General features: G+C 72.4%; 114 protein-coding genes and 2 pseudogenes (1 of these 116 only partly in view). 67 read left to right on the plus strand and 49 right to left on the minus strand.

Going from position 1 to position 109,114, the window contains the following annotated elements:
• Positions 1–117 carry the final stretch of an ABC1 kinase family protein gene (locus ACSNN8_RS08280; protein WP_436648046.1) on the plus strand. Its footprint begins 1,230 nt before the window's first position, so only the last 117 of its 1,347 coding nucleotides appear in the window; its start codon lies beyond the left edge, outside the window; it ends in the stop codon at positions 115–117.
• Between the two features lie 36 nt (positions 118–153).
• Positions 154–1,425: a M18 family aminopeptidase gene (locus ACSNN8_RS08285; protein WP_436648047.1), complete on the plus strand. Its 1,272-nt coding sequence runs from the start codon at positions 154–156 to the stop codon at positions 1,423–1,425.
• A 15-nt stretch (positions 1,426–1,440) separates the two neighbouring features.
• On the opposite strand, the gene ACSNN8_RS08290 is transcribed toward ACSNN8_RS08285, so the two are convergent.
• The 4 genes from ACSNN8_RS08290 to ACSNN8_RS08305 all read right to left on the minus strand — a co-directional run bounded on the left by ACSNN8_RS08290 (position 1,441) and on the right by ACSNN8_RS08305 (position 5,970).
• On the minus strand, positions 1,441–2,649 hold the full coding sequence (locus tag ACSNN8_RS08290; protein ID WP_436648048.1) for an FAD-binding oxidoreductase: 1,209 nt from the start codon (positions 2,647–2,649) through the stop codon (positions 1,441–1,443).
• A gap of 287 nt (positions 2,650–2,936) precedes the next feature.
• Complete coding sequence (locus ACSNN8_RS08295; RefSeq protein ID WP_436648049.1) at positions 2,937–3,299, minus strand: WhiB family transcriptional regulator; 363 nt, start codon at positions 3,297–3,299, stop codon at positions 2,937–2,939.
• A 142-nt stretch (positions 3,300–3,441) separates the two neighbouring features.
• A complete protein-coding gene (locus ACSNN8_RS08300; protein WP_436648050.1) occupies positions 3,442–3,726 on the minus strand; it encodes a hypothetical protein in 285 nt (94 codons plus the stop codon).
• 111 nt (positions 3,727–3,837) lie between these two features.
• A complete protein-coding gene (locus ACSNN8_RS08305) occupies positions 3,838–5,970 on the minus strand; it encodes an ATP-dependent DNA helicase UvrD2 (protein WP_436648051.1) in 2,133 nt (710 codons plus the stop codon).
• Positions 5,971–6,052: 82 nt separating this feature from the next.
• Here ACSNN8_RS08305 and ACSNN8_RS08310 point away from each other — a divergent pair, with 82 nt between their 5' ends.
• A complete protein-coding gene (locus ACSNN8_RS08310) occupies positions 6,053–6,298 on the plus strand; it encodes a mycoredoxin (protein ID WP_436648052.1) in 246 nt (81 codons plus the stop codon).
• On the opposite strand, the gene ACSNN8_RS08315 is transcribed toward ACSNN8_RS08310, so the two are convergent.
• The 6 genes from ACSNN8_RS08315 to ACSNN8_RS08340 all read right to left on the minus strand — a co-directional run bounded on the left by ACSNN8_RS08315 (position 6,255) and on the right by ACSNN8_RS08340 (position 11,774).
• Positions 6,255–6,725 (minus strand): hypothetical protein, encoded by a 471-nt coding sequence (locus ACSNN8_RS08315; RefSeq protein ID WP_436648053.1) that lies wholly within the window; start codon positions 6,723–6,725, stop codon positions 6,255–6,257. The genes ACSNN8_RS08310 and ACSNN8_RS08315 overlap by 44 nt on opposite strands.
• Positions 6,722–7,156, minus strand: coding sequence for a hypothetical protein (locus tag ACSNN8_RS08320; protein ID WP_436648054.1), 435 nt, complete (start codon positions 7,154–7,156; stop codon positions 6,722–6,724). The genes ACSNN8_RS08315 and ACSNN8_RS08320 overlap by 4 nt, the downstream gene beginning before the upstream one ends.
• Before the next feature lie 27 nt (positions 7,157–7,183).
• On the minus strand, positions 7,184–8,077 hold the full coding sequence (locus ACSNN8_RS08325; RefSeq protein WP_436648055.1) for a phytanoyl-CoA dioxygenase family protein: 894 nt from the start codon (positions 8,075–8,077) through the stop codon (positions 7,184–7,186).
• A 105-nt stretch (positions 8,078–8,182) separates the two neighbouring features.
• On the minus strand, positions 8,183–9,154 hold the full coding sequence (gene nudC / locus ACSNN8_RS08330; RefSeq protein WP_436648056.1) for an NAD(+) diphosphatase: 972 nt from the start codon (positions 9,152–9,154) through the stop codon (positions 8,183–8,185).
• A complete protein-coding gene (locus ACSNN8_RS08335; RefSeq protein WP_436648057.1) occupies positions 9,151–10,470 on the minus strand; it encodes a M16 family metallopeptidase in 1,320 nt (439 codons plus the stop codon). Before ACSNN8_RS08335 ends, nudC begins: the two co-directional genes overlap by 4 nt.
• Positions 10,467–11,774 carry a M16 family metallopeptidase gene (locus ACSNN8_RS08340; protein ID WP_436648058.1) on the minus strand — a complete coding sequence of 436 codons (1,308 nt, stop codon included), beginning with the start codon at positions 11,772–11,774 and terminating at the stop codon, positions 10,467–10,469. The genes ACSNN8_RS08335 and ACSNN8_RS08340 overlap by 4 nt, the downstream gene beginning before the upstream one ends.
• 167 nt (positions 11,775–11,941) lie before the next feature.
• Here ACSNN8_RS08340 and ACSNN8_RS08345 point away from each other — a divergent pair, with 167 nt between their 5' ends.
• Genes ACSNN8_RS08345 through ACSNN8_RS08360 form a run of 4 tightly spaced genes read left to right on the plus strand, consistent with a single transcriptional unit; the run spans position 11,942 to position 15,072 of the window.
• Positions 11,942–12,352 (plus strand): RrF2 family transcriptional regulator, encoded by a 411-nt coding sequence (locus tag ACSNN8_RS08345; RefSeq protein WP_436648059.1) that lies wholly within the window; start codon positions 11,942–11,944, stop codon positions 12,350–12,352.
• Complete coding sequence (locus ACSNN8_RS08350) at positions 12,349–13,407, plus strand: ABC transporter substrate-binding protein (protein WP_436648060.1); 1,059 nt, start codon at positions 12,349–12,351, stop codon at positions 13,405–13,407. The genes ACSNN8_RS08345 and ACSNN8_RS08350 overlap by 4 nt, the downstream gene beginning before the upstream one ends.
• An 11-nt stretch (positions 13,408–13,418) precedes the next feature.
• Positions 13,419–14,150 carry an ABC transporter ATP-binding protein gene (locus ACSNN8_RS08355; protein ID WP_436648061.1) on the plus strand — a complete coding sequence of 244 codons (732 nt, stop codon included), beginning with the start codon at positions 13,419–13,421 and terminating at the stop codon, positions 14,148–14,150.
• The gene (locus ACSNN8_RS08360; RefSeq protein ID WP_436648062.1) at positions 14,140–15,072 is read left to right on the plus strand and encodes an ABC transporter permease; all 933 of its coding nucleotides are present in this window, start codon (positions 14,140–14,142) and stop codon (positions 15,070–15,072) included. Before ACSNN8_RS08355 ends, ACSNN8_RS08360 begins: the two co-directional genes overlap by 11 nt.
• A 124-nt stretch (positions 15,073–15,196) precedes the next feature.
• Here ACSNN8_RS08360 and ACSNN8_RS08365 read toward each other — a convergent pair whose 3' ends face one another.
• Positions 15,197–16,087 carry a hypothetical protein gene (locus tag ACSNN8_RS08365; protein ID WP_436648063.1) on the minus strand — a complete coding sequence of 297 codons (891 nt, stop codon included), beginning with the start codon at positions 16,085–16,087 and terminating at the stop codon, positions 15,197–15,199.
• Positions 16,088–16,122: 35 nt separating this feature from the next.
• The gene (locus ACSNN8_RS08370) at positions 16,123–16,320 is read right to left on the minus strand and encodes a hypothetical protein (RefSeq protein WP_436648064.1); all 198 of its coding nucleotides are present in this window, start codon (positions 16,318–16,320) and stop codon (positions 16,123–16,125) included.
• A 119-nt stretch (positions 16,321–16,439) separates the two neighbouring features.
• On the opposite strand from ACSNN8_RS08370, the gene ACSNN8_RS08375 reads away from it, so the two are divergent.
• Positions 16,440–17,153: a lysophospholipid acyltransferase family protein gene (locus ACSNN8_RS08375; RefSeq protein ID WP_436648065.1), complete on the plus strand. Its 714-nt coding sequence runs from the start codon at positions 16,440–16,442 to the stop codon at positions 17,151–17,153.
• Between the two features lie 83 nt (positions 17,154–17,236).
• Here ACSNN8_RS08375 and cspE read toward each other — a convergent pair whose 3' ends face one another.
• On the minus strand, positions 17,237–17,440 hold the full coding sequence (gene cspE / locus ACSNN8_RS08380; protein ID WP_015625344.1) for a transcription antiterminator/RNA stability regulator CspE: 204 nt from the start codon (positions 17,438–17,440) through the stop codon (positions 17,237–17,239).
• Positions 17,441–17,663: 223 nt separating this feature from the next.
• Here cspE and ACSNN8_RS08385 point away from each other — a divergent pair, with 223 nt between their 5' ends.
• Positions 17,664–18,080, plus strand: a complete 417-nt coding sequence (locus ACSNN8_RS08385) for a pilus assembly protein CpaE (protein WP_436648066.1) — start codon at positions 17,664–17,666, stop codon at positions 18,078–18,080.
• Here the strand turns inward: ACSNN8_RS08385 and ACSNN8_RS08390 are convergent, their stop codons facing one another.
• From ACSNN8_RS08390 to ACSNN8_RS08410, 5 genes are all read right to left on the minus strand, one after another.
• On the minus strand, positions 18,081–21,554 hold the full coding sequence (locus tag ACSNN8_RS08390; RefSeq protein WP_436648067.1) for a UvrD-helicase domain-containing protein: 3,474 nt from the start codon (positions 21,552–21,554) through the stop codon (positions 18,081–18,083).
• Entirely contained in the window at positions 21,551–26,176 is a 4,626-nt protein-coding gene (locus ACSNN8_RS08395; RefSeq protein ID WP_436648068.1) for a UvrD-helicase domain-containing protein, read from the minus strand. The genes ACSNN8_RS08390 and ACSNN8_RS08395 overlap by 4 nt, the downstream gene beginning before the upstream one ends.
• 29 nt (positions 26,177–26,205) lie before the next feature.
• Complete coding sequence (locus tag ACSNN8_RS08400; RefSeq protein ID WP_436648069.1) at positions 26,206–27,228, minus strand: LacI family DNA-binding transcriptional regulator; 1,023 nt, start codon at positions 27,226–27,228, stop codon at positions 26,206–26,208.
• Between the two features lie 259 nt (positions 27,229–27,487).
• Entirely contained in the window at positions 27,488–28,039 is a 552-nt protein-coding gene (locus ACSNN8_RS08405) for a TIGR00730 family Rossman fold protein (protein ID WP_436648070.1), read from the minus strand.
• A gap of 1 nt (position 28,040) precedes the next feature.
• Positions 28,041–28,820, minus strand: a complete 780-nt coding sequence (locus ACSNN8_RS08410) for a TIGR00730 family Rossman fold protein (RefSeq protein ID WP_436648071.1) — start codon at positions 28,818–28,820, stop codon at positions 28,041–28,043.
• Positions 28,821–28,998: 178 nt separating this feature from the next.
• Between ACSNN8_RS08410 and ACSNN8_RS08415 the strand changes: the two genes are divergently transcribed.
• Positions 28,999–29,208 (plus strand): hypothetical protein, encoded by a 210-nt coding sequence (locus tag ACSNN8_RS08415; protein WP_436648072.1) that lies wholly within the window; start codon positions 28,999–29,001, stop codon positions 29,206–29,208.
• On the opposite strand, the gene dapE is transcribed toward ACSNN8_RS08415, so the two are convergent.
• Positions 29,205–30,275, minus strand: coding sequence for a succinyl-diaminopimelate desuccinylase (gene dapE / locus ACSNN8_RS08420; protein WP_436648073.1), 1,071 nt, complete (start codon positions 30,273–30,275; stop codon positions 29,205–29,207). The genes ACSNN8_RS08415 and dapE overlap by 4 nt on opposite strands.
• A gap of 65 nt (positions 30,276–30,340) precedes the next feature.
• Here dapE and dapD point away from each other — a divergent pair, with 65 nt between their 5' ends.
• The gene (gene dapD, locus ACSNN8_RS08425) at positions 30,341–31,288 is read left to right on the plus strand and encodes a 2,3,4,5-tetrahydropyridine-2,6-dicarboxylate N-succinyltransferase (RefSeq protein WP_436648074.1); all 948 of its coding nucleotides are present in this window, start codon (positions 30,341–30,343) and stop codon (positions 31,286–31,288) included.
• Here dapD and ACSNN8_RS08430 read toward each other — a convergent pair.
• Positions 31,285–32,085 (minus strand): LysR family transcriptional regulator ArgP, encoded by an 801-nt coding sequence (locus ACSNN8_RS08430; protein ID WP_436649473.1) that lies wholly within the window; start codon positions 32,083–32,085, stop codon positions 31,285–31,287. The genes dapD and ACSNN8_RS08430 overlap by 4 nt on opposite strands.
• A 68-nt stretch (positions 32,086–32,153) precedes the next feature.
• Here ACSNN8_RS08430 and ACSNN8_RS08435 point away from each other — a divergent pair, with 68 nt between their 5' ends.
• The 7 genes from ACSNN8_RS08435 to ACSNN8_RS08465 all read left to right on the plus strand — a co-directional run bounded on the left by ACSNN8_RS08435 (position 32,154) and on the right by ACSNN8_RS08465 (position 36,712).
• On the plus strand, positions 32,154–32,750 hold the full coding sequence (locus tag ACSNN8_RS08435) for a LysE/ArgO family amino acid transporter (protein ID WP_436648075.1): 597 nt from the start codon (positions 32,154–32,156) through the stop codon (positions 32,748–32,750).
• A gap of 106 nt (positions 32,751–32,856) precedes the next feature.
• A complete protein-coding gene (locus ACSNN8_RS08440) occupies positions 32,857–33,357 on the plus strand; it encodes a DUF6624 domain-containing protein (protein WP_436648076.1) in 501 nt (166 codons plus the stop codon).
• A gap of 46 nt (positions 33,358–33,403) precedes the next feature.
• Positions 33,404–34,438: a MerR family transcriptional regulator gene (locus ACSNN8_RS08445; protein WP_436649475.1), complete on the plus strand. Its 1,035-nt coding sequence runs from the start codon at positions 33,404–33,406 to the stop codon at positions 34,436–34,438.
• A 32-nt stretch (positions 34,439–34,470) separates the two neighbouring features.
• Positions 34,471–34,785 carry an ArsR/SmtB family transcription factor gene (locus ACSNN8_RS08450; RefSeq protein WP_436648077.1) on the plus strand — a complete coding sequence of 105 codons (315 nt, stop codon included), beginning with the start codon at positions 34,471–34,473 and terminating at the stop codon, positions 34,783–34,785.
• Entirely contained in the window at positions 34,782–35,162 is a 381-nt protein-coding gene (locus tag ACSNN8_RS08455) for an SRPBCC family protein (RefSeq protein ID WP_436648078.1), read from the plus strand. Before ACSNN8_RS08450 ends, ACSNN8_RS08455 begins: the two co-directional genes overlap by 4 nt.
• Before the next feature lie 85 nt (positions 35,163–35,247).
• On the plus strand, positions 35,248–35,976 hold the full coding sequence (locus ACSNN8_RS08460; protein WP_436648079.1) for a class I SAM-dependent methyltransferase: 729 nt from the start codon (positions 35,248–35,250) through the stop codon (positions 35,974–35,976).
• A gap of 28 nt (positions 35,977–36,004) precedes the next feature.
• Positions 36,005–36,712: a carbon-nitrogen hydrolase family protein gene (locus ACSNN8_RS08465; RefSeq protein WP_436648080.1), complete on the plus strand. Its 708-nt coding sequence runs from the start codon at positions 36,005–36,007 to the stop codon at positions 36,710–36,712.
• Position 36,713: 1 nt separating this feature from the next.
• Here the strand turns inward: ACSNN8_RS08465 and ACSNN8_RS08470 are convergent, their stop codons facing one another.
• Positions 36,714–37,442: a class I SAM-dependent methyltransferase gene (locus ACSNN8_RS08470; RefSeq protein WP_436648081.1), complete on the minus strand. Its 729-nt coding sequence runs from the start codon at positions 37,440–37,442 to the stop codon at positions 36,714–36,716.
• 30 nt (positions 37,443–37,472) lie between these two features.
• Between ACSNN8_RS08470 and ACSNN8_RS08475 the strand changes: the two genes are divergently transcribed.
• From ACSNN8_RS08475 to ACSNN8_RS08495, 5 genes are all read left to right on the plus strand, one after another.
• Positions 37,473–37,865, plus strand: a complete 393-nt coding sequence (locus ACSNN8_RS08475) for a RidA family protein (protein WP_436648082.1) — start codon at positions 37,473–37,475, stop codon at positions 37,863–37,865.
• 446 nt (positions 37,866–38,311) lie between these two features.
• On the plus strand, positions 38,312–38,803 hold the full coding sequence (locus ACSNN8_RS08480; RefSeq protein WP_436648083.1) for a hypothetical protein: 492 nt from the start codon (positions 38,312–38,314) through the stop codon (positions 38,801–38,803).
• A 70-nt stretch (positions 38,804–38,873) separates the two neighbouring features.
• Positions 38,874–39,353, plus strand: coding sequence for a hypothetical protein (locus ACSNN8_RS08485; protein ID WP_436648084.1), 480 nt, complete (start codon positions 38,874–38,876; stop codon positions 39,351–39,353).
• Positions 39,350–40,069: a hypothetical protein gene (locus tag ACSNN8_RS08490; RefSeq protein WP_436648085.1), complete on the plus strand. Its 720-nt coding sequence runs from the start codon at positions 39,350–39,352 to the stop codon at positions 40,067–40,069. Before ACSNN8_RS08485 ends, ACSNN8_RS08490 begins: the two co-directional genes overlap by 4 nt.
• 460 nt (positions 40,070–40,529) lie before the next feature.
• Positions 40,530–41,168 carry a hypothetical protein gene (locus ACSNN8_RS08495; protein ID WP_436648086.1) on the plus strand — a complete coding sequence of 213 codons (639 nt, stop codon included), beginning with the start codon at positions 40,530–40,532 and terminating at the stop codon, positions 41,166–41,168.
• 116 nt (positions 41,169–41,284) lie between these two features.
• Here ACSNN8_RS08495 and ACSNN8_RS08500 read toward each other — a convergent pair.
• From ACSNN8_RS08500 to ACSNN8_RS08525, 6 genes and pseudogenes are all read right to left on the minus strand, one after another.
• Positions 41,285–41,824 (minus strand): annotated as a pseudogene (locus tag ACSNN8_RS08500) (hypothetical protein); the annotation flags it as partial.
• A 91-nt stretch (positions 41,825–41,915) separates the two neighbouring features.
• A pseudogene (locus ACSNN8_RS08505) lies at positions 41,916–42,218 on the minus strand (hypothetical protein); the annotation flags it as partial.
• A 92-nt stretch (positions 42,219–42,310) separates the two neighbouring features.
• On the minus strand, positions 42,311–43,672 hold the full coding sequence (locus ACSNN8_RS08510; protein ID WP_436648087.1) for a DUF4407 domain-containing protein: 1,362 nt from the start codon (positions 43,670–43,672) through the stop codon (positions 42,311–42,313).
• Between the two features lie 38 nt (positions 43,673–43,710).
• Positions 43,711–44,373, minus strand: a complete 663-nt coding sequence (locus ACSNN8_RS08515) for an SIMPL domain-containing protein (protein WP_436648088.1) — start codon at positions 44,371–44,373, stop codon at positions 43,711–43,713.
• A 9-nt stretch (positions 44,374–44,382) separates the two neighbouring features.
• On the minus strand, positions 44,383–44,859 hold the full coding sequence (locus tag ACSNN8_RS08520; RefSeq protein ID WP_436648089.1) for a hypothetical protein: 477 nt from the start codon (positions 44,857–44,859) through the stop codon (positions 44,383–44,385).
• An 89-nt stretch (positions 44,860–44,948) separates the two neighbouring features.
• A complete protein-coding gene (locus ACSNN8_RS08525; protein ID WP_436648090.1) occupies positions 44,949–46,046 on the minus strand; it encodes a S8 family serine peptidase in 1,098 nt (365 codons plus the stop codon).
• A 38-nt stretch (positions 46,047–46,084) separates the two neighbouring features.
• Here ACSNN8_RS08525 and ACSNN8_RS08530 point away from each other — a divergent pair, with 38 nt between their 5' ends.
• Both ACSNN8_RS08530 and ACSNN8_RS08535 read left to right on the plus strand, forming a co-directional pair.
• Entirely contained in the window at positions 46,085–46,945 is an 861-nt protein-coding gene (locus ACSNN8_RS08530) for a hypothetical protein (RefSeq protein WP_436648091.1), read from the plus strand.
• Between the two features lie 433 nt (positions 46,946–47,378).
• The gene (locus tag ACSNN8_RS08535) at positions 47,379–48,038 is read left to right on the plus strand and encodes a hypothetical protein (RefSeq protein ID WP_436648092.1); all 660 of its coding nucleotides are present in this window, start codon (positions 47,379–47,381) and stop codon (positions 48,036–48,038) included.
• 7 nt (positions 48,039–48,045) lie between these two features.
• On the opposite strand, the gene ACSNN8_RS08540 is transcribed toward ACSNN8_RS08535, so the two are convergent.
• The 3 genes from ACSNN8_RS08540 to fdxA form a co-directional block, all read right to left on the minus strand.
• Positions 48,046–48,456 (minus strand): hypothetical protein, encoded by a 411-nt coding sequence (locus ACSNN8_RS08540; protein WP_436648093.1) that lies wholly within the window; start codon positions 48,454–48,456, stop codon positions 48,046–48,048.
• 69 nt (positions 48,457–48,525) lie between these two features.
• Positions 48,526–49,626: a succinyldiaminopimelate transaminase gene (dapC, locus tag ACSNN8_RS08545; RefSeq protein WP_436649477.1), complete on the minus strand. Its 1,101-nt coding sequence runs from the start codon at positions 49,624–49,626 to the stop codon at positions 48,526–48,528.
• Entirely contained in the window at positions 49,623–49,949 is a 327-nt protein-coding gene (fdxA, locus tag ACSNN8_RS08550) for a ferredoxin (protein ID WP_436648094.1), read from the minus strand. Before fdxA ends, dapC begins: the two co-directional genes overlap by 4 nt.
• Positions 49,950–50,031: 82 nt before the next feature.
• Here fdxA and ACSNN8_RS08555 point away from each other — a divergent pair, with 82 nt between their 5' ends.
• Entirely contained in the window at positions 50,032–50,994 is a 963-nt protein-coding gene (locus ACSNN8_RS08555; RefSeq protein ID WP_436648095.1) for a GNAT family N-acetyltransferase, read from the plus strand.
• Here the strand turns inward: ACSNN8_RS08555 and ACSNN8_RS08560 are convergent.
• From ACSNN8_RS08560 to mshB, 4 genes are read right to left on the minus strand one after another with little or no spacing between them, the layout of a single operon-like run.
• Positions 50,991–51,461: a hypothetical protein gene (locus ACSNN8_RS08560; RefSeq protein WP_436648096.1), complete on the minus strand. Its 471-nt coding sequence runs from the start codon at positions 51,459–51,461 to the stop codon at positions 50,991–50,993. The genes ACSNN8_RS08555 and ACSNN8_RS08560 overlap by 4 nt on opposite strands.
• Positions 51,462–51,488: 27 nt before the next feature.
• Positions 51,489–53,306, minus strand: coding sequence for a VanW family protein (locus tag ACSNN8_RS08565; RefSeq protein WP_436648097.1), 1,818 nt, complete (start codon positions 53,304–53,306; stop codon positions 51,489–51,491).
• 20 nt (positions 53,307–53,326) lie between these two features.
• A complete protein-coding gene (locus ACSNN8_RS08570) occupies positions 53,327–53,866 on the minus strand; it encodes a hypothetical protein (protein WP_436648098.1) in 540 nt (179 codons plus the stop codon).
• Entirely contained in the window at positions 53,863–54,765 is a 903-nt protein-coding gene (gene mshB / locus ACSNN8_RS08575) for an N-acetyl-1-D-myo-inositol-2-amino-2-deoxy-alpha-D-glucopyranoside deacetylase (protein WP_436648099.1), read from the minus strand. The genes ACSNN8_RS08570 and mshB overlap by 4 nt, the downstream gene beginning before the upstream one ends.
• A gap of 95 nt (positions 54,766–54,860) precedes the next feature.
• On the opposite strand from mshB, the gene ACSNN8_RS08580 reads away from it, so the two are divergent.
• The 8 genes from ACSNN8_RS08580 (at position 54,861) to ACSNN8_RS08615 (ending at position 65,335) form a co-directional block, all read left to right on the plus strand.
• Positions 54,861–56,699, plus strand: a complete 1,839-nt coding sequence (locus ACSNN8_RS08580) for a prolyl oligopeptidase family serine peptidase (protein ID WP_436648100.1) — start codon at positions 54,861–54,863, stop codon at positions 56,697–56,699.
• 68 nt (positions 56,700–56,767) lie between these two features.
• Positions 56,768–57,322, plus strand: coding sequence for a Uma2 family endonuclease (locus ACSNN8_RS08585; RefSeq protein WP_436648101.1), 555 nt, complete (start codon positions 56,768–56,770; stop codon positions 57,320–57,322).
• A gap of 33 nt (positions 57,323–57,355) precedes the next feature.
• Positions 57,356–58,792, plus strand: a complete 1,437-nt coding sequence (locus ACSNN8_RS08590) for a TldD/PmbA family protein (RefSeq protein ID WP_436648102.1) — start codon at positions 57,356–57,358, stop codon at positions 58,790–58,792.
• Entirely contained in the window at positions 58,789–60,243 is a 1,455-nt protein-coding gene (locus ACSNN8_RS08595; protein WP_436648103.1) for a TldD/PmbA family protein, read from the plus strand. Before ACSNN8_RS08590 ends, ACSNN8_RS08595 begins: the two co-directional genes overlap by 4 nt.
• A gap of 84 nt (positions 60,244–60,327) precedes the next feature.
• Entirely contained in the window at positions 60,328–61,317 is a 990-nt protein-coding gene (locus tag ACSNN8_RS08600) for a hypothetical protein (RefSeq protein ID WP_436648104.1), read from the plus strand.
• 182 nt (positions 61,318–61,499) lie between these two features.
• Positions 61,500–62,321 carry a hypothetical protein gene (locus tag ACSNN8_RS08605; RefSeq protein WP_436648105.1) on the plus strand — a complete coding sequence of 274 codons (822 nt, stop codon included), beginning with the start codon at positions 61,500–61,502 and terminating at the stop codon, positions 62,319–62,321.
• 12 nt (positions 62,322–62,333) lie between these two features.
• Positions 62,334–64,307 carry a fumarate reductase/succinate dehydrogenase flavoprotein subunit gene (locus ACSNN8_RS08610; protein WP_436648106.1) on the plus strand — a complete coding sequence of 658 codons (1,974 nt, stop codon included), beginning with the start codon at positions 62,334–62,336 and terminating at the stop codon, positions 64,305–64,307.
• Positions 64,307–65,335, plus strand: coding sequence for a succinate dehydrogenase/fumarate reductase iron-sulfur subunit (locus tag ACSNN8_RS08615; RefSeq protein WP_436648107.1), 1,029 nt, complete (start codon positions 64,307–64,309; stop codon positions 65,333–65,335). Before ACSNN8_RS08610 ends, ACSNN8_RS08615 begins: the two co-directional genes overlap by 1 nt.
• Positions 65,336–65,356: 21 nt before the next feature.
• On the opposite strand, the gene ACSNN8_RS08620 is transcribed toward ACSNN8_RS08615, so the two are convergent.
• A complete protein-coding gene (locus ACSNN8_RS08620; protein ID WP_436648108.1) occupies positions 65,357–66,100 on the minus strand; it encodes a TetR/AcrR family transcriptional regulator C-terminal domain-containing protein in 744 nt (247 codons plus the stop codon).
• An 86-nt stretch (positions 66,101–66,186) separates the two neighbouring features.
• On the opposite strand from ACSNN8_RS08620, the gene ACSNN8_RS08625 reads away from it, so the two are divergent.
• The 12 genes from ACSNN8_RS08625 (at position 66,187) to ACSNN8_RS08680 (ending at position 77,729) form a co-directional block, all read left to right on the plus strand.
• Entirely contained in the window at positions 66,187–67,713 is a 1,527-nt protein-coding gene (locus ACSNN8_RS08625) for an MFS transporter (protein WP_436648109.1), read from the plus strand.
• A complete protein-coding gene (locus ACSNN8_RS08630) occupies positions 67,710–68,351 on the plus strand; it encodes an alpha-ketoglutarate-dependent dioxygenase AlkB (protein WP_436648110.1) in 642 nt (213 codons plus the stop codon). The genes ACSNN8_RS08625 and ACSNN8_RS08630 overlap by 4 nt, the downstream gene beginning before the upstream one ends.
• Before the next feature lie 477 nt (positions 68,352–68,828).
• Positions 68,829–69,536 (plus strand): ABC transporter ATP-binding protein, encoded by a 708-nt coding sequence (locus ACSNN8_RS08635; protein WP_436648111.1) that lies wholly within the window; start codon positions 68,829–68,831, stop codon positions 69,534–69,536.
• Positions 69,533–70,237 carry an ABC transporter ATP-binding protein gene (locus ACSNN8_RS08640; protein ID WP_436648112.1) on the plus strand — a complete coding sequence of 235 codons (705 nt, stop codon included), beginning with the start codon at positions 69,533–69,535 and terminating at the stop codon, positions 70,235–70,237. The genes ACSNN8_RS08635 and ACSNN8_RS08640 overlap by 4 nt, the downstream gene beginning before the upstream one ends.
• Before the next feature lies 1 nt (position 70,238).
• Positions 70,239–71,117 (plus strand): branched-chain amino acid ABC transporter permease, encoded by an 879-nt coding sequence (locus ACSNN8_RS08645; RefSeq protein WP_436648113.1) that lies wholly within the window; start codon positions 70,239–70,241, stop codon positions 71,115–71,117.
• A complete protein-coding gene (locus ACSNN8_RS08650) occupies positions 71,114–72,130 on the plus strand; it encodes a branched-chain amino acid ABC transporter permease (protein ID WP_436648114.1) in 1,017 nt (338 codons plus the stop codon). Before ACSNN8_RS08645 ends, ACSNN8_RS08650 begins: the two co-directional genes overlap by 4 nt.
• Positions 72,127–73,395 carry an ABC transporter substrate-binding protein gene (locus ACSNN8_RS08655; protein ID WP_436648115.1) on the plus strand — a complete coding sequence of 423 codons (1,269 nt, stop codon included), beginning with the start codon at positions 72,127–72,129 and terminating at the stop codon, positions 73,393–73,395. Before ACSNN8_RS08650 ends, ACSNN8_RS08655 begins: the two co-directional genes overlap by 4 nt.
• A 45-nt stretch (positions 73,396–73,440) precedes the next feature.
• Positions 73,441–74,184 carry an SDR family oxidoreductase gene (locus tag ACSNN8_RS08660; RefSeq protein WP_436648116.1) on the plus strand — a complete coding sequence of 248 codons (744 nt, stop codon included), beginning with the start codon at positions 73,441–73,443 and terminating at the stop codon, positions 74,182–74,184.
• Positions 74,181–74,957: an SDR family oxidoreductase gene (locus tag ACSNN8_RS08665; RefSeq protein ID WP_436648117.1), complete on the plus strand. Its 777-nt coding sequence runs from the start codon at positions 74,181–74,183 to the stop codon at positions 74,955–74,957. The genes ACSNN8_RS08660 and ACSNN8_RS08665 overlap by 4 nt, the downstream gene beginning before the upstream one ends.
• Positions 74,954–75,949: a phosphotransferase family protein gene (locus ACSNN8_RS08670; RefSeq protein ID WP_436648118.1), complete on the plus strand. Its 996-nt coding sequence runs from the start codon at positions 74,954–74,956 to the stop codon at positions 75,947–75,949. The genes ACSNN8_RS08665 and ACSNN8_RS08670 overlap by 4 nt, the downstream gene beginning before the upstream one ends.
• The gene (locus ACSNN8_RS08675) at positions 75,949–77,148 is read left to right on the plus strand and encodes an acyl-CoA dehydrogenase family protein (protein WP_436648119.1); all 1,200 of its coding nucleotides are present in this window, start codon (positions 75,949–75,951) and stop codon (positions 77,146–77,148) included. The genes ACSNN8_RS08670 and ACSNN8_RS08675 overlap by 1 nt, the downstream gene beginning before the upstream one ends.
• On the plus strand, positions 77,145–77,729 hold the full coding sequence (locus ACSNN8_RS08680) for a TetR/AcrR family transcriptional regulator (RefSeq protein WP_436648120.1): 585 nt from the start codon (positions 77,145–77,147) through the stop codon (positions 77,727–77,729). The genes ACSNN8_RS08675 and ACSNN8_RS08680 overlap by 4 nt, the downstream gene beginning before the upstream one ends.
• Here ACSNN8_RS08680 and ACSNN8_RS08685 read toward each other — a convergent pair.
• Together ACSNN8_RS08685 and ACSNN8_RS08690 are read right to left on the minus strand one after the other, a co-directional pair.
• A complete protein-coding gene (locus ACSNN8_RS08685) occupies positions 77,704–78,255 on the minus strand; it encodes a DUF6886 family protein (protein ID WP_436648121.1) in 552 nt (183 codons plus the stop codon). The two genes, ACSNN8_RS08680 and ACSNN8_RS08685, sit on opposite strands and share 26 nt — an antisense overlap.
• 524 nt (positions 78,256–78,779) lie before the next feature.
• Positions 78,780–79,262: a GNAT family N-acetyltransferase gene (locus tag ACSNN8_RS08690; RefSeq protein ID WP_436648122.1), complete on the minus strand. Its 483-nt coding sequence runs from the start codon at positions 79,260–79,262 to the stop codon at positions 78,780–78,782.
• Between the two features lie 44 nt (positions 79,263–79,306).
• On the opposite strand from ACSNN8_RS08690, the gene ACSNN8_RS08695 reads away from it, so the two are divergent.
• A complete protein-coding gene (locus tag ACSNN8_RS08695) occupies positions 79,307–79,933 on the plus strand; it encodes a TetR/AcrR family transcriptional regulator (protein WP_436648123.1) in 627 nt (208 codons plus the stop codon).
• Here ACSNN8_RS08695 and ACSNN8_RS08700 read toward each other — a convergent pair.
• Positions 79,886–80,365, minus strand: a complete 480-nt coding sequence (locus ACSNN8_RS08700; RefSeq protein ID WP_436648124.1) for a MarR family winged helix-turn-helix transcriptional regulator — start codon at positions 80,363–80,365, stop codon at positions 79,886–79,888. The genes ACSNN8_RS08695 and ACSNN8_RS08700 overlap by 48 nt on opposite strands.
• Before the next feature lie 91 nt (positions 80,366–80,456).
• On the opposite strand from ACSNN8_RS08700, the gene ACSNN8_RS08705 reads away from it, so the two are divergent.
• From ACSNN8_RS08705 to ACSNN8_RS08720, 4 genes are all read left to right on the plus strand, one after another.
• On the plus strand, positions 80,457–81,020 hold the full coding sequence (locus tag ACSNN8_RS08705) for an NADPH-dependent FMN reductase (protein WP_436648125.1): 564 nt from the start codon (positions 80,457–80,459) through the stop codon (positions 81,018–81,020).
• A 173-nt stretch (positions 81,021–81,193) separates the two neighbouring features.
• Positions 81,194–82,198, plus strand: a complete 1,005-nt coding sequence (locus ACSNN8_RS08710; RefSeq protein ID WP_436648126.1) for a G5 domain-containing protein — start codon at positions 81,194–81,196, stop codon at positions 82,196–82,198.
• A 40-nt stretch (positions 82,199–82,238) separates the two neighbouring features.
• Positions 82,239–83,072, plus strand: a complete 834-nt coding sequence (locus tag ACSNN8_RS08715) for a nucleotidyltransferase domain-containing protein (RefSeq protein ID WP_436648127.1) — start codon at positions 82,239–82,241, stop codon at positions 83,070–83,072.
• The gene (locus tag ACSNN8_RS08720) at positions 83,069–83,797 is read left to right on the plus strand and encodes a Type 1 glutamine amidotransferase-like domain-containing protein (RefSeq protein WP_436648128.1); all 729 of its coding nucleotides are present in this window, start codon (positions 83,069–83,071) and stop codon (positions 83,795–83,797) included. Before ACSNN8_RS08715 ends, ACSNN8_RS08720 begins: the two co-directional genes overlap by 4 nt.
• Here ACSNN8_RS08720 and ACSNN8_RS08725 read toward each other — a convergent pair.
• Together ACSNN8_RS08725 and ACSNN8_RS08730 are read right to left on the minus strand one after the other, a co-directional pair.
• A complete protein-coding gene (locus ACSNN8_RS08725; RefSeq protein WP_436648129.1) occupies positions 83,794–84,156 on the minus strand; it encodes a PH domain-containing protein in 363 nt (120 codons plus the stop codon). The two genes, ACSNN8_RS08720 and ACSNN8_RS08725, sit on opposite strands and share 4 nt — an antisense overlap.
• Before the next feature lie 16 nt (positions 84,157–84,172).
• The gene (locus ACSNN8_RS08730; RefSeq protein WP_436648130.1) at positions 84,173–84,490 is read right to left on the minus strand and encodes a 4a-hydroxytetrahydrobiopterin dehydratase; all 318 of its coding nucleotides are present in this window, start codon (positions 84,488–84,490) and stop codon (positions 84,173–84,175) included.
• Positions 84,491–84,673: 183 nt separating this feature from the next.
• On the opposite strand from ACSNN8_RS08730, the gene ACSNN8_RS08735 reads away from it, so the two are divergent.
• The gene (locus ACSNN8_RS08735; RefSeq protein ID WP_436648131.1) at positions 84,674–85,096 is read left to right on the plus strand and encodes a (deoxy)nucleoside triphosphate pyrophosphohydrolase; all 423 of its coding nucleotides are present in this window, start codon (positions 84,674–84,676) and stop codon (positions 85,094–85,096) included.
• Here ACSNN8_RS08735 and ACSNN8_RS08740 read toward each other — a convergent pair.
• Both ACSNN8_RS08740 and ACSNN8_RS08745 read right to left on the minus strand, forming a co-directional pair.
• Positions 85,076–86,614 carry a long-chain-fatty-acid--CoA ligase gene (locus tag ACSNN8_RS08740; protein WP_436648132.1) on the minus strand — a complete coding sequence of 513 codons (1,539 nt, stop codon included), beginning with the start codon at positions 86,612–86,614 and terminating at the stop codon, positions 85,076–85,078. The genes ACSNN8_RS08735 and ACSNN8_RS08740 overlap by 21 nt on opposite strands.
• A gap of 64 nt (positions 86,615–86,678) precedes the next feature.
• Positions 86,679–87,851, minus strand: a complete 1,173-nt coding sequence (locus tag ACSNN8_RS08745) for an acyl-CoA dehydrogenase family protein (protein ID WP_436648133.1) — start codon at positions 87,849–87,851, stop codon at positions 86,679–86,681.
• 70 nt (positions 87,852–87,921) lie between these two features.
• Here ACSNN8_RS08745 and ACSNN8_RS08750 point away from each other — a divergent pair, with 70 nt between their 5' ends.
• Genes ACSNN8_RS08750 through ACSNN8_RS08765 form a run of 4 tightly spaced genes read left to right on the plus strand, consistent with a single transcriptional unit; the run spans position 87,922 to position 91,341 of the window.
• Positions 87,922–88,548 carry a TetR/AcrR family transcriptional regulator gene (locus ACSNN8_RS08750; protein ID WP_436648134.1) on the plus strand — a complete coding sequence of 209 codons (627 nt, stop codon included), beginning with the start codon at positions 87,922–87,924 and terminating at the stop codon, positions 88,546–88,548.
• Entirely contained in the window at positions 88,548–89,951 is a 1,404-nt protein-coding gene (locus tag ACSNN8_RS08755) for an aldehyde dehydrogenase family protein (RefSeq protein ID WP_436648135.1), read from the plus strand. Before ACSNN8_RS08750 ends, ACSNN8_RS08755 begins: the two co-directional genes overlap by 1 nt.
• Positions 89,948–91,042 (plus strand): alcohol dehydrogenase catalytic domain-containing protein, encoded by a 1,095-nt coding sequence (locus ACSNN8_RS08760; protein WP_436648136.1) that lies wholly within the window; start codon positions 89,948–89,950, stop codon positions 91,040–91,042. The genes ACSNN8_RS08755 and ACSNN8_RS08760 overlap by 4 nt, the downstream gene beginning before the upstream one ends.
• On the plus strand, positions 91,039–91,341 hold the full coding sequence (locus tag ACSNN8_RS08765; protein WP_436648137.1) for a hypothetical protein: 303 nt from the start codon (positions 91,039–91,041) through the stop codon (positions 91,339–91,341). The genes ACSNN8_RS08760 and ACSNN8_RS08765 overlap by 4 nt, the downstream gene beginning before the upstream one ends.
• Positions 91,342–91,346: 5 nt before the next feature.
• Here the strand turns inward: ACSNN8_RS08765 and ychF are convergent, their stop codons facing one another.
• Both ychF and ACSNN8_RS08775 read right to left on the minus strand, forming a co-directional pair.
• On the minus strand, positions 91,347–92,432 hold the full coding sequence (gene ychF / locus ACSNN8_RS08770) for a redox-regulated ATPase YchF (protein WP_436648138.1): 1,086 nt from the start codon (positions 92,430–92,432) through the stop codon (positions 91,347–91,349).
• Between the two features lie 22 nt (positions 92,433–92,454).
• Complete coding sequence (locus ACSNN8_RS08775; protein ID WP_436648139.1) at positions 92,455–93,246, minus strand: alpha/beta fold hydrolase; 792 nt, start codon at positions 93,244–93,246, stop codon at positions 92,455–92,457.
• A gap of 109 nt (positions 93,247–93,355) precedes the next feature.
• Here ACSNN8_RS08775 and ACSNN8_RS08780 point away from each other — a divergent pair, with 109 nt between their 5' ends.
• The 4 genes from ACSNN8_RS08780 to ACSNN8_RS08795 all read left to right on the plus strand — a co-directional run bounded on the left by ACSNN8_RS08780 (position 93,356) and on the right by ACSNN8_RS08795 (position 98,666).
• Positions 93,356–94,756, plus strand: coding sequence for a DNA-3-methyladenine glycosylase 2 family protein (locus tag ACSNN8_RS08780; RefSeq protein ID WP_436648140.1), 1,401 nt, complete (start codon positions 93,356–93,358; stop codon positions 94,754–94,756).
• Between the two features lie 74 nt (positions 94,757–94,830).
• A complete protein-coding gene (locus ACSNN8_RS08785; protein ID WP_436648141.1) occupies positions 94,831–95,328 on the plus strand; it encodes a methylated-DNA--[protein]-cysteine S-methyltransferase in 498 nt (165 codons plus the stop codon).
• A gap of 46 nt (positions 95,329–95,374) precedes the next feature.
• Entirely contained in the window at positions 95,375–97,897 is a 2,523-nt protein-coding gene (valS, locus tag ACSNN8_RS08790) for a valine--tRNA ligase (protein WP_436648142.1), read from the plus strand.
• A 199-nt stretch (positions 97,898–98,096) separates the two neighbouring features.
• Positions 98,097–98,666 carry a hypothetical protein gene (locus tag ACSNN8_RS08795; protein WP_436648143.1) on the plus strand — a complete coding sequence of 190 codons (570 nt, stop codon included), beginning with the start codon at positions 98,097–98,099 and terminating at the stop codon, positions 98,664–98,666.
• A gap of 92 nt (positions 98,667–98,758) precedes the next feature.
• On the opposite strand, the gene ACSNN8_RS08800 is transcribed toward ACSNN8_RS08795, so the two are convergent.
• Complete coding sequence (locus tag ACSNN8_RS08800) at positions 98,759–99,541, minus strand: hypothetical protein (RefSeq protein WP_436648144.1); 783 nt, start codon at positions 99,539–99,541, stop codon at positions 98,759–98,761.
• Positions 99,542–99,595: 54 nt separating this feature from the next.
• Here ACSNN8_RS08800 and ACSNN8_RS08805 point away from each other — a divergent pair, with 54 nt between their 5' ends.
• Positions 99,596–100,738: a DNA recombination protein RmuC gene (locus ACSNN8_RS08805; RefSeq protein ID WP_436648145.1), complete on the plus strand. Its 1,143-nt coding sequence runs from the start codon at positions 99,596–99,598 to the stop codon at positions 100,736–100,738.
• Here ACSNN8_RS08805 and ACSNN8_RS08810 read toward each other — a convergent pair.
• Complete coding sequence (locus tag ACSNN8_RS08810) at positions 100,735–101,757, minus strand: 4-hydroxy-3-methylbut-2-enyl diphosphate reductase (RefSeq protein WP_436649479.1); 1,023 nt, start codon at positions 101,755–101,757, stop codon at positions 100,735–100,737. The genes ACSNN8_RS08805 and ACSNN8_RS08810 overlap by 4 nt on opposite strands.
• Positions 101,758–101,831: 74 nt before the next feature.
• Here ACSNN8_RS08810 and ACSNN8_RS08815 point away from each other — a divergent pair, with 74 nt between their 5' ends.
• From ACSNN8_RS08815 to ACSNN8_RS08830, 4 genes are all read left to right on the plus strand, one after another.
• Positions 101,832–102,362 (plus strand): hypothetical protein, encoded by a 531-nt coding sequence (locus ACSNN8_RS08815; protein ID WP_436648146.1) that lies wholly within the window; start codon positions 101,832–101,834, stop codon positions 102,360–102,362.
• 71 nt (positions 102,363–102,433) lie between these two features.
• Positions 102,434–103,021, plus strand: a complete 588-nt coding sequence (locus ACSNN8_RS08820) for a hypothetical protein (protein WP_436648147.1) — start codon at positions 102,434–102,436, stop codon at positions 103,019–103,021.
• Positions 103,022–103,030: 9 nt separating this feature from the next.
• Entirely contained in the window at positions 103,031–104,269 is a 1,239-nt protein-coding gene (gene xseA / locus ACSNN8_RS08825; protein ID WP_436648148.1) for an exodeoxyribonuclease VII large subunit, read from the plus strand.
• A 16-nt stretch (positions 104,270–104,285) separates the two neighbouring features.
• Complete coding sequence (locus tag ACSNN8_RS08830) at positions 104,286–104,489, plus strand: exodeoxyribonuclease VII small subunit (protein WP_436648149.1); 204 nt, start codon at positions 104,286–104,288, stop codon at positions 104,487–104,489.
• A 25-nt stretch (positions 104,490–104,514) separates the two neighbouring features.
• Here the strand turns inward: ACSNN8_RS08830 and ACSNN8_RS08835 are convergent, their stop codons facing one another.
• Positions 104,515–105,105: a DUF4245 domain-containing protein gene (locus tag ACSNN8_RS08835; protein ID WP_436648150.1), complete on the minus strand. Its 591-nt coding sequence runs from the start codon at positions 105,103–105,105 to the stop codon at positions 104,515–104,517.
• A gap of 363 nt (positions 105,106–105,468) precedes the next feature.
• Between ACSNN8_RS08835 and glpX the strand changes: the two genes are divergently transcribed.
• On the plus strand, positions 105,469–106,512 hold the full coding sequence (gene glpX, locus ACSNN8_RS08840; RefSeq protein WP_436648151.1) for a class II fructose-bisphosphatase: 1,044 nt from the start codon (positions 105,469–105,471) through the stop codon (positions 106,510–106,512).
• Positions 106,513–106,580: 68 nt separating this feature from the next.
• Positions 106,581–107,231, plus strand: a complete 651-nt coding sequence (locus ACSNN8_RS08845) for a rhomboid family intramembrane serine protease (RefSeq protein WP_436648152.1) — start codon at positions 106,581–106,583, stop codon at positions 107,229–107,231.
• Here the strand turns inward: ACSNN8_RS08845 and ACSNN8_RS08850 are convergent.
• A complete protein-coding gene (locus ACSNN8_RS08850; protein WP_436648153.1) occupies positions 107,228–108,019 on the minus strand; it encodes a S1 family peptidase in 792 nt (263 codons plus the stop codon). The genes ACSNN8_RS08845 and ACSNN8_RS08850 overlap by 4 nt on opposite strands.
• Positions 108,020–108,091: 72 nt before the next feature.
• The gene (locus ACSNN8_RS08855; RefSeq protein WP_436648154.1) at positions 108,092–108,844 is read right to left on the minus strand and encodes a transglycosylase SLT domain-containing protein; all 753 of its coding nucleotides are present in this window, start codon (positions 108,842–108,844) and stop codon (positions 108,092–108,094) included.
• Positions 108,845–109,114: the final 270 nt, after the last annotated feature.

Here is a 109,114-nt window from a genome sequence, read left to right on the forward strand (position 1 = left end):
CTGCTGATCCACCGTGTCACGCTGGGCTCGATCGGGGTCCTCAGCCAGCTCGAGGCCGAGGCGCCGTACCGCTCGATCCTGGAGAAGTGGCTGCCGGGCTTCGCGCCGGTGGTGTGATCGCCGGGCGGTCCGGCGACATGATCTGATGGGCGGATGGACGCCTCTGCCCACATCGATGACCTGGCCGCGTTCGTCTCCGCGTCGCCGAGCTCCTACCACGCGGCCGCCGAGGTGGCCCGGCGGCTGGGCGACGCCGGTTACGTGACGCTGGACGAGACGGCGGACTGGACCGAGGCCGTACGCCCGGGGGCTCGTCTGCTGGTCGTGCGCGACGGCTCGGTCATCGCGCTGGCGCTGCCGTCCACGGCGGGTCGCGGCACCCCGTACCGCGTTCTCGGCGCGCACACCGACTCCCCCGGCTTCAAGCTGAAGCCCAAGCCGTCCACGGTGACCTTCGGCTGGCTGCAGGCGGCGGTCGAGGTGTACGGCGGCCCGATCGTCACGTCCTGGTTCGACCGCGAGCTGGAGTTCGCCGGCCGGATCGTGCACCGCGACGGCACGGCCCACCTGGTGCGGACCGGACCGTTCGCCCGCATCCCGCACCTGGCGATCCACCTCGACCGCGCGGTGAACGACTCGTTCGCGCCCGACAAGCAGCGCGAGGTGCAGCCGATCTGGGGCGTGGGCGGCCCCGAGACCGCCGATGTCGTGGGTCACCTCGCGGGGCTGGCCGGGGTGTCGAGCGCCGACGTGGCCGGCTACGACATCATCACCGTGGACAGCGCCGCCCCGGCGCGCTTCGGCGTCGACCTGTTCGCGTCGCCGCGCCTGGACAACCTCTCCTCGGTGCACGCCGGCGTGGTCGCCCTGCTCGCGGCCGAGCCCACCGACGCGATCGCGGTGCTGGCCGCCTTCGACCACGAGGAGATCGGCTCGGAGACCCGCTCGGGCGCGGCCGGCCCGTTCCTCGCCGACGTGCTCGAGCGGGTCACGGCTGGGCTCGGCGGCGACCGTTCCGACCTGGCGCGCGCGATCGCCGGCTCGTGGTGCCTGTCGTCCGACGCCGGCCACGCCGTGCACCCCAACCGGCCCGAGCGCCACGACCCGGTCAACCGCCCGGTCGCCGGCGGCGGCCCCCTGCTGAAGATCAACGCGAACCAGCGCTACACGACCGACGCGGTCGGCGCTGCCCTGTGGAGCCGCTCGTGCGCGGCCGCCGGGGTGCCGTACCAGGAGTTCGTCTCGAACAACTCCGTGCCGTGCGGCTCGACGATCGGCCCGATCACCGCGGCGCGCATCGGCATCCCGACGCTCGACGTGGGCGTGCCGCTGCTGTCGATGCACTCGGCGCGCGAGCTCTGCCACGTCGACGACCCGGGCCATCTCAGCGCCGCCGCGCGGGTCTTCCTGTCCGCACAGGCCTGAGCCGGCTCGGGCGTCTCAAGCAGGCGGCGGCGTGAACACCGCGGAGGGATCGTAGGCAGATCTCAGCCGGTGGAGCCGGGCGGTGTTCGCGAGGAAGTAGGCCCGGTCGGGCAGCCCGGGTTCCGGGAAGTTCGGATAGGCGCCGCCGGTGCCGAACGGGCGCGTCAGCGCGTACGACTCGTCCAGCCAGCGGCTCGGCTTCCGGCCCGGCGCCAGCACCGCCGTCTGCTTGAGCAGGAACAGCGCATCGCGGTGTGGAAACGCGGTGGCGTCGGGCGGCACCCGGTTGTAGGCGCCACCCCACGGTGTGAAGTCGAGTTCCCGCTCCTCACCGGGCCGGCGGTCGGCGACCAGGCGGGCGATCACCTCGGCCGCCGGCACCGGCGCACGGAAGTACTCCGAGTGCAGGTACGCGAATCGGCCGTCCGGGACGTCGTCCCCGGCCAGCCACCGCTTGGTCGCGCGGTGGGTGCCGGCCTGCCGGTCGTCCGACACGGGTGCCACCCTGAGCTGCCGGATCAGGTCGTCCACCGCGGCGGTGCTGAGCGCGGCACCGAACACGGTCACGACGGGTGCCAGCTCCGGGTCGGGCGGAGCCGTGACCACCAGGCTCGGCGCTGTCGCGTCGTCCAGGGCCGGCAACGCGTCCTGCCAGGCATCGACGATCTCGGTGGCCGCGGCCGCCGGGAAGGTGAGCCGGAACGCGGTCGAGTCGGGGGCCGGCACGGTCTCGAAGGTCAGCGACAACACCACGCCCGGAGCGCCGCCGCCCCGCAGCATCCACAGCAGGTCGTCGTCGGCCTCGACCACTCGCCCGTCGGCGAGCACGAGCCGGGCGGCCACGAGGCTGTCGCAGGTGAGGCCGTGCCGGCGTCCGAGGATGCCGAGCCCGCCGCCCAGGGTCAGACCGGCGATGCCGACGGTCGGCCCGCACCCGGCCGGAACGGTCCGACCCCTCGCCGCGAGGGCGTCGTACACCTCGGCCAGGCGGGTGCCGGCGCCGATCACTGCCCGGTTTCCCTCGAGCTCGACACCGGCCATCGGGCTCGTGTCGATGACCACGCCGGTGCTGCTGGAGCGACCCGCGAAGCAATGCCCGCCGCCGCGCACGGCCACTGCATGCCCGCCGTCGCGGGCCCTGCCGAGGGCGGCGATGACGTCGGCGGCGGTGGCGCAGGGCAGGACTGCGGTGGGCCGGATGGCGGCGAAGCGCGGGAGTACCACCGATGTGACGGTAGCCGGGAAGGGCGAGAGGCCCGTCCGCGCGGAGCGGACGGGCCTCGTGGACTGCAAGAAGTGATCAGTAAAGCCGGCCCGAGAGTTCGCGGGAGGCGGTGTGACGGGCCTCCATGGCTACCAGGCGGGCGGGACGGTGTGCCTCAGGTGTGTAGTCACTCTGAGGCCGACGCATTCGTGCACGTGACAGCGCCACTTGGAGGAGTCTCATCCTGGTTTCTCCGTTCGAGAACATCGCGATCGTCTGCTTTCCGTTGCGGGGGAGGGTGGTCATGTCAGGCCGCCAGGCGGACGGCGTTGCGGGAGTCGAGTCCGTTCGCGGCGAGCCGCTCCTCGACCTCGTGGGCCAGCTCGGCATCGCGCGCCACGTCGGCCTTGCGAGGACGGCCACGCGGCCGCTTGCGCGGAACCACGGCGCCGCGCTCGAAGATCTCGCCGCCCCAGACACCCCAGGGCTCATTGCGCTCGACCGCGCCGGCCAGGCACTCGACGCGCAGCGGGCAGTCCCCGCAGAGCGACTTGGCCAGTTCCAGCTGGGCCGGGGAGTCGGAGAACCACAGGTCCGGGTCGAACTTCCGACAGGGCAGGTTTGCCTCGATCTCGACGCTCACGTCGAGTGGGGCCAGCGCCAGACTCATAAAGCCCGGTCACCTCTCTCTTCGATCGATCTTCTGGATCGCCATGCAGGTCGTGCATCCGGCCGGTGAGCCGGCAAAAAATTAAGGCCGCGGATCCCGGTTAGGGGTTCCGCGGCCTCGAGGTGAGCCGGAGGTCTGTTGATCAGACCGGCCTTCCTCGAGGCGGGACACCGCTGCCACCATCCGTGTAGCGCTTGCTGACGGAGACATTGCTGCCCTTGAACCCAGTGGTGCCTTCGATGCCGCGGAGCTGCCGTGCCATGCCCAGCTCGGCCTGGACGGAGGCCTGGTGCACCCGCGAAACCGGAGCCCGCTCGGCAGCCAGTACCGGCACCGGAACGGCGGCGGCGGCGGGCAGCGTGGCGGACGGAGTGCAGGCACGGGTCAGCGGCATCGGCGAAACCGTCGTCATCGTGAAGATCTCCATCGTTGCCACCTCCTCCATGCGTGTTGCACTCGTCGTGATTCTCACCGAACATCGCTGCTCGGCGAGGTGTGTCCTGAGGCTATGCCTGCCTCGCGAGCGAGGGCAAACGAATTATCCAAAGTTTTTTTGGACGACCTCATCGGGCGAAGCTCCGCCCACGATAGCGAAGATCGCCTCGCCGTACTGCCCCAGTTTCCGGGGCCCGATGCCGGCGATCGCGAGCAGCTCCGCGGGCGACGCCGGGCGGCGCTCGGCCATGGCCACCAGAGTGGCGTCGGTGAACACCACGTACGCAGGAACTTTGAGCCCGGCAGCGGTGGCCGCGCGCCACTTCTGCAGGCGCTCGTACAGCTCCTCGTCGAGATCCGACGGGCAGGTCGGGCAGCGGCCCAGTTTCCGGTCCGCGCCGGCCAGCAGCGTGGCGCCGCAGATGCGGCAGGAGGACACCTGCGGGCGCCTTCGGTCGGGTTTCCGACTTCGATCACCCGCGCGCTCGGTCGACGAGGTGCGTTCGAGCTGCGGCAGGAACCGGCACGGCCGCCGCGCCCGGCCGCCGGTCGACCGTGACTGGCCGTACGAGAGCCAGAGCCACTGCCGCGCCCGGGTCACGCCGACGTAGAGCAGCCGGCGCTCCTCCTCGAGCTGGTCGGGCGTCTTGGCGTACGTCGTCGGCAGCGTGCCGTCGGCCAGACCGACCAGGAACACCGCGTCCCACTCCAGGCCCTTGGCGGAGTGCAGCGAGGCCAGCGTGACCCCGGCGACGGTCGGCGCGTGCTGCTGCTCGGCGCGGCGGGCCAGCTCGTCGTTGAAGGCGGTCAGCGTGAGGTCGCGCTGCACGGCGCCCGCCTGCCCGATGGGCTCCACCGACGGCGTCCGCGCGTAGTCCTCGGCGAGGGCGACCAGCGCGGCCAGCGCCTCCCACTGCTCGCGGGCCGCGCCGCCGGGCGGGGGCTGGTCGCGCTGCCAGCCGGTCGCCGCGAGCGCCTCCACCACTGCCTGCACGAGCGGGGTCTCGCCGGGCGTGGATCGCACGGCGGCGCGCAGCGCGATCATGGCTTGGCGGACCTCGGGGCGCTCGAAGAAGCGCTCGGCCCCGCGGACGACGTACGGCACCTCGGCCTCGGCCAGCGCCTTCTCGTACGTCTCGGACTGCGCGTTGGTGCGGAACAGCACCGCGATCTCGCTGGCCGGGGTGCCTGCGGCGATCAGGTCGCGGCACCGGCGCGCCACCGCCACCGCCTCGCCCGCCTCGTCCGGGAAGATTTTGAGTTCGGGCTCGGCGCCGGGCGGTCGCTGGCCGACCAGCTCGAGCCGCAGCCGCGCCTCGTTGCCGCGGGCCTGCCGGATCACCGCGTTGGCCAGGCCGACCACCTGCGGGGTGGAGCGGTAGTCACGCACCAGCCGGACCACCACGGCCTCGCGGCGCTGCCGGGGGAAGTCGATCAGGTAGGACGACGTGGCGCCGGTGAACGAGTAGATCGTCTGGCTGGCGTCGCCGACCACGGTCAGGTCGTCGCGGCCGCCCAGCCACGCCTCGAGCAGACGCTGCTGCAGCGGGTTGACGTCCTGGTACTCGTCGACCACGAAGTGGCGGTACTGCGAGCGGATCTGCTCGGCGACGTCCGGGTGCTCCTCGATGCCCCAGACCGCGGCGCGCAGCATGTCCTCGAAGTCGATCACGCCCTGGCGGCGCTTGAGCGACTCGTACGCGGCGAAGACCTCGGCGACCTTGGCGGGCTCGAACGGCGGCTCGCGCAGCGCCTTCTTGGCGGCGACCGCGTACTCGCTCGGCTCGACCAGCGACGACTTGGCCCACTCGATCTCGCTCGCCAGGTCGCGCGCGCCCGTGCGGTCGGCCCGTACGCCCGCGCGCGCCGCTGCCAGGCCGACCATCCGCGCCTTGCTCTCGAGCAGCTCCGGCATGGCCCGGCCCTCGAGCAGCCGGGGCGCGAAGTAGCGCACCTGGCGCAGCGCCGCCGCGTGGAACGTGCGCGCCTGCACCCCGGCGGCGCCCAGCTCGGTGAGCCGCGAGCGCATCTCGGCCGCGGCGCGCGCGGTGAAGGTGACCGCGAGGATGTGCCGCGGGCTCACCTCGCCGGTCAGCGTTCGATACGCGATCCGGTGGGTAATCGCTCGTGTCTTGCCGGTGCCGGCGCCGGCCAGGATGCAGACCGGGCCGGCGGGGGCGGTCACCGCCGTCCGCTGTTCCGGGTCGAGCCCGGCCAGCACCGCATCAGTCCGCACGGTAGGGAATCATGGCACCCGGGTCGGACGTTGTGCCGGAAGGCGTTGTGCCATGTGACCCGATCGAAGGAGTTCGCGACCGATGTTGACCATGTACTCGACGTCCTGGTGCGGCTACTGCCACCGTCTCAAGTCGCAGCTCGACCGCGAGGGCATCGCCTACGAGGTGGTGGACATCGAGCAGCAGCCGGCCGCGGCCGACTTCGTGATGAGCGTCAACGGCGGCAACCAGACCGTGCCGACGCTGAAGTTCGACGACGGCTCGGCGCTGACGAACCCGTCGATCATTCAGGTGAAGGAGCGTCTCGCGGCTCTGGCCGCGGGCTGAGCTCCCCGTCGACGGCGAGCTCCTCGGCCTGGGCGATCAGGCTCTCGAGCTCGCCGTCGGTCAGTGCCAGCTCGTCCACGAGGCGGGCGAACAGCAGCAGGTGGACGCCGGTGCGAACCGGGCCGGTGATCTCGTCGACGGGCACCTTCTCGCCGAGCGCCTCGCGGACGAGCATCTCGGCGTCCAGCGGCCGGGCCACGGCGGGGTGCTCGCGCAGGGTGCCCACGACGGTGCGCCGGATCTCCGCGAGCGGGCTGTCCGGCTCGAAGCGATGACGGGCCGCGAGTCCGAAAGCGATCTCCCACACGCGGCGCGCGGCGTCGTCCGGCGAGTCGTGCTGCGCGGGCGCGCCGCGGGACGCGACCAGCTGCAGGTGACGCCCGGCCTCGGTGCGCACGCCGTGCGCGGGCGAGAAGATCGGGCTCACGACCGCACCCGCCGCTCGGCCTGGCGGATCAGCGCGAGCAGCTCGCCGGCGGGCACCCCCGGCGGACGTACGAGATCGCCCACCACGAGGCAGATGATCTCGAAGCGGCGCAGGTCGGAGATCCCGTACGCCAGCTCCGGCTCGCCGAGCACCGAGCGGATCACCGCCTCGGTCTCCCGCGCCACCTCGCCCGAGGCCGGCAGGGACTGGTACTCGAGCAGGTCGCGAACGTAGCCGGTGACGTCGCGCGGGTCCCGGCCCACGAAGCTGCGGCGCACCGCCACGGTGAACAGCTCGCGCAGCAGCCGCAGGGCGCGCGGCGACCCGTTCAGACGCGACAGCGACCGCGCCGGGCTCTCCTCCCTCAGCGCTTCGAGGAGGAGACGGCCCGCCGCGGTCGCCGTTTTGTCTATTGTCCCGCTTTGCCCCACATCCGGATGCTATCCGGAGCGACGCTCTTACGGGATGAGAGCCGGGATGCTCGAGTCGAGCAGGCCCCGCTGCTTGAGCGCGCCGTACAGCGGCGTCGTCTCGGGGTAGTGCCCCCAGGCGTGGTCGCCGGTGCCGTCGCCGGCCGGGCAGTGGCCGAGCAGCTGCTTCTGCACGTCGTTGAAGCCCGCCCACTCGGGGCGGTTCGGCAGGTCCGCCACCTCGTCACGGCCGGCGACCCAGCGGTACGTGTAGCCGAAGAACGCGCCGACGCGGGTGATCTCCGAGTAGTTGTCGGAACGCGCGTGCCACAGGCGGCGGTCGAAGACGACCAGGTCGCCCGGGTTCGCCGTGATCTGCAGCGCGCCCTCGGGCTGCGGCCACGGGACACCACGGCTCGGCGGGCCGGGCAGCCAGTTGGTCTTGTGGCTGCCGGGCAGCACGGTGAAGTTGCCGCGCCCGGTCTCGCTCACGTCGGAGAGCCAGTACGCCAGCTTGACCGACATCATCGGCCGCGGGTCGGTCTCGATCTCACGGTTCTGGCGGCCACCGTCCTGGTGCCAGTGCCACCATTCCTTCTGCTTCTCGTGGATCTGCGGGTGCACGTCGATGTGCGAGTGGTAGACGTGCACGTTCCAGCCGAGCAGCGACCAGATGTACCGGAACGCCACCGGGTGGTCGAGCAGGAACGCGAGCTCGGGCAGCGAGGTCACCGCGGAGAGCTGGTGCAGCGCGCCGGTCGCGCCGAGCCCGTGGCCGCCGGGCTGACCCGCGCGCTCGTAGGCGCCGAGGATCGCGGTGCGGGCGACCTCGATCTCGGTCTCGGACAGCACGCCACGCACCACCAGGAACCCGTCCCGGTCGAACTGGGCGCGCTCGTCCGCGGTCATCGGGGCCCAAGCGGGCGCTTCCACCTGCGTCATCGGTCTTCCACCTCTCGGTCTTTGTACACACCGAAGACGCGGCTGAGGCGGTTTTTGGTTACTCCCGGAGCCGAAAAACTCTCTGATTAGATCAAGTTGATTCTCTTAGCGGGCGAAACCGCCCAACCAGCGCTCAATCAGATAGAAGGCGATCGAAGAGGGCATCGGCAGGCCCATCGACACGCCGCTGCCGGGGTCGTGGTAGTCGCCGGCGATCATCTTGGCGACGGCGTCGCGGGTGAACCAGTGCGCCTCGTCGATCTCGGCGGGGTCGAGCCGAAGCTCGTGCGCCGGGTCGGCGGTGGCGTGGAAGCCGAGCATGAGGGAGCCGGGGAACGGCCAGGACTGGCTGCCGGCGTAGCGCAGCGAGGTGAGCTCGAGCCCGACCTCCTCGCTGACCTCGCGGGCGACGCTGGCCTCGGCCGACTCGCCGGGCTCGACGTAGCCGGCGAGGCACGAGAACCGCAGCCCGCCGTCGGCGGCGCGGCCCCAGGCGGCGTTGTGCCCGAGCAAGCAGCGGCCCTCCGGCCCGGCGACGCCGTCGTCCACCAGCACGATCATGGCGGGGTCGGTGCGGGGCCACATCATGTTGCCGTCGGTGTCCCGTCGTGCCCAGCCGGCCTCCACGGCCGTGGTCGGCAGGCCCGTCCGCGGGGAGAACTTGTGGCTGCGGTGCCAGTTGCCCAGCGCGACCGCCGTGGTGAACACCCCGGCGTCCCGGTCGTCGAGCAGGTGGCCGATGTCGCGCAGGGTGGCCGCGCTCGCGCCGGCGGTCTCGGGCAGCGGCGCGTCGACGGTCCACAGCGGGGTGCCGTCGGGGTCGACGCCGAGGAACCAGCGCTCCGCGTCCGGCGCCTCGGCCGAGGGCACCAGCACCAGCCGGTCGTCGGCGATCAGGGTCCGGCCGCCGTTGTTCAGGTCGACGACGACGACCGAGCCGCGCTCCCACGCCGCGGCCAGCCACTCGTCGTCGGTGCGGTGCTCCGCGGCCCGGTCGAGTGTGCTGCGCGCCAGCGGCGGCGCGTCCACCAGCGCGCCGGGCTGTTCCCGAACGTCGGGCTCCTCAGGGGCGCTCACTCGGCGCTTCGTTCGACCGGGGCCAGCGCGGCCAGCGGCTCGTGGACCCGCTCGGCGTCGCCGAGCACGACCGTGACCGCCCGGGACGGCGCGAGGAACCGCGCGGCGACCTCGGCGACCTGCTCACGGGTGGCGGTGGACAGCGCGGCCGAGTACTGCCGCAGGTGGTCCAGCCGCAGCCCGAAGCTGGCGTACATGCTGGCCAGGCCCGCGAGGCCGGCCTGGGTGGACATGCCCAGCCGCAGCGTGCCCAGCGCGTAGCGGCGGGCCTGCTCGAGCTCCTCCTCGCCGGGCGGCAGGCTCGCGATGCGGCCGAGCTCGTAGAGGGTCTCGAGCAGCGACGGGCCGGTCACCTCGGTGGCGACCTCGGCCGAGACCTGCAGCGCGGAGCCGGCCAGGTAGTGCTCGATCGAGGTGTGCGGGCCGTACGTGTAGCCCTTGTCCTCGCGCATGTTCTCGACCCAGCGCGAGGAGAAGTAGCCGCCGAAGACCAGGTTCGCGAGCTGCAGGGCGGCGTAGTCGGGGTCGGTGCGCTCGAGCGCGGGCAGGGCCATGCGCAGCGACGACTGCACGGCGCCCGGCCGGTCGACCAGCAGCAGCGGGCCCGGCTCCAGCGGCGGGGTGGGCGGCACGTCGACGGCCTTGGCCGGGCCGGTCCAGCTGCCGAGCGCCTTCTCGGCGGCGTCGATCGCCTTCTCAGGGTTGAGGTCGCCGACCAGCACCAGCACGGCGCCCTCGGGACGGACCCGGTCGGCGTGCAGCGAGCGCAGCTGCGCCGGGCGGACCGCGCGCACCTGGTCGGGCTCGGGCGTCTGGATCGCGTACGGGTGCTTGCCGTACATCCGCTTGAGCAGCGCCGTGCGGGCCAGGTGCGCCGGCTGGGTCAGCGCCACCTGGATGTGGTCGACCAGGCGGTCGCGCTCGGTCGCCACCTCCTCGTTCGGGTACGCCGGGTCGGTGAGCACGGCGGCCAGGATCTCGAGCATCCGGTCGAGCCCGGAGGCGAGCGCGTTGCCGGTCACCAGCAGCCGGTCGGGGTCGAGCCCGGCCGACAGCCCGCCGCCGACCGCCTGCAGCTCGGCCGCGATGTCGACGCTGGACATCGTGCCGGTGCCGGTGAACAGCGCCTGGGAGAGCAGCGTGGCGCGGGGCAGCGGCGCCCGGCCGAAGGGAACCCGCAGCCGCAGCTCGACCAGCGGCACGGACGTGCGCCGGATGGCGATCACCGTCAGGCCGCCGGCCAGCGTGCGCTCGGCCTCCTTGGGCAGTTTGAGCTTCGCGTCCGGGATCAAGTCGGGAAGGGTCTTGCTTGTCATGCGGCAGCTCCGGGGACGACCTCGACGGTGGCGCGCCGCTCCGGGCGCAGGGTGGCGGCCGCGGCGACGATCTGCGCCTCGGTGACCTCGCCGACCAGCTTCGGCAGTTCGTTGAGCATCTCGGGACGGCCGCGCTGCAGCTCGAGCACGGCCATCGGCAGCGCCCGGCCGAGCACCGCGTCGGTGTCGCGCAGCAGGTGGGTGGCGATGCGGGCCTGGACGCGCTCGAGCTCGCCCGGCTGCAGGCCGCCGGTGGCGAGGCGGTCCATCTCCTCGTCGACCGTGCGCAGCACCTTCTCCGCGTCGCCGCCGGGCGGCATGTGCGCCTGCAGCAGGATCGCGGTGGGGTTGCGCACCTGGAACTCGTCGCCCATGAAGCCGATGTAGCCGCCGATGCTGGTCACCGTGCGGTCGCGCTGCACCAGCCGCTCGACCAGGCGGGACGCGTCGCCGTCGGTGAGCACCTCGGCGAGCACCACGAACGGCAGGTAGTTCTCGAAGTCGCCGATCGGGTCCGGCACGCGCCAGGCGCTGGCCACGCCGGGCAGCGGGGCGAGCCGGTCGGTGTAGGTGTCGCGCCGCTCGCCGTCGAGGTCGGGCTCGGCGAAGTCGGGCAGCGGCGGGGCCGGGCGGGCCGGCACGTCGCCGAAGTGGCGGTGGATCATCTCGGTCGCGCTCGCCACGTCGAAGTCGCCGGCCACGGCCAGCGTCGCGTTGCCGCAGGCGTAGTAGCGGTCGAAGAAGGCCTGCGCGTCCTCGACGGTGGCGCTGTCGAGGTCGCCGAACGAGCCGTAGCCGTCGTGGGCGTTGGGGAACGTCGAGAACATCACCGGAGGCAGCCGCAGCCACGGGAACCCGCCGTACGGCCGGTTCAGCACGTTGACCCGGATCTCCTCCTTGACCACGTCGATCTGGTTGAGCAGGTTCTCCTCGGTCAGCCGCGGGCCGCGCATGCGGTCGGCCTCGAGGAACAGCGCCCGCTCGAGCGCGCCGGAGGGCAGCACCTCGAAGTAGTCGGTGTAGTCGAGGTGCGTGGAGCCGTTGAAGGTGCCGCCGGCGCCCTGCACGTGCCGGAAGTGGGCCAGCTTTTCGAGGTTCTCCGAGCCCTGGAACATCAGGTGCTCGAAGAGGTGGGCGAAGCCGGTGCGCCCCTCGGGCTCCGAACGGATGCCCACGTCGTAGACGACGGCCACGCCCACGACCGGGGCGCTGCGATCGGGGGTGAGCACCACCCGCAGACCGTTGTCCAGGGTGAAACGCTCCACCGGGTACTTCGTCGCGGGGATCTTGATTCTGCGCGCCACGAAATGACAGTAGCGCCTCCGCCGACCTGCGTCGCGACCGCAGGTGACCACTTGACCACCGGCTGAGATTCCGGCATGCGAGCCGGACTTGACGCCAATCTCCACTTAGACCATCATTCCTATCCACCAGATAGGCAAACCCGGGTTTTGGGCGGGCAGGAGGACATGTGTACGTCTCGGCGCGCACCGACTACGCCGTACGAGCGATGCTCGCCGTCACGGCCGAGCACCCCCGCCTGGTGAAGGCGGCCACGCTCGCCGCCGCCCAGGACATCCCGCTCAGCTTTCTGCAGGGCATCCTGCTCGACCTGCGCCGCGCCGGCCTGCTGCACAGCCACCGGGGAGTGGACGGCGGCTACGCGCTGGCCCGTTCCGCCGAGGCCATCACCGTCGGCGACGTGGTGCGCGCCGTCGGAGGCGCGCTGACCACCGTGCGCGGCCTGCCCACCACCACCGCGACCTACCACGGCGCCGCCACCGGGCTGCGCGACGTCTGGGTCGCCGTCGAGGAGGCCATCGAGGGCGTCGTCGACCACAAGACCCTGGCCGAACTCTCCACGCTCAAGGAGTCCGCATGAGATCCCGCACCCTACGTGCGCTTGCCGTTGCCGCCACCGCTCTGCTGTCCACCTCGCTGCTGGCCGCCTGCGGCGGCGACGACGAGGCGTCCGGGGACTCGGGTGAGGCGCAGTCGCTGCGCCTCGGCTACTTCCCCAACATCACCCACACGCCGGCGCTGATCGGCGTCAACAAGGGCTTCTTCCAGACCGCGCTCGGCAGCACCAAGCTCGAGACCAAGACGTTCAACGCCGGTCCGGCGGCGATCGAGGCGCTGTTCTCGGGGGCGATCGACGCGACCTACATCGGCCCGAACCCCGCCATCAACGGCTGGGCGCAGTCCAAGGGCACCGGCCTCAAGATCATCGCGGGCAGCACCTCGGGCGGCGCCGGCCTGGTCGTCAAGGAGGGCATCAACACCCCGGCCGACCTCAAGGGCAAGAAGATCGCCACCCCGCAGCTGGGCAACACCCAGGACGTCGCGCTGCGCGCCTGGCTCAAGGAGAACGGCCTCAACGCCGACCAGCAGGGCGGCGGCGACGTCTCGGTGCTCCCGCAGGACAACGCCACCGCGCTGCAGGCCTTCGCGCAGGGCTCGATCGACGGCGCCTGGGTGCCCGAGCCCAACTTCAGCCGGCTGATCCTGGAGTCCAAGGGCAAGGTGCTGGTCAACGAGAAGGACCTGTGGCCCAGCGGGCTGTTCGTCACCACCCACCTGATCGTGACCCAGAAGTTCCTCTCCGAGCACCCCGCCACGGTCAAGAAGTTGCTGCAGGGCCATCTCGAGTCGCTCGACTACATCGAGAAGAACAACGCCGACGCGCAGAAGGCCGCCAACGCCCAGCTCGAGGCGCTCAGCGGCAAGCCGCTCAAGGACAACGTGCTGGCGGCGTCGTTCAAGAACCTGACCTTCACCGCCGACCCGGTCGCCTCGTCGCTGTTCACCAGCGCGAAGCACGCCGAGGAGGTGGGTCTGCTCAAGCCGGTCGACCTCAAGGGCATCTACGACCTCGGGCCGCTCAACGAGCTGCTCAAGGCCGCGGGCAAGCCCGAGGTCAGCGACTCCGCCGCCTGAGAGGCCCCGGCATGAGCATCGTGCAACTGGAGAACGTCTCCAAGAGCTACGGCGACCTGCTGGCCCTCGACCGGGTCTCGCTCACGGTCGAGCCCGGCGAGTTCGTCTGCCTGCTGGGCGCCTCGGGCTGCGGCAAGAGCACGCTGCTCTCGCTGGTGGCCGGGCTGGACGGAATCAGCGGCGGCACCCTGGACATCGGCGGCCGCAAGGTGTCGCTGATGTTCCAGGAGGCCGCGCTGTTCCCGTGGCTGTCGGTCCGTGGCAACGTCGAGCTGCCGCTCAAGCTGCAGGGGATGGACCGGGCCGAGCGGCGCCGCCGGGCCGAGGAGCTGCTGGGCGTCGTACGGCTCAGCGGCTTCGCCGACAAGCGGCCGCACGAGCTCTCCGGCGGCATGCGCCAGCGCGTGGCCCTGGCCCGCGCGCTGGCCCAGAACGCCGACATCCTGCTGATGGACGAGCCGTTCGGCGCGCTCGACGCGATGACCCGCGACATCCTGCACGACGAGCTGGAGCGGATCTGGCGGGAGCAGCAGCTCACCGTCCTGTTCGTCACGCACAACGTGCGCGAGGCGGTGCGGCTGGGCGACCGGGTGATCCTGCTCAGCAGCCGCCCGGGCCGGGTGATCGAGGACTACGCGATCAGCCACGAGCGCCCGCGGCGCATCGACTCCCCCGAGGTGGCCGGCCAGGCCTCCGAGATCACCGACCGGCTCCGTGCGGAGGTCGCCCGCCATGCCCATTAAGTACCCGTCCGCGCGTGCCGGCCTCGAGGGCGCGAGCGGCGACAGCACAGCACCGGTCGTGGATCGGCCCGGCGTCGATCCGGAGGCCGCCGAGGTGGCCGGCCTCGACGCGCTCGAGCTGGAGCCGAAGCGGCAGAAGGGCACGCTCGGCCGGCGCATCTGGAAGAGCACCTGGCCCAAGGTGCTGGCGATCGCGATCGTGCTGCTGGTCTGGCAGATCGCGGTCTGGTCGGAGTGGAAGCCGATCTACGTGCTCCCGTCGCCGTCCACGGTCTTCACCGACCTCGGCAACGTGATCACCACGGGCGACTTCTGGGACGGCGTACGGGTGACGATGACTCGCGCGTTCACCGGCTTCCTGCTGGCCGTGGTGATCGGCACCGTGATCGGCGCGCTGGTGTCGCAGTTCGCGCCGCTGCGGGCCGCGATCGGCTCGCTGATCACCGGCCTGCAGACGATGCCGTCGATCATGTGGTTCCCGCTGGCGATCCTGCTGTTCCAGCTCAGCGAGAGCGCGATCCTGTTCGTGGTCGTGCTGGGCGCGGCGCCGTCGGTGGCCAACGGGCTGATCAGCGGCATCGACTACGTGCCGCGGACGTGGCTGCGGGTCGGCCAGGTGCTGGGCATGCGGGGCTTCGCCAAGTACCGGCACCTGATCCTGCCCGCGTCGCTGCCCTCGTTCATCTCGGGGCTCAAGCAGGGCTGGGCGTTCTCGTGGCGCAGCCTGATGGCCGGCGAGCTGCTGGTCATCGTGCCGGGTGCGCTGTCGATCGGCGTACGGATGCAGCAGGCCCGCGACCTGAGCGACTCGAGCCTGGTGATCTGCTACATCATCGTCGTGCTCGTGATCGGCATCCTGATCGACGTGCTGTTCAACGCCGCCGACAACGCCCTGCGCCGCCGCTGGGGCCTGCTGAGCTAGCCGGCTCTGCTTCGCTCCGCGGGCAAGCGCCTTGTAACCGGTGAGATGGCAGGCGGTTTTCCGCCGTCTGCAAACCCCGCAGACGTCGAAAAACCGACTGCCATCTCACCGGCGGCGCTTGCGTTCATATGGCCCTTACTGACTTGAGGACGTCGTCCACGGCGTAGTCCCACTGCTTGTGGGTGCCGGGGATCGAGATGTAGAGGACGGCCGCGGTCGTCTTGCCCACGTCGATGACCGCCACCGCGGAGAGCTCCTCGGTGGCGGTCAGCCCGGGCGACGAGAAGTGCAGCCGGAACTCGCTCACCCAGGCGGGCCGGCCGCCCAGCGTGGTGAGCTCGTCGCGGATCGGGTCCATCGTATTGGGCTGCGGGTAGTACTCGGCGCGCACGTCGGCCGCGACCTGGCGTCCCACGCACTCGAGGTCGAGCGTCACCGCGTCGTTGTCCGCCGCCGGCACCGCGGCCGACAGGATCGAGGCGTGGTACTGGCCGCCGCTGTACTGCTCGGTGACGAAGTGCTGACCCACCTTGTACGGGACCTCGAGCGTGCCCGCCCGCCACACGTCGGTCCACGGCACCCAGGGCGCCCCGTAGGCCTTGTACGAGATGCCGGCCTCGGCGTCGGTGGTGCGCGCGCCCGACTCGGGCGGCGGCGCGCTCGGCTTCTGCGTGGGCGCGGCGCTCGGCGAGCCGGTGGGCGCGGGACAGGCCTGGGCCAGCGGGGGACGTACGTCGGTCGGCGCGGAGGCCTCGGAGCGGAACGGGTCGCCGCCCGAGGAGAAGACCAGGATCAGCACGACGGTCAGGCCGATCGCGAGGACCGCGCCCGCGATGCCGCCGAAGATCAGCATCTGCCGCCGGCGCCGGCGGGGCCCGTCGGGCTGCGGCGGCTCGGCGGCGGGCGGGGGCGGCGGCTGGGTCGGTGGAGCGCCCGGAGCGGTCGTGACCAGGCCGGAGCCGAACCGGTCGGCCGGCTGCCGCCAGGCCGTGGCTCCCGCAGTCTGCTCGGACATGAATCCCAGTGTCCACCACGATCGCGGGAAGCGGGTTACGGCGTCGGCGTGCCGCTCTCGCCGGCGGCGCCGAGCAGCGCGACCACCTGCTGCCACACCGACGGGCTGACACCGGGAGCACTGGGCACGGACGGATACCAGGGCGCGAACGCCACCACGAGCACCAGCGCGACACCGGTGACGGCGAGGGCGATCACGAATCCGACCTCCCGGCGGGCGGATGGTCCGCGCATGCCGGTACCTCCAAGATCACGTCCGACGAAATGAGCCGATCATGCTTAAGACGCTCGATCGGCCCCGGACGTTGCACGCGTCCCAGGAGAACTTCAGCTGATTCGGTTACCGTCTTGCCATGGAACTCGTGTATCCGCCGGTCATCGGTCTCGCCAAGACGATGTTCCGGGTCCTCGACCTCAAGATCGAGATTGACGGCGCGGAGCACATCCCGCACGAGGGCGGAGCGGTGCTCGCCAGCAACCACGTCAGCTACCTCGACTTCATCTTCTGCGGCCTGGGCGCCCAGCCCGCCAAGCGGCTGGTCCGTTTCATGGCGAAGAAGGCAGTGTTCGACCACCGGGTCAGCGGTCCGCTGATGCGCGGCATGCGGCACATCCCGGTCGACCGCGACGCCGGGGCGGCCTCGTTCCGCCAGGCGACCGAGGCACTGCGCCGCGGCGAGGTGGTCGGCGTCTTCCCCGAGGCGACCATCAGCGAGTCGTTCACGGTGAAAGAGCTCAAGTCCGGTGCCGTACGGCTGGCGCGCACGGCCAAGGTGCCGCTGATCCCGATGGCGGTGTGGGGTCCGCACCGGCTCTGGACCAAGGGCCACAAGAAAGATCTGACCAAGCGGCACGTGCCGGTGCTCATCAAGATCGGTCAGGCGCTCGAGATGCCGAAGGGCACGTCGCCCGACGCGCTCACCGCGGCCCTCAAGGAACGCCTCAGCGGCCTGCTCGACGCGGCCCAGCGGGCCTACCCCGACAAGCCCACGGGTCCGGACGACCGCTGGTGGCTACCGGCCCACCTGGGCGGCACAGCGCCGCTGCCGCAGGCGGCAGCGGTCTGACAGTTCCGCGAACGGAACGCCCCGCAAAGGGCAGGAGGCGCCGCACCCCGGCCAGGGTGCGGCGCCTCCTTAACTCACTCTTTTCAGAGCGGGCGGATGTTCGCGGCCTGCGGGCCCTTCTGGCCCTGGGTGACCTCGAACTCCACACGCTGGTTCTCGTCCAGGCTGCGGTAGCCGGAGGTCTGGATCGCGGAGAAGTGGGCGAAGACGTCGGCGCCGCCGTCGTCCGGGGTGATGAATCCGAAGCCCTTGTCCGCGTTAAACCACTTCACTACGCCGGTAACCATGATCGTCTCCTCGACGGTCGATCGCTCCCGCCCATTATGGACGGAAACGAGGTAATAAGACCCACACTTCGTGGGACTCGTGTCGCCGTACTGATCGCCCGTACCGGAGAAACCCGGGTTACGACAAAGAGCGCCTGGGGCAGACTTCCCCACAGGCGCTCCTGAGTACTTGGGAACCAAACTGACAACGCGGAGAGCCTAACACGTCGGAAGGAGATCGCCGGTGATCGGCGTACATCTGGCACAACAACTGCGGGAAGCCGGGTTGACCTGGAAGCCCGCGCTCGGGGACCGGTTCGCCATCCCCGACCGCGATCTCGACGACGAGGTCTTCGTGCTCAGCAACATGACGATCGAGGTGCATACGATGCCGGAGGGCCGGGTCATCGGCTTCAACGGCACCACCGAGTGGGCGCTGGACGACGTGGAGCTCGACGAGACGGTCTGGCTGCCCCGCGAGGACCAGCTGCGCGAGCTGCTCGGCGGCACGTTCCGCTCGCTGCGGCGCGGCCCGGCCGGCTACGAGGTGCTCGTCGACCTGCTGGGCGAGGAGCGTTCGTTCGGAGAGGAGACCGTCGAGGGCGCGTACGCCGCGGCGCTGCTGCACCTGCTCGCCGCCGCGGGAGCGGGCCCGGAATGATCACCCGACCGGGTGACCGGCCGCCGCCTCGGGGATGCGCTCCACGAGCGCGGCCAGCTCGGCGGCGTCCAGCAGGTCGACCGGGCGCACGGTGACCTGCTCGCGCACGTAGTGGAAGCCGGCGCGCACCCGGTTGACCGGCACTCCGGCGAGCGAGGCCCAGGCGATCCGGTACGCCGCCAGCTGCACCGCCGCCGCGTCGGCGTCCGCGCCCTCGGGCCGCCGGCCGGTCTTCCAGTCGATCACGTCGAACCGGTTGGCCGTGTCGGCGAAGACCGCGTCCATCCGGCCGCGCACCACCACCCCGGCGATCGTGGTCGCGAACGGCACCTCGACCTCGATCGGGGTGCGGTCGGCCCACTCGCCGGCCAGGAACGCCTCCTGCAGCGCGGTCAGCTCCTCGTCGGCCGCCGCGTCCTCGTCCGCGGCGCCCGGCAGCTCGTCGATGTCGATCAGCCGGACCGCGCCGAAGCGCTGCTCGAGCCAGGCGTGGAACGCCGTGCCCCGGCGCGCGTGCGGCATCGGCCGCTGCGGCAGCGGGCGGCGCAGCGAGCGGGCCAGGGCCTGTGGGTCGCGGCGCAGCACCACGAGCTGCGACACCGACAGGTGGGCAGGCAGCGCCACCTCGATCGGCCCGTCGCGGCGGGCCCGCTCCTCCCGCTCGGCGAGCAGCATCTCGGCCTCGCGGCGCCAGCGCTCGATGTCGGGGTCCGCTGCTGCCGACCGGGTGTCGTCGCTCGGGAGGCCGGGCGGCACGGTCCCCCGGCCGGGGACGTCGGCGGGCTGTGGCTCGTCGCGCGGGATGCCGGCCAGCTCGGCGGCCAGGCCGGCGCGGGCGGCCACCTCCGGATCCGACTCGGCGAGGTCGGCGAACGCCGCGGCCGCCTCCGGATCGGGAGCGGCGATCAGACGGCGGATCAGGTCGGCGGCGGCGGCCATGGCGGGGCGGCGCAGGCCCAGCGGGTCGAACGGCCACTGCGCGGACACGACGGCCTCGGCCGCCGGGTTGCTCTCGCCGGGCGCCGGATCGGGCGCCCACCGGTCCACCACGCCCGCGCCGGCGTCGCACGCGGCACGGATCTCGTCGAGGAAGACCGACGCGCCGCGCGGCTTCTTCACGCCGTCGCCCCACCAGTAGCCGGAGGCGAGCAACAGCCGGCGCGGGCGGGTCACGGCCACGTACGCCAGCCGGCGCTCCTCCCGCTCGTCGTGCTCGCGCCAGGCGGCGGTGAACGCCGAGAACGCGTTGAGCACGCCCTTCTGGTCGGTCGCCTGCGACAGGTCGAGCCGCGGCAGCCCGTCGGAGTCGCCGCGCAGCGGGAACGGCAGCACGCCGATGCCCATCAGGTAGTGGTCGGTGTTGCGCGACTGACCCGGCCACACCTGCTTGCTCAGCCCGGCCACCGACACCACGTCCCACTCCAGGCCCTTGGCGGCGTGCGCGGTGAGGATCTGCACAGCGCCCTCCACCACGTCGACCTGGCCGGGCTCGAGGCCGCGCTCCTCCTCCTCGGCGGCGGTGAGGAACGCGAGGAAGCCGGCGAGCGTGCCGCCGTCGGTCTCGGCGGCGTAGCGGGCGGCGGTGTCGGCGAGCGCGTCCAGATGGCCGCGCGCCAGCCCCGCGTCGCCGGCGGCCCAGCCGCGCACGGCCACCTCGACGTCCAGGCCGATCGTGCGCTCGATGTCGGCCACGAGGTCGGGCAGCGGCTGGTCGAGGCGCTGCCGCAGGGCGCTCAGTTCCCGGCTGTACGCGTGCAGGCGCGCATAGCCCTCGGCGGAGTACTGCTGCGGGGCGCCCAGGTCGGCCATCGCCTCGACCAGCGTGGCGTCGTCGAGCCGGTCGCCGACCACGTCGTCGGGCTCGACCCGCGCCACCACGGCGGCCCGCGCGGCGGCGATGCCCCGGGCCCGGCGGTGCAGTGCCACGAGGTCGCGCGGGCCGATCCGCCAGCGGGCGCCGGTGAGCAGGCGCAGCAGCGACGCGCCGTCGGTCGGGTCGGCCAGCACCCGCAGCGTGCACACCACGTCGCGTACCTCGGGGGTGTCCAGCAGACCACCCAGCCCCACCACCTCGACCGGCAGGCCGCGCTGCCGCAGGGCGTCCTCGATCGCCGGGATCTGGCTGCGCACCCGCACGAGCACCGCGCTGGTCGGGCGTTTCTCGACCGGGATCTCCTCGGGCATGGCCCGCGGCATGTCCGCGGTGATGCGCCACGCCGTGAGCATCGAGTCGGCGATCCAGGCGGCCTCGTCGGCGAAGGTGGGCAGCAGCGCGCAGGCGACCGTGCGGCCGCCGACCGCCCCGGACACCCGCTCGGCGGCCCGCAGCTCGGTCACCCGGGCGCCGAACGCGCGCAGCGGGGCCGAGATCGTGTTGGCCACGCGCAGGATCTCGGGGCGGTTGCGCCAGCTGCGGGTCAGGCTGCGCACCCGGGCCGGCTCGCCGCCCGGCAGCGTGAACTCGCCGGGGAACCGGTCGAGCGTGCCGGCCGACGCGCCGCGCCAGCCGTAGATCGACTGGCAGGGGTCGCCGACCGCGGTCACCGGGTGGCCGCCGCCGAACAGGTTGTTGAGCATGGTGACCTGGGCGTGGCTGGTGTCCTGGTACTCGTCCAGCAGCACGATCCGGAACCGGCCGCGTTCGATCTCGCCGACCTCGGGGTGGTCGCGGGCCACCAGCGCGGCGCGGGCCATCTGGTCGCCGAAGTCCATCGCCTCCAGGTCGAGCTTGCGCTGCTCGTAGAGGCGGACGAGGGGCAGCAGCGTCAGCCGCTGGCGCTGGCGGGCCAGGGCGTCGTTCACGTCCTTGTAGACCTTGCCGGGCAGCTCCTGCACCTCGGCGAAGAAGCGTCCGGTCCAGGCGGACAGCTCGTCGGGGGTGACCAGGTGCTCGGCCAGCTCGCCGGCGAGCGCGAGCACGTCGTCGGTGACGGTGCCGGGCGCGCGGTTCACGCCGGTCATCTCGCCGGTGTACGAGCGGACCAGCGAGTCGACGATCTGCCAGCGCGCCGCCTCGGTGAGCAGCCGGGCCGACGGTTCGAAGCCGGCGCGCAGGCCGTGCTCGGTGACGACCCGGGCGGCGTACGAGTGGTAGGTCGAGATGGTGGCCTCGCCGGCGAACGCGTCGTCGCGGCCGAGCCGGCGCACGAGCTGGCCGAGCCGGGTGCGGACGCGGTGGGCCAGCTCGCCGGCGGCCTTGCGGGTGAAGGTGAGGCCGAGGATCTGGTCGGGGTGGGCGTAGTTGTTGGCGACCAGCCAGACCACCCGCGACGCCATCGTCTCGGTCTTGCCCGAACCGGCGCCCGCCACGACCAGCAGCGGCTCGACGGGCGCGGAGATGATCTCGGACTGCTCACGGGTCGGGCGCGGCAGGCGCAGCAGCCGGGCCAGCTCCTCCGGGGTGTAGCGGGGCCCGGAGTCGGCCGCGTGGCGGGGCGTCGCCGGCTCGTCGGCGAAGAGGCTCGGTTGGGTCACTGGCCCTGCTCTACGACTTGGCGTCCCTTGCCCGAGACCGGGCAGCTGGTGCGTACCGGGCACACCCGGCAACGGCTGTTGGCGACGGCGGAGAAGGTGGCGGCGGCCATCGTGTCGGCGGTGCGGCGGACCATCTCGTACGCCCATTGCGGGTCCACGGCGTCGGCGAGCGGAAGCTGCATCTGCTCGCGCGCGTCCTTGCCCGGCCCGAGCTGCACCAGCGCCGCGCCCCCGCTCTCGGCGCCGTAGTCGGCGAAGGCGCCCGCCTGGACGGCCGTCTGATAGCCGGCGAGCTGGGCGTGCTCGGCGACCTCAGCGGCCGCGACCGCCGTGCTCTTGCCGGTCTTGAGGTCGATGACGACCAGGCGCCCCTCGTCGTCGACCTCGAGCCGGTCGACCCGCCCGGTCAGCTGGATCGGCCGTTTCTCGTCCTCGAGCCGCACGGTGAACTCGTGCTCGATGGCCAGCAGCCGCCGCGGGTTGCCCGCCAGCCAGCGCAGCAGCTTGTCCACCATGGCCTGGGCGCGGTCCTGCTCGGGGCCCGCCAGCCACCGGGCGGCCAGCTCGATCGCGTCGAACCGCGCGCTGACGTACTCGACCAGCTTCTCCCGGTCGGCGTTCGCGTCCTCCGCCAGCATCGCTGCCGCGTGCACCAGGTTGCCCACGCCCTGGGCCGGCCCCGGCGCCGACGCCCCGCCGTGCCTCTCCAGCAGCCAGCGCAGGCTGCAGCGCAGCGCGCTCTCCATCGACGAGGGCGTCACCTTGACCGGCTGTCCCTCGTCCACGAGCGGCCGGTCGTCGGAGAGCGGGCGCAGACCCCACCACTCGTCCGGGTGCGCCCCCGGCACACCGGCCGCCGCCAGCCGCGCCAGCTCCGCCGCCGCCGCCCGCCGCCGCTCGGGCGTCTGGTCGGCGCCGACCACGACCGTACGCAGCTCCGCCACCAGCGCCGCCAACGTCAACGCCCGCGGCGGCCGGCCCACCACGAGCTCCTCGGGGGGCGCGCTCTCACCCGGCTCGTCGTCGGGCGGCTCCTCCGCCGGCCACTCCCCCGCAGCCTCGAACAGGTCGACCGGCCTGTCGGCCCGCTTCACGTCTCCGCCGTCGCCCCCGCCCCGGTCGGCGTTGGCCGGCCCGTCCACTGTGGCGCCGCTGTCGGCGTCAGCTGCCCGGTCGGCGTCAGCGCCGCTGTCAGCTGCCCGCTTGGCATCAGCTGTCCGGCGCGCATCAGCGCGGTCGTCGGCGTTAGCTACCCCGTTGGCATCAGCTGTCCCCTGAGCGTTGGCACCCCTGTCGGCGTCAGCTGCCCCGCGCGCGTCGGCGCTTCGGTCCGAGTCAACTGCCCCGTCCGCGTCAGCGCTTCGGTCCGCGTCAGCTGCCCCGTCCGCGTCAGCGCTTCGGTTCGCGTCGGCTGCCCCGTCCGCGTCGGCTGCGCCGCTGGCGTCGGCGCCCCCGTGCTCGCCGGCCGCCCCGCCAACGTCGACGCCCCCGTCGGCGTCAGCCGTCCCGCCGCCGGCGGCACCGCCCTCGACGTCGGCAGCCCCGCCCCCGTCGGCGGGCCGGTCGGGGTCGGTGTCCCAGAGGTTGGGACCGTCCGGTGGCGGGGTGGGGTCGGCGGGCGGCAGCGGGCCGGCGGAGGGGGGCGTGCCGGGGTCGTCGGGGATGCCGAGTTCGGTGAGGAAGCGGCTGGGCTGCTCCTCGCCCTCGGAGCCGCCGACGCCCGCGGAGGCGATCGCGGTGACGATGAGCTTGTGGCGGGCCCGGGTGGCCGCCACGTAGAACAGCCGCCGCTCCTCGTCGAGCAGCGCGGACGTCTCGCCCACGACGGCGGCCTGGCCCGAGGCGGCGCGGCCCGCGAGCACGTCGACCAGGCGTTCCGAGCCGAGCAGGCTGCCGCGCAGCCGGAGGTCGGGCCAGATGCCCTCCTGCACGCCGGCGAGCACGACGACGTCCCACTCCAGGCCCTTCGCCGCGTGGGCGGTCAGCAGCCGGACCGCCTCCCCGCGGTCGGCGCTGGGCGCGATCGAGTCGGCGGGCAGGTCCTGGCCCAGTACGTGGTCGAGGAAGACCTCGGTGCGCGCGCCGGGCAGCCGGTCGACGAAGCGCGCGGCCGCGTCGAACAGCACGACCATCGAGTCGAGATCGCGGTCGGCGGCCTCGGCCCGCCACTGCCGCGCGCGGCTGACGTCCAGGTTGTCGGCGGCGGGGCCCGAGCGGGTGCTCATCGCGTACCACCGGTCGGCGAGACCGCTGGCCCGCCACACCGTCCACAGCACCTGCTCCGCCGTGGCGCCCGGGGCGGCGGCCGCCTCGCGCGCGGTGGCCAGCAGCCGGGCGACCTGCTGCGCCGGGGCCGCCCAGCGCCGTTCCACCATGTCGAGCCCGGACGGGTCCCGGACGGCGTCGACCAGCAGTTCCCCGGAGGGCCGCCGGTCACCGGCCGCGAGCGCCAGCGCGCGCAGCCCCTGCCGCAGCCGCCGCTCGGCAAGCGGGTCGGCCCCACCCAGCGACGAGTGCAGCAACGCGACCGCGGTCTCCTCGTTGAGCGCCTCCGGGTCGAGCGCACACCGCAACAGCAGCAGGAACGGCGCCACGGCCGGCTGCAGGTGCAACGGCAGGTCCTCGGCGTGCGTCACCGTCGGCACGCCCGCCGCCGTCAGCGCCCGCTGCAGCGACGGAAGCTGCAACGACGTGCTGCGCAGGAGCACCGCCATCCGCGACCAGGGCACCCCGTGCAGCAGGTGGGCCTCGCGCAGGGCGTGCGCCACGTAGGCAGCCTCGGCCGTCGCCGCCTTGAAGACCCGGACGACCGCCTCGGCCGGCGGCCGGGCACCGCCCGCCGCCGGCGCCCCCGGCGACGGCGGACTGCCCGGCGGCGGGGTGCCCGGCGAGGGCGAGGTGCCCGGCGAGGGCGAGGTACCCGGCGGCGGGGTGCCCGGCGAGGGCGAGGTGCCCGGCGGAGTCCGCGGCGAGGGCGGGGTGCCCGGCTGCGCACCGGCCGACACAGCGCGGTGGGCGGCGGAGGCGTGGGCGGCCGGGATGGAGGGCGAGGCGCCGGTGGGCGCGGCAGAAGTCGCACCGAGTCCGCCGGCGCGCGGCGGGGTGGGCGCTTCGGGGGACGCGCTCTGCGGGGAGGAAGGCGTCGCGGAAGGCTGGTCAGAGGCCCCGGAGGGCGAACCCTCCGTGCCCGCCGACGAGCCGGGCGCCCCAGAAGGCGTGCCGTGCGAGGAGGAAGGCGTCACGGGAGACGAGTCGGAGGCCTCGAAAGGAGAGGCCTGCATGCCCGGCGACGAGCCGGGCGCCCCAGAAGGCGTGCCCTGCGAGGAGGAAGACGTCACGGGAGACGAGTCGGAGGCCTCGAAAGGAGAGGCCTGCATGCCCGGCGACGAGCCTGGCGCTCGGGGCGCCAAGCCATGCGCGGCGGAGGACGAGCCGGGCGCCGCGGAAGGCGAGGACTCCGCGGAGGACGAAGGCTCCGCGGGGGGCGGTGGGGGCTCGGGCCCGATGAAGGGGGCCGGCGGGTGCATGGGGCGGTGCGTGATGGGGCCGCGCATGCGGCGGGCGACCCGCGAAGTGGCGGAGAGCAGCGGCGACTCGGCGCGGTAGTTGGTGTGCAGGGTCAGGGTCTCGGCGAGGGCGCCGGAGGCGGTGCGGAACTTCGCGGGGAAGGTGGTCATGGCGGTGGGGTCGGCGCCGCGGAAGCCGTAGATTGAGGAGTCGGGGTCGCCGAACGCGACCAGCGGCCGGCCGCCGCCGGCGACCAGCGACAGCAGCTCGATCTGGGCGGGGTCGGTGTCGGCCAGCTCGTCGACGTAGACGTATTGCAGGCGGCGGCGCTCGTCGGCGAGCAGGTCGGGGTTGTCGGCGAGCAGGCCCGAGGCGGCGCGCACCAGCTCGGCCGGGTCGTAGGCGGACGAACCGCGGGTGGTCACGTCGCGCAGGGCGAGCACGGCGACGTATTCGCGCAGGAAGCGGGCGGCGGCCGGCCAGTCGTCGCGGCCCAGGCGCTCGCCCAGCCGGGCCAGCTCGACCGGGCCCACCCCGCGCTCGGCCGCGCGCTGCATCAGGTCGCGCAGCTGCTGGGCGAAGGCGCGCGTGGGCAGGGCGGGGCGCAGCGACGCTGGCCAGCCGATAGGGTCGGGCTCGTCGGCGCCGGCCGAACCGGAGACCTCGAGCAGCTCACGGATGATCAGGTCTTGCTCGGGGCCGGTGAGCAGCCGGGGCGACGGCTCGCCGCGCTCGGCGGCGGCACGGCGGAGCAGGCCGAAGGCGTACGCATGGAAGGTGCGCACCAGCGGCTCGTGCACGATGCGCCCGGGGTCGCCGGCCGTGCGCGCCTCGATGCGGTCGCGCAGCGCCGCGGCGCCGCGCCGGCCGAACGTGAGCACCAGGATGCGCTCGGGGTCGACGCCCTCGGCGATGCGCGCGGCCACCGACTCGACCAGCGTGGTGGTCTTGCCCGTGCCGGGGCCGCCCACCACGAGCAGCGGCCCGTCGACGTGCGAGGTGACGTAGCGCTGGAGGGGGTCGTCGAGCAGCGCGGGCCGGGCGGTCGGTGGACGCCGGACCAGACGGTACGCCGGGCGGCGCACCGCGGCGGGAGAGGAGGCCGGCGTGGTCACGGCAACAAGGAAACCACGGGGGTACGACGTTATCGAACAGGCGGTTTGCCGACCGACGCGCGTCGGCGCACCGGCATGGGCACGCGCAGCACCGCGGGGTCGGACGGCGGGCCGAGCAGCTTCCCGACCGCCTGCCAGCCGAGCTGGTAGTGCGGCAGCGCGATGCTGGTGAGCTGCGGCCGCAGCCACGCCGCGAGGTCGGAGTCGTCGAACGAGACGACCGACACGTCGTCCGGAATGACCCGGTCCGCCGCGCGCAGGGCCTGGTAGGCGCCGAGCGCTATGCGGTCGTTGAGGCAGATCAGCGCCTGCGGGGCAAGCCCCTCGGCCAGGGCGCGGCTCACCGCCTCGTACGCCGAGTCGGGCCACCAGTCGCACTCGATCGTGCCGGCCAGCCGGGTGCCCGCGGCGGCGAGCCCCTCGCGGATGCCGGCCAGCCGCTCGCGCCCCGCGAACACCTGCTCGTCCGGCCTGCCGACCAGGTGGATGCCGGCGCGGTGGCCCGACTCGGTCAGCGTGGCCGCGGCGCTCCACCCCGCCGCCAGCTCGTCGGGGACGATCTGGTGCTGCGCCGGCTTGGCGGTGCGGCTCAGGCAGTTGAGCAGCACCACCGGATGCCCCCGCAGCTGCTTGGGCACCCGCACGTAGCGGGTGAACATGCTGGCGTAGACGAACGCGTCGACCTGCCGGTCGAGGAAGTCGGAGATCAGCTTGTCCTCGACGACCGGGTCGCCCTCGGTCTCGCCGATGAACAGCAGGTGCCCGTGCGCGACGGCCGCGGCCAGGCTGCCGTGGATGGCCTTTCCCGCGTACGGGTCGGAGGCGAGCGTGTCCGAGATCAGCGCGATCGTGCGCGTGACCTTGGTACGCAGGCTCCGCGCCATGAGGTTGGGCCGGTAGTCCAGCTCCTGGGCCGCCCGGAGCACCCGTTGCCGGGCGTCTTCGGAGATCCTCATGTCCACGTGGCGTCCTGCCAGGACGAAGGAGGCCGTGCTGCGGGACACGCCGGCCCGCTGTGCGACCTGAAGGAGTGTCGCCCGTTGCGGGGGCATGTCTCGCAGTGTTCCACGGACCCCCGATCGAGCACCATGCGCATAGTTCGCAGTTGCTCAATTGACGCACGGCGATCCACGAGCGCAATGTCGGCTGGATCGCGTGCCCCGGCGGGCGCGACGCCGCCGGACGGCCGGCCGGAGCGCACCGGCGTGTCTCGGTGAGAGCGCGCCCGGCGCGCCCCCGTGCGACCCGGCGGGCCCGTCGGGGCCCCTGGTCACGCCGGGTGGGTGTGGTGACACCCACCCGGCGTGACATTCAGCGCGCGGCGACCCGTTCCTCGATGGCGTCCAGCGCCGATCCGATCGACTTGGCCACGATCACCCGTTCGAGGGCGGCCGTACGCACGAAGGCCGTGTCGGCGAGCTGGTCGAGCCAGGCGAGCAGCCCGTCGTAGAAGCCGTCGGGGTCCAGCAGCACGATCGGCTTGTCGTGCAGGTTGAGGGTGGCGGTGGTCCACACCTCGAACAGCTCGTCGAGGGTGCCGAGCCCGCCGGGCAGCGTGATGAACGCGTCGGAGCGCTCGATCATGATGTTCTTGCGGGCGCCCATGTCGCCGGTGACGATCAGCTCGTCGGAGGCGAGGTCGGCCACCTCGAGGTCGACCAGCGTCTGCGGGATCACGCCGAGGGTGTGCCCGCCGCCGGAGCGGCAGCCGTCGGCCACCGCGCCCATCATGCCGACGCAGCCGCCGCCCGAGACCAGGCTGTGCCCGCGGGCGGCGAGCTCCGCGCCGGTGCGGGCGGCCAGGTCGAGCCACTTCTGTTCGAGGGTGCTGGAGCTGGCGCAGAACACGCAGATGGCGGCCACGTCACCGGTTTCCCTGGGCCTCGGCGAGCGCGGCGTCGGCGTCCACGATGATCTGCACGGCCTCGTCCACGTCGTCGGTGAGCTGGATGAGTTCGAGGTCGCCGTCGTCGATCTTGCCGTCGGCCAGCAGTGTCCCCTTGAGCCAGTCGATCATCGGGGACCAGTACGCCGTGCCCATCAGGATGACCGGGAAGCGCGTCACCTTCTTGGTCTGCACCAGCGTGATCGCCTCGAACAGCTCGTCGAGCGTGCCGTAGCCGCCGGGCAGCACCACGAACGCCTGGGCGTACTTGACGAACATGGTCTTGCGCACGAAGAAGTAGCGGAAGTCGATGCCGATGTCGACCCAGTCGTTGAGGCCCTGCTCGAAGGGCAGCTCGATGCCCAGCCCCACCGACATGCCGCCGGCCTCGGTGGCGCCGCGGTTGGCGGCCTCCATCACGCCCGGGCCGCCGCCGGTGATGACCGCGTAGCCGGCCTCGGCCAGCGCGGCGCCCAGAGCCGCGGCCATCTCGCACTCGGGGCTGTCGGGGTGGCTGCGCGCCGACCCGAAGACGCTCACCGCGGGCGGCAGGTCGGCCAGGGTGTCGAAGCCCTCGACGAACTCGGAGAGGATGCGCAGAGCCCGCCACGCGTCCTTGGTCTTCCACTCCCGCCGGTGGTGCGAGTCGAGCAGTTTCTCGTCGGCCGTGCTCGGCGGGATCGACTCTCGCCGCAGCGTCACCGCGCCCCTATGCCGCTCGGGGGCACCGCCGCGTCGTCCGTTGGTGCTGTCCGTCATGCCTAAAAGGTAGTGCGCACGGTCGGTAACCCGGTGAACAACCGGGTGGGTTTCGGTAAGAGGATTGCGGGTCGCCGACCTTTTTGCCAGATTGAAGCAACGGACGGTAGCTCTCGAGCGTCTGTTCAGTTACCAGATCTCGGCCCAGGCCGGGGCTCGGCGGGCTTAAGGAGCCACCGTGACGACCCGATACGAGCGCATGAAGATGCAGCGCCGCATGCAGCGGCGCATCCGGCTGGTGGTCGAGGAGCGCCGCATGGCGTTCGGCATGCGACCGCAAGCCGACAGCGGGGCGGCGGTCGATCCCGAGGCCACCGTGGAGATTCCCCCGTCGGCGGTGCGGCCGGTCCGCGCGATCGGCCGGGTGGCGGTGCGGCCCGCCCTCTAGAGCGCCAGCCATCGGTGCAGCGTCGCGGCGCCGTCGCGGATCTTGCCGATCTCGACGTGCTCGTCGGGGGCGTGCGCCAGCAGCGGGTCGCCGGGCCCGTAGTTGAGCGCCGGGATCCCCTGCGCCGCGAACCGGGCCACGTCGGTCCAGCCCAGCTTGGCGGCGGGCTCCGCCCCGACGGCGGCGAGGAACTCGCGGGCGGGCGCCGCGGACAGCCCCGGCATCGCGCCCGGCGCCGAATCGGTGAGCTCCATGTCGAAGCCCTCCAGCACCTCGCGGACGTGTTCGAGGGCCTGCGTCTCGTTCCGGTCGGGCGCGAAGCGGAAGTTGACCTCGACGACGCACTCGTCGGGCACGACGTTGCCCGCCACGCCGCCGTTGATCCGTACGGCGCTGAGTCCCTCACGGTACGTGCAACCGTCGATCGTCACCGTGCGCGACCGGTAGTCCGCGAGCCGCCGCAACACCTCACCCGCCGCGTGGATCGCGTTGACCCCCCGCCAGGCCCGCGCCGTGTGCGCCCGCCGGCCCTTGGTGCGCACCAGGACGCGCAACGTGCCCTGGCAGCCGGCCTCCACCACGCCGTACGTCGGTTCGAGCAACACCGCGAAGTCCGCGACCAGCCACTCCGGGTGCTGCTCGGCGACCAGCGTGAGCCCGTTGTACTTGGACTCGATCTCCTCGGCCTCGTAGAACAGGAACGTGAGGTCGTAACGCGGGTCGGGCAGCGTCGCGGCCAGATGCAGCGCGAGGGCCACGCCGCTCTTCATGTCCGCCGTGCCGCAGCCGTAGATGAGGTCGTCGACGACGGTGGACGGGAAGTTGTCGTTGATCGGCACCGTGTCGAGGTGCCCGGCGAGCACCACCCGCTGGTCGCGCCCCAGATCCGTACGAGCCATGACGGTGTTGCCGAGCCGGTCCACGCTCAGGTGGGAGGCGTCGCGCAGCACCTGTTCGACATGGTCGGCGAGCGTCTGCTCGTTGCGGGAGACGGACTCGACGTCGACGAGAGCACGGGTGAGCTCCACGGGGTCGACCAGCACGTCCGGGGTCAGCGGGTTGGCCATGACGCGCACGATACCGGCCGGACGTGAATCATCTCCGCAGCTCGCGCTTTAGTAGTCTTCGGCACGTGGACACTGCGCTCTCGACCTCCCCCGCCTGGGGCATCGGCCTCGCCACCGTCACCGCCGAGGGACAGGTGCTCGACACCTGGTACCCGGACGGCTTCCTCGGCCTCGGCGAGCTCCCGGCCGGGGCGCCGGTGCTGCCGGCCGGGCTGACCGGGCCGCGGGCGCTGCCCGGCCTGTCGACGGTCGAGGTGCGTACGGCGATCTCCTCGCTGGCCGATCCGATCAAGGACGCCGCCGACGCGTACCTGCGGCTGCACCTGCTCTCGCACCGCTTCGTCGTGCCGAACTCGATCAACCTCGACGGCATCTTCGGCGCGCTGGCGAACGTGGCGTGGACCTCGGCCGGCCCGTGCCCGCCCGATCGGGTCGACGAGCTGCGCTTCCTCGAGCGCGCCGCGGGCGGTCACCTGGCCGTCTTCGGCGTCGACAAGTTCCCGCGCATGACCGACTACGTGGTGCCCTCGGGCGTACGGATCGCCGACGCCGACCGGGTGCGCCTGGGCGCGCACCTGGCCTCGGGCACCACGGTCATGCACGAGGGCTTCGCGAACTTCAACGCCGGCACGCTGGGCACGTCGATGGTCGAGGGCCGCATCGTGCAGGGCGTCGTGGTGGGCGACGGCTCCGACATCGGCGGCGGGTCGTCCATCATGGGCACGCTGTCGGGCGGCGGCAGGGACAGGGTGCGCATCGGCGAGCGCAGCCTGATCGGCGCGAACGCGGGCATCGGCATCTCGCTGGGCGACGACTGCGTGGTCGAGGCGGGCGTCTACATCACCGCGGGCTCCAAGATCACGCTGCCGGACGGCAAGGTGGTCAAGGCGCGCGAGCTCTCCGGCGTCGACGGGCTGCTGTTCTGGCGCAACTCGGTGACCGGCGCGCTCGAGGCCAGGCCGCGCAAGGGCACCGGCATCGAGCTCAACGCGGCGCTGCACGCGAACGACTAAGGCTCGAGGTAGGGAGCGGCCGCCGCCTTGACCGCGGCGGTCAGCTCCTCCAGCACCGCCGAGCCGATCCGCCAGTACTGCCAGTAGAGCGGCACGTCTAGATGCCTGTCCGGGTGCAGCTGCTTGTAGCGGCCCGCCGCGATGTCCTCGCGCGCGATCCACTCCTGCACCATCCCCCAGCCGAGGCCGAGCCGGATCGCCTCGAGGTACGCCGAGGCCGACGGCACGTAGTGGGCCTCGCCGATCTCGCCGCCCGAGAAGCGGTGCTGCAGCTCGTCCTTGCGGTTGTAGAGCACGGCCGCCGTCACGCCGGGCCGCCCGCAGGCGAGGTAGCGCATCGAGCCGAGCCGCTCGATCCGGCAGCCCTGCACCACCGCGTTGTCGGCCGTCACCGCGGCCATCGCCGTGCCGGACCGCAGCAGGTCGGCCGTGTAGTGCTCGTCGTCGGTGTGCAGCTCGTACGCCGGCCCGGGCACGGCGGCCAGCGCGGGCAGGAACCAGGTGTGCAGCGAGTCGGCGTTCACGACGATCGAGATCCGGGTGCCGTCGCGCGCCTGGGCGAGCGCCTCCCGTTCGAGCAGCGCCACCTGCCCGGCGAAGCGCACCAGCGCCTCCCCCGCGGGCGTAGCCACGCACGGCTTCGCGCGGCGGACCAGCACCTGACCGACCGAGCGCTCGAGCGCCTTGATCCGCTGGCTCACCGCCGACGGCGTGACGTGCAGCTCGCGCGCCGCCGCCTCGAAGCTGCCGGTGTCGATGACCGCCTGGAACGTCGCCAGCTGGCTGAAGTCCACGATTAGCGATACTAATGCAACTTCAAAATCTTTAGTTTGAGTACGGGTCCGGCTCGCTCTAGCGTCAAGGCGTGCTCACCTCCGTCGTCGCCGGCTTCGCCGCGTCCGCCGTGCTCATCATCGCCATCGGCGCCCAGAACGCCTTCGTTCTGCGGCAGGGCCTGCGCCGCGAGCACGTGCTCGCGGTCGTGCTGGTCTGCGCGCTCTCCGACCTGGTGCTGATCCTGGCCGGCATCGGCGGGCTGGGGGCCGTGGTCACCGCCCGCCCGTCCGCGGTCACGGTGATCAAGTGGGTGGGGGCCGCGTTCCTTCTCACGTACGCCGTCCTGGCCGCCCGCCGAGCCCTGCGGCCGGCGGCCCTGCAGGCCGCCGACCGCGCTCCTGCGACGCTGCGCGCCACCCTGCTGACCTGCCTGGCGCTGACGTACCTGAACCCGCACGTCTACCTCGACACCGTGCTGCTGCTCGGCTCGGTCGCCCAGCAGCACGCCCACCGCTGGCTGTTCGGCGCGGGCGCCGCCGCGGCCAGCGTGGTCTGGTTCACCGCCCTCGGCGCCGGCGCCCACCGGCTCGCGCCGCTGCTGGCCCGGCCCGCCGCCTGGCGTGTGCTCGACGGCCTGATCGCCGTGGTGATGCTCGGCGTGGCCGCCTCGCTGCTGCTCGCCTGACGCGTCGGCACGCTTCGGCCCCTCATCAATTCTCGTTGATTGACGGTCATCTATTGGTTAGCGGCACCACGCCGACGCGCGCGACGACCGTCCTACCGTCGACGCCATGACCCACGACACCCTGGCGCAGGAACTGATCGAGATGACCGACGAGGACCGCCGGCTGCAGGGCGGGGCCCTCGGGGACGATCCCGCGGGGCGGCTCGCGCACCGACGCGTCACCGTGCGCAACGGCGATCGGCTGGCCGAGATCCTGGACAGGCACGGATGGCCGACGGTCACGGCGGTCGGCGCGGAGGCGGCCCGCCGGGCGTGGCTGGTGGCGCAGCACGCCGACCAGCAGCTCGACGTGCAACGGCGGGCGCTCGCGCTGATGACCGAGGCCGTGGCGGCGGGCGAGGGGGAGCCGCAGCACCTCGCCATGCTGCGCGACCGGGTGCTCGTCAACGAGGGCCGGCCGCAGATCTACGGCACCCAGATCGCCGGGGTCGCCGACGGCGCTCCCGTCCCGTGGCCGTGCGAGGACCCGGACCGCATGGACGAGCGGCGCGCGGAGGTGGGGCTCGACCCGTACCTGGTGCACATCGCCAGGCACGGGCAGGCTTGACCCTCCAGCAGGTCGAGGGGGCAGGGTCGGCGGGGTGCGAACAGACATGCGCAGCATCGGCGAGGTGGCGCGGGCCAGCGGGCTCAGCGTGAGCGCGCTGCGGTTCTACGACGGCGCGGGCGTGCTCGTGCCGGCCGAGGTGGACCCGGCGACCGGCTACCGGCGCTACGGCGACGACCAGCTGCGGGCCGCGCGGCTGATCGCCGGCCTGCGCCGAGTCGGCCTGCCGGTGGCCGAGATCGCCGCGGCGGTGCGCGAGCTGGACGAGCCGTCGGCCGTACGGCGGCGGCTGGACGCGCATCGGCGAAGGCTCGAGGACGGGCTGGCCGACGCCAAGCGTGAGCTCTTGCGCATCCATTCCCTGCTCGACCTCCAGGAGAAGCTCATGACCCGGATCACCCTGCCCGCGGCCGCCCTGGCCCCGACGCTCGACGCCGTCCGCTTCGCGGCGGGCGGCGACCCCGCGCTGCCGATGCTGCAATGCGTGCTGCTCGACGTGACCGACGGCGCGGTCACGCTGGTGGCGACCGACCGGTTCCGGATGGCGGTGGCGACGGCGGCCGCCGAGGTCGAGGGGCCGCCGATCCGCTCGGTGCTGCCGCTCGGCTTCGTCGACGAGCTGCGCCCGCTGCTCACCGGCGGCCGCGCGGTGCTCGACCTCGCACCGGGTCGCGTACGCGCGGAGCCCGCCGCGATCGAGGCCAAGCCGCTGGAGCTGGAGTACCCGGACCACCGGCGGCTGCTCGACGCGCTGCCGGCGCCCAGCACGCGGGTCACGGTCGACACCGCCGCGCTGCGGTCCTCGCTGGCCTCCGCGCCGGTCGCGACGCGCGAGCACGAGGGCACGGCGTACGAGGTCGCGGTTCTGGCCTTCGACCCGTCCGGCGGCGTGCGCCCGGTGCCCGAGGCCGACTGGAGCGACACCCACCTGGCCGTGAACCGGGAGTTCCTGCTGCAGGCCCTGGACGCCGGAGCGGCCGGGCAGCTCGTGCTGGAGCTCGACGGCCCGATCAAGCCGCTGGCGGTCCGCGTTCCGGGCGACGACTCCCGCTTCTCGATCCTCATGCCCGTACGCGCTTGACGTGTCGGAGATTTCCGACGCATCATGGGCGCATGCCCGACGTGGATGTGTTCGGCGCACTGGCCAACCCGGTGCGCCGCCGGTTGCTCGAGGCGTTGCGCGACGGCCCCCTGCCCGCGGGTGAGCTGGCCGGGCGGTTCGCGCTGAGCCGCCCGGCCGTCTCGGAACACCTGGCCGTGCTGCGTCATGCGCGGCTGGTCACCGAGGAGCCGCGCGGCCGCCACCGCTACTACCACCTGGCCGCCGAGCCGCTGGCCGAGGTGGACGACTGGCTGCATCCGTTCGAGCGGTACTGGCGCGGGCGCCTCACCGCCCTGCGCGACGTCGTCGAAGGAGAAGACCTGTGAGCGCCATCGAATGCGACCAGTTCATCGCCCGGCCGCCGGCCGCGGTGTGGCGGGTGCTGACCGAGCCCGGCCTGCACGCGAAGTGGTGGGCGGCCGGCGACATCCGGCCCGAGGTGGGGCACCGCTTCACCCTCGACATGGGCTCGTGGGGTGAGCAGCAGTGCGAGGTGCTCGAGGTCGAGCCTGAGAAGCTGCTGCGCTACACGTTCGCCGAGGGCGTGCTCGACACGACGATCACCTGGCGGCTCGAGCCCGAGGGCGCCGGCACCCGGCTGTTCCTGGTGCACGACGGCTTCGAGCCGGGATCCACCGCGCTGGAGGGCATGGGCCGCGGCTGGCCGGGGCTGCTGCGCCGGGCCGAGGTCGCGGCCGCGTAACAATTCACGGCGGGTTCACACGATCACGCTTGAGCCGTGTCACACCGGGTGCTGCACCCCCGGGCGGCTTGGTTACCGTCGTCTGGTGCGCATCGGGCAGCAGTACGAGGAGTCGGCCGGCGAGCGCGCCACCGCCTGGGAGTTCGCCTGGCTGGACGGGCGTGACGTCGGCTCCGAGCCCTCGTGGTCGTACCCCGGCCTGGCCCGGGCCCTGCTGCGCCGCGCGTCCTCGCTGCTCGACCTCGACACCGGCAACGGCGAGCTGCTCGCCGAGCTGGCGCCGCTGCCGCCGCACACCGTCGCGGTGGAGAGCTGGGCGCGCAACACCCCCGTCGCCCGCGACCGGCTGGCGCCGCTCGGGGTGCCGGTGCTCACCGAGCTGCCCGGCGGCGAGGACGAGTTCGACGTGGTGCTCAGCCGCCACGGCCGGCTCCCCGCCGCCGACCTCGTGCGGCTGCTGCGCCGCGACGGGGTGCTGCTGACCCAGCAGGTCGGCAGCGACGACCTGGCCGGGCTCAACGTGGCGCTGGGGGCGCCACCGGCCCACCGCCAGCCCTGGAACGCCGGGGTGGCGGTCGCCGCGCTGACCGCCGCCGGCCTCGAGGTGACCGACGTGCGCGAGGAGCACCCGTCGGTCACCTTCACCGACGTCGGCTCGGTCGTGCGCCAGCTTCGCGACCTGCCGTGGCAGATCCGGGACTTCACGCCGCGGCTCTACCAGGAGCCCCTGGACCGGCTCGACACGTTCATCCGCCTGCACGGCGGTTTCACCGTCACCGCCCACCGGTTCCTCGTCGAAGCAGTACGCCGGTAAAACTCCTCCCCCCGAAAGAGATCCGCCCATGCGCCCGCTGGTCATCGCCGTCGCCCAACCGCACGTCCACCTGTTCGACGTCGCCGCGAACGCCACCCGGCACGCGGCCACCGTGCGCGCCGCCGGGGCCCGGCTGGTCGTCTTCCCGGAGCTGTCCCTGACCGGGTACGACATGGACGCGCCGCTGCTGTCGCCGGACGACCCGCGGCTGCGGCCGCTGATCGACGCGTGCGCGGCCACCGACACGATCGCGCTGGCGGGCGCCCCGATCGCCGGCCCGCACATCGCGACGCTGCTGGTGGACGGGGACGGCGCCCGGGTCGTCTACCGCAAGCAGCACCCGCACCACACCGAGGCGCGCTTCCAGCCGGGCCCGGCGCCCGCGGTCGTCGAGGTGGACGGGTGGCGTCTCGGCCTGGCGATCTGCCGCGACTCGGGCATCGAGGAGCACGCGGCGGCCACGGCGGCGCTGGGCATCGACGCGTACGTGGCCGGGGTGGCCGAGGGCCCCGACGCCGACGGGGTGCTCGCCGAGCGGGCGCGCCGGGTCAGCACGACGTACGGCGTCTGGGCGGCGATCTCCTCGTGCGCGGGCGCGACCAGCCCCGCCTACCCCGACAGCGCGGGCCGCTCGGGCATCTGGGCGCCGGACGGGACCGTGCAGGCGCGGGCCGGGCGCGGAGCCGGCGAGATCGCGCGGGCCACGCTCTCCGCCGAGCGGCTCGCCCGCGTCTGACTCACGCCTTGCGGGCCAGCACGAGGCTCGTCCGGAGCGCCAGCGTGATCGACCCGCCGAAGCCGTCGATGGCCGCGGCGCAGCCGTCGAGCGCGCGCCGCTGGTCCTCGGCCGAGTGGCGCAGGAACGGCGAGAACGTCCGGAGCAGCTGCAGATAGCGTCGCGTCGAGAAGACCGGGTACGAGGTGAGCGTGCGCTCGACGACCCCCGACCACAGGCCGGCGGCGAGCACGTCGTCGCGTACCCAATGGTCCGCCCGGCCGACCACGCACGGGTCGACCCTGGTGAGCACGTCGGTGATCGCCTGCTCCTGCGCCGGGTCGGCATAGCCGTACTTGTGCTGGAACAGCGCGAGCGTGCCGCCGTTCTCCAGGGCCTCGTACGCCTTGGCGTTGCGCGACTCGGCCGGCATCCAGTGCCACGCCATCGCACAGCCGATCAGATCCGGCTTCACGGCCGGCGGGCGCCACTGCTCGAACGTCGTCTCGAGCACCTCGACCTGCGGGAACTTGGCCCGCAGCACGGCCGCCATGCGCGGGTCGGGCTCGATCGCGGTGAGCGGCCGGCCGAAGGCCAGCAGCAGCTCGGTGCCCTTGCCCGTGCCGGCGCCCAGCTCCACGATGCTCGACGGCGTGCCCGCGTAGTCCCCGATCGCCTGGCGCACCTCGTCGGAGTAGCCCGGCCGGACCTCGTCGTAGAGGTCGGCCACCTCGCCGAAGACCCGCACCATGCGCCCGACCGTAACGGCTAGAGTCGGCCCGTGCAGCACCATTTGCGACCGGCCGGCTCGCCGCCCACCAACGGCTACAGCCACGCGGTGTCCTTCACCGGCACGACGGTGCTGGTGTCCGGGCAGGTGCCGCTCGACTCCGACGGCAAGCTGGTCGGCGCGGGCGACGCGCTGGAGCAGACCCGGCAGGTGTTCCGGAACATCGCCGCCGCACTGGCCGCGGCCGGCGCCGCCATGTCCGATGTGGCCAAGCTGACGGTCTTCCTCACCGATCTCGCCGACCTGCCGGCGTTCCGGACCGCGCGCGACGAGTTCCTCGACGTGACCCGGCCGCCGGCGAGCTCGCTGGTTCAGGTCGCCGGCCTGGTGAGCCCCGACTTCCGCGTCGAGATCGAGGCCGTCGCCGTCCTGCCCGCGCGCTAGCCGACAGAAGCGTCGTCGGTAAGCCTCTTTCAGGTGAGCCGGGCGGAAATTCGCTTAACTCGTTAGTGGAAAACGCGACGCGCATCGCGATCGGGGCTCGCATTTCGCCCCCTAACTTGGGGGGCACGGCCGCCGTGGGAGCTTTTGCCGGTTGGGCGCCGGGCTCCCGGGTGATAGCACTCCATTGATGCAGCACAGCGTCATGATCGACGATCGTCACGGCGGGCCGGTCACTCAAGCCTTCACGCATCGGTCAGCCTTGCGGGTTAAGCCGGTCGTCGGGAACCGGTTGACTTGTCGTTCTCGATACGACGGGCGGAAGCACTATCGCTTCCATTAACGACATCGGTCATCTTTGTCGCAGCGCCGGAACGCCATCGAGCCCCGGCCACACCAATTCCGAGCACTACCGCGATAAGTCGCGGCCCTTCCTGGAGGACCCTCAGATGCGCAAGATGACCAAGCGTTCCGCCATCATCACCGGCGTTGCCGTTGTCGCGATCGGCTCCGGCGCGGCGGCGTTCGCCGCAGGCTGGGGTGTCAAGGGCTCTGGAACGGGCAGCGCTACGGCTTCGACGATCCAGGACCTGAAGGGGTCCGCTTCGGTTGGCGACAAGGTCTTCCCCGGAGCTAAGACGACGATCTCGCTGACGTTCACGAACCCGAACGACTTCCCGGTCGTCGTCGATTTCTCGTCGTTCAAGCCGGGCGCTCCCACGGTGAAGAACGACGATGACAAGAAGAGCTGCGCGACGGGCCTGGCATCCGCCACCAAGCTGATCGAAGACCTCAAGCCCAAGGGCGCGGCGCCCAAGGTTCCGGGCAAGGGCGGATCCGCCGAGGTCGGCGCGGACCTCACGGTCGGCGACCTGCCCGAGGCGTGCGCCGGCAAGGAGATCAGCTTCGCCTACACCTTCACCGGCACCAGCGCCGCCTGATCCTGCGCCCCCGGCGGGGTGGAACGACTGTCGTCCCACCCCGCTTTCCCTTCCCTCCCGGAGACGGCTGATGAAGATCTGGTGGCCCACTATCGCCACGGCGGTGCTGATCAGCGGCGGCGTCCTGGCCATCACAGCCGGAGCATCGGACTCGTCCGGGATTGCTGACGACGAGCCCATGGTCATGGTCGGACGCGAGCGGGGCGACGGATCGGTGGAGTTCGCCATCGAGGGCAGAACCGTCCGCGGCGTCTATCCGGGGGCGGTCAAGCAGATGCGGACGACCGTGGTGAACCCGTCCCGCTATCCGCTGCGCTTGAAGAGCCTGAGCGGCAGAGTCGTCGCCTCCTCCAAGCGGGCATGTTCCACCGGGAACCTGCAGGTGAAGGCGTACAGCGGCAAGTTGCCTCTCACCATCGCGGCGTATGGGCGGGTGACTCTTCCGGGCACGCTTCCGATCACCATGCCGATGGAGGCGCCCACCAAGTGCGCCGGCGTCCGCTTCACCATCGCGCTCTCCGGCGTCGGCTTCCGGGAGGGCACCCGATGAGGCGCATGTGCCGCTACGCCGTGGTCGGCACCGTGCTGGCGGTCGCCGGCGGCGCCGGGACGTACGTTGCCTACGCCGACTGGACCGTTCCCGCCAGCACGGTCAAGGTCACCATGAAGGCCGCCACCATGCCGAAGGGGACCAAGCCCAGCGTCGCAGCGCAGTCGGGCACGGCCGTCGTCAGCTGGAGCGCGCAAGAGATCGCGCCCGGCGTGAAGATGGACCGTTACGTCGTCATCGCATACAGCCAGGGCGTCGCGCCCAAGCCCGCCATCATCCGGGACGTCGCCGCCACCGGCGCCGTCAGCGAGTCGGCCGTCTTCGGCGCCGCCGAGGTCGCGGGCGGCAAGTGGAAGTGGACGGTCACACCGCGCTTCGCCTCGTGGAAGGGCGCCGAGAGCGGCCTCAGCAAGGCGCTCGAGTTCGACGCCGCGCCCGCCGCCGTCCTGGTCGAAGCCCCCGCGGAGACCGCAGCACCCTCGCCGGCCGCCAAGGCCACGGCACCCACCGCCCCGGCCACCGGACCGACGACTCCGGTCCCCGAGGCGACCACCAGCAAGCCGGCCGCCGTGCCCACCACGACGCCGCCGGTTTTGCCGCCGCCCGCCGAGAACGACAGTGCGTCCCCGCCCGCGTCCGCGCCCGGGGAGCAGGAGCCGGCGAGCGAGGCCGGACTGCCCGCCAGCAGTTCGGCTCCCGCGGACATTTCCAAGTAGGTGGGGAAAGGTCGAGCCCGCGGCGAGGTCCCACGCCGCGGGCTCGACCGGTACGTCTCGCAAATGGCACGGACTTTCGGCGGATGGTGACCTTCATGCTTCGTACGGAATCGTCGGCCCCGCTCCGGACGCGGGTAACGCCTCACCGGCGCCCGCGGCTTACGCGCGGCGAGAAAGGCCGGCCGTGTTAGACCAGCGCGGCCGAGCGAATGAGACCTCCTCGGCGAAGCCGTTCGATGCCCGGACGCGAAATCGTCGGACCTTTCCCCCTTTGGGATTAAGCCGGACAGTCGCACCTGTGCGATTTACGCGCGCAGAACCGCGGACGGAATCCCGATCACACGACCAGGCAACGTCGGCGACCGTTATGAGGGAAGAGTCCCCACCAGTCGCCGAGGAGAAAGTGCCGCATGCGTATGCCGACCCGACGGGCTGCCCCGTGCACGACGGAGGCGCGGCCATGATGCGGCGTGAGGTCCCGACGCGAACGCGGGAGGCCGGCAGCCGAGCCGGCGACCAGATCGCCGACATGCACATCGAGCTCGCGCCGTCCGATCACGAGGAGCCCACCTGGGAGGTCCGCAGCCCCGAGGCGGCGGGCCGCAAGCGCCGGTTGGACCGGCGTACCCGGATGATCCTCGGCGTGGCCGCGGTGCTCGCCGTCGTCGTGAACGCGGGCGCGGCCTGGGTCTACTGGCGCATCAGCGACACCGAGGTGGCGCAGCCCGCCGACGGCCCGCCGATCGAGCTGGCCCTGCGGGCGCGGTCCGACCTGAACAACTCGCTGACGCGCGGCACGACGGGCGACCTGGTCGTGACCGTCACCAACGACAACAGCTTCCCGATCAAGATCACGTCAGTGGTCGGGGACGGGCGGATCGTCGCCAACCCCGAGCACGCCCGGGCCGGTTGCGCTCCCACGGGCGTACGGCTCAGTCGGCAGCAGTTCGAAGTCGTGTGGGAGGTCGACCGCAACACGATCGGCGCCTTCAACGTGCCGGGCGGGCTGACCATGCGACCGGACGCCAAGGCTGCGTGCGAGCACGCGACCTTCACCGTCCCGGTGCGCGTCTTCGGCGTGCGCCAGGAAAGTAGCTGATCGGACCTGTGGACAACCCGATTTGCCCCCTTTCCCGAGGCGTAGTCTCGGGCTGGCATGCCCGAGGCCAAGCTGAACTGGTGGTACAACGCCATTTCGACGCCTTGGCCCCCGGTCAGCGACCGTTGCAGATGCTGCGGCAGCGTGGCGACGGTGGCCAGCAGGGCGTCGCGGACGTGTTCGGCGTTGCGGCCCGCGGCCAGGTGCAGCAGCACGTAGCGGGTGGAGCGTTCGACCAGGGTGCCGATCGCGGACTGGTTGTCCTTGCCGACGATCAGATCGCCTCCCCAGTGCCCGGGCACGGCCCGGTCTTGGGCTTCGGCGGGCCGGTCGCTGATCAGCACCATCGGGCTGGTGAACCGCTGCTGGCGCTGTTCCGGCGTGCGGCGTGGGCCCGGCCGGTGCGCAGCGCGGCGGCGAGTTCGCGGCGCAGGCTGCCGCGGCCTTGCACGTAGATGGCCTGGTAGATCGTCTCGTGCGACACGTGCCACTCGTTGCGGCCGGGCTGATCGCGGTGCAGCCGGCGGCTGATCTCTGCTGCGGGCTGTACTTGCACTCCAGCATCGCCCTGCACCGCGGCGTGCAGGCCAGGCCGGGCGGCGAGTTTGCGGGTCTTGGGCCGGGGCCGGCGGGCTCGGGCAGTTCCTGGGCGGCATAGGGCCGGTAGTCGCCGGTGACCGGATGCGCGTAACGGGCGATCTCCCGGCTGATCGTGCACCTGGGCCGGCCCCGCTCCGCCGCGATCGCAGTCTGCGTAGCGCCTTCGCGCAGCCGGTCAGCGATCACGATCCGCTCGTCCTGCGACAGATACCGGGCGCAAATCGGCGCCCGCCGGGCCGCGACCACGGCCCGCTTCCTGGCTTCCTGCCGGGCGTCACGGGCCTGGCGCCAGGCAGGATGCCGCCAGTCGAAGCCGGCCTTACGGTCCACGCCGACCCGCCGGCATGCCTCACTGGTGCCTACACCCTGCGCCACAAGACCCAAATATGCCTGCCGCTGCGCGGCTTTGGCCGTGTCCGGCAGCCAGCCCTCGGCATCGTCATCTGACACCTGCTACCCCTCGGTGAGCTCAGGTGTTGCGACGATCCCTTGAAGCCGAGGTGGGCGGGGTAGGGCTGGTGGGGCGGAGAGAAGCGGCGGGGTTAGTCGGGCTCGGAGGGCAGGGCCAGGCGGTCGTCGGAGTGCACGACGGGGGCGCGCAGCGGGCGGCGGTGGCGGCCGGTGGTCTCGGCGCCGTGGAGCAGCTCGGCGTGCAGCGGGCGGTGGTGCCGGCCGTTGTGCGCGGTGAGCTCGCGGATCTCGGGCGGCACGACCACTGACGTACGCAGCACCGCGCTGGCGCGTTCGGCGGAGTCACGGGCCACCTGCTCGTCGTGGGTGGCCGCCTCGATGCCCTCGGCCACGACCCGGGCCATCGCCTCGCCGTACGTGCGGGCGTCCTGGATCTCCCGCTCGTGGATCAGCGACGCCTCGTGTTCCCAGCGCCGCGCGGTGCGGGCCTCGTTGCGCTCGTACGCGTTGCCGCGTGAGGCGAACTTGAGGCCCACGGCGGCGCAGTCGAGTGCCACCAGCAGCAGCGTGATGCCCAGGTAGAAGACGCCGACGCCCCAGAAGTCGGTCCGCACGAGGTGCCACATGGCGGCCGTACGGGCGCCGAAGCCCGCGTCGGCCTTGACCGCGGCCTCGTTGGCCTCGCGCTGCTCGCCGATCTGGCGGGTCAGGTCGACCTGCTCGGCCGAGCGCGCCGCCCGGGCCGAGCGCTGGGTGTCGAGCAGCCGCCCGGCCTGCACGTCGAGCGCCGACGCCTCGTCGTCCAGCGCCCGCGACCGCCGTACGAGCTGGTCGCAGGAACCGCCGGACGGGCAGCCCGCGGCCCGGGTCACCCCGTTGCCGGCGGAGTCCTCGACGGCCTGCCGGTACAGCCGCCGGGCGTCGTCGCGCTTCTGGGCGGCCCGGTCGGTGAGGCTGCGCACGGCGGCGTCGTCCGCGGCCGTCTCCTGCTTCAACTGGCCGAGCCGGGCCGTGTACGCCGCGACCGCGCCGCTGGTGTCGATGCGGCTGAGCTGCTGGTTGTGCACCTCGTTGAGCCGCGCGTCGATCTCGCCCCGGTAGCGCGACAGCATCAGCGGCTCGGTGATGAGCACGGCCACCAGCAGCGCCAGCCCCAGCCGGCCCGCGTACAGCCCGATCGTCGGCTTCTTGAGGAAGTGCCGCGGGTCGGTGGAGTCGAGGTGCTCGTAGCTGATGGCGACCCGCCCGACGACCGCCCGGTCGTACGCGACCACGCCGGCCGCCACCATGGGCCCGACCAGCCAGCGGTACCAGGGGTGCTCGTAGTTGGAACCGGCGTCGATGAACGCGGCGCCGCCGACCGTGGCGTACACGAAGTACAGCACGATGAAGACGCCGATCGTCGAGTACAGCACCCGATCGGTGTGCGTGGTCACGCTGGCCGGGTTGACGTTCGCCACCCGCAGCAGCACGTCTCTGCGGCCCCTGGGCATGCAGCCGAGTCTTGCGGATCATGCCGCCGTACGCGGGCTTATCCGGACATTTTGCTCGACGGCTCGAGGTCCGGCTCGGTGATCGTCACCCGGACCGTCACCGCGGCGTGCACCGTCTGCGGCTGCGGGTCGACGTCGAAGCCGGCGGACTCCTGCGCGTTGTCGAAGGCGACCGCCCGCATCATCGGCCGTTCCCCGCCACCGGCGCCCTCGTCGGCGATCTCGACCAGCCGGTCGACCCGGGCGCCGACCGCCTCCGCGTACTCCCGGGCGCGGCCGAGCGCGTCGGCGATCGCCTCGCGCCGCACGTCGGCGCCCGCGCGGCTGCCCGGGCGCAGCTGCCACCACGGCCCGTTCACCGCGGCGTGCTCGAAGCCGGCGAGACGCAGCAGCAGCTGACCCAACGGCTCGAAGTCCGTGACGATCACCGAGGTGCCGATGCTTCCCGTGTACGCCACCACGCGCTCGCTGCCGCGCTTGAGCTCGGGATAGACCTGCACGCCGCCGGTCTCGCGCCGCTCGATCGCGTCGCCCGCCTCGGCCAGCAGCGCGTGCAGCTCGGCCGACCGCTCGCGCAGCCGGCTGACCACGGCCTCCCGGTCGCGGTCGCGCGCGGACAGGGTGACGTTGAGAACCGCCTGCTCGGGCGGCACCTCGCGGTACGCCTCACCGCGGACCACGATCATGGGTTGCTCGGCCATGCCCCGACGCTACCCGGCTCGCGTCCGCACGCCGGGCCGGGTCTCGGCGGTGCTGCGGGCCAGCTCCGTCAGCGCGTCGCGGGCGTCCGCGCGCAGCCGCTCGCCGTCGGCGGGCGTGAGCGGGCCGGCCTCGGCACTGTGGATGCGCCCGCCGCGCACGTGCAGCCGGAACAGGCCGCGCGGCCCGATGACGACCCGGATGGCGTGCTCCTCGCGGCCCTCGTCGATCAGCCGGTAGGCCTCGGCGATGCGCCCGCGAGCGGTGTCGGCGACCTCGCCGCGCTGCACGAGCGGCGCCGTCGCCGCCTGCATGCGGGCGGCCTCGAGAGCCTCCACGAGGCCCGCGGCAACCCGGGCCGGGCCCAGGGCGGGCCACCAGCCGGGCCTGAGCCCTATGTCGACGAACCGCCCGACCGGATCGACGACCGCGTAGGCCGTGCCCGTGCGGTCGGAACCGCTGATGTGATCGTGCAGATGTGTGGTCACCGGCGCTCCCCCGATCTCCGGTGACACTGAGAGTAGCGCACACATCCGCTTCCGCGAATGCCGTCCCGCGCGCCGGAACCCGGTGCTGATCAGGAACTTCGACGTGCCCGAAGCACCATGAACGCGGCCATCCCGGCGACCAGCAGGAGCACCCCGACAGCCACGATCAGCAACGGCGGCAGCCCGTGGTCGTCGTCCTTCGTGGAGGCGGGGCCGGCGGGCACGGCCCGCGTCGTCGGCGCCGAGCTCGCGGGAGACGTTGTCGCGGGCTTTGCCCGTGGCGCCGTGAGCGCCGCCAGCACGTCGAGCTGCCCGGCGCCGTACCGGTCGTCGCGCCCCTTCGGCCCGCGGTCGACCGCCGTGGACAGCAGCCGGTCGACGACCTCGGCGGCGCGCATGTCCGGGTAGCGCGCCCGGACCAGCGCCGCGGCGCCCGCGACCAGGGCGGACGAGACGCTGGTGCCGTTCGTGACGTCGTACCGGTTGCCCGGGCGGGCCACCGGGATCGAGACGCCGTACGTCACCAGGTCGACCTGCGGCCCGCGGTTGGAGAACGACGCGATCCGGTTGTCGCGGTCCACCGAGCCGACCGCGAGCACGTTGGGGAAGGCGGCCGGCTCAACGACCTTGCCACCGCCGTTGCCGGCCGCGCCCACCAGCACCACGTCTTTCGCGTACGCCTCGGCGAGCGCGTCCGCGAGAACCTGATCGGACGTCAGGTCGAACGACATGTTGATCACCTTGGCGCCGTGCCCGACCGCCCACCGGATGCCGTTGGACACCAGCAGGTCGTCGTTCACCGGCCGGATCGGCATGACCCGGCTGCGCGGCGCCACACCGAGCAGCCCGCCGCCGCGGCCGTGCCCCCGCCCGGCGATCAGCGCCGCCATTCCCGTGCCGTGCGGCCCGGTGTCCACATCGTCCGACGGCTCGTCCCGCGTGACGATCCACCCCGGCACGGTGGCGCCGCGCAGGTCCCGGTGCCGCGTGTCCACTCCCGTGTCCACCACCGCAACGACCACCCCGGCGCCGCCCCTGCCCAGTTGCTGGGCCTTCGCGAGGCGCATGGGCCCGAAGTACCACTGCCGGTCCCGCCACACGTCCGCCCGCGCGGGCACCCCCGCGGCCAGCACGGCGAGCAGCGAGGCCAGCAACGCCGCCGCCACCCGCCGCGCCGCCCGGATCACCCGCGGCGACCGATCACGCCGGGCCCGGGGTCGTGCCGGTGGTCGCCCGCGTCCGGGCCGATCACCGGATCGACGCCCGCCGCGACCTGCCACTGGTTGTCCGCGCCGTACCCGGCCGGCTCGTCTCCGCGGCGCGCCCGCCCACCCGGGCCGGCGAGATGCCGATCGGCCCCTGCCGGATCGCCGGGAAGCCAGGCCGGCCGCGGAGCAGGCGCCACACCGCCCCGACCACCGCCACCACGGCTTCCGGCAGCACCGCTACCTGCAGCCTTGTCTCCGCGCACGCTCACGGCACCGCCGCTGCGGGCGCCCGGAACACGGCCGCTCGCCGGGAGGCCGAGCGGGCCACCGACCGCACCACCGTGCGTGCCGCCGGCCGTCTCGAAGGCTTCGCCACTCGCACGGGTGCCGCCCCTTTCGTCGCCATCCGGCCGCCCGGAGCGCCCGCGGGCAGCACCGGGACCACGCACACCGCCGACGCCGCCACGTCCGACGCCCGCACCCGGTCCCCCTACGCCGCCCAGCTGCGGCCCGGTCCCGCCACGTCCGACGCCCGCACCCGGTCCCCCTACGCCGCCCAGCTGCGGCCCGGTCCCGCCACGTCCGACGCCCGCACCCGGTCCCCCTACGCCGCCCGGCTGCGGCCCGGTCCCGCCACGTCCACCGCCCAGCTCACCACCGACAGATCCCGAGCCGCCACGACGTCCGACCGCCCCGGAACGACCAAGCGCTCCCGGCGCCCCGACTCCGCCGCCGCCCACCGCACCCGGACCGCCGAGCGCTTCCGTGCTCGGGACGCCCCGGCCGCCGGCCGCGCCCGGCCTTCCGACTCCCCGGCCGCCCGCCGCGCCCGCATTGCCGCCGCCACGACCCCCGACCGCACCCGGCCCACCAAGTGATCCCGGCCCCCCGAGGGACCCCGGCCCCCCGAGCGACCCCGGCCCACCGATGACAGCGCCCGGCCGACCGACCCGACCCCGCTCACCAAGCGACCCCGGCCGACCGACACCACCGGGCCCGCCAAGCGACCCCGGCCGACCGACCGCACCCGGCCCGCCAAGCGACCCCGGCCCGCCGATCACAGCGCCCGCCGGAAGCGTCCCGGCGACCGGGACCCGGCCCACCGATCCGGCCGGTGGACGAGCGACCCCACCGCCGACCACCGGCCCTGCACCCGGCAACAGTCCCGGCACGATCGGCGGCACGGCGTTGACCGGCGGCGGCGTCACGCCGGCACTGAGCACCGGCCCGCCGGCCACCGGGGCCGGAAGGGTCGCAGGCGGATTGATGACACCGGCGAGATCAGGCCCACCCGGTCGAACTCCGGCAGCGATGTCGTCGGCGCCGGCCGGGCCGGGCGTCGGCGCGGGAGGCGCCACCGGATCCTGTCCCGGCAGCGGCGGCACCGGCTCGTGGGGCACCGGCGTGCTGATGCCGCCCGATCCCAGCCGTCCCCCCGGGTCGGGCCGCGGCGGCTCCTCCTCGGGTCCGTCGCCGATGTTCAGCGCGTACGGGTCGGGCACCCGCAGGGAATCCACCGCGTCGGCGACCACGTTCTCCATCGTGATCATGTGGGCGCGGGCCTGGTCGTCGAGGTCGTCCTCGGCGCGGTCGAACCAGCGCGGGACGAGGTCGTCGCTCTTGTCCTTGTACTTCTCCCAGAGCGGCTCGATCGAGCTCTTGGCGGTGTCGAGCGCGTCGAGGATCCGGTTGAGCCCGGTCGCGGTCGTGTCGGCGTCGGCCGCTGCCGCCTCGAGGCGGGCCATCAGCCGGTCGAGCTCGATGACGAAGGCCTCCGCCGAGGCGTTCCGGTCGGGCGGCCACGCGGCGACCAGGTCGGCCTTCGCGGCGGCGAGCGCCTGGTGCTGGCCGCGGATCGAGCCGGCCAGCCGGCGCCAGCCCTGGACCTGCTCGCGGGCGAGCCCGTCGCCCTCGGCGGCGACCATCGACCAGAGGCGCGGGGTGTTGAAGGCGTCCCAGTTCGTGCAGTAGCTGCTGGTCATGTCGCTTGCCGCCCGCCGTGCGGGATGGCCCGGTCGGCGGCCTCCCGCCGCTGCCGTGCCTCGGTCGCGGCCGCCACCAGCGCGCTGTCGACCCAGTCGGTGCGGTCGGCCGACCGTACGTCGGAAGCGTCGAAGGCCGCCGCCACCTTGGCTGCCGCGTCGGCCAGGACGCGGGCCGCGGCGAGGTACTCCTCGACGTTCGCGGTGGACGCCTGCACGCTGGCGGCGTATCGCTCCTTGGCGGCGTGGACGCTGCCGCTGGCGTTGCTGATCCCGAAGCGCACGCCGGTGCCGAAGGACACCCGCGCCTCGGAGTATCCCGGCTCGAGCGTCCGGGACGTGTCGTCCCGGACCTTGCCGGAGAACCTGTTCAGACCGTCTGTCTCGACGGAAATGCCGTCACTCACGACCGCCTCCCCGTTAGCTACGTCGTCTCGCAACGCACCGAGGGTAACGACCGGTGTCGAACCGGCTACTCAGGAGTGATCATCGAGGCGCGCGACCGCCGCGGCGACCCTCTCGTCGGTGGCGGTGAGCGCGATCCGCACGTGCTGCTCGGCCGCGGGGCCGTAGAAGGCGCCCGGAGCGGCCAGGATGCCGCGCTCGGCGAGCCAGTCGACGGTCTTCCAGCAGTCCTCGCCGCGGGTCGACCACAGGTAGAGCCCGGCCTCGGAGTGGCTGATCTCGAAGCCCGCCCGGGTCAGCGCCGCGCGCAGCCGGTCGCGTCGCGCCGCGTAGCGCTCGCGCTGGGCCGTCACGTGCTCCTCGTCGCCCAGCGCGGCGATCATCGCAGCCTGCACCGGCGCGGGGACGATCATGCCGGCGTGCTTGCGGACCGCGAGCAGCTCGGCGATCAGCGCGGGGTCTCCGCCCACGAACCCGGCCCGGTAACCGGCCAGGTTGGAGCGCTTGGAGAGCGAGTGCACGGCCAGCACGCCGGTGTAGTCGCCTCCGGTGACCGCGTCGTCGAGCACCGAGACCGGCTGCGTCTGGAAGCCCAGCGACAGGTAGCACTCGTCGCTCACCACGACGGCGCCGCGCTCACGCGCCCAGGCCACGACCTTGCGCAGGTGCTCCACGGGCAGCACCTTGCCGGTCGGGTTGGACGGCGAGTTGATCCAGACCAGGCGTACGCGCGGGGTCGGCCCGACGGCCGTGAGCGAGTCCGACCGCACCACCGTGGCGCCGGCCAGGCGTACCCCCACCTCGTACGTCGGGTAGCAGACCGACGGGATCACGACCACGTCGCCCGCGCCGACGCCGAGCAGGGTGGGCAGCCACGCGACCAGCTCCTTGGAGCCGATCGTGGGCAGCACCGCCGGGCTGCCCGAGGCGCCGCACGCCCGGGCCAGCCAGGCGGCGATCGCGGCGCGCAGGGCCGGCGTGCCCGCGGTGAGCGGATAGCCGGGGGCGTCCGACGCGTCCGCGAGGGCGCGCCGGATCACCTGCGGAACCGGGTCGACCGGGGTGCCGACCGAGAGATCGACGATCCCGTCGGGGTGTTCGGCGGCACGGGCCTTCGCCGGTTCCAGCAGGTCCCACGGGAAGTCCGGCAGGGCCGCGGAGAGCGCGCTCAGTGCGCGTCCCCCCTCGGCGGCTGCGACGCGACGAACGACGTGTCCTTGTCGATCTTGCCGACCTTGGCGGCGCCACCGGGCGAGCCGAGGTCCTCGAAGAACTCGTAGTTCGCCGTCGTGTAGTCCTTCCACTGGTCGGGGACGTCGTCCTCGTAGAAGATCGCCTCGACCGGGCAGACCGGCTCACACGCCCCGCAGTCGACGCACTCATCGGGGTGGATGTAGAGCATCCGGTTGCCCTCGTAGATGCAGTCGACGGGGCATTCCTCGATGCACGCCTTGTCGAGCACATCGACGCATGGCTCAGCGATGATGTAGGTCACGGGTCTTTCCCTCCAAAGCCTCGCCGCGGGGACCGCCGGCGACAGTTGCAGAGCCTAGTATCTCCGCCGGAGGAGGTGACACGTGCTCCGTCGGCAGGATGTGGGACACCGGGTGGTGGTACGCCGAATTGTAGGCGTTTCCCAGGATCGGACGCTCTACACGGATGCCCTGGGCGAGCTGGTCGAGCTCACGGAGACCGATCTCACCATCGCCACCGACAAGGGCACCGTACGCGTCCCGCTGCGCGAGGTGCACCGGGCCAAGCGGGTCCCGGCCGCCCGCCGCCCGCCCGCGGCCGAGGTGATCGCGCTGGAGCTGGCCGCGAACGAGGCCTGGCCCGCGCCGGTGCAGTCCCGGCTGGGCAGCTGGATCCTGCGCGCCGCCGGCAACTGGACCGGGCGGGCCAACTCCGCGCTGGCCGCCGGCGACCCCGACCGGCCGCTGGAGGCCGCCGTCGACGCGGTGGTCCAGTGGTATTCGGCACACGGCCAGCGCCCGCTGATCAACGCGCCGATGCCGCTGGCCGCTCCGGTCAACGCCGCCCTCGACGCGCGGGGCTGGGGCGCCCGGCCGCTCACGCTGGTGCAGACAGCCACGGTCGCGCCGCTGGTGGCCGCGCTCGCGCCGCGTTCCGACCTGCCGCCGGTCGAGCTCGCCGACAGCCCGTCCGACGACTGGTATGCGATGGTCGCCGAGCACAAGGGCACGCTGCCGCCCGCCGCCGCCCGCATCCTCACCGCCCCGCCCCGCGTGGTGTTCGCCCAGGTGCGCGACGACGGCGGCGACCTGCTCGCGATCGGCCGCGGCGCGGTCACCGGCCCGGACCGCTGGCTGGGCGTCTCACTGCTGCAGACCGCCCCGCACGCCCGCCGCCGGGGCCTCGCCCAGCACGTGCTGCGCGCGCTCGCCCAGTGGGGCGCGCAGCACGGCAGCGCCCGCGCCTACCTGCAGGTCGAGGAGCGCAATACGGGCGCGGTCACGCTCTACGGCCGGGTCGGCTTCACGACCCACCACACGTACCTGACCCGCGAGGCGCCGGACTAGCGGCGCACGACCTTGCGGGGCCGGGCCCGGCGCGTCTCGGCGTACGCCTTGAGCGAGCGCGACCGGTAGTCGCGGCCCATCGCCACCGAGATCCAGTAGCCGACCAGCGTGCCGCCCGCGGCGAAGGCCAGATAGAGCGCCACCTGCGCGAAGAAGGCGTCCGAGCCGTTCTTGAACGGCTGCTCACCGCTGACGAAGGGGCCGGCCAGGACGGTCAGCAGCATCGCGCCGCCGACGCCGAGCACCAGGTCGGGCACGATCCACTCGATCGGCGGCCGGTGGTGCGAGACGACGAAGGCGTAGACCGCGAGCACCAGGCCGATCAGCGAGAACATGACGATCGTGGTGCGGGTCTCGGCGGCGTCGTCGCCCTCGAAGGCGAAGCGGGTGACCAGACGGGCCACCACGTTGATGGCGAACAGACCGACCGCCAGCGCCGCGATCGGGAACCAGCGCTGCTGCCTCATTGCCCCTCCCCGGGAACTGCGTTGCGGCTACTGATCGCCGCAGACGAATCGTGGCTCGGGATCGTAGCGCCAGCTGAACTTCTCGCGCTCGACCTCGCGGCCATCCTTGCGGATGACGCGCCACGCGTCCTGGGTGAAGCCTGGGAGTCCGCTGGAAGTTAGGCACTTCGGCCCGGGCTCGCGGTGCACGGTGGGCGGGCTGGTCACGTTGCGCCGGGGGCCGTAGACGGTCTTCACGCTGTCGTAGACCTTCGTGCTCCACATCGTGACGGTCACCGAGCGCCCGGTCGTGGCCGTGTCGATCAGGATCCCGTACGGCGTGGTGTTCTTGAACTTGAGGTCCAGCGTCGGATAGAAGATCGTCGACTCGATGACGGCCGGGTAGCGCGAGAACCAGAACGAGTGCGGCTTGTGCTCGACGTCCTGCAGGCCCGCGTAGTAGGCGGCGTTGAACAGCGTGGTGGTGAACTGCGACGCGCCGCCGCCGACGCCCGGCTCGAGCACACCGTTGACGATCACCGGCGCGTCCTTGTAGCCGGCCGCGTAGTTCCGCTCGCCGGTGTGCCCGTTGAGCGAGAACGTCTCGCCGGGCCGCACGATCGCGCCGTCGACATCCTCGGCGATCGTGATGATGTTCCGGCTGCGCGGGGCGTTGCGGCCACCGGTGAAGTACGTGGTGAAGGTCGACACCTTCTCCTTGATGCCGAGCCTGGTCACGTCGGCCACGCTCGTGTCCGGACCGCTCTCGGCGAGCGGGGCGGTCACCGTGCGCGGCGCCGCGCGGGGCAGCACCTCGAGCAGCGCAGAGCCGAGCCGGGTGAGGTCGACCAGGCGGCCGGGAGCTCCGGGCACGACCCGCGGCTTGCCGCCCTGCAGACGTACGGTGGCGGGTTCGGCGGGGGTCTCGACCTCGCGGAAGCCGGCCGGCGCCGCCGCGCGGAGCTTGGCGCCGTCGATGACGGGGGTGAGCCGGCCCGCGCTGTCGGAGCGGAAGACCAGGCCCTTCGCGATCGCGGCCGGGCTCAGGCGGAACGACCTGCCGCCTGCCGTCACGGTGACCGGCGCGGCCACGGCCGGCTTCGCCACTCCCGCGACCAGCTCGTCGACCTGCGCCCTGGTCATCGCGGGCGGGCGGGTGGTCAGCGGAACGTCGGCCACCTGCCCGGCCGGCCACGCCTTCGTGACGCGCTCGGCCGCGAGCGCCCCGTCGAGATCCAGACCCGCCCGGGCGTACGAGGCCACGGGCGCGACGCCGCGGAAAGTGATCGCGGCCTTGGTCACCGTGATCCGCGCGCGGTCGACCCGCTCGCGCAGCGCGGCCTCGAGCTCGGCCGCGTCCACTCGCACGACCGGGGCGACGTCCCTGGTGCCGAACGGCACGAGACCACCGCTCGCGGCGGCGTCCACCGTCGCGGGCACGTCGAGCGCCAACCCGACCGTGCCCGGCTGGAGCGTGATCTCCTTGCCGTCGAGGCGGACCCGCGCCGCCCGGCCGCCCTGGCTCACGGCCCGCGCACCCAGCTCCCGCACGGCCTCGGCCCGGCTGAGCCCGCCGAGGTCGAGGCCCAGCACCCTGGTGCCCCGCGGGATGTCGCCGGTGGTGACGTACGCGACCGCCCCGGCGCCGGCCGCGACCAGCGCCACCACACCGGCCGCCAGCACGCCACGCCTGCGCCGCGGGGCGGGAAGGCTCTCCTCGGGCAGGGCCCGGCGCGGCATCGGAACTGTGGCGTCCGCCTCCCCGGCGGCCGCATCGGCGCCGGCCGGAGCCTCGTTGAGGGTGAGGGCGTCGCCCGGCCTCGCCTCCGGCGGCGGCTCGACGGATCCTCCGGGCCTGGACGTCACGTGTTTCCCCTATGTCGCGCCTACGGCACCTGGCGCTTCAGGATCAGGCGGTAGGAGAAGACAGCATAGGTCAGGCTGCCGGCCAGGATCATGATCAACGCGATCCAGTTCTCCCCGCCGAGCAGGTAGTCGCCCTCGGTGGTGCGCAGGCCGGCCGCGCCCAGCATGAGCAGCGTCCACAGGATCCACGGCGGCGCGAGCGACCAGCGGCGGCGGGTGGTGGTGACCGCGAACCAGGCGATCGCGTAGTTGAGCACCGCGGCGAGCAGGATCGAGACGCCGAGCGGCGGGCCGCCGCCCGAGCCGATCGCGTCGCCGCGCCAGACCGACACCAGGTCGCCGGCGCGCAGCGTGCTCAGCACGATCTCGAAGAAGCCGCTGACCAGCGCCGCCACGGTCGCGATCACGAGCCCGGCGATGCGGATCACCCGCTCCCACCCATGCCAGGGCTCGCGCGACATCCCGGCGTACGTCTCCGGGGTCGTCTCTTGCTGCGTCGGCTCGCTCACGCCGGCCCCCTCCTCGCCGACCGTGTGCTCCTCGGTGCCGGCCCGGCTCATCGCACGCCCGCGTCGGCGGCCGCCGGCTGCTCGAGGCCGAGCCCGCCGAACAGGTCGCTCTCCCAGTTGTGCGGCCCCTCGCCGGGGCCGCGCTCGCCCTTGGCGATCGTGAAGTACTCCACGCCCATGAACTCGCCGCCGAAGTCGCCGGCGATGCCGTAGAGCCAGGAGTTGTCGGGGATCTGCGTGGCGTGCGCCTGCATCGCCGCGACCTTCCGCTGGTAGTGGTCGGTGCCGTCGATGCGCGCGGCGATCTCGTCGTCGGGGTGGCCGAACGGCAGGTCCTCCACCCGCTCGACGTCGGCGAACGGGTTGTCGGAGAGCTCGCGGAACGCCTCCATGCCGTCGCGCAGCACGCTCAGCGGCATCGCCGTCCAGTAGATCTTCTGCGGCCCCTCGTCGCCGGCCAGCTCGGCGGCGCGCATCGCGACGCGGTGCGCCTGGATGTGGTCCGGATGCCCGTAGAAGCCGTTGGGGTCGTACGTGATCATCACCTGGGGGCGGACCTCGCGGATGACCTCGAGCAGCAGCGCCGCGGCCTCGTCGAGGTCGGCGCGCCAGAACGCCCGGGGGTGGTCGTTGGTCGGCAGGCCCATCATGCCCGAGTCGCGGTAACGGCCGGCGCCGCCCAGAAACCGGTGGTCGGTGACGCCGAGCGCGGCGCACGCGCGGGACAGCTCGACCAGGCGGTAGCCGCCGAGCTGGTCGGCCTGGGCGGCCTCGAGCTGCGCCAGCTCGGGGACGTGGATCTCGCCCTCCTCGCCCAGCGTGCAGGTCACGAGCGTCACGTGGGCGCCGGACGCGGCGTAGTGAGCCATCGTGGCGCCGGTGCCGGTGACCTCGTCGTCGGGGTGGGCGTGCACGAGCAGCAGGCGGCGCGCGGGCAGGGCGTCAGTCACGCGCGCCACTCTACGCGCCGATCACTGCGGACCCCCGGCACGCCGTACGCCCGTTTGGGGCGCGCGAACGTGCCTTGATCAGCGATGCTGTCCCCGTGGACTTCCCTCGGCTCGCGGAGCGCACCGGCCACTTCCGCTACGGAGCGCCGCACGCCGTACAGATCGGGGCGGACGGCCGGCGGGTGGTGTTCCTGCGCTCCACCGGACCCGAGGACCCGCACTGCGCCCTGTGGGTGCTCAACGTCGCGACCGCGGTCGAGTCCCTGGTCGCGCCGGGGCCGCTCACCTCGTACGCCCTGGATCGGGACGCCTGCGTGGCGGCGTTCGCACGCGACGGGCGGCTGTTCCGCGCCGACCTCACCCGGGGCACGGTCACCGAGGTGCCCACCGACGAGCCGGCCACCGACCCCCGGCCGGACCCGGACGGCGTGAACATCGGCTACCTCAGCCGGGCGCACGGCTTCCCGTCGCTGCGCGTGGTCGGGCCGGACGGCGACCGCCTGCTCGCGGGCGAGTCCGGCAACGCGTGGCGCGAGCACGGCGCCGCGATCGGCTGGGGCGTCCCGGATCGCACGGCGCTGCGGTTCGGCCGTGACCGCGGCTGGTGGTGGGCGCCCGACGGCAGCCAGATCCTCGCCGCGCGGACCGCCTCGGGAACCAGCCTGCACCTGCTCGACCTCGACTTCGGCTGGGTCGACGTGCACTGGGACCGCGAGACGTATCCGCACGTGGTCAGCGTGCGCTGGGCCGACGGCGGCGGCCCGCTGATCACCGTGCTGCGCCGCCTGCAGCAGCACGGCCTGGTGCTGGCGGTCGACCCGCGCACCGGCGAGACCCAGGTGCACGCCGAGCTGGCCGACGCCCGCTGGGTGGAGCCGGTCGCCGGAACCCCGCGCCACCTGCCCGACGGCCGTGTGCTGGTCGGCGGGGAGCTGGCGCACGACGGCTTCGACGCGCGGTGCCTGTTCGCCGACGGCAGCCTGCTCACCCCGCCCGGCCTCTACGTGCGGCGGGTGGTGGGCACCGCGCCGCGCCCGGGCAGCCCGTCGCCCGACCTCATCGTGGAAGGCACCGACGACGACCCGGCCACCCAGGCGGTCTTCCGGGTGCGCACCTCCTTCGGCGGCGGCGGTCCCGAGGCGCGCAAGGTGACGCCGACCCCGGGCCGGCACCGTGCCGTGGCCTGCGGCGGCGTGCTGATCGTCGACGACGTGGTGTGGCGCGGCGAGGCCCGCGTGGCGGCGCTCGGGAACCTGGCTGCGCCGCTGCCGTACCAGCCCCGGCCGGTGCTGGAACGGGTCACCGACCGGCGCCTGCCCGCGGCGGTGCTCTACCCCTCCGCGTACGTGGGTGGCACCCGCATCCCCGTGCTGGTCGCGCTGGGTGACGGGCCCGGCAGCCAGCAGGTGGTCCACGACGCCGCGGCCTGGCAGGAACGGCAGTGGTGGGCCGACCACGGGTTCGCGGTCGTGAGCATCGACGGCCGGGGCACGCCCGGGGTGGCGCCCAGCTTCGAGAAGGTGGTGCACCGGCGGCTGGTCGACGTGTCGCTCGCCGACCAGGCGGACGCGCTGCACAGCCTGCACGGCAAGCACCCGGACCTGGATCTGGGCTCGGTGGCCGTCCGCGGGACCGGGCTCGGCGGCTGGCTGGCGGCCATGGCCGTGCTGCGCCGGCCCGACGTCTTCCACCGCGGGGTGGCGCGCGAGCCGGTCGTGGACTGGCTGGACGAGCCGTCACCGTTCGCCGAGCGCTACCTCGGGGACCGGCGCGACTCCGCCGACGTCTACGCCCACCACAGCCTGGCCGGCGCCGAGCCGACCGACGCGCTGCTGATCGTGGGCGCGTCCGTGCCGGGCCTGCGCTCGGTCTCGGCCGCCTCGCTCGAGGAGGAGTTAGCCTTCTTGCAAGGCCACCCGAAGCGGCGACAGTAGTCGCGAGGAGAGTTGTCGTGAGACTAGTCTTTGTGAGAGAGTCTGACCTCGATCTCGCAGGAGGCGTCATGACGTCGACAGCCCTGGCCGACAACCAGCCGATGAGCGGCGAGGAATTCCTCGCGCTGGGCGACACGTCTCCCCGCGTCGAACTGTTCGACGGGAGTCTGCACGTGACACCGGCCCCCACCATCAGACATCAACGCATCGGCCGACGCCTGGCCAACGCCTTGGAGACGAGCGCAAATGCTGCCGGCCTCCAAGTCGACGACGCCGTAAACGTCCGATTGCTGCCGGAGAGAATCCTCATCCCCGACGTCGTGGTCTTCTCGGCGGAGGTCAGCATCGATCAGCTGGTCATCGACGGATCTGCCGTCCACCTGGTGTGCGAGATTCTTTCCCCATCCGATCCGACCACTGACAAAGTGCTCAAGATGCACTACTACGCCGCAGCCGGAATTCCGAAATATCTTGTGGTCGACCCCGTTGCACGCACCTTTCAGCTCCATGAGCTGCAGGGCACCGCGTATACCGAGCACTGGACGATCCGGGTCGGCGACGTCCTCCGGCTGACCGAGCCGCTCGTCGTCGATCTCGAACCGGCGGTGCTGCTGCCGGAATGAAAGCTGTCGTACCCGTCCCCTAGGGTCGGGCGCATGAGTCACTTCGATGAGGCCGCCGCGGCGGTGCAGGCCGCCCTCGACGCCGGGGCCCGCTATGCGGACTGCCGCGTCATGCTGCGCCGCACCGAGTCGATGACCGCCCGCGACGGCGAGGTCGAGGAGCTCGGCTCGGGCGAGAGCGCGGGCCTGGGCGTCCGCGCGCTGGTCGGCTCGTCCTGGGGCTTCTACGCGGTGCCCGACCTGTCCGACGCGGCCGCCCGCGCCGCCGGCCGCCGGGCCGCCCAGATCGCCACGGCCAGCGCCACCGTGCCCGGCCCGCCCATCGACCTGGTGCCCGCCGCCGCGGTCGAGGCCTCCTGGGCCGGCCCCTGCGAGGTCGACCCGCTCGGCGTCTCGCTGTCCACCAAGGGCGACCTGCTGGTCGGCGCCACCGCGGCCGCCAAGCAGGCCGGGGCCGACCTGGCCGAGGCCGGCTACCAGATCTGGGACACCCGCAAGTGGTTCGTCTCCAGCGACGGCCACCGCATCGACCAGCACATCCGCGAGTGCGGCGGGGGCGTCACGGCAAGCGTCTTCGGCGACGGCGAGATCCAGCGCCGGTCCTGGCCCTCGCACAGCGGCCAGCACGGCACGAGCGGTTGGGAGCTGGTCGACGGCCTCGACCTGATCGGCAACGCGCCGCGCATGGCCGAGGAGGCGCGCGCCCTGGTCAGCGCGCCGCTCTGCCCGTCCGGCGAGACCACGCTCGTGCTCGGCGGCGAGCAGCTCGCGCTGCAGATCCACGAGTCCGTCGGCCACGCCATCGAGCTCGACCGCATCCTGGGCTGGGAGGCGGCGTTCGCCGGCACCAGCTGGCTCGAGCTGCCCCGGCTGGGCTCGCTGCGCTACGGCTCCGAGCTGATGAACATCACGATCGACCCGACCGTCCCGGGCGCTCTGGGCAGCTTCGGCTACGACGACGAGGGCACCCCCGCCACCAAGCGCGACGCCGTGCGCGACGGCATTTGGGTCGGCGTGCTCGCCGGGCGCGACTCGGCCGCCGTCGCCGGGCTCGACTACGCGGGCAGCGTGCGCTCCGACGGCTGGGCGCGGCTGCCGATGGTCCGCATGACCAATGTGGGCCTCGAGCCGGGGCCGCACACGCTCGACGAGATCATCGCGGCGACCGACGACGGCGTGTTCATGGACGTCAACCGCTCCTGGTCGATCGACGACCGGCGGCTCAACTTCCAGTTCGGCTGCGAGATCGGCTACGAGATCAAGAACGGCAGGCTGGGGCGCATGCTGCGCAACCCGACCTACACCGGCATCGGCCCGAGGTTTTGGCAGTCGATGGACATGCTGTCGTCCGAGACCGTGGCCTGGGGCACGCCCAACTGCGGCAAGGGCCAGCCCGGCCAGGTCGGGCACACCGGCCATCCCGCCGCGCCGGCCCGGTTCAGCAACGTCCGCGTGGGGGTGCGCGCATGAGCGCCGAGATCGTCCGGACCGGCGCCGAGCTCGCGCTCGCCGCCCGGGTCGTCGAGCTGGCCAGGCAGGTGGCGGGCCCGGCAGCCGAGGCCGAGGTGCTGGTGCGGCACGACGCCGAGGCGCTGACCCGCTTCGCCAACTCGATGATCCATCAGAACGTGGCCGACGCGACCACGACCGTGCGGCTGAGGTTGCACCTCGACGGCCGCACCGCGTCGGGTTCGACCACAGTGGTCGGCGCCGACGGCCTGCGCGGCCTGGTCGACCGCACGGTGGCCGCGGTCCGGCTCAGCCCGCCCGACCCCACGTGGACCGGCCTCACCCCGCCCACGCCGCTGCACCCGTCCGCCGGCTACCACGGCTCCGGCGATCGCTCCGGGCTCGACTTCGGCTTCGACGAGGCGACCGCGCGGGCCACCCCCGCGGAGCGCGCGGCCCGCGTCCGCGACTTCGTGCTCGCCGCCGAGGGCCTCGAGACTGCCGGATACTGCCGCACGACGTACACGTCCGCCGCCTTCGCCAACAGCGCCGGCCAGGCCGTCGAGGGCCGCACCGCCGAGGCCGCCATGGACGGCATCACCCGCATCGCCGGCGCCGACGGCGTGGCCCGCCTGGCCGCGGGCCGCCTGGCCGACCTCGACGGCGCCGTCCTCGGCGCCCGCGCCACCGCCAAGGCCCGCGCCGTGCAGAACCCCGTCGAGCTGCCGCCCGGCCGCTACGAGGTCGTCCTCGAACCCGAGGCCGTCGCCGACCTGCTCGACAACCTCGCCCTGTTCGGCTTCAACGGCAAGGCGTACGCCCAGAGACAGTCCTTCGCCCAGCTCGGCGCCGACCAGTTCGACCCGTCGGTGACCATCGTGGACGACCCGCTGGGCAGCCGCGCCGAGCCCGCTCCCGGCCTGCCCTTCGACGACGAGGGCACCCCGCGCGAGTCGCTGGTCCTCGTCCGCGACGGCGTCACCAAGGCCGTCACCCACGACCGCACCTCGGCCGCCGAGGCCGGCGCCGCCTCCACCGGCCACGCCTCCCCGGCTTCGCGCACCTGGGGCCCCTACCCCACCCACCTGCGCCTCGAGGCCGCCTCCACCTCCGGCCGGCCGCCCACCGACCCGTCCTCCCCCATCGCCGACTCGGCGCGCCCGCTGGTCTCGCACCTTCGGCGCGGGCTGCTCATCACCGACCTCTGGTACACCCGGGTGCTCGACCAGAAGACCCTGGTCGTCACCGGCCTGACCCGCAACGGCGTGTGGCTCGTCGAGGACGGCGAGATCGCGGCGCCGGTGAGCAACCTGCGGTTCACCCAGTCCTATCCCCAGGCCCTGGGGCCGGGGGCCGTTCTCGGCATCGGCGGCGAGTCGGTGCTGCTGCCCGACCGCTGGACCGGCACCCGTTACGCCGCTCCCGCTCTGCACCTGGCCTCCTGGAACCTGACCGGCAACGCCTCCGGCTGAGCGCGCGTCCATCGCCCCGCCGGCCGCTCACCTGCGGAATTCCGGCAGGGCGCGGCGCATTGACCGGCGTGTTTGACTGAAACGGTGAGCGACACGCCGCGCGACCCTCACCAGGACGACGCCACCACACGTCTGCCGCGAAGCGACGGCGCCGGCTCACCGGCCTTCACGCCGCGGTCGTCCAGCTCCGACCCGGGCGACACGCCGCGGCGCGATGCGGGCTTCGGCGCGGCGGATGCGGGTGGCGACGCGGCGCTGTCCGGGCGGCGGGGTTCCAGCGGCTCGACCGCGGACGAGGGCGGCTCGGCAGCGGGCGGCGGCTCCGCAGTAGGCGGCGGCTCCGCAGTAGGCGGCGGCTCCGCAGTAGGCGGCGGCTCCGCAGTGGGCGACACCTCCGCAGTGGGCGACAGGTCGGCGACGGGCGGCGGCTCGACCGCGGGCGGCGGGTCGGCGGCGGGCGGCGGGTCGGCGGTGGGCGACCGGCCGGGTGGGGGCGGCCGGCGGGCGGCGCGCAAGACGGAGTCGTGGTGGCGGAGGCTGTCCCGGCCGGGCGCGGCCACGGGGATGCCGGACCGGCAGCGGCGGAAACGGCAGCTGTGGGTGGCGGGCATCTCGGTCGGAGCGGCCCTGCTGGTGGTGGCGCTCTGTGCGGGCGTTCTCTCGGTCATCGACGCGGTCGACGGGGTGCGGGACGACGCCTCGGAGGCGCGAGAGGCCCGCGAGCTGCGCGACCGGGCCTGCCTCGACCTCGAACGCCGGCTCAATCGGCTGACGCCGCCGGGGGCCGCGGCGGGGCCGGCGGGGCGGGCGGTGGCGGTCCGCGACGAGAACTCGGCCGTACGCCTCTACGTGAGCGACGTCAGCGACGAGCGCGTGCAGGACCGCTGGCGGCAGCTGCTCGACGCCCGGGCCGTCTACGCCGACGCGCTCGACCGGCAGTCCAAGGCCCGTACGCCCGCCTTCTTCGTGGCGCCCAAGAACGACGACGCCGAGCCGGTGGCCGACGACCTGGTCGAGTGGTCGCCCGCGCCGTGCGCGGGGCCGATCCGCCGCCTCGCCGCCCCGGACCTCTGATCGACAGCCGTCTGCATGATCAAGTTCGGTCGATGCGATCAGGGTCGGTATTTGTGATCCACACCCCATCCCTGAGCGCGAAACTGTCGGACCCACGGCGTAACGTGTGCCCCACATCACGCAAGCATGGCGGCTGACGGGCTCCTCCCGGCTCGGGCGGCCGGGTCACGTCAGGAGAACGAATGACGACGACGGCAACGAGGCCGGGCGTGGGATCCTCCGGTCCACGACGATCACGCGCGGCGATCACGGCCAAGACGCTGCGCACCGACCGCTGGTGGCTCGCCCCGCTGATCACCTTCGCCGGGCTCACGGCCTGGGTCGCGTACGCGACCGTCCGGGTCTTCATGCACAAGTGGTATTTCGTCGAGGAATACCACTACCTCACGCCGTTCTACTCGCCCTGCATCACCGACCGCTGCGTCGAGGGCGCGGCCGAGTTCGGCACCCCGCTGCCCAGCTTCTGGCTGCTGCCCGAGGCCGCCTTCACCCTGCCGTTCCTGCTGCTCTTCCGGCTGACCTGCTACTACTACCGCAAGGCCTACTACCGCGCGTTCTGGCTCTCGCCCCCGGCCTGCGCCGTCCCCGACGGCCACGCGAAATACACCGGCGAGACGCGCTTCCCGCTGATCTTTCAGAACGCCCACCGCTACGCGTTCTACGCCGCCGTGATCATCTCGCTGATCAACACGTGGGACGCGATCCGCGCGTTCCAGAGCGGCGACGGGTTCGGCTTCGGGCTGGGCAACATCGTCCTGCTGGTCAACGTGATCATGCTGTGGGCCTACACGTTGTCCTGCCACTCCTGCCGCCACATCACCGGTGGCCGGCTCAAGCACTTCTCGAAGCACCCCGTGCGCTATCGCGTCTGGACCTTCGTGTCGAAGCTCAACGTGCGCCACATGCAACTGGCCTGGATCACCCTCGGCACCCTGGCGCTCACCGACTTCTACGTCATGGCGGTGTCCGCCGGCTGGTTCTCCGATCTGCGGTTCGTCGGCTGAGGGGCGCACACAATGACTACTGCACGCATCGAACGGCACCTCTTCGACGTCGTCGTGATCGGGGCCGGCGGCGCCGGTCTGCGCGCGGCGATCGAGGCCCGGCTGGCCGGCAAGCGCACCGCGATCATCTCCAAGTCGCTGTTCGGCAAGGCGCACACGGTGATGGCCGAGGGCGGCGCCGCGGCGGCGATGGGCAACGTCAACTCGCGCGACAACTGGATGGTCCACTTCCGCGACACCATGCGCGGCGGCAAGTTCCTCAACAACTTCCGCATGGCCGAGCTGCACGCCAAGGAGGCGCCGGAGCGCATCTGGGAGCTCGAGACATACGGCGCGCTCTTCGACCGCACCAAGGACGGCAAGATCTCGCAGCGCAACTTCGGGGGGCACGAATATCCGCGGCTCGCGCACGTCGGTGACCGCACCGGCCTCGAGCTCATCCGCACCCTGCAGCAGAAGATCGTGTCGCTGCAGCAGGAGGACTTCGCCGAGACCGGCAACTACGACTCGCGCATCCGGGTCTTCTCCGAGACCACGATCACCGAGCTGCTGCTCGACGGCAACCGGGTGGCGGGCGCGTTCGGCTACTACCGCGAGTCCGGCGAGTTCATCCTGCTCGAGGCGCCCGCCGTGATCCTGGCGACCGGCGGCGTCGGCCGCAGCTACAAGGTCACCTCAAACAGCTGGGAATACACCGGCGACGGCCACGCGCTGGCGCTGCGGGCCGGCGCGACGCTGATCAACATGGAGTTCCTGCAGTTCCACCCCACCGGCATGGTGTGGCCGCCCAGCGTCAAGGGCATCCTGGTCACCGAGTCGGTGCGCGGCGACGGCGGCGTGCTGCGCAACAGCGACGGCAAGCGCTTCATGTTCGACTACGTCCCCGACGTGTTCCGCAAGCAGTACGCGGACACCGAGGAGGAAGCCGACCGCTGGTACAACGACGCCGACAACAACCGCCGCCCGCCCGAGCTGCTGCCGCGCGACGAGGTGGCCCGCGCGATCAACTCCGAGGTCAAGGCCGGTCGCGGCACCCCGGCCGGCGGCGTCTACCTCGACGTCTCCACGCGGATGCCGGCCGAGACGATCACCCGGCGGCTTCCGTCGATGTACCACCAGTTCAAGGAACTGGCCGACGTCGACATCACCAAGGAGCCGATGGAGGTCGGCCCGACCTGCCACTACGTGATGGGCGGCGTCGAGGTGGACCCCGACACTGCGGCCGCGATGGGCACGGTCGAGGGCCTGTTCGCGGCCGGTGAGGTGTCCGGCGGCATGCACGGCTCCAACCGGCTGGGCGGCAACTCGCTGTCCGACCTGCTGGTGTTCGGCAAGCGGGCGGGCGAGCACGCCGCGGCGTACGCGGAAGCTCTCGGGCAACGCCCCAAGGTCCGCACGTCCGATGTGGAGGCCGCGGCGGCCACGGCGCTCGCGCCCCTGCAGCGGCAGAGCGGGGAGAACCCGTACACGCTGCAGCAGGACCTTCAGGCCGTGATGGGTGATCTGGTCGGCATCATCCGGCGCGAGGCCGAGCTGACCGACGCGCTCAAGCGGCTGCAGGAGCTCAAGCAGCGCGTCGCCCAGGTCGGCGCGGCCGGGGGCCGGCGCTACAACCCGGGCTGGCACCTCGCGCTCGACCTGCGCAACATGCTGATCGTCTCGGAGTGCACGGCCAAGGCCGCCCTCGAGCGGGAGGAGTCGCGCGGCGGCCACACCCGCGAGGACTTCCCGCAGATGAACGCCGAGTGGCGCCTGGTCAACCTGGTCTGCTCGCTGGGCGACGACGGCGACATCCACCTCGAGCGCAAGCCGCTGCCCCGCATGCGCGACGAGCTGATCAGCCTGTTCGACCGCGCCGAGCTCTCGAAATACCTGACCGAGGACGAACTGACGCAGTACGACGCGATCGAGGGCCCCACGGGCGCCGAGGTGGCACACGAACCCGGCGCGCGCGCGGACGCGCGGAGCAAGACGGAGGCGAAGTAATGGGCACCAAGCGTCACTTCCGCGTCTGGCGCGGCGACTCGGCCGGCGGCGACATCCAGGACTACGACGTCGAGGTCAACGAGGGCGAGGTCGTGCTCGACATCATCCACCGGCTGCAGGCGACCCAGACGCCGGACCTCGCCTGCCGCTGGAACTGCAAGGCGGGCAAGTGCGGCTCCTGCTCGATGGAGATCAACGGCAAGCCCAAGCTCGGGTGCATGACGCGGATGTCCACCTTCGAGGAGGACGAGACCATCACGATCACGCCGCTGCGGACCTTCCCGGTCATCCGCGACCTGGTCACCGACGTGTCCTTCAACTACGAGAAGGCGCGCGAGACCCCGGCGTTCGCGCCGCCGGCCGGGGTGGCCCCGGGCGACTACCGCATGCAGCAGGTCGACGTCGAGCGGAGCCAGGAGTTCCGCAAGTGCATCGAGTGCTTCCTCTGCCAGAACACGTGTCACGTCGTGCGCGACCACGAGGAGAACAAGGCCGCGTTCTCCGGCCCGCGCTACTTCATCCGCGCGGCCGAGCTCGACATGCACCCGTTGGACGCCCGCGAGGACCGCAAGCAGTACGCGCAGGCGAGCCAGGGCCTCGGCTACTGCAACATCACCAAGTGCTGCACCGAGGTCTGCCCGGAACACATCAAGATCACCGACAACGCGATCATTCCGATGAAGGAGCGCGTGGTGGACCGTCGTTACGACCCCCTGGTCTGGCTCGGTCGCAAGATCTTCCGTCGGGACCAGATGGACGAACCCGAGTCGATGGCGCCCAGTTCGTCGGTCGGCGTGACCGACGTGGCGAAGGGCGCGCCGTTCACGACCAACCGCGGCCCCGCGGGCCCGGAGGTGCGCGAGGACGGCCGGATGGACGTCACCGAGGTGTCGCTGCCCACCCAGGGCGGCCCGTCCCCGTTCGGCGACCAGAGCTTCCCGTTGCCGCTCAACCAGGTCGCCTATCAGCAGCCCGCACCGCAGCATCGCGAGGTCGCCGACGAGAACGACAACCCCGCGGCCCACTGACCCCTCGGCCGGCCCGCGGCGTCAGGTCGCGGGCCGGTCCTTCGACAACCACATCTCCAGCCCGTCGAGCACCCGTTCCAGACCGAAGGCGTACGTGTCCTCGAGCACCTGGTCGGGGTCCTGCGCGAGCGGCTTGGTCTCCCGCCGCCACCTGGTGTAGTTCGGGTTGTCGGGGGCGAGCTGCTCGAGGTAGGGCTCGACGTCCTCGGCGACCTCCGCGTACGTCTTGCCGGTGCGCCTGAGCGCCGACTTGATCGCCGCCTCGGAGGTCGCTGAGCCGATCGCGTGCGAGTTGATCACGGCGCTCGCGTGCGACAGCTCCATGCCGGTGAACCCGGCCGCGCTGAACAGCGCCACCAGCCGCTCGCCGAGGCGCATCGCGTTCGGCCCGATCGTCGGGTGCATGCCGAGCAGACCGATCACCCACGGGTGCCGCAGCAGCGCCGCCCGCATCCCGTTGGCGCAGATCGACGCGCCCATCCGCCAGCTCGTGTCGCCGGGGTCGGGCACGTAGATCTCGCCCAGCACCTCGTCGACCGCGAGCTCGAGCAGCTCGTCCTTGTTCGCGACGTGCCAGTACAGCGACGTCGCGCCCGAGCCCAGCTTGGTGCCGAGCCGGCGCATGCTCAGGCCCGCCGGCCCCTCCGCGTCGAGCAGTTCGATCGCCGCGCGCACGATCTGCTCGCGGCTGAGGCCGGGCTGGCCGGTCTGGGCGCGCGGCGGCCGCAGCCAGACGGAGCCGGTGAACGAGTCGGGCCTGGTCATGCACTCATTCTAAGGGCACTCGCACAGTGTTCGAGTTTGCTGGTACGGTGTTCGAGCTCATCGCACACTGTACGAGAGAGGCCGTCATGCCCGAACGAGATCCGCGGCGCTGGTTGATCCTCGGCGTGCTCTGCCTGAGCCTGCTGGTGGTCGTCGTCGACAACATGGTGCTCAACATCGCCATCCCATCGCTGATCCGCGACCTCGGCGCGAGCACTGCCGAGATTCAGTGGATCATCGACGCGTACATCCTGGTCTTCGCCGGCCTGCTGCTCACCGCGGGAAGCCTGTCGGACCGCCACGGCCGCCGCCGCGGTCTGGTGATCGGCCTGGTCGTCTTCGGCGGCGCGTCGGTGCTGGCCACCCTCTGCCGGACGCCCGAGCAGCTCATCGCCGTACGCGGTCTGATGGGTGTCGGCGCCGCGTTCCTCATGCCCGGCACGCTCTCGATCCTCACCACCGTCTTCGACGAGGACGAGCGCAAGAAGGCCATCGCCATCTGGAGCTCGGTGCTCATGCTCGGCGCGCTCGGCGGCCCCAGCCTCGGCGGGCTGCTGCTCGAGCACTTCTGGTGGGGCTCGATCTTCCTGCTCAACGTGCCGATCGCGGCGCTGGGCATCGTGGCCGCGCTCGCCGTCATCCCCGAGTCGCGCGGCGCGGCCAGCCGGCCCGACCTGCTCGGCGCGCTGCTGTCCACGATCGGCATGACGGCCCTGGTGTGGGGCGTCATCAACTCGGCCCAGGGCGGTTGGACGTCGCCGTCGACGCTGGGCGGCTTCGCCGTCGCGGCGGTCGCGCTCGCCGCGTTCGTCGTCTGGGAACGCCGGGTGGCCGAGCCGATGCTGCCGATGACGCTGTTCCGCAACCGCAACTTCGCGGGCGCCAGCCTGTCGATCGTGCTGCTGTCGTTCTCGGCCGGCGGGGTGCTGCTCGCGCTGACGCAGTACCTGCAGTTCGTCCTCGGCTACGAGCCCCTCAAGGCGGGCACCGCGTTCATTCCGATGCTCGTCACCGCCATGGTCTTCAACGGCGTGGGGGTCGTCGTCGACAAGAAGTTCGGCACGCGTACGGCGTTGGCCGCGGGACTGCTGCTGATGAGCGCGGGCTTCGGCGTCCTCGCCTCGCTCTCCCCCGGCGACGGCTACGCCAAGCTCGCGCTGGCCCTGGTCGTCATCGGCATGGGCAGCGGCACGGCCGGTCCCGCCGCCTACGGGACGCTGATGGCCGCACTGCCGCCGGAGCGCGTGGGCGTCGGTTCCGCCGTCAACGACACCGTGCAGCAGGTCGGCACGGCGCTGAGCGTCGCCGTGCTGGGCAGCGTCCTCACCGCCACGTACCGCGCCGCCATGCCCACCGACGTGGCCGGCCAGGCCCGCGACTCGATCGGCGACGCCCTGCGCATCGCCGCCGCGACCGGGGACGCGGCGCTCGCCCGGGTCGCCCAGGACTCGTTCGTCTCGGCGATCGCCGCCACCTCGCTGATCGGGGTGGTCGGGGGCATCGTGGCGGCCGTGGTCGCGGTCGCCGTGCTGCGCCCCAAGCCCGCGCCGGCCCCGCCCGCCTCGCCGACCGGATCGGAAACTTCGAACAGCCGTACTAACATGGCGGCATGACCTATCAGCCGTCGATGTTCGACCTCGCCGACGACGCCGGGGGCGGCCCCGCCTCCGGCGTCGGCGAGCTCGCGGGCCGCGTCACCCGTCACCGGCTCACCGCCGGCGCCTGGGTCGACGTGCTGCCCGGCTGGCTGCACGGGTCCGATGCGGTGTTCGAGACCCTGCTCGGCATCGACTGGCGGGCCGACCGCCGGCAGATGTACGACAACATCGTCGACGTCCCCCGGCTGCTGCGCTGGTTCGGTGGCGACGAGGAGCTGCCGCATCCGGCGCTCACCGAGGCGAAAGCGGCGCTGAACGCGCACTATGCCGACGAGCTGGGCGAGGAGTTCGTCAGCGCCGGCATGTGCCTCTACCGAGACGGGCGCGACAGCGTCGCCTGGCACGGCGACACCCTGGGCCGCTCGGCCCGCGACGACACCATGGTCGCCATCGTCTCGCTCGGCTCCCCGCGCAACCTCTCCCTGCGACCGCGCGCGGGCAACCACGAGACGCTCCGCTTCCCCCTGGGCCACGGCGATCTCATCGTCATGGGCGGCTCCTGCCAGCGCACGTGGGAGCACGCCATCCTCAAGACCGCCAAGCCGGTCGGTCCCCGCATCAGCGTCCAGTTCCGCCCGATCAACGTCGCCTGACCGACCCCCTCCCGTACGGAGAGAGCGCCCAGCGCAAGCTCGGGAGCGGGTCAGAGTATCGCCCGATCGGGAGCAGTCGGCGCAACCGCGGCCCAGGCAGGTGCCGCCGGGGCGGGAGCGGACGAACGGAGAGAAGCCGCGACGGCCACCCTGGGCGCGCCCGCGGGCACCCAGGCGGTGACCCGGCCGGTGTTCCGCCGAGCAGGTGTCGACCGGATCCGGGAAAGCCACCGAGCGTTCGTGACGGCCGCGCCCAAGCTCGCGCGGCCCGCGCCGGACCCGGTGCGCGCAACCCACGAGGTGGGCGCGCCATGCGGGAAATGCGGCGGGAAACAACTTGGAAACAGGCGGTTGACGTGCGCGGCCGGAAAGTTACACTGCCAGTGTAAATAGTTGACCATCACGCTCCACACAGGACGGTGTCGCCGTGTGCCGGCGCTTCCGTTCGGCCACTTTGCCGCCCGAGCCGAGGTGACCATGTCGACGGAACCAGCCGAGCAGGGTCTGTCCCTGCACCACATCACGGTCCGCTTCGGCGGGCTGCTCGCCCTCGACGACGTGTCCCTGCGGGTGCCGCCGGGCCGCACGGTGGGCATCATCGGGCCCAACGGCGCGGGCAAGACGACGCTGTTCAACGTGATCTGCGGGTTCGTCACGCCGCAGTCGGGGGCCATGACGCTCGACGGCAAACCGTTCCGGGCCCGGCCGCATCAGCTCAACCGGCACGGCATCGCGCGCACTCTGCAGGGCGTCGGCCAGTTCGACGGCATGACCGTGCTGGAGAACGTCCTGGTCGGCGCGCGGACGAAGAGCAGCGAGCGGGACGCGTGGACGGCCCTCGAGCGGTGCGGGGTCGCCGACCAGGCGCACGCGTTGCCGAAAACCCTGCCGTACGCGAAACGCAAGCGGGTGGAACTGGCCCGTGCGCTGGCCGCGAAGCCGCGCATCCTGATGCTCGACGAGCCGGCGGGCGGCCTGGACGCCGACGAGATCCGGTGGCTCGCCGACCTCATCCAGCAGGCCGGCACGACCGTGCTGCTCGTCGAGCACCACATGGAGCTGGTGATGTCGGTCTGCGACGAGATCCTGGTGCTCGACTTCGGCAAGCCGATCGCGCTGGGCACGCCCGGCGAGATCCGCACCGACGACAAGGTCGCCGAGGCCTATCTGGGGGCCGCCGCGTGAGCGCGCTGCTCGAGGTCGACGGCCTCACCGCGGGCTACGGCGCCGCGCCCGTGCTGCACGACATCAGCCTGACCGTCCAGCCCGGACAGATCGTCGCCGTGCTGGGCGCGAACGGCGCCGGCAAGTCGACCCTCCTGCGTACGCTCTCGGGTCTCCTGCCCGCCGAAAAGGGGCGCGTCCTGCTCGATGGCCGTGACATCAGGGGCATCCGGGTCGAGCGGATGGTGCGTCACGGCCTCGCGCACGTCCCCGAGGGCCGCGGCGTGGTCACCGAACTGACCGTGGAGGAGAACCTGCGGCTCGGCGGCCTCTGGCGCAAGCCGCAGCCGTCGCTCGCGCCGATCTACGAGTTGTTCCCGCGCCTGGCCGAGCGCCGCGGCCATCTGGGCCATCAGCTCTCCGGCGGCGAGCGGCAGATGCTCGCGATCGGCCGCGCGCTCGCGGCGCAACCCCGGCTGCTGCTGCTCGACGAGCCGTCGCTGGGCCTGGCGCCCAAGGTCACCGCCCAGATCATGGCCCTGCTGCGGGACCTGCGCGACCGCACCGGCCTGGCCGTGCTGCTGGTCGAGCAGAACGTCCGCAGCGCGCTCTCGATCGCCGACGAGGGCATCGTGCTGTCGCTGGGCCGCATCGTCACCCGCCACGACACCGCGACGCTGACCGACGACGCCGATCTCCGGCACGCCTACCTGGGGTTCTGACATGGACCGTTTCCTGTTCCTCACCTTCGACGGGCTCAGCCGGGGCGCGGTCTACGCGGCGTTCGCGCTGGCCCTGGTGCTGATCTGGCGGGCCACGCGCATCGTCAACTTCGCGCAGGGCGCGATGGCGGTCGCCACGGCGTACGTCGCCTATTCGGTCTCCGACGCGACCGGCTCGTACTGGATCGGGTTCGTCGTCGCGCTCGTCGCCGGCCTGCTGCTCGGCGCCGCCGTCGAACGGGTCGTGATGCGCTTCGTCGACCACTCGTCGCCGCTCAACGGCGTGGTCGTCGCGCTCGGGCTCGTGCTGATCATCCAGGGCGTGCTCGGGATGATCTACGGCAACGAGTTCCGGCCGGCCGCGGCCCCGTTCAGCCGGGACGCGTTCGAGATCGGCGGGGTGGCGCTGCTGTCCCGCTACGACCTGTTCGTGTTCGCCGCGGTGGGTGCGGTGGTCGTGCTCCTCACGCTCCTTTTCACCCGTACGCCCACGGGTCTGCGCATGCGGGCGGCGGCGTTCGCGCCGGACGTGTCGCGGCTGCTCGGCGTCCCGGTCGGCGGCATGCTGACGCTCGGGTGGGCGCTCGCCGCCGCCGTGGGCTCGCTCGCCGGCATGCTGGTCCTCCCCACCGAGCTGGGCCTGCATCCGACCGCGATGGACATCGTGTTCATCTCCGCGTTCACCGCGGCGGTGCTCGGCGGCCTCGACAGCCCGATCGGCGCCGTGCTCGGCGGCCTGCTGGTGGGCCTGCTGCTGTCGTACATCAGTGGCTACCTCGGCGCGACGGTCGCCCCGATGGCCGTCCTGGCCCTGCTCGTGGTCGTCCTGCTGGGCCGCCCCGACGGCCTCTTCGCCCGCTCGAAAGCGAGGACCGCATGACCGTCGTCCGCGATCGGGCCGTCACCGCATCGGCCGTCACCACGAGACGGGCACGCTGGCATCCGATCCTCACCGTGATCATCGGCGCGGCCGTGGTCGTCGCCCTGGCGTACACGTTGCCGCCGTTTCGCACCTACCAGCTCGCGACCGTCGGGGCGTACCTCTGCGTCACCGCGGGCCTGACCGTCCTCACCGGACTCAACGGCCAGCTCTCGCTCGGCCACGGCGCGCTGATGGCCACCGGCGCCTACACGCTCGCGCTCTGGCAGAACAGGTTCAACCTGCTGATCGTGGGCATCGTCGTGGCGATCCTGGTGACCACCGCCGCCGGCGCCGTCATCGGGCTGGCCGCCGCCCGGCTGCGCGGCCCGTACCTGGCGGGCCTGACGCTCGCGGTCGCGGTCGTCGTCCCGTCGATCACGAGCACGTTCGACGAGACGTTCAACAGCGACCAGGGCCTGTCGGTGATCCTGGACCCGCCGCCCGAGTCGATGACCGTCGAGCAGTGGCAGGCGTACGTGTGCTGGGGCGGCGCCCTGCTCACCGTGCTCGCGCTGGCGCTGCTGACGCGCGGCCGCTTCGGCCGGGACATGCGCGCCGTGCGCGACGACGAGACCGCCGCCCGGCTCGCGGGCATCAGCGTCGCCCGTACGCAGGTCGCCGCGTTCGTCGTCTCGGCGGCGTGCGCCGGGCTCGCCGGCGCCCTGTTCGCGGTCCTCGCGCAGAGCGTCTCCCCCGGCGCCTTCCCGCTCACCCTGTCGCTGTTCCTGCTGATGGCGATCGTCATCGGCGGGCTCGGCCGGCTGTCCGGCGCGCTGATCGGGGCCGTGCTGCTGGTGGCGCTGCCCGCGGTCGCCCACGACATCGGCGAGGCGGCCGGGTCGCAGCGGCTGGAGGGCAACCTCGCGCTGACCTTCTTCGGCGTCGTCCTCGTCGTCGTCATGCTCGCCGCGCCCGGCGGCCTGGCCTCGCTGCGCCCGTTCCAACAGCTCAAGAAGAAAGGCCACAAATGAAACGCACAGCGACCGTTCTCGCCGCCGTGCTGCTGGCCGCGGCCGGCTGCAGCAACTCCGGCTCGAGCAGCAGTGGTGGCGGCGGCGGTGCCGACACCCCGGGGGTCACCGACACCGAGATCGTGGTCGGCACCCACATGCCGCTCACCGGCCCGGCGGCCGCGGGCTACAGCAAAATCGCGCCCGCCACCAAGGCGTACTTCGACTACGTGAACGCGAACGGCGGCGTGCACGGCCGCAAGATCACGTACAAGATCATGGACGACGGCTACAACCCGGCCAACACCCAGCAGGTCGTACGCCAGCTCGTGTTGCAGGACAAGGTCTTCGCGATCCTCAACGGGCTGGGCACCCCGACCCACAGCGGCGTGCTCGACTTCCTCAAGACCAACCGGGTGCCCGACCTGTTCGTCGCCAGCGGCAGCCGCAGCTGGAACCAGCCCGACAAGTATCCGGGCACCTTCGGCTTCAACCCCGACTACACGGTCGAGGGCAAGATCCTGGCGACCCATGTCAAGGCCGAGCACGCGGGCAAGAAGGTGTGCTTCCTCGGCCAGGACGACGACTTCGGGCGCGACAGCCTGGCCGGCATCGAGAAGGTTCTCGGCCCGGTCGCGGCCAAGCAGTCGTACGTGACCAGCAACCCCAACGTCGGGCCGCAGATGGGCGCGCTCAAGGCGGCCGGCTGCCAGGTCGTCATGCTCGCGACCGTGCCCGGCTTCACCGCGCTCGCCATCGGCACCGGTGCCAAGATCGGCTTCCGGCCGCAGTTCGTGGTGAGCAACGTCGGCTCCGACCCGGCCACCCTGGCCAAGACCCTGGGCGACGCCGCGCCGCTGCTCGAGGGCGTCGTGGCGGCGAACTACCTGCCGCTGGTCAACGACACCTCGAACCCGTGGATCCAGCTCTACACAAAGGTCAACAGCCAGTACAACAACAACGCGGAGATGGACAACAACATCGTGTACGGCATGTCCGTCGCGTACCTGTTCGTCCAGGTGCTGCAGTCCGCCGGCAAGGACCTGACGCGCGACGGCATCATCGCCGCGGTCGAGAAGGGCGGGTTCACCGGCCCGGGCCTGGTGCCCGTCCGCTACTCCGAGCAGGACCATTCCGGGTACGGCGGGGAGCAGCTCACGACCATCAAGGGCGGCAAGGCGCAGTTCCTCGGCAAGCCCTACCGCACCGACGACGGCGACGGCGCGGTCGAGGTCTACGAGTCCGCCCCGGCGGCCCCGCCAGCGAACGGCATCCCCGCTGCCTAAGGTGGGCTGCGGGACCAGAGCATGAACGAGCGTGAGGGAGCGTCGATGGCGGACCAAGTGGCGATCGTGACCGGAGCCAGCAGAGGGATCGGGTTCGCCATCGCGCAACGCTTCGTGGCGGCCGGTTACAAGGTGTGCATCACCGGCCGCGACGCGGCAGCCCTCGAGACCGCCGCCAAGGACCTGGGCGGCGCCGACGTGGCGATCGGGGTGGCCGGCAAGGGCGACGACCCCGACCACCGCGCCGCCGTGGTCGACACGGTGCTGGGCCAGTTCGGGCCGGTCACCACGCTGGTCAACAACATCGGCATCAACCCGGTCTACGGCCCGCTCGCCTCGATCGACCTCGGCGCGGCCCGCAAGATCTTCGAGGTGAACGTCCTCGGCACGCTCGGCTGGGTGCAGGAGGCCCTGCGCGGCGGGCTGGCCGAGGGCGGCTCGATCGTCAACATCTCGTCGGTCTCGGGCGTGCGCCCCGCGCCCGGCATCGCCTTCTACGGGGTCACCAAGGCCGCGCTGATCCACCTCACCGAGGAGCTGGCCGTCGAGCTCGCGCCCAAGGTGCGGGTCAACGCGGTCGCCCCGGCCGTGGTCAAGACCAAGTTCGCGTCCGCCCTGTTCGACGGCCGCGAGGAGCAGGTCGCGGCCGGCTATCCGCTGGCCCGGCTGGGCGTCCCCGAGGACGTGGCCGGCGCGGTCGCGTTCCTGGCCTCCCCCGACGCCGCGTGGATCACCGGGCAGACCGTGGTCATCGACGGCGGAGTGACGCTGACCGGGAAGATGCAGTGAAGCGCGTCGTGATCACCGGCGCCGGTGGCGGCATCGGCGCGGCGCTGGCCCGGCGGTTCGCGGACGAGGGGGCCGAGGTCGTCGTCAACGACGTGGACCCGGCCGCCGCCGAGGCCGTGGCCAGCGAGATCGGCGGGCTCCCGGTGCCGGGCGACGCCGCGGACGAGCAGGACACCCGCCGCCTGATCGACACGGCGTGGGCCGAGCTGGGCGGCATCGACCTGTTCTGCGCGAACGCGGGCACGCTCACCGCGGGCGACGAGAGCACGCCGGACGACGTGTGGACGCGCGACTGGAACGTCAACGTGATGTCCCACGTCTACGTGACGCGGGCCCTGCTCCCCCGCTGGCTCGGCTCGTCCGAGCCGAAGAGGCTGGTCATGACGGTCAGCGCGGCCGGGTTGCTGACGCTGCTCGGCAGTGCCCCGTACGCGGTCACCAAGCACGCCGCCCTGGCGTACGCGGAGTGGCTGCGCGCCACCTACCACCACCGCGGCATCACCGTGCAGGCGCTCTGCCCCCAGGGCGTGCGCACCGACATGCTCACGCGGGGCAGCGAACGCGGCAGTGCGAGCGCCGCCCTGCTGGCCGAGAGCGCGCTCGAGCCCGACGAGGTCGCGGCCAAGGTGCGCGAGGCCCTCGACGGCGACAGCTTCCTGATCCTGCCGCACCCGGAGGTCGCGGAGTTCTACCGGCTGCGCGCCACCGACACCGACCGCTGGCTCGGCGGCATGAACAAGATGCAGCGCGCGTTCGAGGGCGGCACGCGGTGAAGGGGCTCGACCTCGAGCGCCTGCGGGCGTACCTGGGAAGCGACCGGGAGCTGAGCGGGCACATGTTCGCCGGCGGGCGGTCGAACCTGACGTACGCGGTGACCGACGGCGAGCAGCGGTGGGTGCTGCGCCGCCCGCCGCTGGGCCACGTGCTGCCCACCGCCCACGACATGGCACGCGAGCACCGCGTGCTCGAGGCGCTCGCCAAGGCCGGGTTCCCCGCGCCGCGCCCGGTGCTGCTCTGCACCGACCCGGACGTGATCGGGGCGCCGTTCTATCTGATGGAGCACGTCGACGGCAAGATCTACCGCGACGTCTCGGAGCTGCAGGCACTGGGCCCGCAGTCCATGCGCGCGCTCGTGCTGTCGCTGGTGGACACGCTGGCCGACCTGCACGCGCTCGACCCGGTGGCGATCGGGCTCGAGGGCTTCGGCCGCCCCGAGGGCTTCAACCAGCGCCAGGTCACCCGGTGGAAGAAGCAGCTCGACGCGTCCCGCAGCCGCGAGGTCGCGGGCATCGAGGAGCTGCACGCGCGCCTAGCGGTCGACATCCCGGCGGGCGGGCCGGGCACGGTCGTGCACGGCGACTTCCGTCTCGACAACGTGCTGATCGGCGAGCAGCTGCAGGTCAACGCCGTTCTGGACTGGGAGATGTCGACGCTGGGCGACCCGCTCAGCGACGTCGCGCTGATGTTCGTCTACGCCGATCTGCCGCTCAACGTGGGCGCGGACGGCCGGCCCACGGCGCCGCTGCGCGTGCCGGGGCACCCGCCGCTCGCCGAGCTGGGGGCCCGCTACGCCGAGCGCAGCCGGCGCGACGTGAGCGACCTGCACTGGTACGTGGCCTTCGCCGCATTCAAGCTCGCCGTCATCCTCGAGGGCGTGCACTACCGCTACGTTCAGGGCCAGACCGTGGGCGAGGGCTTCGAGACGATCGGCGCGATGGTAGGCCCGCTGGTCATGCGCGGCCACGAGGCCCTGGAGGGACACTGATGGACTTCGGCTTCGACGACCGCACCGAGGACTACCGCAAGCGGCTGCTCGCCTTCATGGACGAGCACGTCTATCCGGCCGAGGCGTCCTTCCACGCCGAGGGCTGGGAGCCGCCGCCGATCCTCGAGGACCTGAAGGCGGCCGCGAGAAGCGCCGGCCTGTGGAACCTCTTCCTGCCCGGCGAGCACGGCGCCGGGCTCACCAACCTGCAGTACGCGCCGCTCGCCGAGATCACCGGCCGCAGCCCGCACATCGCGCCCGCCGCGCTGAACTGCGCCGCGCCCGACACCGGGAACATGGAGGTGCTCGCCGAGTTCGGCACCGGCGAGCAGAAACGGCAGTGGTTGCAGCCGCTGCTCGACGGCACGATCCGTTCCGCGTTCGCGATGACCGAGCCGCAGGTGGCGTCGTCGGACGCCACGAACATCGGCACCCGCATCCAGCGCGACGGCGACGAGTACGTCATCACGGGCCGCAAGTTCTACATCACCGGCGCGATGAACCCGAACTGCCGCATCTTCATCGTGATGGGCAAGACCGACCCCGACGCGGCCCGGCATGTGCAGCAGAGCATGGTGCTCGTGCCGCGGGACACGCCCGGGCTCACCGTGAAGCGCGGCATGACCGTCTTCGGCTACACGGACGGCGATCACGGCGGCCATGCCGAGGTGCTGTTCGAAGGCGTACGGGTGCCGGTGTCCAACCTGATCGGCGAGGAGGGCGGCGGCTTCGCCATCTCGCAGGCGCGGCTCGGCCCCGGGCGCATCCACCACTGCATGCGGCTGATCGGGATGGCGGAACGAGCGGTCGAGCTGATGTGCACGCGGGCGCTGAGCCGCACCCCGTTCGGCAAGCCGCTCGCCGAGCAGGGCGTGGTGCAGGACTGGATCGCCGAGTCGCGGGTGCGCATCGAGCAGGCCCGGCTGCTGGTGCTCAAGGCCGCCTGGCTGATGGACACGGTCGGCAACAAGGGCGCGCACACCGAGATCCAGGCGATCAAGATCATCGTGCCGTCGACCGTCGAGTGGATCGTCGACAAGGCCATCCAGACGTACGGCGCGGCCGGCGTCGGCCAGGACACGCCGCTCGCGGCCCTGTGGGCCGGGGCCCGTACGCTCCGGCTCGCCGACGGCCCCGACGAGGTGCACAAGCGCTCGCTGGCCCGCCGCGAGCTGAACCGTTACCGGAGTTCCACGTGACCCCAGCACCGCAGCGCGTCGACGGTCGCACCGCACGCTCCGAGCGCACCCGCACCGCGATCGTCGACGCGCACCTGCAGCTGATCAGCGAGGGCGACCTGCGCCCCACCGCCGACCGCATCGCCAAGACGGCCGGTGTCTCGCTGCGCGCGCTGTGGAGCCACTTCGCCGACATGGAGGCGCTGTTCACGGCCAGCGGCAAGCGCGTGCTCGAGCTGCGCGACGCCGCCTACCAGCCGATCTCGCCGGACCTGCCGCTGGCCGAGCGCATCGAGGCGTACTGCCGCCAGCGGGCCCGGCTGCTCGAGCAGATCGGCCCGACCGCCAAGGCGGCCGGCATCAAGGAGCCGTTCTCCGAGACGTTGCGGCGCTACCGGCGCATGCACGTCCAGCGCGTACGGGAGGAACTGGCCACGCTGTTCGCCGCCGAGGTGCGCGACAACGACGAGCTGCTCGACGCGCTGACCGCCGTCAGCATGTGGCCGACCTGGTCCACGTGGCGCGAGACCATGGGCCTGCCGGTGACTGCCGCGCGGGCCCGGCTCTCCCGCACGGTCACGTCGTTGCTGGCCTCGGCCTAGCGTTGCGCAGGCGGATGCCGCTGAAGCCCAGCGTGCTCGCCACCACCTCGTCCCAGAACGGCCACAGGTTGTCGAGCACGCGCAGCTGGATGCCGGCCTCGGCGTGATGCGCGAACAGGTCGCCGACCGGTTCCGGCTCGCCCAGCGGCTCGACCGGCTCGGTGGCGACCATCGCGTGCGGCTCCCCGTGCAGCGGCGCGATCGGCCGGAACGGCGCCGCGGGCAGCCGGTAGGCGAACACCTTCGCCGTCCGCATCGCGTCGAGCCACGCGTACTCGACGGCGTGCACCCGGACCCCGCACCCGGCGCCGACGATGCGCTCCCGATCCACATCGGACGTGCCGTCGACCACCCACGCCATCGCGCGCGGGCACTGACGCGGAAACCAGTAGTCCGGCGCCCGGTCGTGGCCGACGGCCCAGACGTACGCCTCCCGCTCGACCGCCGTCGCCGCCACGTGCGGCACGAAGCGGGTGATCGTCGGATCTTCGCTGAAGTGCAGCACTTCGCCGGCCCGGGGACGCATCCGTCCGTTGTACCGCAAGCATCACGATCTGCGCGGTCGAGCTGGTGCTGGGCCGAGCTGGGAGCGTTCTGGGGCTCCCCGCATTCCGATCATCGTCTACCTGGCCGAGCCGTCGCTGCCCGAGGAGGCATTGCCGCCGATCGTGCGGGGCGACGTGTGGGAACAGCAGTTGCTCAAGGTCGTGCAACGGGCTCGCGAGCTGGACAGCCGGGCCCAGCCGGGTGCACCGCCCGCCCCTACGGCCAGCGTGGCGACGCTGACGGTCGAGCCAGGGGCGCGCAGGGGACGACAAACCTGGCGAACGAACTGGTCGACATGGTGCTCGCCGTGCTGGAGGGCGGACGGTAGCGGCCGGCCGCGGGTCACATCTGCTCGATGTCCTCGCGGCCGTCGGGGCCGATCCATCGCTCGCCCAGCCAGAACAACAGGGTGAAGGCGGCGATGACGGCTACGACCAGCAACCAGCCGACCACGCCCTCATCGTGGAGGCGACCACGCGGGGGCGAACCGCACTCCCTGTCCGTCTACAGCCCGGCGGGAGAGGTCGTCACCGGTTCGAGGACCCGCTCGTAGCAGACGGAGTTGTCCGAACCCACGTACGGGCCGAACAGCGGGATCCGCCGATACCCCTCGCGCTCGTAGAAGCGGATCGCGTCGGGCTGGGCGGGGCCGGTCTCGAGGCGCAGGGTGGTCCAGCGGCGGGCGACGGCGGCCTGTTCGAGCGCGCGCAGCAGGGCTGTGGCCACGCCCGTGCCGCGGCTCGCCGGGTCGACGTACATGCGTTTGAGCTCGGCGGTCGTCTCGTCGAGGCGACGCAGGGCGCCGCAGCCGACCGGCACGCCGCCGGAGGCCAGGGCGACCAGGAAGACGTCGATGTCGGCGGCGGACGGCGGAGTGCCGGGCTCGTGGTCGTCGCTGCCGTAGCGCAGGTCCAGCTCGGCGCGTTGCGCCGCGCGCAGGGCCGTGCCGGCCGGGTCGTCCCACGGACGCTGCTCGATGGTCGTCACAAGCGTTACGGTAACATCTGTTCCGGAAAGCGGAGGTGTGACGGATGGCACGGACGGCGGATCAGGCCGCGCAGGGCGAGGCGCTGTCGCGGGCGGTGTGGGACGTGCTCGCGCACCAGGGGCTGGAGAGGCTGACCGTACGGGCTGTGGCCGCTGCGGCGGGATGCACGACGGGGCTGGTCATGCACCGCTTCCCCAACCGGCGATCACTGCTGCTGCACGCCCGTGAGCTGCTGCACGAGAAGTCGCGGGCGCGCGTCGAGGCGCTGGAGGCCGGGGCAGCCTCGCCGCGGGAGGCGCTGAGAGCGGTCCTGCATCAGGGGCTCGCGACGAATGCCGAGACGGTCGACGGCAGCGTGGTCTGGATGGGCTTCCTCGCCGCCGCGGTGTCCGACGGGGAGCTGCTCGCCGCGCACAGGAGCAACAACCGGTCGTGGCGCGAGCGGGTGGAGCGCCTGGTGGCGACCGCCGCGCCCGACTTCGGGCGGGAGCGCGTCACGGCGGTGGCACTCGCGCTGATCGCGATGGCCGAGGGCGCGGCCGCCTTCGCAGCGGCCGACCCGGCGAGCTATCCGGCGGCCGAGCAGGAGCGCATGCTCGACACGGCCCTGGAGGCGTACGGCCTAGGTGTCGGTGGCGATCTTGTTGAGCGCGGTGGCCAGCTCCGCTAGGTCGAGGCCGCCGAGGTGGTCGAAGATGTGCCGGCGCACGCTCGCCAGGTGGGTGGGCCACGCCTCGCGCAGGCGGTCCAGGCCCTGCTCGGTGAGCACGGCGTTCCAGCCGCGGGCGTCCTCGTCGCACTTGACGCGGTCGAGGTAGCCCAGCGACTCGAGCTTGGCGGCCAGCCGGGTCATGCCGCTGAGCGACATGTCGCAGGCCAGGGCGAGCTCGCTCATCCGCATGCGGCCGGACGGGGACTCGGAGAGGTGCCGCAGCACGCTGTACTCGCTGAGCGACATGCGCTGCCCGGTCTCGAGGTCGGCGTTCATCGCGCGGGGCAGCACCAGCAGCATCCGGCCGAGCGCCCGCATGACCGCCTCCTCGTCGGCGGAGAGTGCGGTGAGACCCGGCGGCAGTGCCGGATCGGGTGATGTGGCGGACATGACGTTGATCGTAGGCCGACCGTGCAGGAATAGTTGCTTGACGCAGCAAGTTAGAGCGCGAGAACACACATCCCCAGCAAGGAAGCCTGACATGACCAAGATCGGAATCATCCTCGGCAGCACCCGCCCGGGCCGCAACGGCGAGGCCGTGGCGAAGTGGGTCCACGACGTCGCCGCCAAGCGCACCGACGCCGAGTTCGAGCTGGTCGACCTCCTCGACTACAACCTGCCCCACCTCGACGAGGCGATCCCGCCGTCGATGGGCCAGTACACCAAGCCGCACACCATCGAGTGGGCCAAGAAGATCGACTCGTTCGACGGCTTCATCATGGTCACCCCGGAGTACAACCACGCTCCGTCCGGCGTGCTGAAGAACGCGATCGACTTCCTCTTCAAGGAGTGGAACAACAAGGCCGTCGGCTTCGTGGGCTACGGCTCGGTGGGCGGCGCCCGCGCGGTCGAGCACCTGCGGCTCATCGCCGGCGAGCTGATGCTGGCGGACGTGCGCGCGCAGGTGCTGCTCTCGCTCGCGACCGACTTCGAGAACTACAGCACCTTCCTGCCCGGCCCCCAGCAGGAGCAGGCGCTCAACCTGGTCCTCGACCAGACCGTCGCCTGGAGCAAGGCCCTGGAGACGGTGCGCAAGCCCGCCTGAGGCTGAAGATCAAAAACGCCACGAGGCCCCGGATGCTTGCGTCCGGGGCCTCGTGCCCGTCCAATGCATGGGTGCAAAACCAGACAACTAGTGACTCTTTGCAGCAACTGCTCGAAATGCCACGAAAGTCTTGGTGGGCACGGCTGCCGTTCGGCGTACGGATGACAGCCGGCATGAGTGCGCTGCTCATCGTGGTCGGCGGGGCCGTGGCCGGCATCGCCACGCTGACCGAGGACGGTCCCGACGCGCCGCGGATCGTCACGGCCGTCGGCGACCCGGCCGGCACGGGCACGGGAGCCGTCGAGCCGGACGCCGCGGCATCCGACCCCGGCATCCGGACCGCCGAGCCCGGCTCACAGCCCTGGACCGTCATCCCGGAGCCGCCGCCGGCCACCGCCGCCGACGCCGACTCCGGCGGTGGTGGCGGAGCCATCAACCCGCGCATCTCGGACAAGGCTGACCGGACCGCCACCCGCGAGCCGCGACACCCGGCCGCGGCCGCCGGCGGGACACGAACCGGCACGGCGACGGCGCCGAGGACACCGTACGACGTCACGATCCCGGCGCCCGTGCGGCGGCCCGTGCCGAGCGCCGGGCGGCCCTCGACCGCGGCGCCGTCCCAGTCCCGGCCGTCGGTGACGACCCGCATCGAAACCGAGACGCGCGCGCTGCCGTACCAGACCCGCCTGGTGCGCGACCCGCTGCTGCCCCGCGGCTTCCGCAAGGTGCGGACCGCCGGGGCGCCCGGCGAGCAGACGCTGCGCTACCTGGTGACCCTCGTCGACGGCCGGCAGACCGACCGCAAGCTGCTGGGCACCTCGGTCACCCGGCAGCCGCGGCCCCGCGTGATCGTGATCGGCACCGGCCGCGACTTCGACCACGACCTGGACGACGACCAGGACCGGTACTGCGCCCGGGACTTCGACCTGTGCATGTCGATGAGCCGCAAGGCGCCCTGCCCCGACGCTCAGCCGGCGAACGCCGTCACGCAGGCCGGCCCGGTCGTCGCGCTCGACCAGCTGGGGCTGCTCGACGCCGACGAGGTGCTCGCGAGCTCGCTGGACCTCCTCGCGGACCCGCTGGACGCGGACGAGACCGTCGCGGACAGGCTCGACGCGGACGCGCCGGCCGCCGACAAGCTGCCCAAACTGGACTGTGCCGCCGGCGGGAAGCCGTAATCGGTTGCGAGCGGCCGCCGAGGAGATCACCGTAGGGGGCATGGGGCTGAGCGACGCACGGCTGGCCGAGATCGCCGCCGGGGTCGCCGCCGTGCCGGGCGTGGTCGGCGTCGTGCTCGGCGGCAGCCGCGCCCGCGGCACGCACACCCCGGAGTCCGACACCGACCTGGGCGTCTACTACCGCGGCGCGCTCGACGTCGACCGCCTCGGCGCCGTCGCCCGCCGCTTCGCGGGCGAGGCCGCCCAGGTCACCGCGCCGGGCGGGTGGGGACCGTGGGTCGACGGCGGCGGGTGGCTCGAGGTGGACGGCGCCGCGCTGGACCTCATCTATCGCGACCTCGACCGCGTACGGGCCGTGTGCGCCGACGCCGAGGCGGGCCGTTACGCGTTCGCCCAGCAGAGCGGCCACCCGCTCGGGTTCGCGAGCCACGCGTACGCCGGGGAACTGGCCCTCGGCCGCATCCTGAGCGACCCGGCCGGGGAGCTCGCCGAGGTGCGCGACGGTCTGCGGACGTACCCGCCGGCGTTGGCGCAGGCCCTGGTCGACGGGCTGTGGGAGGCGGACTTCGTGGTGGCGCTCGCCCGCAAGGGCGTCTCCCGCTCCGACACGGCGTACGTCGCCGGTTGCCTGTTCCGGCTGGTCGGCGTGTGCGCGCACGCCCTGCACGGCGCGGCCGGCCGCTGGCTGATCAACGAGAAGGGCGCCGTCGCCGCGACCGCCGCGCTGCCCGGCGCGCCGCAGCAGTTCGCCGAGCGGGTCGATCGGGCCTTCGCCGCGCTGGACGCCGACCCGCTGAGGCTGCGCCTGGCCATCGACATCGCGGCGGACCTCGTGCTCGACACCGCCGACGCGTGCACCATGATGATCCGGTGACCGCCGACGAGCCCACCATCCTGGCCACCAGCGCGTTCTTCGAGACCGGCCGCTTCGGCGGACTGGCCTGGCGACCCGGGAAGATCCACCGGCTCGCCGCCGAGCTGGCCCGGGCGCCGCGGCCACGGATCTGCTTCCTGACCCAGGCGAGCGGCGACCCGCCCGGCACCATCGCCGCGCACTACGCCGCATTCGCCGGCACCGAGTTCGTCGCGTCGCATCTGCAGCTGTTCCCGATGCCCAACGTCGCCGACATCCGCGCCCACCTGCTCGAGCAGGACATCGTCTGGGTGCACGGCGGCAGCGTCGCGAACCTGTGCGCGGTGTGGCGGGCGCACGGCGTCGAGGAGATCCTGCACGAGGCGTGGCAGTCGGGCGTGGTGCTCGGCGGGGTGTCGGCCGGCTCGATCTGCTGGCACCGGGGCGGCACGACCGACAGCTACGGGCCCGATCTGCGGGCTTTCACCGACGGGCTGGGCTGGCTGCCGTACTCCAACGGCGTGCACTACGACGCCGAGGCGCAGCGGCGGCCCAAGATGCACGAGTTGATCGCCGACGGCACGCTGGGCGACGGCTACGCGACCGACGACGGCGCCGGGCTGGTCTATCGCGGCACGACGCTGGCCGAGGTGGTGGCCGACCGGCCGGGCCCGCTGGGCTACGAGCTGAGGCGCGCCGCGGACGGCTCGGTCACCGAGACGCCGCTGCCCACCAGGGTGCTCTAGCTGCAGTAGTGCAGGATCACGTTGTGCACGTGGTGGGTCTTCTCCGAGCCGCGGAACTCCACCTCGTAGACGTGCGTGCCGACGGTGATGGCGATCGTACCGGTGGAGAAGTACTGCCCGGCCCAGCTCTTGTTGCTCACCACGCTGACGCTGCTGACCTTGGCGTACGGGATGCTGGTGATCGCGATGCGCTTCCCGGCGAACGACTTGTCCTGGATGATGATGCGCCGGTTGGTCAGCCCGATGAAGCCCGTCCCGGCGCCGACGGCGTCGTACACGGCGATGATCTGCTCGCCGTCCAGCAGGCCGCTCTGGATCTGCTGGAGCTGGCCCTTGCTGTCGTAGACGATCTCGCTCATGGGCTGAGCGTAACGATCACACGCTAGGCGAGCTGGTCACCGTACGGTAGAAGTCCTCGATCCGCGCCGCGAGCGCAACCTCACCGTCCGTGATGGTGTCGCCGTCACGGTCACCCAGGCAGATCTGGGTGTGACCGTCGGTTCGCCGGATCGACGGGCGGATGCGCAATGTGTCCGCCGCCACCTTGATCCGTTCCGTCAGTGCGGCATGCTGGCTGTCGTCACACACCAGCTCCCGCTTGAGCTGCACCCCGTCGCGCTGCCAGCCGCTCAGCAGCGTCAGGGCGTCACTGAGGTAGTCGGAGCGGTTTTCCCGCTGTCTTCTGGCCCGCATCGCCGCACCCCCTAGGCGTCGTTGCCGGCTTGTGGCCAAACTGTCGCCGTGTCGTCATGGTCGGTGCCTCACAGTCTTGCTTCTCGGGTCAACCATGTCCACGCCCACATATACGTGTTTGCGTGACGATCGGGACGCCTCGGGCACCCGCAACGGTAAACTTTTGTGAGAAGCTCTGATCTCATGCCGCCGAAACAGCACGTCAGGGCACCGAAGTTACCGAGAGTCATCGTCGCGGCGGTGATCATCGCCGATGGGCGGGTGCTCGCCTGCGAGCGCTCGGCGCCGGCCGAGGTCGCCGGGCGATGGGAGTTCCCGGGCGGCAAGGTGGAGCCGGGCGAGACCGACCAGCAGGCGCTGGCCCGCGAGTGCGCCGAGGAGCTGGGCGTACGGGTGGCGGTCGGCGATCGGGTGGGGCCCGACGTCCCGCTCGCGCACGGGCGGTCCGTGCTGCGGGTCTTCGCCGTACGCCTGCTCGAGGGCGACGTGCCGCGGGCGCTGGAGCACACGTCCATGCGCTGGCTCGCGCAGAACGAGCTGGACAGCGTGCACTGGCTGCCCGCGGACAAGCCGATCGTCGCCGAGCTACCCGGGCTGCTCGCCTGACGCGTACGTCCTGCGCAGCTCCCGCTTGAGCACCTTGAAACTCGGCCCCAGCGGGAGCGACTCGGCGAACCGGACCTGCCGGGGGTACTTGTGCCGCCCGAGCTTCTCGCGCGACCACTCGATCAGCTCCTCGGCCGTCACCGCGCCCGGGGCGGCCACCACCACCGCGCAGATCTCCTCGCCGTGCACCGGGTCCGGCACGCCGATGACCGCGACCTGCTGCACGGCCGGATGCCGGGCCAGCGCCTCCTCGACCTCGCGCGGATAGACGTTGAAACCGCCACGGATCACCAGGTCCTTCTTGCGGTCGACGATCGTGATGAAGCCCTCCGCGTCCTTGGTGCCCAGGTCGCCCGTGCGGAACCAGCCGTCGACCACGGCCTCGCGGGTCGCCTCGGGGTTGTTGAGGTAGCCGGCGAACACGTTGTGGCCGCGGATCACGATCTCGCCGAGCTCGCCGGTGTCCATCAGCTCGATCCGCTCGTCGATCTCGGGCCGGGCGATCTCGACCTCGACTCCCCAGATGGGGTGGCCGATCGTGCCGGGCTTCGTGCCGAACGCGGGCTGGTTGGTGGTCGCGGTCGGCGAGGTCTCCGAGAGCCCGTACCCCTCGTAGATCGTCGCGTGGAACGTCTCGGCGAACTTCTCCAGCACGGCGACCGGCAACGACGCGCCGCCCGAGACGCACAGCCGCAGGTCGGGCAGCTTCTCCGCCTTCGGCGCCGCCTCCAGCAGCCCGATGTACATGGTCGGCACGCCGTGGAACATCGTCACGTTCTCGCGGACCATGAGCTCGATCGCGGCCTCGCCGGAGAAGCGCGCCATCAGCACGATCGTGCCGCCGAGCCGGAACGTGCCGTTCATCCCCACGGTCTGGCCGAACGTGTGGAACAGCGGCAGGCAGCCCATCACCACGTCGTCGTCGTGCATCTCGTGGATGTCGAAGACGTTGACCATCGTGTTCATCACGAGGTTGAGATGGGTGAGCAGCGCACCCTTGGGCTTGCCGGTCGTGCCGCTGGTGTAGAAGACGACCGCGATGTCCTCGGCTTCGCGGGTCTCGTACGTGCGCAGCGGCTTGCCCTCGGCCTCCTCCAGCCGGTTCACGCCCTCGACCGGCGGCCCCACGGAGACGACCGGGATGCCGGCCATCCGGGCGGCGGCCGCGGCGTTCTGCAGCTGGCTGGAATGGGCGACCAGCAGCTTGGCGCCGCTGTCCTTGAGGACGTACGCGTTCTCCTCCGGCGTGAGGAGCAGGTGCATCGGGACGATCGTGGCGCCGGCCGCCAGCACGGCGTAGTAGACGCGGGGGAAATCGGCGAGGTTGGGGATCTGGATGGCGACCACGTCACCGGGCCCGATTCCGAGGCCGCGCAGGCCACCGGCGTACGCCAGGGTCTGTTGCCAGAGGTCGCGATACGTGATCCGCTCGGTCGTGAGGCTGTCGATCACCGCGAGCTTCTCGGGATGTTTTCGTGCTGCCTCTGCCAGGACGGTGGCGAGCGACAACTGCGTCATGCTGAGCCTCCTGCGGCATGCCTTCCTGGCCCTACGGCCGCTTCGCTGACTCCGGTGCAGTCAGTCATGCCAAGTGCCCTCCGATCTTGGTGTAACCACGGAGCAGATCGCGAGAGATGATCAGGCGCTGCATCTCGTCGGTGCCTTCATAGATACGCATCAGTCGCACCTGGCGGTACCACCGTTCGATCGGAAGCTCGCGGGTGTATCCCATCCCGCCGTGGATCTGCATGACCCGGTCGACCACGTGGTTGACCATGTTGGCGCCGTGCAGCTTGGCCATCGACGACGCGTGCCGCGGGTCCCAGCCCTGGTCGACCGTCCACGCCGCGCGAAGGATCAGCCAGCGGGCCGCCTCGATCTCGACCTCGGAGTCGGCGATCATCCACTGGATCGCCTGGTTGTCGCCGATCTTCTTGCCGAACGTCTCGCGCGTGTTGGCGTACTCGATGGCCATGCCCAGCGCCCGCTCGGCGATGCCCAGGGCGTTGGAGGGGATCAGGTAGCGGCCCTTGCCGATCCACTTCATGCCGAGCTCGAAGCCCTGCCCGATCTCGCCGAGGATGTTGCGCGAGGGCACCCGTACGTCGTCGAAGACCAGCGCGGCCGGGCCGCCCTCGCCCATGGTCTGGATGAACTCGGAGCGCCAGCCCATCTCACGGTCGACCAGGAACGCCGTGGTGCCGCCGCCGCGCACGCCCTTCTCCCGGTCGGTGACCGCGACGACGATCACGAAGTCGGCCTCGTTGCCGTTGGTGATGAACGTCTTCTCGCCGTTGAGGATCCAGTCGTCGCCGTCCCGCCGGGCGCTGAGCTTGATGTTGGCCGCGTCGGAGCCGGCGCCCGGCTCGGTGATCGCGAAGCAGGAGATCCGGTCGCCCTCGATCGTCGGGATCAGGAACTCCCGCTTCTGCTCCTCGTTGGCGTAATACAGGATGTTGTCCGCCTCGCCGCCGAACTTGAACTGCACGTAGGTACGGCCCACCTCGGTCCAGATCAGCGACTGCAGGACGGCCGGCAGGTTCATCCCGCCGTACTCCTCCGGTGTGGACAGGCCCCAGAAGCCGAACTTCTTGGCCTTCTGCTGGAGCTCGCGCAGCTCGCTGCGGTCGAGGCCGGGCTCGTGCCGGCGCTCGCGCAGCAGCGCCTCCTGCTCCAGCGGCATGACTTCGCGGGTGATGAACTGGCGGGCGGTGTCGCGGATCGCGCGTTCCTCGTCGGTGAGCGAGAAGTCCATGCCGTTAAACTAGCGGTGTAAGTTTTTACACGTCCAGTGCTTCTTTTCGGCCTTCGGTGGGGAGATTCGGATGGCGCGGCCCCGGCAGACGCTGCTCTCGCGGCAGCGGATCCTCGAGGCGGCCTCGGTCCTGATCGACAAGGAAGGCCTGGACGCGCTGTCGATGCGGCGGCTGGCGACCGAGCTGGGCGTGCAGGGGCCCTCGCTCTACAACCACTTCGCCACCAAGGCCGAGATCGTGGACGCGGTGGCCGACGCCGTGATCGAGCAGGTCGACGTGTCGGCGTTCGGCGCCTTCGCGTGGGACGAGGCGCTGCGCCGGTGGGCCCGCTCGTACCACGCGGTGCTGGTCGCCCACCCGAACATCGTGCCGGTGCTCGCCCAGGGCCCGGGGCGCCGGCCGGGCGGTCTGGCGATGGCCGAGGCCGTGTACGGGGCCCTGGTGGACGCGGGGTGGTCGTACGCGCGGGCCACGCACATCGGCGCGCTCATGCGATACCTGGTCACCGGCTCGGCGCTGGGCTCGTTCGCGCTCGGCTTCGACGTCGACCCGATGCTCTACGAACGTTATCCACACCTCCGGCACGCACCCCGCCTGGCGGAGCATCATGAAGCCGTGGACGAGGGCGCCTTCGAACTCGGACTGGACCTGCTGATCACCGGCCTCACGGCCCGACACGAGATGGGGACCCGCTGATGACATCGCTCGACCGGCCACACCTCTACATCGGCGGACAGTGGGTCACCCCCGCGTCCGCCGAGACCATCGCGGTCGAGAACCCGGCGACCGAAGAGGTGATCGCGCACGTGCCGGCGGGCACGGCGGCCGACGTCGACCGGGCCGTTGCGGCCGCGCGCGCGGCGTTCGACAGCTGGTCAGTCTCCCCCTCGCGGGCCGAGGTTCTCGACCGGCTGCACACCGCGCTGGCCTCCCGGGCGGCCGACATCGCCCGGGTCGTCGGGCTCGAGCTGGGCGCCCCTCTCAAGATCGCCAAGGCGGTCCAGGCAGGGCTGCCGCTCGCGGTCCTCCGGTCGTACGCCGACCTGGCCGCCCGGCCCGCTCCCGATCGCACCGTCGGCAACTCGCTGATCGAGCACGAGCCGGTCGGCGTGGTCGGTGCGATCACGCCGTGGAACTATCCGCTGCACCAGGTCGTCGCCAAGGTCGCCGCGGCGCTGGCGGCCGGCTGCACGGTCGTGCTCAAGCCCAGCGAGCTGACCCCGCTCGTCGCGTTCCTGCTGGTCGACGCGGCCGAGGAGGCGGGCGTCCCGGCCGGCGTGCTCAACGTGGTGACCGGCACGGGCCCGGTGGTGGGCGCCGCGATCGCCGGGCACCCCGGCGTCGACATGGTGTCGTTCACCGGCTCGACGGCGACCGGACGGGCGATCTCGCACGCCGCCGCCGACCGGATCGCCAAGGTCGCGCTCGAGCTGGGCGGCAAGTCGGCCAACATCATCCTCGACGACGCCGACCTGGGCCGGGCCGTGAAGGTCGGCGTGGGCAACGCCTTCCTGAACTCGGGGCAGACCTGCACGGCGTGGACGCGCATGCTCGTGCACCAGTCGCTCTACGACGAGGCCGTCTCCCTGGCGGCCAAGACCGCCGGCGGGTACACCGTGGGTGACCCGTTCGACGAGGCGACCCGGTTGGGGCCGCTCGTGTCGCGGGGTCAGCGGGATCGCGTACGGGGGTTCATCTCCCGCGCCTCCGCCCGGCTCGTCGCCGGCGGGATCGATGCGCCGGTGCCGCCGGCCGGACACTTCGTCGCGCCGACCGTCTTCGCCGACGTCGACCCCGACAGCGAGCTCGCGCAGGAGGAGATCTTCGGCCCGGTGCTGTCGATCATCCCGTTCTCGTCCGACGACGAGGCGGTCGCGATCGCCAACAACTCGAAGTACGGGCTCGCCGGCGGCGTCTGGGGCTCCGACGAGCGGGCGCTGGCCGTGGCCCGGCGGCTGCGCACCGGCCAGGTCGACGTCAACGGCGGCTCGTTCAACCCCGTCGCGCCGTTCGGCGGCTACAAGCAGTCCGGGGTGGGGCGCGAGCTCGGCGAGTACGGCCTGTCGGAGTTCCAGCAAGTGAAGGCGATCCAGCGATGAGTGCTTACTTCAACGGCCTGGTGCTGCGCTCGTCCGCAGCCCGGCCCGCCGTGGCCGAGCTGCGCCGGCCCGAGGTGGGCCCCGGCCAGGTGCGCGTGCGGGTGCGCGCGGCCGGCGTCTGCCACTCCGATCTGTCCATGGTGAACGGCACGATCCGACCGTCGTACCCGCTGGTCCTCGGCCACGAGGCGGCCGGCGAGGTGGTCGAGGTGGGCGATCATGTGGCCCGCGCCTCGGTGGGCGACCACGTGGTGCTCAACTGGCAGCCCGCGTGCCGCAACTGCTGGTTCTGCACACATGGCGAGCCGTGGCTGTGCTCGACGTCGTCCGGCGTGGCCTCGCTGGAGAACGGCGTGACCCTCGACGGCGCACCGGTGCACGTGGCTCTCGGCCTGGGCGCCTTCGCCGACGAGGTGATCGCGCCGCAGAACGCCGTCATTCGCGTGCCCTCCACCCTCGGCTTCGACCGGGCGGCGCTGCTGAGCTGCGGCGTCCTGACCGGCGCGGGCGCCGTCCGCAACACCGCGCAGGTGCAGCCGGGCGAGTCGGTCGTCGTGATCGGCCTGGGCGGGGTCGGCCTGTCCGTGGTCGCCGCCGCCCGTGCCGCCGGCGCCTCCGACGTGATCGCGGTCGACGTCTCCGACGCCAAGCAGAGCCTGGCGGCCGCCGCCGGCGCCACCGACTTCGTCGTCTCGTCCGACGCCCTGTCCAAGGAGATCCGGACCCGCACGTCGGGCCGCGGCGCCGACCACGCCTTCGAGTGCGTCGGCCGCGCCACCACCATCCGAGCCGCCTGGCGAGCCACCCGCCGCGGCGGCAAGGTCACGGTCGTCGGCATGGGCTCCAACGACGACCAGGTGCAACTGTCCGCTCTGGACATCTTCTCCTCGGCGCGCACGCTGCGTTCCTCGGTCTACGGCTCCGCCGACCCCGACATCGAGATCCCGCTGCTCGCCGACGACGTCCTGTCCGGCCGCCTGTCCCTCGACCACCTGATCACCGACCGCATCACGCTGGCCGACGTGCCCGACGCTTTCGACCGCATGTCCCGAGGCGAGGGCGCCCGCTCCCTGGTCACCTTGGGACGATGACCCGCATGTATCTGACCTTCGTCGGCGACACCGACCTGAACGCCTCGGCCACCGCAGTCGGCCGGGCGCTCGGGCTCGAGTTCACCGAGCGCGAGAGCCTGTTCCTGGGCGGCGACTACTTCCTGGCCCGGCCGCCGTGGGGCGAGGTCATCGTGCAGCACAACGACGACCAGGGGGAGCCGGCCGAGCCGGCTTACCCCGACGCCCCGACCGTCATCACGGTCACCACCGACGCCGGCCAGGAGCCGCACGTCCTCGCGGCGCTGCGCGACTCCGGTTTCACCCAGGTCGTGACATAGCCGGATCAGACGTTGAAGCGGAACTCCACCACGTCGCCGTCCTTCATGATGTAGTCCTTGCCCTCCATGCGGACCTTGCCGGCGGCCTTGGCGGCGGCCATGGAGCCTGCGGCCATCAGGTCGTCGTAGCTGACGATCTCGGCCTTGATGAAGCCGCGCTGGAAGTCGCTGTGGATGACGCCCGCGGCCTCGGGGGCGGTGGCGCCGACCGGGATCACCCAGGCGCGGGCCTCCTTGGGGCCGGCCGTCAGGTAGGTCTGCAGGCCCAGCGTGTTGAAGCCGACGCGGATCAGCTGGTCGAGGCCGGGCTCGGTCTGGCCGGTGGACTCGAGCAGCTCCTGGGCCTCGTCCGGCGGCAGGTCGATCAGCTCGGACTCGATCTTCGCGTCCATGAAGACGGCCTCGGCGGGGGCGACCAGGGCGCGCAGCTCGTCGAGGAACGCGGCGTTGTTCAGCTCGGCCTCGTCGACGTTGAAGACGTACAGGAAGGGCTTTGTCGTCAGCAGGTGCAGCTCGGCCAGCAGGGGCACGTCGATGCCCGCGGCGGCGGCGCCGGCGTGCAGGGTGACACCGTCGTTGAGCAGCTTGAACGCGGCCTCGGCGGCGGCCACCGCGGGGGCGCGGTCCTTCTTGAGCTTCGCCTCCTTCTGCAGGCGGGGCAGCGCCTTCTCAACCGTCTGCAGGTCGGCGAGGATGAGCTCGGTGTTGATCGTCTCGATGTCGTCGGCGGGCGAGACCTTGCCGTCGACGTGCAGCACGTTCGGGTCGCTGAACGCGCGCACGACTTGGCAGATCGCCGACGCGTCGCGGATGTTCGCGAGGAACGCGTTGCCGCGGCCGTGACCCTTCGACGCGCCGCGCACCAGTCCGGCGATGTCGACGAAGCTCACCGGCGCGGGCACGACCTTCTCGCTGCTGAACAGCTCGGCCAGCTTCGTCAGCCGCTCGTCGGGCAGACCGACCACGCCGACGTTGGGCTCGATCGTCGCGAACGGGTAGTTCGCGGCGAGCACGTCGTTCTTGGTCAGGGCGTTGAACAGGGTGCTCTTGCCGACGTTCGGCAGGCCGACGATTCCGATGGTGAGGCTCACGGAATGCCAGTCTACGCAGCGCCTACCGGAAGAACTTGCGCAGCTCCGCCGCGACCAGCTCGGGGCGGCCGCTGTTGTCGGCCGCGACGTGGCCCACGCCGCTCAGCGTCACCCGCCGCACCCTGGGCAGCACCGGCTCCAGGCCGTTCAGGACCCCTTTGAGGTACGCCGGCGAGCGCTCGCCGCCGAGCAGGAGCGTCTCGGCCGTGACCGCCGAGTACCGGCTCAACGGCCCGTCGGCCTGCTGCACGACCGTGGCGTCCAGCCGCATCGTGGGCACCAGCTCCCGTACGGAGGGATCGTTGCGGAGGTACAGGCGCACCAGCGGGGTGAGCGCGACCCGGGGAACGTACGGCAGGTCGCCTGTGCCCTTCGTGACCGTCACGAACGCGGCGGCGGTCCGCCCGGCGGCGAGCTCCTTCTCGTAGCGCGGCAGCCACGCGACCGGGTCGAAGCCGCCGTGACGCAGCGGCGGCTCGTACAGAGCCAGCCGCTCGATCCGCGGCAGCGCAAGCGCGCCGTGCAACGCGATGATCGCGCCGGAGCTCAGCCCGAAGACGTTGCCCGCACCGGTCTCGTCGAGCACCGCCGCGAGGTCGTCGATCTCGGTGTGCAGCCCGTGGTCCGGGCCGGCCGGACCGCTGCGGCCGCGCCCGCGCCGGTCGGGCACATAGACGGTGAACGTGGTGGCCAGCGCGGCGGCGAGCCGCGTGAAGTTGGCCGAGCTCTGCAGTCCGCCGTGCAGGAGCACGACCTTGGGACCGCCCGAGCCGAAGGTCCGGTACCGGATGTCCGGCGACGACAGTGTTCTCATACGTCAACCGTAGTTGACACCACGTGAGCCGTCAACCAAAGTTGACATCCGATGGCGATGTCCGAATCCCGCCAGCCACGAAGGTGTCCGCGGGAGCAGACTCGACGCCATGGAACTGGACTTCGAACGGTGCTACCGGGCCGTGGACAGCCGGGACCAGCGCTTCGACGGCTGGTTCTGCACCGCGGTGACCAGCACGGGCATCTACTGCCGCCCGTCCTGCCCGGCGATGACCCCGAAGCGCGCAAACGTCCGCTTCTATCCGAGCGCGGCCGCCGCCCAGCGCGCCGGGTTCCGCGCGTGCAAGCGCTGCCGCCCGGACGCCGCGCCCGGCTCCCCCGAGTGGGACGTGCGCGCGGACCTGGTCGGGCGGGCGATGCGGCTGATCGGCGACGGCGTGGTCGACCGCGAGGGCGTGCCCGGTCTGGCGAGCCGGCTGGGCTACACCGAGCGGCACCTCAACCGGCTGCTCACCGCGGAGCTGGGCGCCGGCCCGCTCGCGCTCGCCCGCGCGCAACGGGCGCAGACCGCGCGCATCCTCATCGAGACCACGGACCTGGGCCTTGCCGAGATCGCGTTCGCGGCCGGTTTCGGCAGCGTACGGCAGTTCAACGACACGATCCTCGAGGTGTACGCCCAGGCGCCGAGCGCGCTGCGGGAGCGGCGCCCGGTCACGCGCACCGAGGCCGGCACGATCAACCTGCGGCTCGCGTACCGGCCGCCTCTGCACGTGCCCGCGCTGCTGGACTTCCTCGGCACGCGCGCGCTGCCGGGGGTCGAGGAGCGCGACGGGAACACGTACCGCCGGGGTTTGTCCCTGCCGCACGGGAGCGCGACCGTCTCGCTCACCCCGGCCGACCGCTGGATCTCGGCGACGCTGCGGCTCGGCGACGTGCGCGATCTGGCGCCGGCCGTGGCCCGCTGCCGGCGCCTGTTCGACCTGGACGCGGATCCCGAAGCCGTCGACGCGACGCTGGGCGCACTGGCGGCGGACGAGCCGGGCGTACGGGTCCCGCGCGCGGCGGACGGCTTCGAGCTGGCGGTGCGAGCGATCGTCGGGCAGCAGGTCAGCGTGTCCGGCGCGCGCACGACGCTGAGCCGCCTGATCCGCTCGCACGTGCGGCCGGGCGAGCTGGCCGGCTTTCCGTCGGCGGCCGAGGTCGCCGACCTGCCGGACAGCGCGTTCGGCATGCCGGCGGCCCGGCGCCGGACGATCCGCGCGCTGGCGGACGCGGTGGCGGACGGCAAGCTCGATCTCGATCCCGGCGCCGACCGCGACGAAACGGTAGCGCGCTTGGTGGAGCTGCCGGGGGTCGGCCTGTGGACAGCCGGATACGTTGCCATGCGCGCGATCGGCGACCCGGACGTCTTCCTCCCCACCGACCTCGCCGCCCGCCGTGGCGCCCGGGCCCTGGGCCTGCCGGCGACCCCGAAAACCCTTGCGGCGTACGCGGAGAGGTGGCGGCCGTGGCGTTCCTACGCGCTCGTCCGCCTGTGGCGCGCCGCCTGAAAAAGACTTGTCCACAGCCCCCGCACGGCGGGTCCGGAAGGGCCAAGCTGTGTCGCAACCCCCTGGAGGACGTCATGTTGAAATACCGCACCCTCGACACCCCCGCCGGCCCGCTCACGGTGGTCGTGACCGGCACGGGCGCCGTGCGCGCCGCCGGTTTCACCGATCAGGTGAGCGAGCTGCTCGACCTGGTCCATCCGCTCCTGCGCGCGCCCGCCGAGCCGGCCGACGACGTGGGGCCGGTCGCCGGCCACGTGCGGTCCTATTTCGACGGCGACAAGACGGCGCTCGACGCCGTCGTGGTCGAGCAGCACAGTGGCGGCGAATACATCCGGCACGCGTGGCGGGTCATGCGCGAGATCAAGCCGGGCGCCCCGGTGACCTACACGGAGTTCGCTCGGCTCAGCGGTCGTCCGGCGGCGATCCGGGCGGCGGCCTCCGCGTGCGCCCGCAACCCCGTCGCGCCGTTCACCCCGTGCCATCGGGTGCTGCGGGTCGACGGGTCGCTCGGCGGCTACCGGTGGGGCCTGCCGGTCAAGCGGCTGCTGCTCGATCACGAGGCGGCGGCGTGACGATTAATCCCCCGACGATGCCGGCGCTCGGCCGTAGCATTCAGCCATGACTGATACGGGAACGACCGGGCGCGCCGGTCTGCCCGAGCGGCCGTCGCTCGACGGCCTCGAGGACAAGTGGGCGCGCACCTGGCAGGAGGAGGGCACGTACGCGTTCGACCGCTCGAAGGAGCGGGCCGACGTGTACGCGATCGACACGCCTCCGCCGACCGTATCGGGCGAGCTGCACATGGGGCACGTCTTCTCCTACACGCACACCGACACCGTCGCGCGGTTCCAGCGGATGCGCGGCAAGACCGTCTTCTATCCGATGGGCTGGGACGACAACGGCCTGCCCACCGAGCGCCGGGTGCAGAACGTCTACGGTGTCCGCTGCGACCCCGCGCTGCCCTACGACCCGCAGTGGCAGCCGCCGGCCACCCCGCCGAAACAGCCCGTGGCGATCTCACGGCGCAACTTCGTCGAGCTGTGCGGGCGGCTGACCGCCGAGGACGAGCAGGCGTTCGAGGCGCTGTGGCGGCGGCTCGGGCTGTCGGTCGACTGGGCCCTGACCTACACGACGATCGGGCGGCGATCGCAGGCCGTCTCGCAGCGGGCCTTCCTCGACAACCTGGCGCGCGGGGAGGCGTACACGGCCGAGGCCCCGACGCTGTGGGACATCGGCTTCCGCACTGCCGTCGCCCAGGCCGAGCTCGAGGACAGGGAACGACCCGGCGCCTATCACCGGCTGCGGTTCCACGGCCCCGACGGCCCGGTCGAGGTCGAGACGACCCGGCCGGAGCTGCTGCCGGCCTGCGTCGCGCTGGTCCATCACCCGGGCGACGCGCGCTACGAGGGACTGACCAGCGTCCGCACGCCCTACTTCGACGTCGAGGTCCCCGTCCTCGCGCATTCGATGGCGGCGGCCGACAAGGGCACCGGCATCGCGATGGTCTGCACGTTCGGCGACGTCACCGACGTCACCTGGTGGCGCGACCTGAGGCTTGACACGCGGGTCGTGCTGGGGCGCGACGGCCGCTTCCTCGCCGACCGGCCCGACGGCGTCTCGGAGGCGGCCTACCGCGACTTCGCGGGGCTGACCGTCAACGCGGCGCGGCGCGAGATCGTCCGGATCCTCACCGAGACCGGTGACCTGCTGGGCGAGCCGCGGCCGATCACGCACCCGGTCAAGTTCTACGAGCGGGGCGACTCGCCGCTCGAGATCGTCACGAGCCGGCAGTGGTTCGTCCGCAACGGGGGACGCGAGCCCGAGCTGCGCGAGCGGCTGATCGCCCGCGGGCGCGAGCTGCGGTGGTTCCCCGAGCACATGCGGCACCGCTACGAGCACTGGGTCAACGGCCTGACCGGCGACTGGCTGATCAGCCGTCAGCGGTTCTTCGGCGTGCCGATCCCGGTGTGGTACCGGCTCGACAACGCTGGCGAACCGGACTACACGAAGTTTCTCATACCGGAGAAATCGGCGTTGCCGGTCGACCCCTCCTCGGAGTGCCCGCCCGGGTTCGACGAGTCGCAGCGCGACGTCCCGGGCGGCTTCACGGCCGACCCCGACGTCATGGACACCTGGGCGACCTCGTCGCTGACCCCGCAGATCGTCGCCGGCGACCTACTCCCCCGCGTCTTCCCCATGGACCTGCGCCCGCAGGGACAAGAGATCATCCGCACCTGGTTGTTCTCCACCCTCCTGCGGTCCGAGCTGTCCGACGGCGTGCTGCCCTGGCACACGACGGTCCTGTCCGGCTGGATCCTCGACCCCGACCGCAAGAAGATGTCGAAGTCCAAGGGCAACGTCGTCACCCCGATGGACCTGCTCGTGCAGAACGGGGCCGACGCGGTCCGCTACTGGGCGGCGAACGGGCGGCCCGGCGCCGACCTGGCGTTCGACCCGGCGCAGATCAAGGTCGGGCGGCGGCTGGCGACCAAGCTGCTCAACGCGTCGAAGTTCGCGCTCGGGCTGGGCGCGGCGGAGGCGTTGCGCAAGCCGGTGACCGAGCCGCTCGACCGGGCGATGCTGGCGCGGCTCGCGACCGTGGTCACCGCTGCCACCGAGGCGTTCGACAGCTACGACCACACCGACGCTCTGCAGGCGGCCGAGACGTTCTTCTGGACGTTCTGCGACGACTACATCGAGCTGGTCAAGGAGCGGGCGTACGCCTCCGGCCCCGCGGCCGACTCGGCGCGCGCGGCGCTGGCCACCGGGCTGTCGGTGCTGCTGCGGCTGTTCGCGCCGTTCCTGCCGTACGTCACCGAAGAGGTCTGGTCGTGGTGGCGGTACGGGTCGGTGCACCGGTCGACGTGGCCGACGCCGTACGAGCTGACCCGGGTCGCCGGCGAGGGGGACGCCTCGCTGCTCGACCTGGCCGGCGACGCGCTGCGGCAGGTGCGGCGGGCGAAATCCGACCGCAAGCTGTCGATGAAGGCCGACGTGCCGCTGGCCGAGGCGCTGGGGCCGGCCGAGCTGCTCGAACGGCTGGCGCTGGTCGAGGACGACGTCAAGTCCGCCGGCCGGATCGCCAAGCTCGACACGCTGCCCGACCGGACGCCGGAGCTGGTGATCGCCTGCGCCTTCTGACGGCCGCGCTGCCGGCCCAGCGGCGCCGCGTCGGGTGCGGCGGTGCGGGCCGGGTGCGGCAGTGCGGGCTGAGTGTGCGGTGCCGCTTGGCGGGCGAGCCGGTGCGGGCTGAGTGCGGGGTGCCGCTTGGTGGGCGGGGTCGGCGCGGCTCTGGCGAAACGGGCCGAGCGGGGGGCGTGGGCAGGGCAGCATGAAAGGCATGTCGATCGCGCCCGAGCAGGTCGAGGCGCCCGCCCGCGACGCCGTGCTGTTCAAGTCGTCGCCGGTGCGGACGTTCGTCGCGCTCTTTCTGTTGCTGATGGTGTCGTTCGCGCTGGTGTCACCGGTGGTCGCGATGTTCGGCGACGGCGGGGCCGGCAAGCGGTGGTGGCAGACCGCGCTGCAGGCCGCCGTGGTGGCGGCGCTCGCAGCGGGCGCCTACGCCTACTCGACGCGGGGCTCGCTGCGGACGTGGGTGCGCGTCTCGTCGGGCGGGCTCGAGCTGGCCGCCCAGGAGAGCGATCCGATCATGCTGGCCTGGGCGGACATCCAGCACGTGACCGTGCGCAGGGAGGGCTTCCGCAACGTGCTGGAGGTGACCCCGGTCGACATGGACCGGGTCCACCCCGTGCAGGGCGAGGAGGCGGGGCCGCCGCCGCTGGCCGAGACGCCGGACGGGCAGTCGTTCACCGCCGACCTGAGCGAGGTGTGGCCGAGCCCGCGACGCCTGCGCCGGGAGCTCGCCAGGTACCTGCCGGCGGACGAGAAGGACGCAGCGCGGGCGAGCTGAGCCGCCGGCCGGGACCGGGCCGGCGCCGCAGGCTGGAGTCACCGGCCGGAGATCCGCCGCTGCACGGGCGCCGCTGAGGGCGTCGCCTTGGGTCAGAAGTCGCCGCCGAAATCTCCGCCACCGAAGTCGCCGCCGCCGAAGTCGCTGCCTCCCCAGTCGCCGCCGCCACCGAAGTCGCCGCTCGCCTCCGCGCCGCCCATGTCGTCGCCGCCGCCGAAGTCCTGGGCGGCCTCGGAGTAGCCGTCGGAGAAACCGTCGCCGTAGCCCATGTCGCCGAAGCCGGGGGACAGCAGCGCGTCGAAGATGAGCATGCCGCCGAGGACGCCGGCGCCGGCGCCGAGCGCGGTCTTCCAGACCGGCGTCGAATACCAGCCGGAGGGCACCGGACGGCCCTGCACCCGGCCGCCGGGGTAGTAGTACGGCGTGTCGGGGCCCGGCTGCGGGCCCGCCTTGTAGTGCTGGCCCTGCACGCTGACCTCGCGCTCCTTGGTCAGCTGCCCGGCGCCCTGCGCGGCGGCGAGGGCGGGCAGCTCGGGGCCGGGGTCGATGCCCATCGCGAGGCGGGCGGCACGCACGTACTGCAGGCCTTCGAGCGCCGACTCGCGGGCCAGCTCGTACTGCCGGACGGTGTTGGCCTGCTGCAACTGGCCGCCGGCCGCGTTGTAGCGCTCGCTCGCGTCCGAGAGCGCCTGCCGGGCCGCCGCGTCGTCGCCGTGCAGGTTCATCAGCTGCCCGCCGAGGCGCTCGTACCACCGCTGGGCCTCGGCCCGTGCGTCCTCGAGCCGGGTCTGCTGCGAGGCCGCGCCGTTGCGGCGGGCCAGGAGAACGACGAGGAGGACGACGATGACGATGCCGAGAATCAGCAACACGCTCATGTTTCAACGGTACCCTCGCGATTCACGAAGCCACGGTCTGGCAGTCTCCGGTGTGTGACTGTTTCGACGCTGGTCGTGGTGCTCGTCTGCCTGGCCGCCGGCGCTGCCCTCGGGTGGCTGACCGCGCGGCTGCGGTCGGCCGCCGACATCGCACGGCTCGAGGCGACCGTGCAGGCGCGCGCCGACGGGGAGGAGCGCCTGGAGCAGTCGATGCGGGCACTGTCGTACGAGGCCACGGCCCAGTCGCAGGAGGCAGTGGCGCGTGCGGTGGCGCCGCTGCACGAGACGCTGCGCCGCTACGAGGACCGGGTGGCCGAGCTGGAGCGCGAGCGCGTCGACGCGTACGCGGAGCTGCGGGAACAGGTGCGCACGATGAGCGCGGTCTCGGGCGAGCTGCGCACCGAGACCAAGCAGCTGGTGGCCGCCCTGCGTACGCCCCAGACGCGCGGCCGGTGGGGCGAGCATCAGCTGCGCCGGATCGTGGAAGCGGCGGGCCTGCTGGAACACTGTGACTTCGCTGAGCAGGTCACGGCGGCAACCGACAATTCCGGCGTACGCCCCGATCTCGTCGTGCGGCTGCACGGCGGCCGCACGGTGGTGGTCGATGCGAAGGCGCCCCTGGAGGCGTACCTGTCGGCGCTGGAGGCACGCGACGAGCGCACCCGCGACGGCTTCCTCGACCAGCACGCCCGCCACCTGCGCTCGCACGTCGACGCGCTGGCCGCCAAACAGTACTGGACCGCGTTCGAGTCGGCGCCCGACTTCGTGGTGCTGTTCGTGCCCGCCGACCCGTTCCTCGACGTCGCGCTGCGTCACGACCCGTCGCTGATGGAGCACTCGTTCCGGCGCAACGTGGTGCTCGCCACGCCGGCCACGCTGATCGCGCTGCTGCGCACGGTCGCGTTCTCGTGGCGGCAGGAGGAGCTGGCCCGCAACGCCGTCGAGGTGCACAGCATCGCGCGCGAGCTGTACGGCCGGATCGCCACGCTGGGCGACCACGTCGGCAAGCTCGGCGCCTCGCTCGGCGGCGCGGTCACCGCGTACAACCGGGCCGTCGGTTCGCTCGAGTCACGGGTGCTGGTCAGCGCGCGCAAGCTCGCCGAGATGGGCGTCTCGGACGACGACCTGCCCACGCCGGCCCAGCTCGAGGTGGCCCCGCGCCAGCCCCAGGCCCCCGAGCTGCTCGAACCCCGTTAGGCCTGCGTCGCCACTGCCTGCGCCGCCTTCATGTCGCGGCGCAGCTCCTGGGGCAGGGAGAAGGTCAGGCGCTCCTCGGCGGTGGTGAACTCGGTGACCTCGCCGAAGCCGCGCTGGGCCAGGTGGGCGAGCACCTCCATCACCAGGTCGTCGGGCACGCTGGCGCCCGACGAGACGCCGACCGTGGTCGCGCCCTCGAGCCACTCGTCGCGGATCTCGGAGGCGTAGTCGACCAGATGGCCCGCGCGGGCGCCCGCGTCGACGGCGACCTCGACGAGGCGTACGGAGTTGGAGCTGTTGGCCGAGCCGACGACGATCACCACGTCGCACTCCGGCGCGATCTCCTTGACCACGTGCTGACGGTTCTGGGTGGCGTAGCAGATGTCGTCGCTGGGCGGCGACTGCAGCAGCGGCAGGCGGGTCTTGAGCCGTGCGACGGTCTCCATCGTCTCGTCGACCGACAGCGTGGTCTGCGACAGCCAGACGACCTTGGACGGGTCGCGCACCACGACCTGGTCGACCGCGTCGGGGCCGTCGACGAGCTGGATGTGCTCGGGGGCCTCGCCGGAGGTGCCGATGACCTCCTCGTGGCCCTCGTGGCCGATGAGCAGGATGTCGTAGTCGTCCTTGGCGAACCGCTTGGCCTCGTGGTGCACCTTGGTGACCAGCGGGCACGTCGCGTCGATGGCCCGCAGGTTGCGCGCCTTGGCCTGCTCGTGCACCTCGGGGGCGACGCCGTGGGCCGAGAAGACGACGGTCGCGCCCTCGGGGACCTCCTCGTTCTCCTCCACGAAGATCGCGCCGCGGGCCTCGAGCGTGCTGACCACGTGCTTGTTGTGCACGATCTGCTTGCGCACGTAGACCGGGGCGCCGTAGAGCTTCAGCGCCTCCTCGACGGTCTGCACCGCACGGTCGACACCCGCGCAGTAGCCGCGCGGCTTGGCCAGCAACACACGCTTGGAAGGTTCGCTCACCCGGCCATGGTACGTGCCCCTCCTCGATGCCGGCCCGGCTGCGATCAGCGCCACAGGGGTTGTCCACAGGTGGCGGCTGCGGACTCGACCGGCCGGGCAGGGACCGGGATACTCGTCGGATGCTGGACGAGAAACAGCGGGACGAAACGGTCGAACCGGCGCCGTGGTGGGTGGTCACCGGTCGCGCGCTGCGCTTCGTGCTGGGCGCGGTGTCGCTGGTCGGCGGGCTGACCTGGATCCTGCTCAACCTGCACGTGCAAACCGTGGTGCTCGACGTCGCGGTGGGCACGGTGCTCGCGGTCGGCGGCCTGGTGCTGCTCATGCCGCACCGCGTCCGGCTGCCGCGCCGGGCCACGGCGGTGGTGATGAGCGTGTTCGCGCTGGCCGGCACGGCGGCCGGGCTGCTCGCCGGGCGGTCGCAGACGTGCTGCGACTTCGCGTACATCACCGACCGCGGCTGGCCGTTCCACTGGGCCCAGCAGGGCGCCCTCGCGGGCGACTTCGAAACCGCCCGGCGCCTGGCGCAATCCGCGTCGTGGACCGTCGACTTCCTGACGCTCGGCGTCGACCTGCTGATCTGGTCGTACGTCGGCCTGATCCTCGTCGTGATCGCCGTCGTGGCGCGCCGGCCCCGCGGCACGACGCGCTGACCCGTCCCCCGCGCGGCCGAAAGAGGCCGATTCGCCGGTGATCGGGCGGTTCCGGCTGGATACTCGGACGCATGCCGCCCGCCGCCGAGGAAGAACCCGGCCTGCTCGCCTCCTCGATGGCGACGCTCCGGCTGATCGTGGGCTGGGCCCTCGTCGCGCTCGGCGTGCTGAACCTCGCCATGGGCCTGGTCTCCGTGTCGTACGTCGTGTTCCACGTGGTGCTGCTGGTGACCGGCCTGCTGCTGCTGGGCGTGAGCCGGCTCGGCCGCCGGCCGGCGCGGCTCGCCTGGATCGCCGGCGGGCTCGTCGCGGGGCTCGGGCTGGTCGCCGGCGCGATCCCGGCGCTCGCCGTCGGGTGCTGCTCCCCCGGGTACGCGGTGCGGCACGGCTATCCGTTCACGATGCTGGCCCGCGATCCCGGCGGGTGGCGGTTCGACGCCGCGCGTACGGTCGCCGACCTGCTCTTCTGGCTGTGCGCCGGGATGATCGTGATGGTGGTGGCCGACCGCCTGCTGCCGTCGCCGCGGCGGTCCGAGCCGCGCCGGCCCGGCAAGACACCGCGGCCGTCGATGCACGCCGAGGAGCGCAACGCCGGCCAGCCCAGCCGGGAGCACCGGGCCCGTGCGGCGGACGACGAGAATGTCGGAGGGCTTCCGTAGTCTGGCCGGGTGAGTGAGCCAGAGCCGACCGCGGCACCGCCCAAGAGCTCCGCCGACGAGCCGTGGCCGGTCCGTGTCGTCAGTCAGAAGATCGGCTCGTGGATCGCCAAGCTGGGCTGGGTCTGGATCGACGGCCAGGTGGCGCAGATCAGCCGCCGCCCCGGTTCCACGGTGGTGTTCCTGACCCTGCGCGACCCCTCGGCCGACCTCAGCCTCACCGTCACCGCCCACCGTGACGTGCTCGACTCGGGCGCGCCCGAGCTGGCCGAGGGCGCCCGCGTCACACTGCACGCCAAGCCCGAGTTCTATCCCGCCCGCGGCACGCTCAGCCTGCGCGCCGACGAGATCCGCCAGGTCGGCCTCGGCGAGCTGCTGGCCCGGCTCGAGCGCCTCAAGAAACTGCTGGCGGCCGAGGGTCTGTTCGCCCGCGAGCGCAAGCGCCGGCTGCCGTTCCTGCCCCGGCGCATCGGCCTGATCACCGGGCGGGCCAGCGCCGCCGAGCGCGACGTGCTGATGAACACGCGCCGCCGCTGGCCGGCCGTCGACTTCCGGGTGATCAACGTGCCGGTGCAGGGGCCCACAGCGGTTCCCCAGATCGTCGACGCGCTCAAGGTGCTCGACAACGACGACACCGTCGACGTGATCGTGATCGCCCGCGGCGGCGGCAGCGTCGAGGACCTGCTGCCGTTCAGCGACGAGGCGCTCTGCCGGGCGGTGTTCGGCGCGCGGACGCCCGTGGTCAGCGCGATCGGCCACGAGACCGACGCGCCGCTGCTCGACTACGTGGCCGACCTGCGCGCCTCCACCCCGACCGACGCGGCGAAGCGGATCGTGCCCGACCTCGGCGAGGAGACGCAGCTCATCGACGTGGCCCGCCGCCGGATCGAGCGCGCGGTGCTCACGCTGATCGAGCGCGAGACGCACCGCATCGAGTCGTGGCGTTCGCGTCCCTCGCTGGCCCGGCCCGAGCTGCTGGTCGACCAGCGCGCCGCCGACGTGACCGCGCTGCGCGACCGGGCCGTGCGCAACCTCGAGCACCGCCTGCGCCGCGCCGACGACGACCTGCGCCACACCGTCGCCCGGCTGCGGGCGCTGTCCCCCGCGGCGACGCTTCAGCGGGGCTACGCGATCGTGCAGCGCTCCGACGGCCACGTCGTGCGCGCCGCCGACGAGGTGAAGGCCGACGACCTGCTGAGGGTGCGGCTCGCCGAGGGTGAGCTGCGAGCAGCCGTACGAGACGACGAGTGAGCCGGATGGAGACGCAGTGAGCGACGAGAAGCTGAGCTACGAGCAGGCCCGCACCGAGCTGGCCACCGTGGTCGAGCGGCTGGAACAGGGCGGCAGCTCGCTCGAGGAGTCGCTCGCGCTGTGGGAGCGCGGCGAGAAGCTGGCCGACGTGTGCGAGCGCTGGCTCGACGGCGCCCGCGAGCGCATCGAGGCAGCCCGCGCCGCCCGCACCGACGACTAGCCGCCCGCTCCGACGGCTTAGGGCGTCACCGCAGCGCGCCGGCCAGCGCCTCGAGGTTGTCGACGTCGGTCTTGCCCACGACCAGCACCGTCCGCGACTGGTCGGCCAGCACCAGCGCCTGCTCGCCCGGCCGGCCGCTGTAGAGGCGCCACACCCCGTTGTCGGCGCGGAACGTGCCGATCGGCTTGGCTTCGTCGGTCAGCTCGGTCGGCAGCAGCGTCGCCGAGGGCACGCTGCTCTGCACCAGCTGGATCGGGTCCTTGTCGGGGTCGACGTAGCCGAGCCGCAGCGTCGCGCCGTTCTCGGCCCGGCGGAAGGTGGCGCTCGACGTGTGCCAGTCGTCGCCGAGGCCCTGGGGCAGCAGCACGGTGAACGCCTTCGCCTGCTGCGCCTCCTGGATCGTCGGCGTGGGGTCGACCGCGATCGGCTTGTCGCCGTCCAGCACCAGGCGGTAGAAGGTCAGCAGCAGCGCGATCGGGATGAGCAGCACGGCCAGCGACAGCACCATGTCGCGCGGCGACCGCTCCTCGCGCCGCCCGAGCCGGACCGGCGCCTCCTCCGCCGCGACAGCGACGCCGCCCGCGCCGGCAGCCGGCTCGTCGCCCTCACCGGGCACCGCGGCCGACGCACCCGCAGCGGAGGCCGACGCGTCCGAAGCAGGGGCCGACGCGCCCGAAGCACGGACCGACGCGCCCGAAGCAGGGACCGACGCGCCTGAAGCAGGGGCCACCGAGCTCGGAGCGGCGGGCGACGCGCCCGAGGCTGCGTCGGCGGGCGGCGGCGCGGTCGCGGGAGCCGGAGCCGCGGCCGGACCGGGAGCGGGGGTTGCGGCCGGCTCGGTTCGGCCGGTCGGGCCGGAAGGGGCGGGCGACGTGGGTTCCACCCACCCATTGTTAACCATGTCGCCGGGGCGGGACTTTGCGCGTCCGCGCGTGTGAGGATCGGTGCATTCACCCCGCATCGTCGCGAGGAGGCGCCCATGCCCGCACGGGTCCCGCAGGATCTCGACCGCAACATCGCCCTCGACCTGGTCCGTGTCACGGAGGCGGCCGCGATGGCCGCCGGTCGCTGGGTCGGGCGCGGCGACAAGAACGGCGGAGACGGCGCGGCCGTCGACGCCATGCGCAAGCTGATCAACTCGATCCAGATGCGCGGCACCGTGGTGATCGGGGAGGGCGAGAAGGACGAGGCGCCCATGCTGTTCAACGGCGAACGCGTCGGCGACGGCACCGGCCCCGAGGTCGACGTGGCGGTGGACCCGATCGACGGCACGACGCTGATGAGCAAGGGCATGCCCGGCGCCGTGGCGGTGCTGGCAGTGGCCGAGCGCGGCGCGATGTTCGACCCCAGCGCCGTCTTCTACATGGAGAAGATCGCCGTCGGGCCGGACTGCGCCGACGTCGTCGACATCAACGCCGGCACCAAGGAGAACCTGCGCCGCATCGCCAAGGCGAAGCGGTCGAGCATCTCGGACGTGACGGTCTGCATCCTCGACCGGCCCCGGCACGCCCAGCTGGTCGAGGAGGTGCGCCAGGCCGGCGCGACCATCAAGTTCATCTCGGACGGCGACATCGCCGGGGCGATCTCGGCGGCCCGGCTCGAGTCCGACGTGGATGTGCTGATGGGCATCGGCGGCACGCCCGAGGGCATCACCGCCGCCTGCGCGCTCAAGTGCCTGGGCGGCATGATCCAGGCGAAGCTGTGGCCGCAGGACGCGGCCGAGCGCGACAAGGCGCTGGCGGCCGGGCACGACCTCGACCGGGTGCTCACGACCGACGACCTGGTCACCGGCGACAACTGCTTCTTCGTGGCCACCGGCGTCACCTCGGGCGACCTGCTCAAGGGCGTGCGATACCGCTCGGGCGGCGCGCACACCCAGTCGATCGTCATGCGGTCCAAGAGCGGCACGATCCGCGTGATCGACTCGTACCACCGGCTCGAGAAGCTCGCGATGTACTCGGCGGTCGACTTCGACGGGCACCTGCCGACGGTCCCGCTCGGCGAGGGCGACCCGGTCATCTGAAAATGAGAGAAAGCTGAGGGAGGCCCGTCCGCTTGGCGGGCCTCGACTCCGCCTGGAACTATCGAAAGATGAGTTACGGGACGGACACGCGAGCCGACGCAGAGGCCAAGTTCGGCACCGACGCGTTCTACGCGTCGCTCGGCCGGGCCTTCGTGACCATGTGCGCGGTCATCCCGGTGCTGTTCCTCATCGAGGCGATCGACGTCGGCGTCGGCGCGGGCCAGCTCGACGTCGCGGGCGGCATCATCCCGCGCCGCGTCGACGGCCTCGACGGCGTGCTGTTCAGCCCGTTCCTGCACGCCGGGTGGGACCACCTCTACGGCAACGCGGTGCCGCTGATCCTGGTGGGCACGTTCGCGCTGGCCGGCGGCACCAAGCGGTTCATCTGGTCGACGTTTGTGATCATGCTGGTGAGCGGGCTGGGCGTCTGGTTCGTCGGCGACCCGCAGAGCGTGGTCGTGGGCGCCAGCGGCGTGATCTTCGGCTATCTGGGCCTGCTGCTCACCCGGGGTCTGGTCGAGCGCTCCTGGTGGAACCTGGGCGTGGCCGCGTTCATCGGGCTTCTGTACTGGTACCAGCTCTACAACATCCTGCCGACCGACCAGCCGATCTCGTGGCAGGGGCACGCGCTCGGCCTGCTCGGCGGCGCCATCGCGGCGATCCTGTTCCGCCGCAAGCGGCCGCGGGCGCCGAAACTCGACGCCACCCTGGGCTTCTAGCGAGGCTCCTGGCGCAGCTTCCGGACGGCCGCCTTGATCGCCGGCCGGAAGGTGGAGAGCTGGGTGTAGACGCCGGGGTATCCGTCGCGGGCGCAGCCCAGCCCCCAGCTCACGATCCCCACCTGCACCCACTCGCCGCGCCGGCCGCGGCCCACCATCGGCCCGCCGCTGTCGCCCTGGCACGTGTCGACGCCGGGTAAGCCGGCGCAGATCTGCTCGTCCGGCACGAGCTTCACACCCGCTTTCCCGTACGCCTCCAGGCACTTCGCGTCCGGCACGACGGGCACGGCCGCGTAGTGCAGGCGCTGCTCCTGCTGCAGGGAGTCCTCGCGCGTCTGGCCCCAGCCCATCACCACGTAGCGCCCGTCGCCCACCGGCTCCTTGGCGATCCGCAGCGTCGGCAGGTGCAGGGGGCGGTCGAGCCGGATGACCGCCCAGTCGTCGCCGCGCGTCTCGTCGACGAAGCCCTCGGCACGGACAACCCGCTCGGACCGCGCGGTCTGGGCGCCGCGCGCCGTCAGGTCCGCAACCCCGGCGGTGACCAGGATGCTGTCGTTGCGGCCGGTGCCGTCGACACAGTGCCCGGCGGTGAGCACCACGCGGGGCTCGATCAGCGCGCCGCCGCAGCCCATCGACAGGCGTACCGCCCAGGGGAACTTGCCCTGCGGCGCGACCAGGCCACCGACCACGGGGCGGGCCGTGTCCCCGGCGTGCGCGGGGATGCCGTCGGTCGCCAGCACCGCGGCCAGGACCCCGGCCACCACCAGCGAAACGACATTTCGGGCCATACGGATAATTTGACCACAACAGAACGGGCCGCGCGGTTAGCCGCGCGGCCCGTCCGATGATGCCTGCCGGCTTTAGTACCAGCCGGTGTCCTGCGAGTGGCCCCACGCGCCACAGGGGGTGTCGTAGCGACCCTCGATGTAGCCCAGGCCCCACTTGATCTGGGTGGCCGGGTTGGTCCGCCAGTCGCTCGCGACCGAGGCCATCTTCTTGCCCGGCAGCGCCTGCGGGATGCCGTACGCGCCCGAGCTGGGGTTCTCGGCCTCCGGGTTCCAGCCGCTCTCCTTCTTCCACAGCTTGTCGAGGCACGGGAACTGGGAGATCTTGAAGCCCTCCTCGAGCATGAGGGCGCAGCCGATCTCGCGGGTTCCGCTGTACTCGCTGCAGGAGGCGGGGATGTCGCCGGTGTACTCGGTCGATCCGCCGCCCGAGGACGACCCACCGCCGGAGGACTCCTCGGCGGCCTCTTCTTCGGCCTTCTTCTTCGCCGCGGCGGCAGCGGCGGCCTTGGCGGCGGCCGCCTTCTGGGCGATGGCCTTGCGCTCGGCGGTGTGCGCCTTGCCGGCGGCAACCTTGGCGGCAGCGGCAGCCTTCTCGGCCGCGTTGACCGCCGCCTCCCGCTGCGCCGCGCGCGCGGCGGCGTGCTCGGCCTGTCGTTGCTTCAGCAGCTGGGAGTCGTCGACGGCGATCTGCGCGACGACGCTCGCTTCCGCGCTCTGCTGCTGGACTTCCCGGTCCGTTCCGAGGTAGACACCGCCGGCTGCGCCCGCTACCAGCAGGCCGACCGCGGTCACTCGTACTCCGACCCGGCTCCAGAGCCGATTCACGAAGTATCCCTTCGTCGGGGGCAAGGGCGCGGCACGGCCACCGGGGGATTGGTGGTGAATCCATGTCGCAAGCACCCGCGACCGCTCGGGCCGGCACACCGATCGCAGTCGATCTCCATCGTCGGCGGTCACGCGTGGCGCTCGTCAGCCACCATGGCTCACCGTGAAGTGGATGTGAAATGACGACGCGGTGTTGTGAACTTGCTCACAACAATTTCCCGCTCAAACCGGGTGAAAAAGCCCGGGAATCGTGTCACTCCGGAGGGGAAC

The sequence above is a fragment of the Actinoplanes sp. URMC 104 genome (assembly GCF_051386375.1).
Lineage (GTDB): Bacteria > Actinomycetota > Actinomycetes > Mycobacteriales > Micromonosporaceae > Actinoplanes.

Excerpts from the sequence above, each read along its gene's own strand:
- ACSNN8_RS08715 (WP_436648127.1), top strand. The coding sequence starts at position 82,239 with ATGGGGCTGAGCGACGCACGGCTGGCCGAGATCGCCGCCGGGGTCGCC.
- ACSNN8_RS08765 (WP_436648137.1), top strand. The coding sequence starts at position 91,039 with ATGACCCGCATGTATCTGACCTTCGTCGGCGACACCGACCTGAACGCC.
- ACSNN8_RS08470 (WP_436648081.1), bottom strand. The coding sequence starts at position 37,442 with ATGGTGCGGGTCTTCGGCGAGGTGGCCGACCTCTACGACGAGGTCCGG.
- ACSNN8_RS08605 (WP_436648105.1), top strand. The coding sequence starts at position 61,500 with ATGACGACGACGGCAACGAGGCCGGGCGTGGGATCCTCCGGTCCACGA.
- ACSNN8_RS08360 (WP_436648062.1), top strand. The coding sequence starts at position 14,140 with ATGCCCATTAAGTACCCGTCCGCGCGTGCCGGCCTCGAGGGCGCGAGC.
- ACSNN8_RS08595 (WP_436648103.1), top strand. The coding sequence starts at position 58,789 with ATGAGCGCCGAGATCGTCCGGACCGGCGCCGAGCTCGCGCTCGCCGCC.
- ACSNN8_RS08755 (WP_436648135.1), top strand. The coding sequence starts at position 88,548 with ATGACATCGCTCGACCGGCCACACCTCTACATCGGCGGACAGTGGGTC.
- ACSNN8_RS08310 (WP_436648052.1), top strand. The coding sequence starts at position 6,053 with ATGTTGACCATGTACTCGACGTCCTGGTGCGGCTACTGCCACCGTCTC.
- ACSNN8_RS08760 (WP_436648136.1), top strand. The coding sequence starts at position 89,948 with ATGAGTGCTTACTTCAACGGCCTGGTGCTGCGCTCGTCCGCAGCCCGG.
- ACSNN8_RS08300 (WP_436648050.1), bottom strand. The coding sequence starts at position 3,726 with ATGGAGATCTTCACGATGACGACGGTTTCGCCGATGCCGCTGACCCGT.
- ACSNN8_RS08440 (WP_436648076.1), top strand. The coding sequence starts at position 32,857 with ATGACCCACGACACCCTGGCGCAGGAACTGATCGAGATGACCGACGAG.
- ACSNN8_RS08705 (WP_436648125.1), top strand. The coding sequence starts at position 80,457 with ATGACCAAGATCGGAATCATCCTCGGCAGCACCCGCCCGGGCCGCAAC.
- ACSNN8_RS08625 (WP_436648109.1), top strand. The coding sequence starts at position 66,187 with ATGCCCGAACGAGATCCGCGGCGCTGGTTGATCCTCGGCGTGCTCTGC.
- ACSNN8_RS08845 (WP_436648152.1), top strand. The coding sequence starts at position 106,581 with ATGAGTTACGGGACGGACACGCGAGCCGACGCAGAGGCCAAGTTCGGC.
- ACSNN8_RS08285 (WP_436648047.1), top strand. The coding sequence starts at position 154 with ATGGACGCCTCTGCCCACATCGATGACCTGGCCGCGTTCGTCTCCGCG.
- ACSNN8_RS08785 (WP_436648141.1), top strand. The coding sequence starts at position 94,831 with ATGTTGAAATACCGCACCCTCGACACCCCCGCCGGCCCGCTCACGGTG.
- ACSNN8_RS08660 (WP_436648116.1), top strand. The coding sequence starts at position 73,441 with ATGGCGGACCAAGTGGCGATCGTGACCGGAGCCAGCAGAGGGATCGGG.
- ACSNN8_RS08535 (WP_436648092.1), top strand. The coding sequence starts at position 47,379 with ATGTCGTCGGCGCCGGCCGGGCCGGGCGTCGGCGCGGGAGGCGCCACC.
- ACSNN8_RS08445 (WP_436649475.1), top strand. The coding sequence starts at position 33,404 with ATGCGCAGCATCGGCGAGGTGGCGCGGGCCAGCGGGCTCAGCGTGAGC.
- cspE (WP_015625344.1), bottom strand. The coding sequence starts at position 17,440 with ATGGTTACCGGCGTAGTGAAGTGGTTTAACGCGGACAAGGGCTTCGGA.
- ACSNN8_RS08675 (WP_436648119.1), top strand. The coding sequence starts at position 75,949 with ATGGACTTCGGCTTCGACGACCGCACCGAGGACTACCGCAAGCGGCTG.
- ACSNN8_RS08610 (WP_436648106.1), top strand. The coding sequence starts at position 62,334 with ATGACTACTGCACGCATCGAACGGCACCTCTTCGACGTCGTCGTGATC.
- ACSNN8_RS08730 (WP_436648130.1), bottom strand. The coding sequence starts at position 84,490 with ATGCGGGCCAGAAGACAGCGGGAAAACCGCTCCGACTACCTCAGTGAC.
- ACSNN8_RS08645 (WP_436648113.1), top strand. The coding sequence starts at position 70,239 with ATGGACCGTTTCCTGTTCCTCACCTTCGACGGGCTCAGCCGGGGCGCG.
- ACSNN8_RS08795 (WP_436648143.1), top strand. The coding sequence starts at position 98,097 with ATGTCGATCGCGCCCGAGCAGGTCGAGGCGCCCGCCCGCGACGCCGTG.
- ACSNN8_RS08780 (WP_436648140.1), top strand. The coding sequence starts at position 93,356 with ATGGAACTGGACTTCGAACGGTGCTACCGGGCCGTGGACAGCCGGGAC.
- ACSNN8_RS08615 (WP_436648107.1), top strand. The coding sequence starts at position 64,307 with ATGGGCACCAAGCGTCACTTCCGCGTCTGGCGCGGCGACTCGGCCGGC.
- valS (WP_436648142.1), top strand. The coding sequence starts at position 95,375 with ATGACTGATACGGGAACGACCGGGCGCGCCGGTCTGCCCGAGCGGCCG.
- ACSNN8_RS08620 (WP_436648108.1), bottom strand. The coding sequence starts at position 66,100 with ATGACCAGGCCCGACTCGTTCACCGGCTCCGTCTGGCTGCGGCCGCCG.
- ACSNN8_RS08400 (WP_436648069.1), bottom strand. The coding sequence starts at position 27,228 with ATGCCCCCGCAACGGGCGACACTCCTTCAGGTCGCACAGCGGGCCGGC.
- ACSNN8_RS08590 (WP_436648102.1), top strand. The coding sequence starts at position 57,356 with ATGAGTCACTTCGATGAGGCCGCCGCGGCGGTGCAGGCCGCCCTCGAC.
- ACSNN8_RS08585 (WP_436648101.1), top strand. The coding sequence starts at position 56,768 with ATGACGTCGACAGCCCTGGCCGACAACCAGCCGATGAGCGGCGAGGAA.
- ACSNN8_RS08335 (WP_436648057.1), bottom strand. The coding sequence starts at position 10,470 with ATGACAAGCAAGACCCTTCCCGACTTGATCCCGGACGCGAAGCTCAAA.
- ACSNN8_RS08815 (WP_436648146.1), top strand. The coding sequence starts at position 101,832 with ATGCTGGACGAGAAACAGCGGGACGAAACGGTCGAACCGGCGCCGTGG.
- ACSNN8_RS08800 (WP_436648144.1), bottom strand. The coding sequence starts at position 99,541 with ATGAGCGTGTTGCTGATTCTCGGCATCGTCATCGTCGTCCTCCTCGTC.
- ACSNN8_RS08490 (WP_436648085.1), top strand. The coding sequence starts at position 39,350 with ATGAGGCGCATGTGCCGCTACGCCGTGGTCGGCACCGTGCTGGCGGTC.
- ACSNN8_RS08295 (WP_436648049.1), bottom strand. The coding sequence starts at position 3,299 with ATGAGTCTGGCGCTGGCCCCACTCGACGTGAGCGTCGAGATCGAGGCA.
- glpX (WP_436648151.1), top strand. The coding sequence starts at position 105,469 with ATGCCCGCACGGGTCCCGCAGGATCTCGACCGCAACATCGCCCTCGAC.
- ACSNN8_RS08650 (WP_436648114.1), top strand. The coding sequence starts at position 71,114 with ATGACCGTCGTCCGCGATCGGGCCGTCACCGCATCGGCCGTCACCACG.
- ACSNN8_RS08480 (WP_436648083.1), top strand. The coding sequence starts at position 38,312 with ATGCGCAAGATGACCAAGCGTTCCGCCATCATCACCGGCGTTGCCGTT.
- ACSNN8_RS08350 (WP_436648060.1), top strand. The coding sequence starts at position 12,349 with ATGAGATCCCGCACCCTACGTGCGCTTGCCGTTGCCGCCACCGCTCTG.
- ACSNN8_RS08820 (WP_436648147.1), top strand. The coding sequence starts at position 102,434 with ATGCCGCCCGCCGCCGAGGAAGAACCCGGCCTGCTCGCCTCCTCGATG.
- ACSNN8_RS08635 (WP_436648111.1), top strand. The coding sequence starts at position 68,829 with ATGTCGACGGAACCAGCCGAGCAGGGTCTGTCCCTGCACCACATCACG.
- ACSNN8_RS08750 (WP_436648134.1), top strand. The coding sequence starts at position 87,922 with ATGGCGCGGCCCCGGCAGACGCTGCTCTCGCGGCAGCGGATCCTCGAG.
- ACSNN8_RS08725 (WP_436648129.1), bottom strand. The coding sequence starts at position 84,156 with ATGAGCGAGATCGTCTACGACAGCAAGGGCCAGCTCCAGCAGATCCAG.
- ACSNN8_RS08325 (WP_436648055.1), bottom strand. The coding sequence starts at position 8,077 with ATGACGCAGGTGGAAGCGCCCGCTTGGGCCCCGATGACCGCGGACGAG.
- ACSNN8_RS08735 (WP_436648131.1), top strand. The coding sequence starts at position 84,674 with ATGCCGCCGAAACAGCACGTCAGGGCACCGAAGTTACCGAGAGTCATC.
- ACSNN8_RS08365 (WP_436648063.1), bottom strand. The coding sequence starts at position 16,087 with ATGTCCGAGCAGACTGCGGGAGCCACGGCCTGGCGGCAGCCGGCCGAC.
- dapE (WP_436648073.1), bottom strand. The coding sequence starts at position 30,275 with ATGGCCAACCCGCTGACCCCGGACGTGCTGGTCGACCCCGTGGAGCTC.
- ACSNN8_RS08630 (WP_436648110.1), top strand. The coding sequence starts at position 67,710 with ATGACCTATCAGCCGTCGATGTTCGACCTCGCCGACGACGCCGGGGGC.
- ACSNN8_RS08495 (WP_436648086.1), top strand. The coding sequence starts at position 40,530 with ATGATGCGGCGTGAGGTCCCGACGCGAACGCGGGAGGCCGGCAGCCGA.
- ACSNN8_RS08515 (WP_436648088.1), bottom strand. The coding sequence starts at position 44,373 with ATGGCCGAGCAACCCATGATCGTGGTCCGCGGTGAGGCGTACCGCGAG.
- ACSNN8_RS08655 (WP_436648115.1), top strand. The coding sequence starts at position 72,127 with ATGAAACGCACAGCGACCGTTCTCGCCGCCGTGCTGCTGGCCGCGGCC.
- ACSNN8_RS08685 (WP_436648121.1), bottom strand. The coding sequence starts at position 78,255 with ATGCGTCCCCGGGCCGGCGAAGTGCTGCACTTCAGCGAAGATCCGACG.
- ACSNN8_RS08370 (WP_436648064.1), bottom strand. The coding sequence starts at position 16,320 with ATGCGCGGACCATCCGCCCGCCGGGAGGTCGGATTCGTGATCGCCCTC.
- ACSNN8_RS08570 (WP_436648098.1), bottom strand. The coding sequence starts at position 53,866 with ATGAGCCGGGCCGGCACCGAGGAGCACACGGTCGGCGAGGAGGGGGCC.
- ACSNN8_RS08465 (WP_436648080.1), top strand. The coding sequence starts at position 36,005 with ATGCGCCCGCTGGTCATCGCCGTCGCCCAACCGCACGTCCACCTGTTC.
- ACSNN8_RS08745 (WP_436648133.1), bottom strand. The coding sequence starts at position 87,851 with ATGGACTTCTCGCTCACCGACGAGGAACGCGCGATCCGCGACACCGCC.
- ACSNN8_RS08710 (WP_436648126.1), top strand. The coding sequence starts at position 81,194 with ATGAGTGCGCTGCTCATCGTGGTCGGCGGGGCCGTGGCCGGCATCGCC.
- ACSNN8_RS08740 (WP_436648132.1), bottom strand. The coding sequence starts at position 86,614 with ATGACGCAGTTGTCGCTCGCCACCGTCCTGGCAGAGGCAGCACGAAAA.
- ACSNN8_RS08560 (WP_436648096.1), bottom strand. The coding sequence starts at position 51,461 with ATGAGGCAGCAGCGCTGGTTCCCGATCGCGGCGCTGGCGGTCGGTCTG.
- ACSNN8_RS08695 (WP_436648123.1), top strand. The coding sequence starts at position 79,307 with ATGGCACGGACGGCGGATCAGGCCGCGCAGGGCGAGGCGCTGTCGCGG.
- ACSNN8_RS08450 (WP_436648077.1), top strand. The coding sequence starts at position 34,471 with ATGCCCGACGTGGATGTGTTCGGCGCACTGGCCAACCCGGTGCGCCGC.
- ACSNN8_RS08850 (WP_436648153.1), bottom strand. The coding sequence starts at position 108,019 with ATGGCCCGAAATGTCGTTTCGCTGGTGGTGGCCGGGGTCCTGGCCGCG.
- ACSNN8_RS08485 (WP_436648084.1), top strand. The coding sequence starts at position 38,874 with ATGAAGATCTGGTGGCCCACTATCGCCACGGCGGTGCTGATCAGCGGC.
- ACSNN8_RS08775 (WP_436648139.1), bottom strand. The coding sequence starts at position 93,246 with ATGAGAACACTGTCGTCGCCGGACATCCGGTACCGGACCTTCGGCTCG.
- ACSNN8_RS08410 (WP_436648071.1), bottom strand. The coding sequence starts at position 28,820 with ATGACGGACAGCACCAACGGACGACGCGGCGGTGCCCCCGAGCGGCAT.
- ACSNN8_RS08700 (WP_436648124.1), bottom strand. The coding sequence starts at position 80,365 with ATGTCCGCCACATCACCCGATCCGGCACTGCCGCCGGGTCTCACCGCA.
- ACSNN8_RS08510 (WP_436648087.1), bottom strand. The coding sequence starts at position 43,672 with ATGCCCAGGGGCCGCAGAGACGTGCTGCTGCGGGTGGCGAACGTCAAC.
- ACSNN8_RS08355 (WP_436648061.1), top strand. The coding sequence starts at position 13,419 with ATGAGCATCGTGCAACTGGAGAACGTCTCCAAGAGCTACGGCGACCTG.
- ACSNN8_RS08375 (WP_436648065.1), top strand. The coding sequence starts at position 16,440 with ATGGAACTCGTGTATCCGCCGGTCATCGGTCTCGCCAAGACGATGTTC.